109 protein-coding genes and 2 pseudogenes (1 of these 111 only partly in view) are annotated in these 110700 nt (G+C 66.0%); 59 read left to right on the top strand and 52 right to left on the bottom strand.

Annotated elements, in window-relative coordinates:
* Positions 1–91 precede the first annotated feature (91 nt).
* Positions 92–1999: a patatin-like phospholipase family protein gene (locus tag E4487_RS16660; protein WP_175253888.1), complete on the bottom strand. Its 1908-nt coding sequence runs from the start codon at positions 1997–1999 to the stop codon at positions 92–94.
* A 571-nt stretch (positions 2000–2570) separates the two neighbouring features.
* On the opposite strand from E4487_RS16660, the gene E4487_RS16665 reads away from it, so the two are divergent.
* Together E4487_RS16665 and E4487_RS16670 are read left to right on the top strand one after the other, a co-directional pair.
* A complete protein-coding gene (locus E4487_RS16665; RefSeq protein ID WP_175253889.1) occupies positions 2571–3863 on the top strand; it encodes an MFS transporter in 1293 nt (430 codons plus the stop codon).
* Positions 3860–4583: pseudogene (locus tag E4487_RS16670) on the top strand (restriction endonuclease). Before E4487_RS16665 ends, E4487_RS16670 begins: the two are co-directional and overlap by 4 nt.
* 718 nt (positions 4584–5301) lie before the next feature.
* Here the strand turns inward: E4487_RS16670 and E4487_RS16675 are convergent.
* Complete coding sequence (locus tag E4487_RS16675) at positions 5302–5736, bottom strand: GNAT family N-acetyltransferase (protein ID WP_134676806.1); 435 nt, start codon at positions 5734–5736, stop codon at positions 5302–5304.
* A gap of 37 nt (positions 5737–5773) precedes the next feature.
* Positions 5774–6313: a cysteine hydrolase family protein gene (locus tag E4487_RS16680; RefSeq protein WP_175253890.1), complete on the bottom strand. Its 540-nt coding sequence runs from the start codon at positions 6311–6313 to the stop codon at positions 5774–5776.
* Between the two features lie 268 nt (positions 6314–6581).
* Here E4487_RS16680 and E4487_RS16685 point away from each other — a divergent pair, with 268 nt between their 5' ends.
* The 4 genes from E4487_RS16685 (at position 6582) to E4487_RS16700 (ending at position 11929) form a co-directional block, all read left to right on the top strand.
* On the top strand, positions 6582–7106 hold the full coding sequence (locus tag E4487_RS16685) for an RNA polymerase sigma factor (protein ID WP_175253891.1): 525 nt from the start codon (positions 6582–6584) through the stop codon (positions 7104–7106).
* Positions 7103–7924 (top strand): FecR family protein, encoded by an 822-nt coding sequence (locus E4487_RS16690; protein ID WP_175253892.1) that lies wholly within the window; start codon positions 7103–7105, stop codon positions 7922–7924. The genes E4487_RS16685 and E4487_RS16690 overlap by 4 nt, the downstream gene beginning before the upstream one ends.
* A gap of 79 nt (positions 7925–8003) precedes the next feature.
* Positions 8004–10430 carry a TonB-dependent receptor gene (locus E4487_RS16695; protein ID WP_175253893.1) on the top strand — a complete coding sequence of 809 codons (2427 nt, stop codon included), beginning with the start codon at positions 8004–8006 and terminating at the stop codon, positions 10428–10430.
* Between the two features lie 182 nt (positions 10431–10612).
* Positions 10613–11929 carry a mechanosensitive ion channel family protein gene (locus E4487_RS16700; protein WP_037048222.1) on the top strand — a complete coding sequence of 439 codons (1317 nt, stop codon included), beginning with the start codon at positions 10613–10615 and terminating at the stop codon, positions 11927–11929.
* Positions 11930–12251: 322 nt separating this feature from the next.
* Here E4487_RS16700 and E4487_RS16705 read toward each other — a convergent pair whose 3' ends face one another.
* The 4 genes from E4487_RS16705 to E4487_RS16720 form a co-directional block, all read right to left on the bottom strand.
* The gene (locus E4487_RS16705) at positions 12252–15431 is read right to left on the bottom strand and encodes an efflux RND transporter permease subunit (protein ID WP_175253894.1); all 3180 of its coding nucleotides are present in this window, start codon (positions 15429–15431) and stop codon (positions 12252–12254) included.
* A complete protein-coding gene (locus E4487_RS16710; protein WP_175253895.1) occupies positions 15428–16882 on the bottom strand; it encodes an efflux RND transporter periplasmic adaptor subunit in 1455 nt (484 codons plus the stop codon). The genes E4487_RS16705 and E4487_RS16710 overlap by 4 nt, the downstream gene beginning before the upstream one ends.
* Positions 16879–18126 (bottom strand): TolC family protein, encoded by a 1248-nt coding sequence (locus E4487_RS16715; protein ID WP_175253896.1) that lies wholly within the window; start codon positions 18124–18126, stop codon positions 16879–16881. Before E4487_RS16715 ends, E4487_RS16710 begins: the two co-directional genes overlap by 4 nt.
* 85 nt (positions 18127–18211) lie before the next feature.
* Positions 18212–18577: a hypothetical protein gene (locus E4487_RS16720; protein WP_051800533.1), complete on the bottom strand. Its 366-nt coding sequence runs from the start codon at positions 18575–18577 to the stop codon at positions 18212–18214.
* A 300-nt stretch (positions 18578–18877) separates the two neighbouring features.
* Here E4487_RS16720 and E4487_RS16725 point away from each other — a divergent pair, with 300 nt between their 5' ends.
* The 3 genes from E4487_RS16725 to E4487_RS16735 are packed head-to-tail and all read left to right on the top strand — an operon-like array spanning position 18878 to position 20386.
* Positions 18878–19456 carry a TetR/AcrR family transcriptional regulator gene (locus E4487_RS16725; RefSeq protein ID WP_218952981.1) on the top strand — a complete coding sequence of 193 codons (579 nt, stop codon included), beginning with the start codon at positions 18878–18880 and terminating at the stop codon, positions 19454–19456.
* A gap of 20 nt (positions 19457–19476) precedes the next feature.
* Positions 19477–19776 carry a YciI family protein gene (locus E4487_RS16730; protein ID WP_175253898.1) on the top strand — a complete coding sequence of 100 codons (300 nt, stop codon included), beginning with the start codon at positions 19477–19479 and terminating at the stop codon, positions 19774–19776.
* A gap of 4 nt (positions 19777–19780) precedes the next feature.
* Positions 19781–20386: a DNA-3-methyladenine glycosylase I gene (locus tag E4487_RS16735; RefSeq protein WP_175253899.1), complete on the top strand. Its 606-nt coding sequence runs from the start codon at positions 19781–19783 to the stop codon at positions 20384–20386.
* 129 nt (positions 20387–20515) lie between these two features.
* Here E4487_RS16735 and E4487_RS16740 read toward each other — a convergent pair whose 3' ends face one another.
* The gene (locus tag E4487_RS16740; RefSeq protein WP_037057526.1) at positions 20516–21406 is read right to left on the bottom strand and encodes a LysR family transcriptional regulator; all 891 of its coding nucleotides are present in this window, start codon (positions 21404–21406) and stop codon (positions 20516–20518) included.
* A gap of 108 nt (positions 21407–21514) precedes the next feature.
* On the opposite strand from E4487_RS16740, the gene E4487_RS16745 reads away from it, so the two are divergent.
* Positions 21515–22033: a polyketide cyclase gene (locus E4487_RS16745; RefSeq protein ID WP_037057524.1), complete on the top strand. Its 519-nt coding sequence runs from the start codon at positions 21515–21517 to the stop codon at positions 22031–22033.
* A 169-nt stretch (positions 22034–22202) separates the two neighbouring features.
* Here E4487_RS16745 and E4487_RS16750 read toward each other — a convergent pair whose 3' ends face one another.
* Entirely contained in the window at positions 22203–22676 is a 474-nt protein-coding gene (locus E4487_RS16750) for a hypothetical protein (protein WP_175253900.1), read from the bottom strand.
* Between the two features lie 130 nt (positions 22677–22806).
* Between E4487_RS16750 and E4487_RS16755 the strand changes: the two genes are divergently transcribed.
* From E4487_RS16755 to E4487_RS16765, 3 genes are all read left to right on the top strand, one after another.
* The gene (locus E4487_RS16755) at positions 22807–23709 is read left to right on the top strand and encodes an AraC family transcriptional regulator (RefSeq protein WP_175253901.1); all 903 of its coding nucleotides are present in this window, start codon (positions 22807–22809) and stop codon (positions 23707–23709) included.
* Positions 23710–23931: 222 nt separating this feature from the next.
* Positions 23932–24765, top strand: a complete 834-nt coding sequence (locus E4487_RS16760) for an oxidoreductase (protein WP_175253902.1) — start codon at positions 23932–23934, stop codon at positions 24763–24765.
* 26 nt (positions 24766–24791) lie between these two features.
* A complete protein-coding gene (locus E4487_RS16765; RefSeq protein ID WP_175253903.1) occupies positions 24792–25733 on the top strand; it encodes an AraC family transcriptional regulator in 942 nt (313 codons plus the stop codon).
* A 47-nt stretch (positions 25734–25780) separates the two neighbouring features.
* Here the strand turns inward: E4487_RS16765 and E4487_RS16770 are convergent, their stop codons facing one another.
* On the bottom strand, positions 25781–26380 hold the full coding sequence (locus E4487_RS16770; RefSeq protein ID WP_047589449.1) for a helix-turn-helix domain-containing protein: 600 nt from the start codon (positions 26378–26380) through the stop codon (positions 25781–25783).
* Positions 26381–26624: 244 nt separating this feature from the next.
* Here E4487_RS16770 and glnT point away from each other — a divergent pair, with 244 nt between their 5' ends.
* The 4 genes from glnT to E4487_RS16790 all read left to right on the top strand — a co-directional run bounded on the left by glnT (position 26625) and on the right by E4487_RS16790 (position 31188).
* A complete protein-coding gene (gene glnT, locus E4487_RS16775) occupies positions 26625–27959 on the top strand; it encodes a type III glutamate--ammonia ligase (protein ID WP_037048201.1) in 1335 nt (444 codons plus the stop codon).
* A gap of 125 nt (positions 27960–28084) precedes the next feature.
* On the top strand, positions 28085–28987 hold the full coding sequence (locus E4487_RS16780) for a glutamine amidotransferase family protein (protein WP_037048198.1): 903 nt from the start codon (positions 28085–28087) through the stop codon (positions 28985–28987).
* A gap of 161 nt (positions 28988–29148) precedes the next feature.
* Positions 29149–29832, top strand: a complete 684-nt coding sequence (locus tag E4487_RS16785; RefSeq protein ID WP_037048195.1) for a protein glxC — start codon at positions 29149–29151, stop codon at positions 29830–29832.
* Positions 29833–29862: 30 nt separating this feature from the next.
* Positions 29863–31188, top strand: a complete 1326-nt coding sequence (locus E4487_RS16790) for an FMN-binding glutamate synthase family protein (RefSeq protein WP_037048194.1) — start codon at positions 29863–29865, stop codon at positions 31186–31188.
* A gap of 70 nt (positions 31189–31258) precedes the next feature.
* Here E4487_RS16790 and E4487_RS16795 read toward each other — a convergent pair whose 3' ends face one another.
* Entirely contained in the window at positions 31259–31720 is a 462-nt protein-coding gene (locus E4487_RS16795) for an isoprenylcysteine carboxylmethyltransferase family protein (RefSeq protein ID WP_175253904.1), read from the bottom strand.
* 363 nt (positions 31721–32083) lie between these two features.
* Here E4487_RS16795 and E4487_RS16800 point away from each other — a divergent pair, with 363 nt between their 5' ends.
* The 5 genes from E4487_RS16800 to E4487_RS16820 all read left to right on the top strand — a co-directional run bounded on the left by E4487_RS16800 (position 32084) and on the right by E4487_RS16820 (position 36242).
* Complete coding sequence (locus E4487_RS16800) at positions 32084–32641, top strand: dimethylamine monooxygenase subunit DmmA family protein (protein WP_037048192.1); 558 nt, start codon at positions 32084–32086, stop codon at positions 32639–32641.
* Positions 32638–33582 carry a PDR/VanB family oxidoreductase gene (locus E4487_RS16805; RefSeq protein ID WP_175253905.1) on the top strand — a complete coding sequence of 315 codons (945 nt, stop codon included), beginning with the start codon at positions 32638–32640 and terminating at the stop codon, positions 33580–33582. The genes E4487_RS16800 and E4487_RS16805 overlap by 4 nt, the downstream gene beginning before the upstream one ends.
* 10 nt (positions 33583–33592) lie before the next feature.
* The gene (locus tag E4487_RS16810; RefSeq protein ID WP_175253906.1) at positions 33593–34621 is read left to right on the top strand and encodes a DUF3445 domain-containing protein; all 1029 of its coding nucleotides are present in this window, start codon (positions 33593–33595) and stop codon (positions 34619–34621) included.
* Positions 34622–34672: 51 nt separating this feature from the next.
* Positions 34673–35803, top strand: coding sequence for an aminomethyltransferase family protein (locus E4487_RS16815; protein WP_037048188.1), 1131 nt, complete (start codon positions 34673–34675; stop codon positions 35801–35803).
* Positions 35804–35900: 97 nt separating this feature from the next.
* Positions 35901–36242 carry a multidrug efflux SMR transporter gene (locus tag E4487_RS16820; RefSeq protein WP_047589437.1) on the top strand — a complete coding sequence of 114 codons (342 nt, stop codon included), beginning with the start codon at positions 35901–35903 and terminating at the stop codon, positions 36240–36242.
* A gap of 48 nt (positions 36243–36290) precedes the next feature.
* On the opposite strand, the gene E4487_RS16825 is transcribed toward E4487_RS16820, so the two are convergent.
* From E4487_RS16825 to E4487_RS16855, 7 genes and pseudogenes are all read right to left on the bottom strand, one after another.
* Positions 36291–37946: a methyl-accepting chemotaxis protein gene (locus E4487_RS16825; protein ID WP_175253907.1), complete on the bottom strand. Its 1656-nt coding sequence runs from the start codon at positions 37944–37946 to the stop codon at positions 36291–36293.
* A 258-nt stretch (positions 37947–38204) separates the two neighbouring features.
* Positions 38205–39689: an aldehyde dehydrogenase family protein gene (locus tag E4487_RS16830; protein ID WP_175253908.1), complete on the bottom strand. Its 1485-nt coding sequence runs from the start codon at positions 39687–39689 to the stop codon at positions 38205–38207.
* A gap of 112 nt (positions 39690–39801) precedes the next feature.
* Positions 39802–39981 (bottom strand): hypothetical protein, encoded by a 180-nt coding sequence (locus tag E4487_RS16835; protein WP_175253909.1) that lies wholly within the window; start codon positions 39979–39981, stop codon positions 39802–39804.
* A gap of 54 nt (positions 39982–40035) precedes the next feature.
* Complete coding sequence (locus tag E4487_RS16840) at positions 40036–41406, bottom strand: ammonium transporter (RefSeq protein ID WP_037048171.1); 1371 nt, start codon at positions 41404–41406, stop codon at positions 40036–40038.
* Between the two features lie 250 nt (positions 41407–41656).
* Positions 41657–42634, bottom strand: a pseudogene (locus tag E4487_RS24705) (PAS domain-containing methyl-accepting chemotaxis protein); the annotation flags it as partial.
* A 107-nt stretch (positions 42635–42741) separates the two neighbouring features.
* Entirely contained in the window at positions 42742–45087 is a 2346-nt protein-coding gene (locus E4487_RS16850) for a DUF1989 domain-containing protein (protein ID WP_175253911.1), read from the bottom strand.
* Positions 45088–45141: 54 nt separating this feature from the next.
* The gene (locus E4487_RS16855) at positions 45142–46512 is read right to left on the bottom strand and encodes an NAD(P)-binding domain-containing protein (RefSeq protein ID WP_175253912.1); all 1371 of its coding nucleotides are present in this window, start codon (positions 46510–46512) and stop codon (positions 45142–45144) included.
* A gap of 298 nt (positions 46513–46810) precedes the next feature.
* On the opposite strand from E4487_RS16855, the gene E4487_RS16860 reads away from it, so the two are divergent.
* The 5 genes from E4487_RS16860 to E4487_RS16880 all read left to right on the top strand — a co-directional run bounded on the left by E4487_RS16860 (position 46811) and on the right by E4487_RS16880 (position 50492).
* Complete coding sequence (locus E4487_RS16860; RefSeq protein ID WP_175253913.1) at positions 46811–47920, top strand: sensor histidine kinase; 1110 nt, start codon at positions 46811–46813, stop codon at positions 47918–47920.
* The gene (locus E4487_RS16865; RefSeq protein WP_037048164.1) at positions 47917–48576 is read left to right on the top strand and encodes a response regulator; all 660 of its coding nucleotides are present in this window, start codon (positions 47917–47919) and stop codon (positions 48574–48576) included. Before E4487_RS16860 ends, E4487_RS16865 begins: the two co-directional genes overlap by 4 nt.
* The gene (locus E4487_RS16870) at positions 48576–49388 is read left to right on the top strand and encodes a PAS domain-containing protein (protein WP_175253914.1); all 813 of its coding nucleotides are present in this window, start codon (positions 48576–48578) and stop codon (positions 49386–49388) included. The genes E4487_RS16865 and E4487_RS16870 overlap by 1 nt, the downstream gene beginning before the upstream one ends.
* Before the next feature lie 64 nt (positions 49389–49452).
* Positions 49453–50163, top strand: coding sequence for an AzlC family ABC transporter permease (locus E4487_RS16875; protein ID WP_037048161.1), 711 nt, complete (start codon positions 49453–49455; stop codon positions 50161–50163).
* Entirely contained in the window at positions 50163–50492 is a 330-nt protein-coding gene (locus E4487_RS16880; protein ID WP_047591165.1) for an AzlD domain-containing protein, read from the top strand. Before E4487_RS16875 ends, E4487_RS16880 begins: the two co-directional genes overlap by 1 nt.
* A 34-nt stretch (positions 50493–50526) precedes the next feature.
* Here E4487_RS16880 and E4487_RS16885 read toward each other — a convergent pair whose 3' ends face one another.
* The 7 genes from E4487_RS16885 to E4487_RS16915 all read right to left on the bottom strand — a co-directional run bounded on the left by E4487_RS16885 (position 50527) and on the right by E4487_RS16915 (position 54529).
* Positions 50527–51114 carry a putative glycolipid-binding domain-containing protein gene (locus E4487_RS16885; protein WP_175253915.1) on the bottom strand — a complete coding sequence of 196 codons (588 nt, stop codon included), beginning with the start codon at positions 51112–51114 and terminating at the stop codon, positions 50527–50529.
* Between the two features lie 162 nt (positions 51115–51276).
* The gene (locus E4487_RS16890; RefSeq protein ID WP_047591163.1) at positions 51277–51618 is read right to left on the bottom strand and encodes a HopJ type III effector protein; all 342 of its coding nucleotides are present in this window, start codon (positions 51616–51618) and stop codon (positions 51277–51279) included.
* Entirely contained in the window at positions 51618–51908 is a 291-nt protein-coding gene (locus E4487_RS16895) for a DUF1244 domain-containing protein (protein ID WP_047591161.1), read from the bottom strand. The genes E4487_RS16890 and E4487_RS16895 overlap by 1 nt, the downstream gene beginning before the upstream one ends.
* A 65-nt stretch (positions 51909–51973) precedes the next feature.
* On the bottom strand, positions 51974–52345 hold the full coding sequence (folX, locus tag E4487_RS16900; protein ID WP_037048148.1) for a dihydroneopterin triphosphate 2'-epimerase: 372 nt from the start codon (positions 52343–52345) through the stop codon (positions 51974–51976).
* Entirely contained in the window at positions 52345–52905 is a 561-nt protein-coding gene (gene folE / locus E4487_RS16905; RefSeq protein ID WP_037048146.1) for a GTP cyclohydrolase I FolE, read from the bottom strand. The genes folX and folE overlap by 1 nt, the downstream gene beginning before the upstream one ends.
* Before the next feature lie 25 nt (positions 52906–52930).
* Complete coding sequence (gene folM, locus E4487_RS16910) at positions 52931–53641, bottom strand: dihydromonapterin reductase (protein ID WP_037048144.1); 711 nt, start codon at positions 53639–53641, stop codon at positions 52931–52933.
* A gap of 321 nt (positions 53642–53962) precedes the next feature.
* The gene (locus E4487_RS16915; protein ID WP_037048141.1) at positions 53963–54529 is read right to left on the bottom strand and encodes an antibiotic biosynthesis monooxygenase; all 567 of its coding nucleotides are present in this window, start codon (positions 54527–54529) and stop codon (positions 53963–53965) included.
* 301 nt (positions 54530–54830) lie between these two features.
* Between E4487_RS16915 and E4487_RS16920 the strand changes: the two genes are divergently transcribed.
* A complete protein-coding gene (locus E4487_RS16920) occupies positions 54831–55784 on the top strand; it encodes a MerR family transcriptional regulator (RefSeq protein ID WP_167519246.1) in 954 nt (317 codons plus the stop codon).
* 23 nt (positions 55785–55807) lie between these two features.
* Here E4487_RS16920 and E4487_RS16925 read toward each other — a convergent pair whose 3' ends face one another.
* Both E4487_RS16925 and E4487_RS16930 read right to left on the bottom strand, forming a co-directional pair.
* Entirely contained in the window at positions 55808–56416 is a 609-nt protein-coding gene (locus tag E4487_RS16925) for a PilZ domain-containing protein (RefSeq protein WP_150605546.1), read from the bottom strand.
* Positions 56417–56482: 66 nt separating this feature from the next.
* Positions 56483–56929 carry a PAS sensor domain-containing protein gene (locus E4487_RS16930; protein WP_037048127.1) on the bottom strand — a complete coding sequence of 149 codons (447 nt, stop codon included), beginning with the start codon at positions 56927–56929 and terminating at the stop codon, positions 56483–56485.
* A 102-nt stretch (positions 56930–57031) separates the two neighbouring features.
* On the opposite strand from E4487_RS16930, the gene E4487_RS16935 reads away from it, so the two are divergent.
* The 9 genes from E4487_RS16935 to E4487_RS16975 all read left to right on the top strand — a co-directional run bounded on the left by E4487_RS16935 (position 57032) and on the right by E4487_RS16975 (position 63149).
* Positions 57032–57481 (top strand): flavodoxin, encoded by a 450-nt coding sequence (locus E4487_RS16935; protein WP_150605545.1) that lies wholly within the window; start codon positions 57032–57034, stop codon positions 57479–57481.
* A 1-nt stretch (position 57482) separates the two neighbouring features.
* Positions 57483–57950: a cupin domain-containing protein gene (locus tag E4487_RS16940; RefSeq protein ID WP_150609979.1), complete on the top strand. Its 468-nt coding sequence runs from the start codon at positions 57483–57485 to the stop codon at positions 57948–57950.
* A gap of 160 nt (positions 57951–58110) precedes the next feature.
* Entirely contained in the window at positions 58111–58887 is a 777-nt protein-coding gene (locus E4487_RS16945; protein ID WP_371923158.1) for a class II aldolase/adducin family protein, read from the top strand.
* Entirely contained in the window at positions 58884–59795 is a 912-nt protein-coding gene (locus E4487_RS16950) for an alpha/beta fold hydrolase (RefSeq protein ID WP_175253916.1), read from the top strand. Before E4487_RS16945 ends, E4487_RS16950 begins: the two co-directional genes overlap by 4 nt.
* Positions 59774–60304: a DUF1569 domain-containing protein gene (locus E4487_RS16955; protein WP_134676775.1), complete on the top strand. Its 531-nt coding sequence runs from the start codon at positions 59774–59776 to the stop codon at positions 60302–60304. The genes E4487_RS16950 and E4487_RS16955 overlap by 22 nt, the downstream gene beginning before the upstream one ends.
* A 101-nt stretch (positions 60305–60405) precedes the next feature.
* Positions 60406–61317: an SDR family oxidoreductase gene (locus E4487_RS16960; RefSeq protein ID WP_037048115.1), complete on the top strand. Its 912-nt coding sequence runs from the start codon at positions 60406–60408 to the stop codon at positions 61315–61317.
* Between the two features lie 159 nt (positions 61318–61476).
* The gene (locus E4487_RS16965; RefSeq protein WP_047591144.1) at positions 61477–62085 is read left to right on the top strand and encodes a DUF2846 domain-containing protein; all 609 of its coding nucleotides are present in this window, start codon (positions 61477–61479) and stop codon (positions 62083–62085) included.
* An 86-nt stretch (positions 62086–62171) separates the two neighbouring features.
* A complete protein-coding gene (locus E4487_RS16970) occupies positions 62172–62756 on the top strand; it encodes a DJ-1/PfpI family protein (RefSeq protein ID WP_172979219.1) in 585 nt (194 codons plus the stop codon).
* 90 nt (positions 62757–62846) lie between these two features.
* Entirely contained in the window at positions 62847–63149 is a 303-nt protein-coding gene (locus E4487_RS16975; RefSeq protein WP_037048108.1) for a ribbon-helix-helix domain-containing protein, read from the top strand.
* A 244-nt stretch (positions 63150–63393) separates the two neighbouring features.
* On the opposite strand, the gene E4487_RS16980 is transcribed toward E4487_RS16975, so the two are convergent.
* From E4487_RS16980 to E4487_RS17010, 7 genes are read right to left on the bottom strand one after another with little or no spacing between them, the layout of a single operon-like run.
* Positions 63394–64872, bottom strand: a complete 1479-nt coding sequence (locus tag E4487_RS16980) for an ATP-binding protein (protein ID WP_175253917.1) — start codon at positions 64870–64872, stop codon at positions 63394–63396.
* Positions 64869–65525 carry a response regulator transcription factor gene (locus E4487_RS16985; protein ID WP_047591139.1) on the bottom strand — a complete coding sequence of 219 codons (657 nt, stop codon included), beginning with the start codon at positions 65523–65525 and terminating at the stop codon, positions 64869–64871. Before E4487_RS16985 ends, E4487_RS16980 begins: the two co-directional genes overlap by 4 nt.
* A gap of 19 nt (positions 65526–65544) precedes the next feature.
* Positions 65545–66195, bottom strand: a complete 651-nt coding sequence (locus E4487_RS16990) for a tetratricopeptide repeat protein (protein ID WP_150609969.1) — start codon at positions 66193–66195, stop codon at positions 65545–65547.
* Between the two features lie 12 nt (positions 66196–66207).
* A complete protein-coding gene (locus tag E4487_RS16995; protein ID WP_134676771.1) occupies positions 66208–66999 on the bottom strand; it encodes an SDR family oxidoreductase in 792 nt (263 codons plus the stop codon).
* A gap of 4 nt (positions 67000–67003) precedes the next feature.
* Positions 67004–67663, bottom strand: a complete 660-nt coding sequence (locus E4487_RS17000) for a TenA family transcriptional regulator (protein ID WP_037048100.1) — start codon at positions 67661–67663, stop codon at positions 67004–67006.
* Positions 67660–69108, bottom strand: a complete 1449-nt coding sequence (locus tag E4487_RS17005; RefSeq protein WP_175253918.1) for an AMP-binding protein — start codon at positions 69106–69108, stop codon at positions 67660–67662. Before E4487_RS17005 ends, E4487_RS17000 begins: the two co-directional genes overlap by 4 nt.
* Positions 69092–69781 (bottom strand): thermostable hemolysin, encoded by a 690-nt coding sequence (locus tag E4487_RS17010; RefSeq protein WP_175253919.1) that lies wholly within the window; start codon positions 69779–69781, stop codon positions 69092–69094. Before E4487_RS17010 ends, E4487_RS17005 begins: the two co-directional genes overlap by 17 nt.
* A gap of 258 nt (positions 69782–70039) precedes the next feature.
* On the opposite strand from E4487_RS17010, the gene E4487_RS17015 reads away from it, so the two are divergent.
* Together E4487_RS17015 and E4487_RS17020 are read left to right on the top strand one after the other, a co-directional pair.
* Positions 70040–70888, top strand: coding sequence for a tetratricopeptide repeat protein (locus E4487_RS17015; RefSeq protein ID WP_175253920.1), 849 nt, complete (start codon positions 70040–70042; stop codon positions 70886–70888).
* 29 nt (positions 70889–70917) lie between these two features.
* On the top strand, positions 70918–71397 hold the full coding sequence (locus E4487_RS17020) for a YegJ family protein (RefSeq protein ID WP_051800529.1): 480 nt from the start codon (positions 70918–70920) through the stop codon (positions 71395–71397).
* Positions 71398–71415: 18 nt separating this feature from the next.
* Here the strand turns inward: E4487_RS17020 and E4487_RS17025 are convergent, their stop codons facing one another.
* The gene (locus E4487_RS17025; protein ID WP_175253921.1) at positions 71416–71814 is read right to left on the bottom strand and encodes a ketosteroid isomerase-related protein; all 399 of its coding nucleotides are present in this window, start codon (positions 71812–71814) and stop codon (positions 71416–71418) included.
* A gap of 112 nt (positions 71815–71926) precedes the next feature.
* Here E4487_RS17025 and E4487_RS17030 point away from each other — a divergent pair, with 112 nt between their 5' ends.
* From E4487_RS17030 to zapE, 3 genes are read left to right on the top strand one after another with little or no spacing between them, the layout of a single operon-like run.
* On the top strand, positions 71927–72517 hold the full coding sequence (locus E4487_RS17030) for a GNAT family N-acetyltransferase (protein WP_175253922.1): 591 nt from the start codon (positions 71927–71929) through the stop codon (positions 72515–72517).
* Positions 72514–73398: a carbon-nitrogen hydrolase family protein gene (locus tag E4487_RS17035; RefSeq protein ID WP_150609955.1), complete on the top strand. Its 885-nt coding sequence runs from the start codon at positions 72514–72516 to the stop codon at positions 73396–73398. Before E4487_RS17030 ends, E4487_RS17035 begins: the two co-directional genes overlap by 4 nt.
* Entirely contained in the window at positions 73395–74513 is a 1119-nt protein-coding gene (zapE, locus tag E4487_RS17040; protein WP_218952982.1) for a cell division protein ZapE, read from the top strand. The genes E4487_RS17035 and zapE overlap by 4 nt, the downstream gene beginning before the upstream one ends.
* Here zapE and E4487_RS17045 read toward each other — a convergent pair whose 3' ends face one another.
* On the bottom strand, positions 74514–75062 hold the full coding sequence (locus tag E4487_RS17045) for a cysteine hydrolase family protein (protein WP_175253923.1): 549 nt from the start codon (positions 75060–75062) through the stop codon (positions 74514–74516). It abuts the gene before it with no gap.
* 94 nt (positions 75063–75156) lie between these two features.
* Here E4487_RS17045 and E4487_RS17050 point away from each other — a divergent pair, with 94 nt between their 5' ends.
* A complete protein-coding gene (locus E4487_RS17050) occupies positions 75157–76131 on the top strand; it encodes a GlxA family transcriptional regulator (RefSeq protein ID WP_152488873.1) in 975 nt (324 codons plus the stop codon).
* Here the strand turns inward: E4487_RS17050 and E4487_RS24920 are convergent.
* Positions 76128–76349, bottom strand: a complete 222-nt coding sequence (locus tag E4487_RS24920) for a hypothetical protein (protein ID WP_373921540.1) — start codon at positions 76347–76349, stop codon at positions 76128–76130. The two genes, E4487_RS17050 and E4487_RS24920, sit on opposite strands and share 4 nt — an antisense overlap.
* Here E4487_RS24920 and dsdA point away from each other — a divergent pair.
* Positions 76323–77672 carry a D-serine ammonia-lyase gene (gene dsdA / locus E4487_RS17060; protein ID WP_175253924.1) on the top strand — a complete coding sequence of 450 codons (1350 nt, stop codon included), beginning with the start codon at positions 76323–76325 and terminating at the stop codon, positions 77670–77672. The genes E4487_RS24920 and dsdA overlap by 27 nt on opposite strands.
* 67 nt (positions 77673–77739) lie before the next feature.
* Here dsdA and E4487_RS17065 read toward each other — a convergent pair whose 3' ends face one another.
* Positions 77740–79263, bottom strand: a complete 1524-nt coding sequence (locus E4487_RS17065; protein WP_037048077.1) for a fumarate hydratase — start codon at positions 79261–79263, stop codon at positions 77740–77742.
* A gap of 300 nt (positions 79264–79563) precedes the next feature.
* On the opposite strand from E4487_RS17065, the gene E4487_RS17070 reads away from it, so the two are divergent.
* The 4 genes from E4487_RS17070 to E4487_RS17085 all read left to right on the top strand — a co-directional run bounded on the left by E4487_RS17070 (position 79564) and on the right by E4487_RS17085 (position 83034).
* Positions 79564–80691 carry a diguanylate cyclase gene (locus E4487_RS17070; RefSeq protein ID WP_037048075.1) on the top strand — a complete coding sequence of 376 codons (1128 nt, stop codon included), beginning with the start codon at positions 79564–79566 and terminating at the stop codon, positions 80689–80691.
* Positions 80684–81622 (top strand): iron-sulfur-binding ferredoxin reductase, encoded by a 939-nt coding sequence (locus E4487_RS17075; RefSeq protein ID WP_175253925.1) that lies wholly within the window; start codon positions 80684–80686, stop codon positions 81620–81622. The genes E4487_RS17070 and E4487_RS17075 overlap by 8 nt, the downstream gene beginning before the upstream one ends.
* Positions 81623–81678: 56 nt before the next feature.
* Positions 81679–82452, top strand: a complete 774-nt coding sequence (locus E4487_RS17080; RefSeq protein ID WP_037048071.1) for an enoyl-CoA hydratase — start codon at positions 81679–81681, stop codon at positions 82450–82452.
* Between the two features lie 114 nt (positions 82453–82566).
* Complete coding sequence (locus E4487_RS17085) at positions 82567–83034, top strand: GNAT family N-acetyltransferase (RefSeq protein ID WP_175253926.1); 468 nt, start codon at positions 82567–82569, stop codon at positions 83032–83034.
* 42 nt (positions 83035–83076) lie between these two features.
* Here E4487_RS17085 and pyk read toward each other — a convergent pair whose 3' ends face one another.
* The 3 genes from pyk to E4487_RS17100 form a co-directional block, all read right to left on the bottom strand.
* Positions 83077–84528: a pyruvate kinase gene (pyk, locus tag E4487_RS17090; RefSeq protein WP_175253927.1), complete on the bottom strand. Its 1452-nt coding sequence runs from the start codon at positions 84526–84528 to the stop codon at positions 83077–83079.
* 71 nt (positions 84529–84599) lie between these two features.
* Positions 84600–85508: a universal stress protein gene (locus E4487_RS17095; RefSeq protein WP_175253928.1), complete on the bottom strand. Its 909-nt coding sequence runs from the start codon at positions 85506–85508 to the stop codon at positions 84600–84602.
* Between the two features lie 67 nt (positions 85509–85575).
* Entirely contained in the window at positions 85576–86382 is an 807-nt protein-coding gene (locus tag E4487_RS17100) for a tetratricopeptide repeat protein (protein ID WP_037048063.1), read from the bottom strand.
* Positions 86383–86533: 151 nt separating this feature from the next.
* Between E4487_RS17100 and E4487_RS17105 the strand changes: the two genes are divergently transcribed.
* From E4487_RS17105 to E4487_RS17115, 3 genes are all read left to right on the top strand, one after another.
* Positions 86534–86908, top strand: a complete 375-nt coding sequence (locus tag E4487_RS17105; RefSeq protein ID WP_037048058.1) for a tol-pal system YbgF family protein — start codon at positions 86534–86536, stop codon at positions 86906–86908.
* Between the two features lie 73 nt (positions 86909–86981).
* Positions 86982–87404 (top strand): DUF4124 domain-containing protein, encoded by a 423-nt coding sequence (locus E4487_RS17110; protein ID WP_175253929.1) that lies wholly within the window; start codon positions 86982–86984, stop codon positions 87402–87404.
* A gap of 59 nt (positions 87405–87463) precedes the next feature.
* On the top strand, positions 87464–87820 hold the full coding sequence (locus tag E4487_RS17115) for a PilZ domain-containing protein (RefSeq protein ID WP_037048051.1): 357 nt from the start codon (positions 87464–87466) through the stop codon (positions 87818–87820).
* A gap of 12 nt (positions 87821–87832) precedes the next feature.
* Here the strand turns inward: E4487_RS17115 and E4487_RS17120 are convergent, their stop codons facing one another.
* Positions 87833–88636 (bottom strand): SirB1 family protein, encoded by an 804-nt coding sequence (locus E4487_RS17120; RefSeq protein ID WP_175253930.1) that lies wholly within the window; start codon positions 88634–88636, stop codon positions 87833–87835.
* Between the two features lie 100 nt (positions 88637–88736).
* Here E4487_RS17120 and E4487_RS17125 point away from each other — a divergent pair, with 100 nt between their 5' ends.
* A complete protein-coding gene (locus E4487_RS17125) occupies positions 88737–89759 on the top strand; it encodes a Glu/Leu/Phe/Val dehydrogenase (protein ID WP_175253931.1) in 1023 nt (340 codons plus the stop codon).
* On the opposite strand, the gene E4487_RS17130 is transcribed toward E4487_RS17125, so the two are convergent.
* Both E4487_RS17130 and E4487_RS17135 read right to left on the bottom strand, forming a co-directional pair.
* Complete coding sequence (locus tag E4487_RS17130; RefSeq protein ID WP_175253932.1) at positions 89756–90637, bottom strand: DMT family transporter; 882 nt, start codon at positions 90635–90637, stop codon at positions 89756–89758. The two genes, E4487_RS17125 and E4487_RS17130, sit on opposite strands and share 4 nt — an antisense overlap.
* 279 nt (positions 90638–90916) lie before the next feature.
* Complete coding sequence (locus E4487_RS17135; RefSeq protein WP_134676756.1) at positions 90917–91321, bottom strand: DUF488 domain-containing protein; 405 nt, start codon at positions 91319–91321, stop codon at positions 90917–90919.
* 79 nt (positions 91322–91400) lie between these two features.
* On the opposite strand from E4487_RS17135, the gene E4487_RS17140 reads away from it, so the two are divergent.
* Positions 91401–91643: a hypothetical protein gene (locus tag E4487_RS17140; RefSeq protein ID WP_175253933.1), complete on the top strand. Its 243-nt coding sequence runs from the start codon at positions 91401–91403 to the stop codon at positions 91641–91643.
* 45 nt (positions 91644–91688) lie between these two features.
* Here E4487_RS17140 and E4487_RS17145 read toward each other — a convergent pair whose 3' ends face one another.
* On the bottom strand, positions 91689–91952 hold the full coding sequence (locus tag E4487_RS17145; RefSeq protein ID WP_037048038.1) for a YebG family protein: 264 nt from the start codon (positions 91950–91952) through the stop codon (positions 91689–91691).
* A 108-nt stretch (positions 91953–92060) separates the two neighbouring features.
* Entirely contained in the window at positions 92061–93035 is a 975-nt protein-coding gene (locus tag E4487_RS17150) for an MBL fold metallo-hydrolase (RefSeq protein WP_175253934.1), read from the bottom strand.
* A 223-nt stretch (positions 93036–93258) separates the two neighbouring features.
* Here E4487_RS17150 and E4487_RS17155 point away from each other — a divergent pair, with 223 nt between their 5' ends.
* Positions 93259–93753, top strand: coding sequence for a phosphate-starvation-inducible protein PsiE (locus tag E4487_RS17155; protein WP_037048030.1), 495 nt, complete (start codon positions 93259–93261; stop codon positions 93751–93753).
* 10 nt (positions 93754–93763) lie between these two features.
* On the opposite strand, the gene E4487_RS17160 is transcribed toward E4487_RS17155, so the two are convergent.
* From E4487_RS17160 to E4487_RS17170, 3 genes are all read right to left on the bottom strand, one after another.
* Positions 93764–96391, bottom strand: a complete 2628-nt coding sequence (locus tag E4487_RS17160; protein WP_175253935.1) for a DEAD/DEAH box helicase — start codon at positions 96389–96391, stop codon at positions 93764–93766.
* Between the two features lie 116 nt (positions 96392–96507).
* Complete coding sequence (locus tag E4487_RS17165) at positions 96508–97503, bottom strand: GlxA family transcriptional regulator (RefSeq protein ID WP_175254015.1); 996 nt, start codon at positions 97501–97503, stop codon at positions 96508–96510.
* A gap of 112 nt (positions 97504–97615) precedes the next feature.
* Entirely contained in the window at positions 97616–98494 is an 879-nt protein-coding gene (locus E4487_RS17170) for a helix-turn-helix domain-containing protein (RefSeq protein WP_175253936.1), read from the bottom strand.
* Between the two features lie 233 nt (positions 98495–98727).
* Between E4487_RS17170 and bglX the strand changes: the two genes are divergently transcribed.
* The 4 genes from bglX (at position 98728) to E4487_RS17190 (ending at position 106142) form a co-directional block, all read left to right on the top strand.
* The gene (gene bglX / locus E4487_RS17175) at positions 98728–101022 is read left to right on the top strand and encodes a beta-glucosidase BglX (RefSeq protein WP_373921541.1); all 2295 of its coding nucleotides are present in this window, start codon (positions 98728–98730) and stop codon (positions 101020–101022) included.
* A 260-nt stretch (positions 101023–101282) separates the two neighbouring features.
* The gene (locus tag E4487_RS17180) at positions 101283–102818 is read left to right on the top strand and encodes a glucan biosynthesis protein G (RefSeq protein ID WP_175253938.1); all 1536 of its coding nucleotides are present in this window, start codon (positions 101283–101285) and stop codon (positions 102816–102818) included.
* Positions 102811–105357: a glucans biosynthesis glucosyltransferase MdoH gene (gene mdoH, locus E4487_RS17185; RefSeq protein WP_175253939.1), complete on the top strand. Its 2547-nt coding sequence runs from the start codon at positions 102811–102813 to the stop codon at positions 105355–105357. Before E4487_RS17180 ends, mdoH begins: the two co-directional genes overlap by 8 nt.
* Before the next feature lie 254 nt (positions 105358–105611).
* Positions 105612–106142, top strand: a complete 531-nt coding sequence (locus tag E4487_RS17190) for a cytochrome b (protein ID WP_175253940.1) — start codon at positions 105612–105614, stop codon at positions 106140–106142.
* Between the two features lie 237 nt (positions 106143–106379).
* Here the strand turns inward: E4487_RS17190 and E4487_RS17195 are convergent, their stop codons facing one another.
* From E4487_RS17195 to E4487_RS17205, 3 genes are all read right to left on the bottom strand, one after another.
* Entirely contained in the window at positions 106380–107567 is a 1188-nt protein-coding gene (locus tag E4487_RS17195) for an MFS transporter (protein ID WP_175253941.1), read from the bottom strand.
* 107 nt (positions 107568–107674) lie between these two features.
* Positions 107675–108574, bottom strand: coding sequence for a LysR family transcriptional regulator (locus tag E4487_RS17200; RefSeq protein WP_047585990.1), 900 nt, complete (start codon positions 108572–108574; stop codon positions 107675–107677).
* A 51-nt stretch (positions 108575–108625) separates the two neighbouring features.
* On the bottom strand, positions 108626–110512 hold the full coding sequence (locus E4487_RS17205) for a DEAD/DEAH box helicase (RefSeq protein ID WP_175253942.1): 1887 nt from the start codon (positions 110510–110512) through the stop codon (positions 108626–108628).
* Positions 110513–110661: 149 nt separating this feature from the next.
* On the opposite strand from E4487_RS17205, the gene E4487_RS17210 reads away from it, so the two are divergent.
* On the top strand, positions 110662–110700 hold the 5' end (the start) of the coding sequence (locus E4487_RS17210) for a DMT family transporter (RefSeq protein WP_150609916.1). Its footprint extends 855 nt past the window's final position; 39 of the gene's 894 nt are visible here — the first part of the coding sequence; its start codon is at positions 110662–110664; its stop codon lies off the right edge, out of view.

Consider the following 110700-nt stretch of genomic DNA (forward strand, 5'->3'; position numbering starts at 1 on the left):
TCGAAGAAGCGCAGTTTACGTGCTGTAAATGAGCATTCTGAGAGCGATTTCAACGCAGCATCACCGAGCGCAGGCACTATTCGTACAGAGCCTAGAGACGTGGCCGCAGCTTCAATTCCGGCGTGGGCTTGGGCGCACCGATGGCCGGGTGGCTGTCGGGATGCTGCTCGATCATCTGGGCGATGCGGCGCAACTGCTCGAGCATGGCCTGGGCCAGGCCGGCCTGGGTACGGTAGAGGCCGGTGTCCGGGTCCTGCTCCAGGTCGTTGAGGCCCTTGAAGGGGTAGCTGGAGTGCCTGGCATCCGTGCCGAAGAAACGCTGGTAATCCTGGGGCGTGTCATGCAGCTCGCGGCAGGCTCGCTCCAGGCTCTGCAGCTGTTCGGCGACGCTGGCCAGTTGCAGGCGCAGGCGGATGATCTGGTGGTTCTCCCAATTCATCGGCGAGGCCTGCGCACCGGGCTGCCAATGCGCCGGGTTCCCGAAGCGCAGCACGAACTGCTGGCCGGCTTCGCGGCCGTAGCGGGTCAGCCGTTCGATGCGCTCCCTGGGCATGTTCAGGTTGAGCCCACCTTCGTCCGGGGTCAGCTGGATCAGGCCGATGCGGTCGCGGAAGCCGGGCAGCAGCGACAGGGTCTCGTGGTTCCAGTCCTTGGCGACATTGCTGAGCTGGCCGAGAAAACCGCGCAGGGCGGGCAGGCCGTGCTGCGGAAAGCGCCGCCAGTAGGCCAGCCGTGCGTCGCCGTTGTTGCGCGGAAAACGCACCCGTTGCGCGTCGGCGCCGTCGGTCGGTCCCAGGTCGAGGCCGAAGGTCGGGCGGCGCGGCAGTGCGGCGTCGAAGAAGTGGATGGGAAAGTTGGAGCTGATGCCGCCATCGGTGAACCAGCAGCGCTCCAGCCGCTTGCCGGGCTTGCGGTAGTCCACGGCATGCAGCGGCACGGCGCTGAGCAGCAGGGGGAAGCTCAGGCTCATGCGCACGGCGACGATCACCGGCAGGTCGTCCGGCACCGGCAGGCGCAGATAGCCGTCGTGCCGCTCGCTGTCGCTCGGGCGCTGGTGCGCGCTCATCCAATCGACCACGCGCCGGGGGAACAGGCGGGCGAACTCTTCCTCGCGGAAATGGAACTGATTGTTCTCGCGCACCTGGTCGTCATCACGGAACGGCAGGCGGAAGGGGCGCGCCATGCTCAGGCAGGTGGTCATGACCTGCAGGTCGATACCCTGCTTGCGCAGGTCGCCGAAGGTCAGCGGCCGCTCGCATTCGATGGCCTCGGCCTGGCCCGCGCAGAATGCCTGCTGACCACTGAGGCGATCGAGGTACTGGGTCAGCCAGGTGGTCAGGGCTTCCCCGGGGACGCTGTCGTCCGTTGCCGGCATACCGGTGCACAGGCCGAAACCATTCGCCGGGATTTCCCGCAGTGCAGGCACGAGCAGGCGCAAGACGACCGCCAGGGTACTGCCAAGCACCGCGAAAAGCGCGACCCAGAGCCACACCAGTAGGCTGTCGCTGGCGATGGCGCTCCACCACAGCGGCCCGCCGGCGAGCAGGGCACCGAGCAGCGCGGCAAGCTTGTGTCGGGCCAGCATGACCTTCAGGGGCGCGACCACCCGCACCCAGGGGCTCTTGCCTTTGCTGTCGAGGATCGCGATGAAGGTGTCGAACAGCGTGCGCAAAGGCGCGACGGGTCTGAACAGCGCCAGCAGTTTGGTGCCGCGGCCACCGGCCGCAGGGGTGCAGAGGTGTTCGGGAAGTCGCTCGATTTCGGCGAAGCCGGCGGGGTCCTGCTGCAGCTGCCCCTGCTGGTAGCGCTGGCGGCCCAGCTCGGCAGCGGCCGCCGCTGCCGCGGCAATGGCACCGGCACTGGTACCGCCGATGCTGCGCAGACGAAATGCCTTGGCAATCTCGGTAATGGCCAGCGGATAGACGATGCCGCTGGTGATACCGCCCTTCATGATCAGGTCGCATTCCTGGGCGAAGACCGCCTGGCGCGAATCGTTCATCTACTGCTCCTAGTCGTCGTGCCGAACGCAGGCGCGGGCATGATAGCGCGGCTTTGCTGTCCATATGCCAGCAGCTTGAAACAGTACTGATCGGTCACGGCGTGTCCGGGGATTCGAGGCGGCGCTGCGGCGCTGCGGCGCTGGAAGAGCAGCGGCCATGTCATTCGGGCGCTCGAACCTGCCGGTAATCCTGGGTACTCGGGTCTGGATACACACATGGCTTGCCAGGTCATTGAGATCGACCGCCGATGCTCATAACGTCTATGCCCATTCCGCACGCTGAACCCGAAGCCTGACCACCAGGACAGCGGCGCTCGGCAGAACAATAATCACGACGCCCGCGGCGCGGATGACGGGTGTCGGCAGGAGTCGCAGTTGAAAGCAGCCATCTCTCGTACCCTGACGCGAACGCTTACCAGCCCGACCCTGCGTGACTGGCGATGGCGCCTGGCCGCTTTGCCAAGGCGATTGCAGGGGCAGGAGCCGGTGGTGCATTACTTCCATCAGGCGGATGACCCGTACAGCCACCTGACCGCCTCGTTGCTGCCGCAGCTCCAGCTTCGAGAGGGCGGTGGTACGCAAGGTCACCCTGCGCATCATTCCTTTCGTTTTCCTGCTCTATATCGTTTCCTACCTGGACCGCGCCAACATCGGCTACGCCGCGCTGCAGATGAATGCCGACCTGGCCCTCTCGGCCGAAGCCTTCGGCTTCATTTCCGGGATCTTCTTCCTCGGCTACTTCCTCTTCGAGGTGCCGAGCAACGTGCTGCTCAACCGTTACGGCGCGCGGGTATGGATCGCCCGTATTCTCGTCACCTGGGGTGCGATTGCGGCCGGTACCGCGTTCGCTGAAACCGCCAACCAGCTGTATGTGCTGCGCTTCCTGCTGGGCGTGGCCGAGGCCGGTTTCTTCCCGGGCATCATCGTCTACCTGACCTACTGGTTCCGCTCCAAGGAATTGGCTACCACGGTGGCGCTGTTCACTGCGGCCATCCCGGTGTCGTACATCATCGGTGCGCCGTTGAGTACCTGGATCATGGACAACATTAATTGGATGGGCTGGAGCGGCTGGCGCTGGATGCTGTTCCTCGAAGGCATCCCGGCGGTGCTGCTGGGCGTGGCCTGCTACTTCTACCTGACCGACAAGCCGGAGCAGGCCAAGTGGCTGACCGATGAGGAGCGCAGTTGGCTGATCAACGAGCTGGAGAACGACCGCAAGTCGCGCAAGAACGTCAAACACCTCGGCACGCTGAAGACCATGGCCAACCCGAAGGTGCTCTATCTCTCCTTCATTTACTTCGTCTACCAGTGCGGCAGCCTCGGCGTCGGCTACTGGATGCCGCAGATCATCAAGAGCTTCTCCGAGTCGCTGACCCACACCCAGATTGGCCTGATCGCCATGGTGCCGTACATCGTCGCCACCATCGTGATGATTGCCTGGTCACGCAGTTCAGACCGCCACAACGAGCGCAAGCTGCACTCGGCTATTCCGCTGGCGGTGGCCACTGCCGCCATGGTCGGTGCCGGCCTGGTCAGCAGCCCGGTACTGGCGATTGCCATGATCAGCCTGACCCTGGCCGGCCTGTATAGCTTCAAATCGCCGTTCTGGGCGCTGCCGACGCTGTTCCTCAGCCGTTCCACCGCCGCCGTGTCGATTGCTGTGATCAACTCCATCGGTAACCTCGGCGGCTTCGTCGGGCCGTCCATGCTCGGCGTCGTCAAGGGCAACACCAACAGCGCCACCACCGGCCTGCTGTTCCTCAGCGTGCTGCTGGCCATTGCCTTCCTGATGACTCTGCTGATGCGAGTGAACAATGCGGATGAAGGCGCAGAGGCTGCTCTGGCCGCCGAGGAGAGCCACTGATGACGGTCGATGCCGCCGTTCTCGCCGAACTGGCGCCCACCGGTGTGCTGCGTGCGGCGATCAACTACGGCGGCAACCCGTTGCTCGCCCAGCGGGGCGAAGGCGGCCAGCCCGGTGGCGTATCCACCGCGCTGGCCCGAGGCGTTGGGGGTGGCGATCTAGTTCGTCACCTTCGATGCCGCCGGCAAGGTATTTGCCGCGCTGCCCGAGGATCGCTGGGACCTGGCGTTTCTGGCCATCGAGCCGGTGCGTGAGGCGCAGATCGAGTTCAGCCACCCCTACGTGATCATTGAGGGCACTTATCTGGTTCGCGCGGACAGCCCGTTCCAGTCGGTGACCGATCTGGACCAGGCGGACCTGCGCCTAGCGGTCGGCAAGGGCGCGGCGTATGACCTGTTCCTCAGTCGCACGCTGAGCGCCTCCGAACTGGTGCGTGCGCCGACCTCTGCGGCAGCGGTGGATTGGTTTGTTGAGCAGGGGTTGGATGCCGCTGCAGGCGTTCGCCCGGCTCAATTCGGGCTACCGGGTGCTGGGTGACAGCTCACCGAGATCTGCCAGGCGATGGCGGTACCCAAGGGGCGTCTGGCGGGGGCGCGGTTCATCCGCCAGTACCTGAGTTCAGCCATAGACAGCGGAGTGGTGGCGGGGGCACTGATTGCCAGTGGCCAGAAGGATGTCCGGATTGGACCTAGTGTTAGTGAGCACACGCCTTCCCCTTAATCGTAAATTTTTGGATGACCGCTTTTGGCCGATAGCAGACGCTGGTGACAGGTTGCTATCGGCCAGGAGCAGTCATTAGGTGCCTGCAAAATCTGGGGCGATTCAACTACCACGCAGGGCGAATCTCATCCGTAAGAGGAAGAGTCTGGTTCAGGGGCCAACGCATGCTGCCGAAAACGTTTCTAGGTCCGCAGTTCTCCTCCCGGCACTGCTCGCCAACATCCTCGGTGCGAAGAGCATCGCTCTCTGCGAACAGATGAAACACACATTTTGATCCCGCTTCGCGAAATACAAAAACGCCACTTTCAGTGGGTACAGCCAAGCCATGCAGTCGGCATACATGACCTCCACCGCCTGTTGTCCAGAACGTGAAAAGTAGTTGTCCATCAGACTGCATCTGGGTCTCAAGAAAGTCTCCTGGAGAACCGCGACGACCATCGGGAATAGCGTTAAGTGTCTGAGAAACCGCGTCACCAGCCAGCGTCAGAACCGATGCCAAAAACCACGAGAAGCGCATAACAATTCCTCCCTGATGACAATTGAATCGTACCCCTCGTGGACGAGCGGAGTGAGTCCATTTCTAAGCGACCACTTCTGGCCGATCTCTGCCGATTTTCCAGCAGTAGAAGTGGAGAAGGCAGAAGCTTTTCTCAGCCCGGTAGGAGCCACGCCGTGCATGTCCATTGTTTGGGATTGGTTTGCGCCTCGTCGCCAAGCCTCACGCATCTTCCGGCGCCACGCCCTGTGGTCGCTTGTAGGCCATCCCGACAGAGCGCGGGGCGGTATGGACGAAGCCGAACTGCGCGTACAGGTCTTGCGCCTGGCCATCGGCGATCAGGCTGACATAGCCGCTTTCGGGTACCTCGGCTTCGATGTATTGCAGTATTTCCCCCATGATGCGCTTGCCCAGGCCCTTGCCCTGGTGTTCCTTGAGGACGGCGATGTCCACCACCTGAAAGAAGCAGCCTCCGTCGCCGATGATGCGGCCCATGCCCACCGGCTGCTCGTCATGCAGGATCTGTACGGCGAAGAGTGTATTGGGCAGTCCCTTCAGTGCGGCCTCGATGGTTTTCGGGCTGAGCCCCGAGGCAAGGCGCAGCGCCCGGTAGGTCTCGACGGAGGGCGTTTCCAGCACGCAGGAGTAGGTCGTCATGTGTTTCGCTCGATAGGTGCAAACTGACGGCCAGGCGCTATGCCTGGATGCGGACATCGGCAGCTGGGATAACGGTGGTGCGCTTGCCGAAGCTGGTCATGTTGGCCAGCGTGACGTTGTGGTGGGCGGTGATCTGCGCAGCCGTCAGGACGCCATTGTCCACCGTCGAGTGGGCGTCCTCGACCAGGGTCACCTCGTAGCCCAGCGCCAGGGCGCGGCGGGTCGTGGTATCGACGCAGAAGTCGCTCTGCAGACCACAGATCACCAGGTGGGAGATATCCCGTGCCTGCAGCAGCTGGGTGAGGTCGGTGCGATGGAAGGAGTCCGGCGTGGTCTTGCGAACCCGCAGATCGCTCGGTGAGGTCGTCAGTCCCTCGGCCAGCTGCCAGGGGGCGGTGTCGAAACGCAGGAGGCCGTCATTTTCTTCGTGCTGGATCAGCACAACCGCTGCGTGAGCGGCCCGTGCCTGCGCCGAGAGTGTGTTGATTCTTTCGATCACCCGGTCGCTGTCGAACGCAGCGTATTCTCCGGTACACAGTGCATGTTGAACATCGATGATCAGCAGTGCAGTCGACATGGCTTCCCTCCACGAAGTTGATGCATGGAACAGGGCAAGCCCGGCAAGGGGGCAAGGGGCCTGGTTCGATGCATGGAGGGCAGATGGTAGCGCCTGCTCGGCCACTCGACCATCGCTTTGCAACTCAGGGCAGGGTGGTCGTGCCGTGCGCAATCCGATCAGTCGGGTCTCGACTCGTTCGTGGCACTTTGCCTGGTTGGGCAGCTTCAAATGTTAGTCGTTATCATTTATATTCGCGCACTTTCCGACATCCAGCGCGCACGAACCCTTGCCTCACGCTCCGGCCAAACCGTCCCTGATCTCGACCCTAGCCCGGCATTATGACGAGCTGGTCGACTCTGTCCGCCGCCGTTTCGGCGACCGTCAGGCCGCGCATGAGGTGGTGCACGATGTCTGCGTGCAACTGCTGGAGTCGCCCGAGAAAGAGGCGGTACGCGTACCCTTGGCGCTGCTGCGCAAGATCACCCATGATCGCGCCATCAGCCACTACCGCAGCGAGCGCCGCCGGCAGGCCTGGGTCGACGACCAGGCGGACCTGGCCGAGGTGCTCTGCAGTACCCCGGGCGTGGAGCGTCAGCATGCCGCCGCTGACGAGCTGGAGCGCTTGAGCGCGGCCATTGCCGAACTGCCGCCGCGCTGCCAGCAGGTATTCGTCATGCACAAGATTCACGAGCTACCGCAGCAGGAGGTCGCCGAGCGACTGGGGATTTCGCTGAAGGCGGTGGAGAAGCACATCAAGGTCGGCGTGGCCAAGTGTCTGGCCCGCCTGGGCTACCAGAAGGCGCGCGCATGAACTCGCGGACCGACGAGCAGGATGCTACCGACGATGCGCTGGCACGCCACCGCGAGGCGCTGAAGAAGCGTTTCCCGCTGCCGCCACCAGCCAGCAAGCCGCGCCAGCGTGTCGCCACGCTGGGCGTGCTGATCGGTGCGCTGGCGCTGGGGCTGCTCTGGCTCGACCCGGCCTATCGCAGCGAGCGCTACAGCAGCGCATCGGGCCAGGTCCGCAGCATCGCACTGGCCGACGGCAGTCGCCTCATGCTCGATGGCGCCAGCCAGGTCAACGTCAGTTGGCACCTGCGTAGCCGCCGTGTCGAGTTGCTGGCAGGGCAGGCGTTGTTCGATGTCGCCCCGGCCACCTACCGGCCGTTCCGCACGCTGGCCGGTTCGGCTGAAATCACGGTGGTCGGTACCCGCTACAGCGTCAGCCGTGTCGCGGAGCAGGTACGCGTGGCCGTCGAGGAGGGGCGGGTCGGTGTGCGTGGCCTGCACGATGAGCTGCTGCTCACGCCCGGCCAGCAGGTGCTGGTGCGCAACGGCCAGCTGGGCAGCCCGGAGCGGGTGGATGCCAAGGCGCTGAACGGCTGGGTCGACGGCCGCGTGGTGTTCGATCGCACGCCGCTGGTGGAGGTGCTGGATACGCTCAGGCGCCAGCGCGACACACGGGTGCAGCTCGACGATCCGGACCTGGCGCAGCTGCCGGTGTCCGGCACCTTCGCCAGCGCCAACCTGGACGCTCTGCTGGTCTTGTTGCCGAAGATATTGCCAGTGCAGCTGCAGCGCGCTGCGGATGGCTCGCTGAGCCTGAGCCGGCGTGCAGCGGAAAAATAATTTCATCGCGAGGTAGGGGTTGCTCGCCGCTGTGGCGGCTATCTCCAGGAACGTCCTCTATTTTCCCGGAGCCCTACCAGTGAAAACCCCGACCCGGCGCCTTACCCTGTTGGCCAGCAGCCTGCTGCTGGGCCTGTCGTCGATGGCCCAGGCCGCCAGCGAAATCGATTTCGACCTGCCCGCCGCGCCCCTCGAACAGTCCCTCAACAGCCTGGCAGCTCAGTCCGACAGCCAGATCCTGTTCTCCAGCGACGTGACCCTCGGTAAGCGTTCGCCGGCCTTGCGCGGCCGCCTGAGCACCGGCGAGGCCCTGCGGCGCCTGCTCGATGACAGTGGCCTGGATGTGCAGCAGCAGGATGATCACACCTTCATCGTGGTGCCGCGCGCCGTGGCCGCCGAGCAGGCGAACGCCTCTGGCGCTGCCGTCGAGCTGGCTTCCATGGAGGTGACCGCATCCCGCACCGCCAGCGTGCTGGTGCCGCAGGTGCGTCAGGTCAACGTCATCGAGCGGGAGCAGCTGGAGACGCAGCGCATGGCCTCGGCCAGCCTGGCGACGATACTGGCCAAGAGCATCCCCGGCATGTCCGATTCCAGTCGCACCGTTACCGACTACGGGCAGACGCTGCGTGGCCGTACCATGCTGGTGCTGGTCGATGGCGTGCCGCTGAACACCAACCGCGACTCCTCGCGGAACCTGGCCAACATCGACCCGGCGCTGATCGAGCGCGTCGAGGTCATCCATGGCAGCAGCGCGATCTATGGCGCCGGCGCCACGGGGGGCATCATCAACATCACCACCCGTCCGGCAGGCGGTGACATGCGCGCCGAAACCACGCTGACCGGCACGTCGTCGCTGACCCAGCTCGACCACGACAGCCTCGGCGGCCAACTGCAGCATCACCTGTCCGGCTCCCAGGGCCCGTTCGACTACGCCCTCGACATCGGCGCCCGGCATATCGGCAGCTCGTTCGATGCCGACGGTCGGCGCATTGCCCCGGAGCCCAGCCAGGGTGACCTGTTCGACTCCAACGCCTTCAACCTCGGCGGCAAGCTCGGCCTGCGCATCGACGAGAACCAGCGCATCCAGCTCGCCCTCAGCCACTACGATGCCCAGCAGGACAGCGACTACACCTCCGACCCGTCCGTGGCCCGCTTGCCCGCCGGCACGGTGCCGGCGCAGGCGCTCAAGGGCCTCAGCCTGGACGAGCAGAACCAGATCAGGAACAGCATGGCCAACCTGCAGTACAGCCATGACGACCTGCTGGGCAGCCGCATGGCGGCGCAGCTCTACTACCGCGACTATTTCACCCGCTTCACCCCGTTCGATGCCCGTGGCGTGGCGACCCGGGGTCGTTTCGTCGACCAGGTGATGCAGAACAGCGAGGTCATCGGCAGCCGCCTGACCCTGCGCACTGCGCTGGGCGACAGCACTGAGCTGGTCTGGGGCGGCGATCTCAACCACGAGCACAGCGACATGCCGCTCGACATCTTCGACCCGGCCATCTACGACGCCAGCGGCGGCACCGATTTCGACAAGATCGGCAAGATGACCTACATGCCGGAGCTGACCACCTTCAGCACCGGCGCCTTTGCCCAGTTGCAGCACCGCTTCAACGAGCAGTGGTCGATCGACGGCGGCCTGCGCTACGAATACGCCACCGCCAGGTTCGACGACTTCACGCCGCTCTCCGAGATCCACAACGCCAGCCCAGCGCGCGTGGAAGGGGGCACGGTGCGTTACGACGACCTGCTCTACAACGTCGGCGTGGTGTTCTCGCCGGTTCTGGGTCAGGAAATCTACGCGGCCTTCAGCCAGGGCTTCCAGCTGCCGGACATCGGTGTGCAGGTGCGTAACGCCCGGCGCGGTTTCGACATCGACTCCTCCGATCTGGAGCCGGTGAAGACCGACAACTACGAACTGGGCTGGCGCGGAGACCTCGGCGAGCAGACGCTGGCCTCGCTGGCGCTGTTCTACACCACCTCGGACCTGGGTGACGTGCAGAGCTTCAACAATGGCCTGATCCTCAAGCGTACCCAGGAGCGCATCTACGGTATCGAGGGCAGTGCCGACTGGCTGAGCCTGGACGACGTCTGGGGCGTGGGCGCCACCTTCACCTGGATGAAGGGCCGCGAGAAGCCGGACAACGGCGACTGGCAGGACATGACGGGCTTCCGCATCCCGCCGCTGAAAGTCACGGCCTACCTGCAGTACCAGCCTGACCAGGCCTGGAGCAACCGCCTGCAGGCCACCTATGTCGGCAGCGAGGACTATCGCCTGGACGGTGTTGCCAGCTTCGGTCGCCGCGAAGTGGACAGCTACTTCACCGTGGACCTGATCAGCGACTACCGCCTGAGCGAGAAGGACAAGGTCAGCCTGGGCATCGAGAACCTGTTCAACCGCGATTACTACCCGCTGTACAGCCAGCTGATGCGCAGCAGCAGCAATACCAGCCACCTGCCGGCATCCGGCACCACGCTGACCCTGGCCTACAGTCACCAGTGGTAGGCCCCGGGCGCACAGGGACGTGCGCCAGGCGTTCCGGTTCTCAGCGAGGTGCAGCGGGCTGAGTCGGGTAGCTGCAGCCTTGGGGTCATGTCGGTTACCTATACTGGAGCTTGCCCGCTGTCAGCCGGGGTTCGTTCCGGCAGCGAGGCAGCCAACCGGGAGCGATACAAGGATTGCCGGAAATGATTCCTGAAAGTCTCAACACGCAGTTCGAACAATCCGCCAATACCCTGCAAACACTACTGCTCCAACCGGAGACCTATACGCAGATCGGCATCGTCCTGGCGATCTACGTCGGCGCGTGGCTGATTGCCAAACGCATTCAGAAACATACCGCGTCGCTGGGGGCGAGCAGCCAACGGCTGCACGTCTTCATCAAGAAGCTGAGCGATCTGATCTTCCCGGTGACGGCCATCCTGATGCTGCGGGTATCGCTCGAGATCAGCGAAAACCTGCTCAGTCAGGGCTGGCTGGTGCAGGCCGCGCTGATCATTTCGGTGATCCTCATATTCCGCTCGGTCATCCGCAATTTCGTCACCCACAAGCTGCTTGCGACGATGCTCAGGTGGCTGGGCATTCCGCTGTTGTTCCTGCACATGGTCGGCCTGCTGGGCGGCCTGATCCAGATTCTCGAATCCATTTCGGTCAATCTCGGCAACATCGAGATATCGCTCTACGGCATCGCCCGCGTGGCCATCTTCGGCTCCATCCTGTTCTGGCTCGGACGCGTCAGCAGCCGGACGGGGCGCGACTTCATCGCCCACCAGGAAAACCTCGACGAGCGCACCCGGGAAGTGGCGGCCAAGCTGTTCGAAGTGTCGATCTTCTTCCTGATCTTTCTCCTGCTGCTGCAGATCATGGGGATCAACCTCACCACGCTCGCGGTGTTCGGCGGGGCGCTGGGGGTCGGCCTGGGCTTCGGCCTGCAGGCGATTGCCTCCAACTTCATCTCCGGCATCATCATCCTGCTCGACCGCTCGGTATCGATCGGCGACTACGTCGAACTCGAGGATGGCCGCACGGGCATCGTGCGCGAACTGAACATGCGCTCGACCACGCTGGAAACCTACGACGGCAAGGACATCGTGGTACCGAACGAGAAGTTCATCGCCGAGATTTTCACCAACTGGACGCACAAGGACAAAAGCCAGCGCTACCGCGTCGACTTCTCGGTCGCCTACGACTCCGACATCCGCAAGCTGATCGCCATCATCAAGGATGTGGTCGCCAGCCATCCGCAGGTGTTCAGCGGCGACGAGGTACCCATCGAGGAACGCCCGGACTGCGAGATAGACAGCTTCGGCGACTCGGGCATCAACATGTTCGTCGAGTTCTGGATGGAGGGCGTCGACGACGGCCGCAATCGCGTAGGCGGGGACCTGCTGCTGATGATTCTGGAGGCACTGCAAGAGCACGGCTTCGAGATTCCCTTCCCGCAGCGAGAAGTGCGCATCCTGGACAGGAAGGCGTCCGCGCGAAAGGCGACGGACAGTCCGTGAGCTTCGGCAGCGATCGACACGCCGAGCAGGGCGAGCGAGCGGGCATCGCTCATCGACGAGACGGGATCGGCGCGTCGGGCTGGGCACGATGAGCGACACTGGCGCGCTGACGCTTTGCCGTACCTGCTGACCAGCCTTGGGGCAGTCATCAGAGGCACCCAGACCTGTCTGGCCTGGGTGCCTGGTGACGGCGCCACGTTGGAGGCGCTATGTGTTGGCGCTTATCCCGTGAAACGATGCGGTCCTGCATCTACCCGACTGATCTGCCCAGCGCACTGTCTGCCCTCGCTGACTGTGGCGGCGAGCAGGGGACTCGGGCGTGTCATGGGGCATCTCCCGTTTCGACTGCTGTTGGGGCGGCGTGGCGGTCGTCGACCTTGGGTGCATGGCGTCTGCGCATCAGGGCATAGGCGGCGGGCAGGACGAACAGTGACAGCAGTGGCGCGGTGACCATGCCGCCGACCATGGGCGCCGCGATGCGACTCATGATCTCGCTGCCGGTGCCGCTGCCCCAGAGGATCGGCAACAGGCCGGCAATGATCACGGCCACGGTCATCGCTTTCGGGCGTACACGCTGCACGGCGCCGAAGCGGATGGCATCGAGCAGCGCCGATTCGCCGAAGTGCCCGGCCGTCTGCTTTTCCTGCCAGGCGTTCTTCAGATAGAGCAGCATGATCACGCCGAACTCCGCGGCTACCCCGGCCAGCGCGATGAACCCCACGCCAGTGGCGACCGACAGGTTGTAGCCCAGCAGCCAGAGGAACCAGACCCCGCCAGTCAGCGCGAAGGGCAGGGTGGCCATGATCAGCGTGGCTTCATCGATTCGCGTGAAGGTGAGGTAGAGCAGCACGAAGATGATCAGCAGGGTCGCCGGCACCACCAGCTTCAGGCGCTGGTTGGCGCGCTCCATGAACTCGAACTGGCCGGAGTAGTTCAGGCTCATGCCCGCCGGCAGTTGCAGGCGCTCATCGATGGCCTGGCGCAGGTCGGCGACCACCGAGGCGATGTCGCGACCACGCACGTCGATGTACACCCAGCCGGAGGGGCGTGCGTTCTCGCTTTTCAGCATGGGCGGGCCGTCGGCGACGCGCACCCGAGCGACCGTCCCCAGGGTGATCTGGCTCCCTTGCGGGGTGTAGATCGGCAACTCGCGCAGGGCCTCCAGCGAATCACGCCACTCACGGCCGTACCGCAGGTTGATGGGGTAGCGGGCCAGGCCTTCCACCGTTTCGCCGACCTTGGCCCCGCCGATGGCGCCGGCGACGATGGCCTGCACCTCGGCGATGTTCAGGCCATAGCGGGCGGCCACCGTGCGGTCGATGGCCACGTCGATGTAGCGCCCGCCTGTCAGGCGCTCGGCCAATGCCGAGGACACGCCAGGCACCTCGCGGGCGATGCGTTCGACTTCGGCGGTCGCCTTGTCGATCTGCGCCAGGTCGCTGCCGGCGACCTTCACCCCAATCGGGCTCTTGATCCCGGTGGCGAGCATGTCGATGCGGTTGCGGATTGGCGGAATCCACAGGTTGGCCAGGCCTGGCACCTGCACGGTGCGATCCAGCTCTTCCACCAGCTTGTCCATGGTCATGCCTGCGCGCCACTGCTCCCTGGGCTTGAACTGAATGGTGGTTTCGAACATCACCAGCGGCGCCGGGTCGGTGGCGCTGTCGGCGCGGCCGGCCTTGCCGAACACGCGCTCGACCTCGGGCACGGTCTTGATCAGGCGATCCGTCTGCTGCAACAGCTGGCCGGCTTTCTGCGATGACAGACCGGGCAGCGCCGTGGGCATGTAGAGCAGGTCGCCTTCATCCAGTGGCGGGAGAAATTCGCCACCCAGCTGGCTCAGCGGGTAGAGCCCGGTCAGGAACAGGGCGAAGGACAGCGCCAGTGTCGTTTTCGGCCAGTTGAGCACGGCATCGAGGGCTGGCCGGTACAGGCGGATCAGTCCGCGGTTGATGGGGTTGCGGGCCTCGTCGGGGATCCTGCCGCGAATCCAGTAGCCCATCAGCACCGGCACCAGGGTCACCGACAGCCCGGCCGCCGCGGCCATGGCGTAGGTCTTGGTGAAGGCCAGCGGACCGAACAGCCGGCCCTCCTGCGCCTGCAGGGTGAACACCGGGATGAACGACAGGGTGATGATCAGCAGGCTGAAGAACAGGGCCGGGCCCACTTCGACCGCCGCTTCGGTGATCACCTTCCAGTGCGTGGCGCCCTTCAGCTCCTCGCCCGGATGCTTCTCACGCCAGTGTTCGATGTGCTTGTGCGCGTTCTCGATCATGACCACCGCTGCGTCCACCATCGCACCAATGGCGATGGCGATGCCGCCGAGGGACATGATGTTGGCGTTGACGCCCTGCTTCTGCATGACGATGAAAGCGATCAGCACACCGACCGGCAGTGAGATGATGGCCACCAGCGACGAACGCAGGTGCCAGAGGAACAGCACGCAGACCAGGGCCACGACGATGAATTCCTCCATCAGCTTGTGGCTCAGGTTCTCCACGGCACGGTCGATCAGGCCACTGCGGTCGTAGGTGGTGACCACTTCCACGCCCTCGGGCAGGCTCTTTTGCAGTTCATCCAGGCGCTGCTGTACGGCCGCGATGGTGTCGCGGGCGTTCTTGCCGCTGCGCAGGATCACCACGCCGCCGACCACTTCGCCTTCGCCATCCAGTTCGGCGATGCCGCGACGCATTTCCGGGCCGAGCTGGATATGGGCGATGTCGCCCAGCGTCACCGGGGTGCCCTTGGCGTCGAGCTTCAACGGGATCGCGCGAAAATCCTGCAGTGACTGCAGGTAGCCGGAGGCCCGCACCATGTACTCCGCTTCGGCCAGCTCCAGCACGCTGCCCCCGGTTTCCCGGTTGGCGGCCTCGATGGCCTGGGCCACCTGCTGTTGGGTGATACCACGGCTGGCCATGCGCACGGGGTCGAGCAGAACCTGGTACTGCTTGACCATGCCGCCAATGCTGGCGACCTCGGCCACATTGGGCAGTGTCTTGAGCTCGTAACGCAGGAACCAGTCTTGCAGCGAGCGCAGTTGCGCGAGATCGTGCCCGCCGGTGCGATCGACCAGGGCGTACTGGTAGATCCAGCCCACCCCCGTGGCATCCGGCCCCAGGCTTGGCGCGACCCCTTCGGGCAAGCGGCTCTGCACCTGACTGAGGTACTCGAGCACGCGTGAGCGGGCCCAGTAGAGGTCGGTGCCATCCTCGAACAGGACATAGACGTAGCTGTCGCCGAAGAACGAGTACCCGCGCACCGTTGCTGCGCCCGGTACCGACAGCATGGTCGTGGCCAGCGGGTAGGTGACCTGATTCTCGACGATCTGCGGCGCCTGGCCTGGGTAAGGGGTGCGGATGATGACCTGCACGTCGGACAGGTCCGGCAGGGCATCGATCGGACTGTTGTTGACGGACCAGACACCCCAGGCCACGGCGAACAGGGTGGCGAGGACGACCAGCAAGCGATTGGCGACCGACCAGCGGATGATGGCGGCAATCATTGCTCATGCCCTCCATGCCCGGCCTGTTCATCGAGCTTTTCCACTCGCTCGATGAACAGGCCGTCGTCGCGCTGGGATACACCGACGCGAACGCGCTCACCGGCTTTCACTTGCGTCAGCAGGGCAGGGTCGCCGACCGGAAAGGGCATGGTCATGCCCGGCATGCCGAGGGACTTGAACGGGCCATGCGCCAGTTCGATCATGCCGTCGTCTATGCCGACAATGGTGCCTTCGGCCTCGTGCAGGGCCGGGGGCGTTGCGGCGGTCGGCCGAGGCGTATCGGCGGCAATGATGCCGCGCAGACTGGCTTCGGAGTCCAGCAGGAACTGGCCGGAAGCGACCACCGTCTGGCCTTCCTCGAGGCCGTCGGTGACCACGGTATCCTGCTCGGCCTCCTGACCGATGCGCACGGCTACCGGGCGAAAACGGCCATCGCTTTCCGCCACCATGACCAGTGTGCGCTTGCCGGTACGGATCACCGCTTCGCTGGGCACCACCAGCACCGATTGCTCATCGCTGCTGAGCGTCACTTCGGCCGTCATGCCTGGGCGTAGACGCTGCTCGGGGTTGGGCAGCTCCACGCGAACCTGAACCGTGCGACTCTGCACGTCGGCCTGCGGTAGCACCGCCTGGATAAGGCCCTCCACCGGTTTGCCGGGGAACGTGGGCAGCCGCGCCTGCACTCGCTGGCCCTGACGCAGGGCGCCAGCCTGGGCCTCGGGTACGGCGACTTCGAGCCAGACAGGGTCCAGGCCGTTGACCTGGGCCAGCGACATGCCGGCCGCCAGGGTCATGCCCTCACGCACCGACAGCGCCTGCAGCACCCCGCTGATCGGGCTGGTGACCGTCCAGACCGTTTGCACCTGACCGGACCGCTCGACACGGGCGATCAGCTCGGCCGGCATGCCGGCCAGGCGCAAGCGCTGGCGGGCTGCGGCCAGCAGCTCCGGTTCCTGCAGGTCGCGCAGGGCCAGAAATTCAGCCTGCGCCGCACTCCATTGCGGTATCAGCAGGTCAGCCAGCGGCGCGCCCCTGGCAATCACGTCCTGCGGCGCTCTGGCGTAGACGCGCTCGACGAAACCACCGCTACGCGCCTGCACCACGGCGACATCGCGTGCATCGAAGGCCAGCACGCCGACCGCATCCACGGACTGACTGATGGTCGTGCGGCGCACCGTGGCCACGCGCATGCCAAGGTTCTGAGTGATGCCGGGGGCGATGCGCACGCTGGCGGCGTCCCCCCCTTCCTCGGCGTAGCGCGGCACCAGATCCATGTCCATGAAAGGGGACTTGCCCGGTTTGTCGAACTTCTGCTGCGGGTACATCGGGTCGTACCAGTAGAGCACGTCACGCGCCAGGGCCTCGGTATCGGCGGCTTGCGCCATGGCGACGGAGGAGGCGAGCAGCGGGAGGGTGATCAGCCTCGTCAGGCATCTGATCCAGGTGTTCATGGGGTCTCTCCAAAGGCGAAATGCAGGCGGGCGTTGGCCAGGGCACGATCACGGGCCACGTCGATACGGCGCAGACGGGTTTGCAGCAGGGCCTCGCGCGCTGCCACCACGTTGCCGAGGTCGCCACGACCACCGCGGTAGTCCGCAAGCGTCAGCCGCACCTTGTCTGCCGCCAGCGGCAGGAGTGTCTGTTCGAGGCGGGCGAGCGTGCTTTGCAGGCGCTGCAGTTCGGCCAGGTCCGCGCTCAGTGCCTCGGTGTGCCTGCGCAGGGCGTCCTCGCGTTCGGCGCTCACCTGCGCCAGTCGCGCCTCTTCAGCGGCGATGCGCGGGTTCTGCCGGGTACCGGCGAACAGCGGCAGGTCGATGCTGAGGTTGAGGCTGAGCATGTCGCCGAAGGCTTCACGACGGCCGTACTCCACCCCCCAGCCCCAGTCCGGCCGCTTGTCGGCGATCGCCTCGTTCAAGCGTGCCTCGGCCTGGCGGGTCAGCGGCTCGTACGCTTGCAGCTGCGGATGGTGCTGCAAATGGCTGCGGTACCAGACCGCATCGGTTGGCCAGTCCGGCCAGGCACCGCTCAGGGGTTGCTCGGCGGCCGCGCCTATCCAGCGGCGCAGGGCCGCGCGGGCGACGGCTTGGGTGCGCCGCAGCTCGTCTTCCTTCTCCGCGAGCAGGGCAGCTTCCTGGCGTGGCACCACGGCGTCCGCCGAGTTACCGCCGCCGCCGGCGATGCGGGCGCGAACGGCGCGTTCGAGCAGGCGGTTCTCGTCATAGAGTTGTTTGAACAGCGAGAGCTTCTCGTCCACCGAGCGGGTAGCGATCCAGGCCTCGGCGACCTGGCGGCGTACCTCCAGGCGCGCGATCTGCTGGCGCTGCTCGGCGACATCGACGCCCGCTCTGGCTGCCTCGATCCGCGCCCGGCGCTTGGCGCGATTGGGTACCTCCTGGGTGAATCCGATGGCCTGCATGGTCATCGGCTCCCGGTCGAAACGCCAGGCGGCGTCACTCTCGATCGGTACGTTGCGCAGTCCCAGGCTGAGCCTGGGGTCGGGCAGCGCGCCTGCCGGGATGGCGGACTGGCGCGCGGCCTCCAGGTTGGCCGCCTCTGCGGCCAGTGACGGGGCCTGGTCTTCGGCGAGGCGCAGGGCCTCATCCAGGCTCAAGGCTGCCGCCAGGCCGGGCAACGCCAGGCTGCCGGCGAACACGGCCACCGTCAGATGACGGCGCCGTAAACGAAATACGGGCATGTGGTGATTCCATGTCTTTGATCCGTGCGCGAGGCGCACGCAGGAGCCGGCCGCTCAGCGGCAGCCGGCGTTCAGGCGACAGGAATCAGCTACGGGGTGGGTGCCAGAGAGGCTCGGTAGCGCCAGGCAGAGGGGTGAAGCTCGAGGGGAAGGGACCCGGTTGGTCGATCAGCAGCAATGCGCTCTTGCCACTGCCTACCTGCAGCAGGCTACCGGCTTTGCAGTCCATGCCGGTCTTGCACGGTTGCTTGTGGCCGGTTTGCGCCATCGTTTCGCAACAGGGGTCGAGGGCGCTCATCTGCTGATCCATGCCAGGCATGGCGGGCGACGGCATGTACTGCGAGGCATGTACGGCACACGCCTGCGCGGGCATCAGCAGGCTCGCCATCCCGTTGATGGGAAGCGTCAGACTGACCAGCAGCAGGAAGTAGAACCGTAGGAGGGCCTTCATGCCGGCGAGTCTACCGATGCCCGGTCGGCTGTCAATAACGGCCGGTGCATCTGGACCAGCAGACGCCCCCTCGCGCATGGCTCCGGATCGGCGGGTTCGCTAGCAATGCAGGCACTGGAGTTTTTCCTGGCCATTGCTGCTGTTGCGGGAGGCTGCCTGCGATCACAGGCCGACCTGGTGAGCCGACAGGTAGTCCTCCTGACTTGACCGATTAGGATGATCGTCCTAGGCTCTGGTCTATCAATTAGGTCAAGCGTCCTAACTCAACGGGCAAGCGATAGGTACACCTGGATGACTGGCATGACTACCCGCGAGCGCATTGTCTCCGAGGCGGACAGGCTGTTCTATGAGCGGGGCTATGAGCACACCTCTTTCGCCGACATCGCCGATGCGGTCGGCATCTCCCGTGGCAACTTTTACTACCACTTCAAGAGCAAGGACGAGATTCTGGATGCGGTCATCGGGGACCGCATGACGAGCACATCGGAGATGCTGCAGGCATGGGAGGCCCTGAGCAGTACTCCCGCCGAGCGCATCAAGAGCTTCATCCTCATTGTCATCACCAATCGAGCGCAGATCATCCGGCATGGCTGCCCGGTCGGCACACTTTGCAGCGAGCTGGCCAAGATTGGCCATCCCGCGCAACCGCAATCCAACCAGCTGTTTACCTTGTTTCGCACCTGGTTGGGCCAGCAATTCACTCTACTCGGGCACGAGGCAGAGGCTGATTCGCTCGCCATGCACGTACTGGCTTTCAGTCAGGGCGTTGCACTGCTGGCACATGCATTCCAAGACAAACGCTTTGTCGAGCGCGAGGCCGAGCACATGTGCGCATGGCTTGATGGCATCGCCGATGAGGCAATCGCAAAGACCGAATGATTGTTCAGGGAGGACCGCTGATGTTCATCGTATTTCTAAGATTTTCAGCCGGGCGCGATCAGGCAGCTCAGTTGATGCAGGCGCACAAAGATTGGCTGCAACGCGGTTTCGACGACGGCATTTTTCACTTGGCCGGCAGCCTCCAGCCACAGGCTGGAGGGATGATTCTGGCGAGTGGAACCACGCTGGCCCAGCTTGAGGAACGGGTCAGCAACGACCCTTTCGTTGTGCAAGATGTCGTGCGAGCTGAAATCGTAGCGGTAACACCATCGAAGGCAGATCCCCGCCTGGAGTTCCTGCTGGCGGATATGGGGAGTTGAGGCGGTGAACAGGACGATCATTGGCGTCGACGGCCTGCATCGCTGCCGCTGGTGCGCAGCAGCACCGGAGTTTCTCTCGTATCACGACACGGAATGGGGCTTTCCCATCGCCGATGACAGGCGCCTGTTCGAGAAGATCAGCCTCGAGGCATTCCAGTCGGGCCTCAGCTGGCGAACGATCCTGGCTAAGCGAGATAACTTCCGTGCAGCATTTCATGGCTTCGATTTCGAGCGGATTGCCCAATTCGGCGAGAGCGACATTGAGCGGTTACTTCAAGACCCTGGCATCGTCCGCCATCGTGGCAAGATTGAGGCCGTCATCAACAATGCGCAGCGAGCCTGTGACATCGTTGAATCGGAAGGGGCGTTAGCTGCCTTCTTCTGGCGCTACGAACCCAAGACAGCAGGCCCAATCGAACCTCAGAGCGCCTCGTCTTCTGCCGAGTCGGTGGCGCTGTCGAAGGAGCTGAAAAGACAAGGCTGGAAATTCGTGGGGCCCACGACCGTCTACGCGTTCATGCAGGCCATGGGACTGTTCAACGACCATGCAACCGATTGCGCGATCCGGGTAGAGGCGGAACGTGCGCGGCAATGTTTCGAGAGGCCTTAGGTGTGGATTCATCTCCGCTACCTGCGCAGTGGTCGCGTCTGCTTCTGACCGGTTGCGGACGCTGGCAACAGACTGCTTTCGGCCAAAAGCTGCCTGTCGGGAATGAGCCAGAATCGATCCCGATAGCGTTCAGTTACAGACTTCGGCTAGCAACGCTCGAATCCAGCGATGAGCAGGGTGTTGCTGGGTACGCTCATGCCATACCAGCAGCTTACGAAAACCGGGAATCGTTAGCGGTGGTTCCAGGATCTGTAGGCCGTCTCCGGGCTGTATCAACCGACGAGGGAGAACGGCAATCAGGTCGCTGTTGCGCAGAACTTCCAGCAACAGTAAGAAGCTGGGCAGAGACAGAAGAACGCGCCTCTGACGGCCTAGGGCGGCAAGCGCTTCGTCAGTCACCCCACTAAAAGCGTCCCCTGCCATTGACATGATGACATGCTCCAAAGCACAGAAGCGGTCTAAATCTAAACCGCCGGCTGCGGCATGACCCTTACGCATTGCACAGACATACTGCTCGTCATAAAGATGTCTGGCGTGTAGTCCTTCATGGGTACTTTCCGGCGTGAGGATAGCCAAGTCGAGCTCGCCGGACTCCAGCTGCTGTTGCACCCGCTGATTGTCTACCGGCCGGGCGGCAACTCGAATACCAGGAGCCTGTCGGCGCAACTCCGCGAGCAGAGGAAGCAGGATGGTGCGCTGGGCATAATCGGTAGCCGCAATCGATAGGGTGAAGCTTGCACTTACCGGCTCGAACTCCTCCGGCTGCAGCATTCCCTCGATCTCACCCAGAATCCGCTTTATCGGCAATGCCAGAGCCTGGGCGCGAGGGGTCGGTACTAGGCCGCGTTGGGCTCGGACGAACAACGGGTCGTCGAAGCTATCGCGTAAGCGATTGAGCATGCCGCTGACCGCCGGCTGAGTGAGTGCTAAGCGCTCGGCTGCCCGTGTGACGCTGCCTTCATCAAGCAGTGCATTCAGGGTTTTGAGCAGATTGAGATCGAGGCTCCTGATATCACGCATGCTTATGGATAACCTATCCAATGACGATTGGTCTTATGGATTGTCGTCGCTCACCATGCCCTGGTCAAAATCGTGGCAAGCGCCACATCCAACCCAAAGGACTACGTCATGAATTACATCCATTGGCCCGAGGGGTATGAGCCAGGCTTCACCGATAACTTCGCCTCAAACGAGGTCATCGTCTTCGGGCTGAGTGCCGCACAGGTCTGGCCTCTGCTGGCCATCGCCACGCAATGGCCTAGTTACTATGCCAATTCGGCAAATGTCCGTTACTACAATAACGCCGCCCCGCAGTTGGCCGAGGGCGTACGTTTTTACTTCGAGACCTTTGGTTTTCCCGTCGAGGCACGCTGCAATGAATACGTTGCGCCGGCCAATGGTCAGCCAGGGCGAATTGCATGGCATGGCTGGGCGGGTGAAGAAGGGGCCGAGAACCGTCTCGACGTCCATCATGCCTGGCTAGTCGAAGACCTATCTGGTGGCCGAGTACGGGTACTGACTCAGGAAACCCAGAAGGGTGAACCAGCGTTGGAACTTGCACGCGCTAAGCCAAATCCGATGATCAACGGCCATCAGGACTGGCTGGAAGGCCTTATCGGAGCAGCACGTAACGCGTTAAATGCCTAATGAATCGAGCGCGCTTGTTTGGCGCGCTATGTGAATGGCCCCTTGATTTGTAGACACTTATGACTGCTTTTGGCCGCGAGCAGCCAGTCGCCTGAATCAGCTTTCGAGCGCAGATGGCCTCCCGGTCAGATCAGGGCGCCCGCTGTCTGCAAACCCCAGCCCCCGACTGCTAGGCGCGGCGGCGCAGGTACAGCACCTGCGCCGTTACGCCGATGACCAGCGCCAGCAGCAGGCCGAGCTGCGTGCCGATCAGCAGCGGTGAATGCAGGTCGGTCACCAGAGGGTGGCCGTCCGGCACGCGGCGCAGCACTTCGGATAGCGTCGGCAGCATCAGCAGGAAGGCTGTCACGCTGAGCAGGATGGTTTCCAGGTACACGGCGACTCGTCCCGGCAGGCCGATGTGGCCGACCCCGTAGCCTGCCACCAGCAGGACGAGGGTGAGCGCCGCGATGATGTTGCTCACCGGCTGCCTGGCGATCAGAAAGACCGAGCCGGCGCCCAGCAGCATGAACACCAGGTACGCCATGCCGGGCACGGAGCGGGGCAGGATGCGGCCGTGACGGGCGAACATGTACGCAGCCAGTGGAATGGCCGGCAGGCTGCTCAGTGTATGTACCCAGCCAAGGGTGGAGATTCCGAACATTGGGTGCTTCCTCCGGTTGGATGATCGGCAAAGCCTTTGGCTGCCTGGTCGATGCCTGATTGCTTCAGGTCATGCGCCGTGCTGGGCTATGCTGGTGCGCCTACAGTAGTCAACGCAGCGCCATCCCGACATGACCGATTCACCGGAACACTTGACCATTCTTCCGGAAATGCAGCTGGAAGGCTTCACCAACGGAGACCTGCTGTCCCAGGTGCTCGCGCAGATACGCCTGACCGGCGACCGCGTGTATTCCGCCACGCTCGAGCAGGGCGAACGCCTGGCGCTGGAGTGCGGCAGCGCCCACGTATGCCTGCTGCAGACGGGGCAGGTGCAGATCCGCCGTGACGAGGAGGCGGCCATGCAGCTGGCGCCTGGCGATGTGTTCCTGCTGCCCCACGCGCTGGACGGCCTGACGCTCACGGCCGCTGAGGGCCCCGCCACGCTCGCCATCTGCCGCTTCTGGTTCGATGCCGGCAGTTTCCGCGCCATGTTGTTCGCCCTGCCATGGCTGATTCATATCCGGCAGGCCGAGGCCGCTGCGTGGTCCGAGGGGCTGTTGCATTTCATGCTGCTGGAAGCCCGTGACGTGCAGCCCGGCGGGGCGCTGATGGTCTCGCGGCTGATCGACCTCACGGTCATCCGCGTGCTGCGCACCTGGGTCCAGCAGGGCGCCGCGTCGGGGTGGCTGGGCGGTCTGTCCGACGCCCGTATCGCACGCGCGCTCAAGGCCATTCATGAACAGCCCAGGCAGCAGTGGCGGATCGAGGCGCTGGCGAAGCTGGCCGGCATGTCACGCTCCAGTTTCTGTGAGCGTTTCAGCACACTGGTGGGGCGCGCGCCCTTGCGTTACCAGAACGAATGGCGACTGACGCTGGCCAGGACCCTCCTGGCCAGCCAGGACAGCCGCATCGGCGACGTGGGTTTTGCGGTCGGCTACGAGTCAGAGGCGGCCTTCAGTCGTGCCTACAAGGCTTTCTTTGGCCGCTCGCCACGGCAGGATCATGGCGCCCGGGCAGGCCTGGCAGGCGATTGAGCCGCCGCGTACATGACCAGTGTGCGTGTGGCTGCAGGCGAGCGAGAGGGTATCGAGGCATCTCGTTCCGGCTGGCGGCTGGTGCTGCACTTCTCTTCGCCCGAGGCCTTCCGTGTACCTGTCGCGCTGATAGGATCAGGCAATAATGAAATCCTGCCCGGCATCGTGCCGAGTCGCTCACGCTCCTAGCATGGTTGCACCTCATTTCTTCAGGAGTGCCCCATGAGCGCAGTAAAGACTCTCTTCATCACCGGTGTCAGCAGCGGGTTTGGCCAGGCCCTGGCCAAGGAGGCCCTGGTTCAGGGGCACCGCGTCGTCGGTAGCGTGCGCAGCGAGGCGGCGCGGGTCGCGTTCGAGGCGCTTTCGCCCGGAAGAGCCCACGGGGTGCTGCTGGACGTCACCGATTTCGCTGCCATCGATACGGTGGTCGCTGCCGTCGAAACGCAACACGGCCCCATGGACGTGCTGGTGAACAATGCCGGCTACGGGCATGAGGGCATCATGGAGGAATCCTCGCTGGAGGACATGCGGCGCCAGTTCGACGTCAACCTGTTCGGCGCGGTCGCGGTCAGCAAGGCGTTCCTGCCGTATTTTCGCCAGCGAAGGGCAGGGCGTATCCTCAACATCACCTCGATGGGCGGTCATATCACCATGCCGGGCATCGCCTATTACTGCGGCAGCAAGTTTGCCCTGGAGGGCATCTCGGACACGCTGAGCAAGGAGCTTGCGCCCTTCGGCATCCATGTCACGGCCGTGGCGCCGGGATCGTTTCGCACGGACTGGGCAGGCCGCTCGATGCAGCGCACGCCACGCAGCATCAGTGACTATGATGCGAGCTTCGATCCGGTGCGCAAGGCCCGTGTGGAGAAGAGCGGCCATCAGCTGGGTGACCCGCAGAAGGCGGCGCGGGCCATGCTGACGATCATCGACAGCCCCGCGCCGCCCGCTCATCTGCTGCTGGGGAGCGACGCTCTGGCCCTGGTGCGTGACAAGCTGCAGAGCCAGATAGAGAGTATCGAGCAATGGGAGGCGCTCAGCCGCTCCACCGATGGTTGAGCCTCGACAGGGAGGGGCCGCAACGCATGACCAGACCCAGCGACCCGAGCACGGCGCGCATGGTGCAGCTGATGAGTCTGCTCGCACCACAGGAAGGGTACAACCTGAGCCCGCTGGATGACGTGCGCTTTCTGCGCAGCAACCGGCCGCTGACACGCACGCCGGTGCTCTATGAGCCGGGCATCGTCATCCTCTGCCAGGGCCGCAAGCGCGGCTACCTGGGTGAGGATGTCTACATCTACGATGCCCAGCATTACCTGGTGGTCTCGGTGCCGGTGCCCTTCACCATGGAGACGGATGCCAGCGAAGCGGAGCCCATGCTGGCGCTGTACCTGCGCCTGGACTTCGGTCTGGCGGGCGAGCTGATCCAGCAGGTGGATGAGTTGCGGGGCGCGAGCGTGGCGCAGCCGATGGGCATGTACGCCTCGCCGATGGATGAGCCGTTGCGCCAGTCGACCCTGCGTTTTCTGCAGATCATGGTCGATCCCGAGGACGCCAGGGTGCTCGGCCCGGCGATGCTGCGCGAGCTCTACTACCGCATTCTCTCTGGCGAACAGGGCGGCACCCTGCGCGCGGCCATCGCCCAGCAGGGGCAGTTCGGCAAGGTGACGCGGGCCATTCACAAGATCCACAACTGCTATCACGAGCGTCTGGATGTCGAGGCATTGGCCCGGGAGGCGCAGATGAGCGTGCCCAACTTTCATCTGCACTTTCGCAAGGTCACCGACACCTCGCCCATGCAGTACCTCAAGTCGACGCGCCTGCATCAGGCGCGCCTGCTGATGCTGCGCAACGACCTGACGGCGGCGAAGACGGCATATCTGGTCGGCTATGAGAGCGCTTCGCAGTTCAGCCGCGACTTCAAGCGCTTCTTCGGGCGCACGCCGCTCGTCGAGGTGAAGCGCATGAAGCAGGCCTACGCATTGCCGGAGCCCGCGACCCCTTCGCCTTTCGTGTCATCGCACTGACGTCCCCGAGCATTGGCGACGGGAGCCCGCGTGCCGGGCCTGCGCGTTCAGTCCGAGCCGTAGTTCATGATCGACAGCAGGCGGATCGGCACCTTCACCAGCTTCTCCGGGCCGTGCGGCACTTCGCCGTCGAAGGTCAGGCTGTCACCGGCCTGCATGGGGTAGAGCTGGTTGCCATGGCGGTAGACCAGTTCGCCTTCCAGCAGGTGGAGGAACTCGGTGCCGGGGTGGGCGAAGGTCGGGAACTCCTCGCTGGCGTCGTCCATGCTCACCATGTAGGCCTCGAAGCTCTTCTTCGGCCCACGGGTATGGTTGAGCAGGCGGTAGGTATGGCCCTTGTCGGTCCCTCTGCGTACCACTTCGAGGCCTTCGCCGGCCTTGACCAGCAGGGCGCTGCCACCTTGCTGGTCGTACTGGCTGAACAGCTTGGACATGGGCATGCCCAGTACGTCGCAGAGGCGGCTGAGGGTGTCGAGGCTGGTGGAGACCTGGGCATTCTCGATCTTGCTCAGCATGCCCTGGCTGATTCCGGCGATGCGCGCCACGTCGGCGATCTTCAGTTCCTGCGCCTGGCGCTGGCGGCGGATCTGCATGCCCAGGTATTGCTCGAGCTTGAGGCGGGGCGGGTTTTCCGGAGTGGTCGTCATACAGGCTTATTTCTTCTGTGAATAAAAAGTTCGCACCAGGAATGAGCGGGCTGCCTTGCTTCGGTGCGTTTTTCGTTCGTGACTTTCCTCCTATGAAAGCATTTTTCCTCGGCAGATAGAAGAAAGACACGGGTTGCCGGGGCGCCTCGCATGGGCATGACCAGTTGGCAAGCTGCTTGCATTTCTTTTGGGGAAATTAAAATTCCCCAGCGGAATAATGGCGACGCTACCGGAGGCCTTACCCATGTTGCCCAGCGAAACCCAGAAAATCATCGACCAGCATGGCATCAAGTACGTGCTGGCCCAGTTCGTCGATATTCACGGTGCGGCCAAGACCAAGTCGGTGCCGGTCTCGGGCCTCAAGGCGGTGGCCGAGGAGGGCGCCGGTTTCGCCGGCTTCGCCATCTGGGGCATGGGCATGGAGCCGCATGGCCCGGATTTCATGGCCCGCGGCGACCTCTCCACGCTGATGCCGGTGCCCTGGCAGCCGGGTTACGGCCGCGTGGTGTGCATCGGTCATGTCAATGGCCAGCCCTGGCCCTACGACACCCGCTACGTGCTGCAGCAGCAGGTGGCACGCCTGAGCGAACGTGGCTGGACGCTGAATACCGGCCTGGAGCCGGAGTTCAGCCTGTTCCGCCGCGATGCCGACGGCAAGCTCTGCTCCGTCGACGCCAGCGACAAGCTGGAGAAGCCCTGCTACGACTACAAGGGGCTGTCGCGTTCGCGCGCCTTCCTCGAGAAGCTCACCGAGTCGCTGCAGCCGGTCGGCTTCGACATCTATCAGATCGACCACGAGGATGCCTGCGGCCAGTTCGAGATCAACTACACCTACAGCGATGCCATGGAGTCGGCGGACCGCTTCACCTTCTTCCGCATGGCCGCCGGTGAGATCGCCAACGACCTGGGCATGATCTGCTCGTTCATGCCCAAGCCGGACCCGCGCCGTGCCGGCAACGGCATGCACTTCCACCTGTCGATCGCCAGTGCCGGCAACAGCAACCTGTTCCACGACGCCAGCGACCCCAGCGGCATGGGCCTGTCGAAGATCGCCTATCACTTCCTGGCCGGCCTGCTCGCGCATGGCCCGGCGCTGTGCGCCTTCGCGGCGCCGACGGTGAATTCCTACAAGCGCCTGGTGGTGGGGCGTTCGCTCTCGGGGGCGACCTGGGCGCCGGCGTTCATCGCCTATGGCGACAACAACCGCTCGGCCATGCTGCGTATCCCCCATGGGCGCATCGAGTTCCGCCTGCCGGATGCGGGCTGCAATCCGTACCTGGTCACCGCCGCGATCATCGCCGCCGGCCTCGATGGCATCGACCGTCAACTGGAGCCGGGCACGGCCTGCAACGAGAACCTCTACAACCTGAGCCTGGAAGCGATTGCCGCACGGGGTATCAAGACCCTGCCGCAATCGCTCAAGGAGGCCTGCGATGCGCTGGAGGCCGATCCGCTGTTCCGCGAGGTGCTGGGGCCGCAGGTCGTCGACGAGTTCCTCAAGCTCAAGCGCATGGAATGGGTCGAGTACAGCCGCCACGTCTCCGACTGGGAGATCGAGCGCTACACCGAATTTTTCTGAAGCTGCAAGCCACGGGCTTCGAGCCGCAAGCAAGAGCGGTTCGAGGTGTTGCATGACATCTGTATCAACTCGGTCAGTTAGCAGCTCGCAGCTTGCAACTCCCGAACGAAGTGAGGACTGCCTTTATGTGTGGAATCGTAGGTCTGTACCTGAAGAACCCGGCGCTGGAAAGCCAGCTCGGCGCACTCTTCGAACCCATGCTGCTGGCCATGACCGACCGTGGGCCGGACAGCGCCGGCTTCGCCATCTACGGCGACGAGGTGAAGGCGGGCTGGATCAAGCTGACCCTGCAGAGCACCGAGGCGGGGCATGACTTCAAGGGGCTGATGGGCGAACTGGAAGGGCGCCTGGGCTGCTCGCTGGAGTGGTTCCAGAACGCCAGCGCCGCCGTGCTCAAGACCGATGCCGATGAAGCGGCGGTGCGCGCGGTGCTGGCCGAACTGGCGCCTGCCGTGCGGGTGATGAGCGTCGGCCAGAGCATCGAGATTCTCAAGGGCATGGGCTTGCCGAAGGACATCACCGAGCGCTTCTCGCTGGCGAAGATGAAGGGCAGCCACATCATCGGCCATACCCGCATGGCCACCGAGAGTGCGGTGACCATGGAGGGCAGCCATCCGTTCTCCACCGGGCAGGACCTGTGCCTGGTGCACAACGGCTCGCTGTCCAACCACTTCCGCCTGCGCCAGGAACTGCGCCGCCACGGCATCGAGTTCGAGACCGAGAACGACACCGAAGTGGCCGCCGGCTACCTGACCTGGCGCCTGCGCCAGGGCGACTCGCTGAAGGAGGCGCTCGACCATTCGCTGGTCGACCTCGACGGCTTCTTCACCTTCGCCATCGGCACGCGCGACGGCTTCGCGGTGATCCGCGATCCGATCGCCTGCAAGCCGGCGATCCTCGCCGAGACCGACGACTACGTGGCCATGGCTTCGGAATACCAGGCGCTGTCCAGCCTCCCGGGTATCGACAAGGCCAGGGTCTGGGAACCGGAGCCGGCCACCATGTACATCTGGGAACGCAGCGCCTGAGTCGTTCCACGCCCGCTGCGCCCGCCGCCTGCTGCGGCAGAACCTCGCGATCCGCTTGCCGTGCCCCTGGTACCGGCTCGTACCTCGCTGCGGTTCTCCCGCGCACCCGGCGCGCTGGCGGCGGCCTGAACTCGACTCGCTACTTTTTGGGAGACAGCATCATGAAGACCATCGACCTTTCCAGCGCCTCGGTGCGCGACCTGAACCAGGCGCTGCACGAGCAGGCCAAGACCCTCACCGAGCGTGAATGGGTCGTCAGCAATCCCGGCGGCAAGCACAACCTGGCCGTGGGCCTGAACGAGTCGCTGAGCGTGGATATCGACGGCCACGCCGGCTACTACTGCGCCGGCATGAACCAGAAGGCCAGCGTCACCATCCATGGCAACGTCGGCGTCGGCGTGGCCGAGAACATGATGAGCGGCATGGTCCGCATCAAGGGCAGCGCCTCGCAGTCGGCGGGGGCCACCGCCCATGGCGGCCTGCTGGTGATCGAGGGCGATGCCGGCGCACGTTGCGGCATCTCGATGAAGGGCGTCGACATCGTGGTCGGCGGCAACATCGGCCACATGAGCTGCTTCATGGGCCAGGCCGGGCGGCTGGTGGTATGCGGCGATGCCGGCGACGCACTGGGCGATTCGCTCTACGAGACACGCATCTACGTCAAGGGCACGGTGAAGTCGCTGGGGTCGGACTGCATCGAGAAGGACATGCGCGCCGAGCACCTCGAGGAGCTCGCCGAGCTGCTCAACCGCGCCGGCTTCGATGAGGACCCGGCCAGCTTCAAGCGCTACGGCTCTGCCCGCCAGCTGTACAACTTCAAGGTCGACAACGCTTCGGCGTACTGATCGCGCACCCTGCCCGACGAGGAACTGCATATGAGCGAGAAAATCACCCCGGTGCTGCGCGAATCCGCCACCTTCGACCGCCTGTCCATCCAGGAAATCCAGCGTGCCGCGGAAACCGGCATCTACGACATTCGCGGCGGTGGCACCAAGCGCAAGCTGCCGCATTTCGACGACCTGCTGCTGCTCGGCGCGTCGATGTCGCGCTATCCGCTGGAAGGCTATCGCGAGAAGTGTGGCACCGACGTGGTACTCGGCAATCGCTTCGCCAAGAAGCCGATCCACCTGAAGATCCCGGTGACCATTGCCGGCATGAGCTTCGGTGCGCTGTCCGCGCAGGCCAAGGAGGCGCTGGGCCGTGGTGCCAGCATAGCCGGCACCAGCACCACCACCGGCGACGGCGGCATGACCCCGGAGGAGCGCGGCCAGTCGCAGCACCTGGTCTATCAGTACCTGCCGTCGCGCTACGGCATGAACCCCGATGACCTGCGCAAGGCCGACGCCATCGAGATCGTCCTCGGCCAGGGCGCCAAGCCGGGCGGCGGCGGCATGCTGCTGGGCATGAAGGTCACCGAGCGCGTCGCCGGCATGCGCACCCTGCCGATCGGTGTCGACCAGCGCAGTGCCTGCCGGCATCCGGACTGGACCGGCCCGGACGACCTGGCGATCAAGATCGCCGAGATCCGCGAGATCACCGACTGGGAGAAGCCCATCTATGTGAAGATCGGTGCCAGCCGCCCGTACTACGACGTCAAGCTGGCGGTGAAGGCCGGCGCCGACGTGATCGTCCTCGATGGCATGCAGGGCGGCACCGCCGCGACCCAGGAGGTGTTCATCGAGCATGTCGGCATCCCGATCCTGTCGGCCATTCCGCAAGCCGTGCAGGCGCTGCAGGAGATGGACATGCACCGCAAGGTGCAACTGATCGTCTCCGGCGGCATCCGTACCGGTGCCGACGTCGCCAAGGCCATGGCCATGGGCGCCGATGCGGTCGCCATCGGCACCGCTGCGCTGATCGCCCTGGGGGACAACCATCCGCGCCTTGACGAGGAACTCAAGGCCATCGATTCGGCGGCGGGCTTCTACGACGACTGGCAGAACGGCAAGGACCCGGCCGGCATCACCACCCAGGACCCGGAGCTGGCCAAGCGCCTCGACCCGGTCGCCGCCGGCCGGCGCCTGGCCAACTACCTGCGCGTGCTGGTGCTGGAGGCGCAGACCATGGCCCGTGCCTGCGGCAAGTCGCACCTGCACAACCTCGACCCCGAGGACCTGGTGGCCCTGACCGTGGAGGCCGCGGCCATGGCCCGCGTGCCGTTGGCCGGCACCAACTGGGTGCCAGGGCAACTGCAGTACTGAACCCCGGAGTGTCCATCCGAAGGGCCGCAACGCCAGGCGTTGCGGCCCTTTTTTGCGTGGCACCGGCGCACTAGAGCCAGCGCCGCACCTGCTGTCGGTAGGCGGCGTAGTCGTCGCCGAACAGGCTGGCCAGCGCCCGTTCTTCAGGGCCGATCTGGAAGCGGTTCATGTACAGCACGAAGCCCGCTACGCCCGCCAGGAGCAGTGGGGAAGCCAGCAGTACGGCCCAGGCCAGCAGCGCGATGGCGAACCCCAGGTACATCGGGTTGCGGCTGTACTGGTAGATGCCGCCGACGACCAGCGCCGAGGCCTGCCCCGGCCGCAGCGGGTTGACGGTGGTGCGGGCGTTGCCGAAGGAGCGTATGCCAAGCAGGCAGGTGGCCGCGCCGAGCAGCAGCACTGGCAGGGCGCCCGCCACCCGCCAGGAGGTAGCCAGGTCGATGCCGGGCAGGAGCGGGGCGGCCAGCCACATGAGCAGGGCGAACAGCAGGGCGATCAGTGGCGGCGGGATGCGTGCGTCCAGTAGGTGCATGGCGAGTCCTTGGCGGGGATGAGCTGGCGACTCTATGGCCTGTAGTCGCTACAGGGTCAAGTGCCAGTCGGGCAGGGCGGCCGAAGCCATCGAGGTGCACGGCGGCAGCCGGTCCGGGCGTTCTTCACCGATGAAGGCGATGTTTCAGAAAGTCTGCGGATGCGCCGTGCCGGCGCGCGCTGCTCCCCGTTTGTGCAGCGTTGTCAGGCGCTGCGGGGGCTTGTTCTGCCCGGGCCCCGATGCGCCGCAGGTTGCGTGGACATGGCATGGTCCATGCTTTCCTGTTGAGAACAAAAAGTTCCCATCGGGAATTTAACCGAGGCACTTCGACCCCCGTCTTGCTGTCACCCAGGAGGACTTTCGATGACCAGTTCCAGCGCTGAACCGCTGTTCAGCACCCCGCGCTACGCCGCGACCGCCACGCCGACGCCGGCCAGTCTGCGTCTGCTGGTGGCTCAGGATGCCAGCCGCGCCGGCGGCCTGCTCGATCAACCGGGGCCGATGCGGCTGCTCACCCTGCATGGCGAACTCGCCGCTGCCGAGCAGCAGGAGTGCCTGCCAAGCACCGAGGCCCTGTTCCTGCGCCTGCAGATGCTGCTGGAGCAGGCTCCGGCAGGAACGCGCCTGCAGGTGCTCGGTGACGAGGCCTTTCTCTGGCATGTCTGTCGCCTGGCTCGGCATGCCGGCCTGCTGGCCGATGAGATCGAACTGTTCAAGCTGGGTGAGCGGCGGCGCCTGTACTGCGTGCACTGCAGCGAGATGCAGGATATCGGCAGCGAAACCGAGTGCAGCTGCAGGCACTGCGGGGTGAAGCTGTTCGTGCGCGAGCATTTCTCCCAGCGCCTGGGGGCCTACATGGGGGTGTGCCTCGATCCGGATCGGCCCTACGAGCAGGCGCAAGCCGGGGAGCGGCAGGCATGAGCGCGATGCTGGAGGTACAGGTCACCGCGGTGCGCCAGCTGACGCCGGTGGTGCGCGAATTCACCTTCGCCGCGCTCGACGGCAGCCTGCCGGGCTTTTCCTGCGGCAGCCATGTGCAGGTCGTGTTGCCGATCGAGGGGCGCACGCTGCGCAACGCCTATTCGCTGCTGAGCGACCCGCGTGACCGGGGCACCTACCGCATCGCGGTGCGCCTGCAGGATGACTCGCGCGGCGGCTCTCGCTACCTGCATGAGCGGGTCCGGGTCGGTGACCGGCTGCAGATAGGCGTGCCGAGCAACCTGTTCGCGCTGCATTCGCAGGCACGTCACCACATTCTGGTGGCCGGTGGCATCGGCATCACCCCGTTCATGGCCTACCTCAGCGAGCTCCAGGCCCAGGGCGCCTCTTTCGAGCTGCACTACGCCTATCGCAGCGGTCTGACCGATGCCTATGCCAGTGAGCTGCGCGAGCGCCTGGGCCAGCGCTTCCGCGGTTACGACGCGGCCGCCGGCCAGCGTCTGCACTGCGCCGAGCTGTTCAGCGGCAAGCCGCTCGGCAGCCATCTCTATGTCTGCGGCCCGCAGCGCCTGCTCGATGAGCTCAAGGCGCTGGCCGAATGTCACGGCTGGTCCGCCGGACGCCTGCACTGGGAAGCCTTCGCCGCGCCCGAGCCGGGCGAGCCGTTCACCGTCGAGCTGGCGCGCAGCGGCCAGCGTCTGCAGGTAGCGGGTGACCACAGCCTGCTCGAGGCGCTGGAGGCCGCCGGTGTCGAAGTGCCCAATCTCTGCCGTGGCGGTGTTTGCGGGCAGTGCACCACGCGCTACCTGAGCGGGGCGGTGGAGCACCGCGATCACTACCTGGATGAGCAGCAGCGCGGCGCAGCGCTGATGCCCTGTGTTTCCCGTGGTGGCTGCTCCGGCACGCTGCTGCTCGACCTCTGAGGAATCCGCCATGCCCGTCGTGCTCAAGCCCCTGGAAACCTACCGGGACGATTTCACCTTCAGCAACAGCCCCGAGGCCATTGCCCGCTTTCCCTTCCCGTTCCCCGAGGACAGCTACATGTATTCGGTGAACATCGAGCCGGCCACGCCGCGTGAGCCGGGCTCGGTGTTCGAACACTGGTTCGACATCGACGAGCACTACGTCTCGGAGATGGCCGAGCGCGCCTGCGTCCTGGAGAAGGACCCGGAGCGCTGCCTGGTGATGCCGCACATGGCGCAGGCCGCCTGGGACAGCCTGGAGATGCTGATGGAGCATCTGGCGGCCGATTACCCGGAGCACTTCGCCCTGCAGCGCGATGGCGACCAGTGGCTGTGGATCAACCGCCCGCTGGGCATCGAGCAGCGCTTCACCTTCGGCGATGCCAGCACGCTGCCGTTCGAGCCACTGGAATACATCACCCGCCAGGCGCAGGGCGATTTCGCCGTGCTCGACCAGCGTGATGGCGACCTGTTCATGGACGCCGGCATGGTCACCTGCCCGGCGGACTGGTCGATCAAGTTCGACGCCGGCATGAGCTTCAAGCAGTGGCACGCGCCGGTGCCCGGTGTGGCGCATCAGCTCGGGGTGTTCGAGCGGGCGCTGAAGTACCTGCTGAACATCCAGGTCGGCCAGCCGGTGCGCCGGCTGAACTGGACCATGACCATCAACCCGCGCATGGACACCTCCTCGGAGACTTTCCACGAGTGGGGGCACGAGCGCGGCCTAGTGACGGCGGAGAACGTCGCGCGCCTGGTGCACCTGCGCGTGGAGCTGCAGTTCATGCCGCGCCTGCCGCGCAGCAATGCGCTGCTGTTCGGCATCCGCACCTACCTGATCAGCCTGGAACAACTGGCCAACAACCCGGCCTGGGCCTGCCGCCTGCACCGCGTGCTGCGCGACCTGCCGGACGAGATCGCCGACTACAAGGGCCTGACCCGCTATCGGCAGACGGTGGTCGACTGGCTGCGCCAGTTCGACCCGCAGGCCCAGGCCGCCTGATTCCATCCCCTGCGTGCGCAGGCCCAACGACGAACAACAGGAGAAACAGATATGGCCAATTCCTGGCGCATTTCCGCCCTTGCCGAGCGTCACCGCGCACTGGGCTCGCAACTCGAAGACTGGAGCGGCATGGGCACGGCCTGGACCTACGCCAGTGACCTGGCCGACGAGCACGAGGCGATCCGCACCCGCGCCGGGCTGATGGACGTGTCCGGGCTGAAGAAGGTGCACTACGTCGGCCCGCATGCCGAAAGCCTGCTGGAGTACGCCACCAGCCGCGATATCTCCAAGGTCTATCCGGGCAAGAGCGTCTACGCCACGATGCTCAACGAGGCCGGCAAGTTCGTCGACGACTGCGTGATCTACCGCACCGGCCCCAACGCCTTCATGGTGGTGCACGGCTCCGGCAACGGCCACGAGATGCTGCTGCGCTCGGCCCAGGGCCGGCAGGTGGCGGTGCTGTTCGACGACGACCTGCACGACCTCTCGCTGCAGGGGCCGCTGGCCGTGGACTTCCTCGCCGAGCAGGTGCCGGGCATTCGCGAGCTGCCTTACTTCCATCACCTGCAGACCCGGCTGTTCGACCGCCCTGTGATGATCTCGCGCACCGGCTACACCGGCGAGCGCGGTTACGAGATCTTCTGCAAGGCCGCCGACGCGCCGCTGATCTGGGACAGCATCCTGGACAAGGGCAGGGACCTGGGCATCATCCCCTGTGCCTTCACCGCGCTGGACTGGCTGCGGGTGGAGAGCTACCTGCTGTTCTTTCCCTACGACAACTCGGAGATGTATCCCTTCGCCGACCAGCCGGCCGGCGACACCCTGTGGGAGCTGGGGCTGGACTTCACCGTGTCGCCGACCAAGGGGGATTTCCGTGGCGCCAGCGAGCATCGGCGCCTGCAGGGCAAGGAGCGCTTCCGGATCTTCGGTGTGCTGCTCGACGGCGACAAGGCGGCCGAGGCCGGCGACACGCTGTGGGCCGGGGGCAAGCAGGTCGGGGTGATCACCTGCGCCATGTATTCGCGGCTGTCCGGCAAGTCCATGGCCATCGCCCGCATGGAGGTGCCGTACGCCGAGCAGGGCGCGGCGCTGGAGGTCAAGGGCAGCCTGGCGGTGAAGGCCATCGCCCACAGCCTGCCGTTCGACGACCCGGAAAAGAAGAAACGCACGGCCAAGGGGTGAGGCCGCTCCCGCGACGGGGAGCCGTCGCGGGTACTGCTGGGGCAAGGGAGCAGGGTCGCAGGGAGGTGGCCCGACCTGCTCGCACAAGGAGCGCATCATGGCCTGGTTGAATGGCTGGGGATTTCTGCTGCTGGCGGGGCTGTGCGAGGTGTTCTACGCCTCGATCATCCCGCGCACCGATGGTTTCACACGGTTATGGCCGAGCCTGTATTGCGGCTTCTTCCTGCTGCTCAGCATCTACCTGCTGAGCCTGTCCGTGCGCGTGCTGCCTCTCGGTCTGGCGTATGCGGTGTGGGTCGGTATCGGCACCCTGGGCACGGTGGCCTATGGTGCGATGTTCCTCGGTGAAAGCCTCAACCTGTTGCGCAGCCTGTGCCTGCTGATGATCATCGCCGGCATCGTCGGGCTGAAGCTGTTCACCCCCGCACCACTGGCCTGAGTACATGGCTGAGCGGATGCTTGGCCCAGCATGCCGCACTCTTGGGCGTCAGAGCTGAAAGCGTGCGATGTTCTCGCGCAGCGCCTCGCTGGTGCGGGCCAGACTTTCGCTTTCCTGCTGCGCATGCTGGAAGGCAGAGGCAGATTGCTCCGTGCTGTCACGTACCGAGACGATGCTACGGCTTATTTCCTCGGCGACGGCTGTCTGCTGTTCTGCCGCCGTGGCAATCTGCTGATTCATGCCATTGATGCGCTCGATCATGGCGACGATTCGGGCGACCGCCTGACCTGCCTCGGATACGCCGGAAACCGACTGTGTACTCGAGCCCCGGCAGCGTTCCATGTAGTGGGCAGTCTCATCGGCGATCTTCTGCAGGCTTACGATGAGACCCTCGATTTCGGTGGTGGCTTCCTGTGTGCGCCGTGCCAGGCTGCGCACCTCGTCCGCGACGACGGCGAAACCACGGCCGGCCTCGCCTGCACGTGCGGCTTCGATCGCGGCGTTGAGTGCCAGCAGGTTGGTCTGGTCTGCCACTGATTTGATCACGTCGAGCACGCCGCCGATGTTGCTGCTCTCGGTTTTCAGGCGTCCCATGGCCTCGCTGGAGTTGTTGATGACCTGCGCCAGCTCGCCAATCAGGTTCACGGCTTGCCCAGCCTTCTGTTGACTTTGCACGGCCGCTTCATCTGCTTCGCTGGCGGCCTGTGCCGCAGATTCGGCGCTACGCGCCACGTCCTGAACAGTGGTGGCCATTTCGTGTATGGCCGTGACGATCTGTTCCACTTCGCGCTGAGCCTGTGCCACGCCTTCTGCATTGCGCAGGCTCGATTCACTCAGTTCCTGGCTGGAATGGGCGACGGTGCGTGATGAGTTGTCGATGCCTTGCGTGACCTGGCGCAGGTTCTGCTGCATGCGCTGCAATGCGCTGAGTACGCTGTTCTCGGCGCTGTCGACTGCTGCTTCCAGCATACGCAGATCGCCTTCGGCAACCCGTTGGGCGATACGGTTGAGGTCACTTGGTTCAGCACCCAGGGAGCGCAGAAGATGGCGGCTTATCAGGTGGCCGAGAATGGCCGCGACGAGGAAGCTGGCTATGGTAATGGCGATGAGCGTGTTGCGTTGGCTCAGGTAGTGAGCCTCATTGGCCGCCACACGCTGCTTGGCCATCTCGTTGGTATGCTCAAGGTATCCCGCGATCAGTTGGGTCAACTCTTCGAGAAGCGGGGTGCATTGCTCTTTGACCAGATGTTTGGCTTCGGTGTCTTCGCCATTGAACAGGTGTTCTGCGATGGTGAAGGCAACTTTGCTGTAGCGCCCTTCAACTTCTTCGATGCGCATGAGCAGGTCATGCCCGGCGGCAGAGGCGTCTGCGTGTGTGGTGATTGCCTGGCGCAATGCGGCGAAACTGTCGTCTACGGCCTTTTCATGCTCGGCGATGAAGGCCCTTCGTTGTTCGCGCTCCGAAGACTCGAAATTGAGGGCCAGGTTTCTCAGCGCAATAGCCCTCTCCTTGACCGAATCGCTGACCTTGCTGGCGAGTCTTGCGCGCGTCTCCACGCCGTTGACGTAAGCGGAGAAATCCTGTTCTGCCGAGGCAAGGTTATACAGCGAAACACCGGCAATCAGCAGCATCAGCACCAGGAGGCAGGCATAGCTGGCATAAAGCAGGGTGCGAATGGAATAACCAGCGGCAAGGAATGACATAAGGCACCTGCTGTTAGGGGTTAGACCTACGAGCAGACCGATCAGACGAACCGTGCGACAGCAGGGGCCAAGGTCTGCCTCAATGCATCCTGCGTTCGATCACTTGTCCTGCGGGATATTCTCTGGAGGCCTGAGAGTTGAGCAACCCTTGCCTCAATCGGCCACCGCTTTGAGCGAGTGTAGATCAGATGTCGAGCAGTTGCCGTGGCTCCCGGGGGACAGCAAGGCAACTGTCAGCGCTGATCGAGAGACAGGCCTTCATTGAGAGGTGAGGTACCAGGCCCAGGGCTCACGGCTTTCGTAGCGGGTGATCTGCTTGGTTTCCAGGTAGTTGTCCAGGCCCCATTCGCCCAGTTCACGGCCGATGCCGCTACGCTTCACGCCGCCCCAGGGCAGTTCGCTGAAGGTCGGTTGCGAACAGTTGATCCAGACGATGCCGGCCTGCAGCCTGCGGGCGAGCCGTTCGCAGCGTTCGAGGTCGGCGGACATGACGGCGGCGGCCAGGCCGAACTCACTGTCGTTGGCCAGGCGCAGGGCGTCGGCCTCGCTGTCGAAGGGGTTGACGCAGACCACCGGGCCGAAGATTTCCTCGCGCCACAGGGCACAGTCCAGCGGTACGTCGGCGAACACCGTCGGCTGCATGAACCAGCCCTGCTCGAGGCCTGCCGGCGGCTTGCCGCCGCAGACCAGGCGCGCGCCATCGGCGATGCCCTGGGCGATCGCGGCGCTGACCTTGGCGTGCTGGCCGGCGCTGACCAGCGGGCCCAGCAGCACGCCGTCCTCCAGACCGTTACCGATGCGGATCTTCTGCGCTTCCTCGCTCAGGCGCTGCAGCAGATCGGGGTACAGCGCGCGTTCCACCAGCACGCGTGACGTGGCGGAGCAGACCTGGCCCTGGTTCCAGAAGATGCCGAACATGATCCATTCCACCGCCGCTTCGATGTCGCTGTCGGCGAAGACGATGAAGGGCGACTTGCCGCCCAGCTCCAGGCTGATGTTCTTCACCTCGCGGGCGGCGGCCTGCATGATCCGGCTACCGGTGGGCAGGCTGCCGGTGAAGGCGATCTTGTCGACGCCCGGGTGTTCCACCAGCGCCGCGCCGGCTTCGCTGCCGAGGCCGGGCAACACGTTGAGCACGCCGGGCGGCAGGCCGGCATCGTTGGCGATGCCCGCCAGTTCCAGGGCGCTCAGTGGCGTCAGTTCAGAAGGCTTGAGGACCATGGTGCAGCCGGCTGCCAGGGCCGGGGCGACTTTCCAGGCCGCCATCAGCAGGGGGTAGTTCCAGGGGATGACGGCTGCGGCCACGCCCACGGGTTCGCGCACCACGCTGGCGCGAAAACGGGCATCGCCCAGGGGGACGGTGCGCTCGTCGTCGTCCAGGCCGGCGGCGAGGTCGGCGTAGAAGTCGAAGCAGCCGGCGGCGTCGGCGATGTCCCATTGCGCCTCGGGTAGTGGCTTGCCGTTGTCACGCACCTCGAGCTGCGCCAGTTCGTCCTGGCGGGCACGGATGCCGTCGGCGATGCGCCTGAGCACGGCAGCACGCTGGCGACCGCCGAGGCGCGGCCAGTCGCCTGCGTCGAAGGCGTGCCGGGCTGCACGCACGGCCAGGTCGACATCGGCGCGGCCGGCGGCGGCAACCCTGGCCAGCAGGCTGGCGTCGCTGGGATCGAATACGTCGAAATGCTCGCCGCTCTGCGCGGCGAGCCACTGGCCATCGATGAACAGGTAGGGGCGCTCGAGCATGTGGGCTCCTTGCCGAAAAAAGAGGGAAGGTCGATGTCGCGGGGGAGGGTAGCGCATACCGCCGGGGGCGGCAGGCGCAGGTGGCCGGCGGCGGGCGCCGCCGGCCGGGGGCTTACTTGAGCTTGGGCAGCTTTTCGTCCGGCAGGGCGTAGCTGTGCTTCTCGTGGATCATGGTGGCGATCAGCGCGTAGAGGCTGACGCCGGCCACCAGCAGGCAGATGAAGACCAGGATCGCGGGCTTGTCGGCGAAGGTGAATACGGCGCTGGCGCCTTCGTAGGTCGTGATGCTCATGCTGTGTTCCTCGCAATGGGCCTGGCCGCGTGTGCGGCCAGGCTAGGGAAAGAGTCAGGCGGATTTCGGCTCGGCGGTGGCCAGCGGAGCCGGCTCGCTGCCGCCGACGCTGGTGCTCGGGCCATACATCGAGGTCCATTCCGGGTAGGCCTGGGCCGGTACTTCGGTCAGGTCCAGACCACGCTCCTCGGCATGTGCCGGTACGCGCAGCAGGTCGGCCTTCTTCAGCGCGTAGGACAGCAGGTAGCCAGGGATGAAGCCCAGGGCGGCCATGACCACGGCGCCGCCGAGTTGGCCGAGGAAGCTGATCGGCGGCATGCCGTTCACGTTCGGGTAGCCGGCGAGGAAGATGCCGCTGATGACGATGCCGGCGAAACCGCCGAAACCGTGCACGGCGAAGGCGCCCACGGCGTCGTCGAGGCGGAACTTGAGCAGCAGGTTGTTGACCAGCGGCGCGGTGGCCGACACGGCCATGCCGATCAGGTAGGCCAGGCCGGGGTGGTAGAGATCCAGACCCGGTGCCACGGAGATGATGCCGACCAGGCCGCCGGACATCATCCAGAACGGCTCGCGGGTGGTCAGGTAGGCGCCGATCAGGCCGCCGGCGAAGCCCATCAGGGTGTTGAAGGCGAAGGCCGAGAGGTTGGTCGGCTGGCCGTAGATGTTGATCCACTGCGCGCCCGAGTTGTAGATGATGCAGCCGCCGAGGAAGCCGAAGAAGCCGACGATGATCAGCATCAGGCCGACCACGCTCATCGGCATGCTGTGACCGACGATGGCATTGGCGCTGCCGTCGGCGTTGAAGCGGCCGATGCGGGCACCGAGGTTCATGACCACCGCCAGGGTGAAGAAGCCGGCGATCATGTGCACGCAGCCGGCCGCGCCGACGTCATGGAAGCCCCATTTGACGGTCAGCCAGCCTTCCGGGTGCCAGCCCCACGCCGCCGCCAGCAGCCAGAGGAAGCCGCCGAGGAAGATGGTCATGATGATGAAGGCGCTCATGCGCGTCCGTTCGATCAGCGCACCGGAGAGAATCGAACCGGTGGTGGCGGCGAACATGGCGAAGGCGGCCCAGAAGATACCGGTGGCGTTGTCGCTGATGTTCGGCCCCATGGACTGGCTCCAGGGCATGCCGGCGAGGATGGCGTCCATGCGCGGCACGATGCCGTCCGGGAAGCCGTTGTAGACCGCCCAGCCGAGCAGGAACACGCTGGGGACGATGAAGCCGAAGGCGAGGATGTTCTTGACGCCGGCGGCCAGCGCATTCTTCAGGCGCGACGCACCGATCTCGTACGACAGGAAGCCCACGTGAATGCAGATCATCAGGGCGATGCACCACCAGTAGAATATTTCCATATTCAGGGTGTTGGTCATCTCTATGAGGGCCTGTAGCTCCTCCAGAGTGGGTGTCTTCTGCTCTTCCATCTATCAATCCTCGATGCTGTTCTTGGAGTAGGTGTCGGTCATGGCAGTGCGTTGAAGGGCGCTCGGACGCTTTTATTTATCTGTAGTTATAAAAAATTCCCAAAAAGAATAGGCAATCCTTGTGCCAGAAGTGCCGTCTGGCGCCAGCGCCGGGGACGCTGCCCACGGCTGGAAAAGCTGGTCAAAAAATGCCCCGTTAGTGTTCAGTTAGGGGACATCACGCCTGAAAATGGGTCGTTCTTCAGCGGTTCTGCTGCAACATGCCCTGGATCTGCTGCACCGATTCCTGGGTGCGCCGGGCCAGGTTGCGGACCTCGTCGGCGACCACCGCGAAGCCGCGTCCCTGTTCGCCCGCGCGCGCGGCTTCGATGGCGGCGTTGAGGGCCAGCAGGTTGGTCTGTTCGGCGATGCTCTTGATCACCCCGGCGACCTGGGCGATCTGCCCGTAGGTGGCCTGGATGCTGGCCTGTTCACGCTCGTGCATGTGCGCGGCGGCTTTCTCGTCGCTGATCTCGCGCACCGCGCCGGTGACGTAGAGCAGCTTGCCCTGGGCATCGCGCAGGCAGCGGCCGCGCTCGCGGAACCAGACTTCGCCCCGCGTCTTGTGCTGCATGCGGTACTCCACGGCGTAGAAACCGTCGCCGCTCTTGTCCACCATCGAGGCGTTGAAGGCCTGCATCACGGCTTTCAGGTCGTCCTGATTGACCACCTTGAAGTAGCTGTCCCAACCGTCGGGAAACTCGGCGCGGTTGTAGCCGATCAGCTCGCGGAACTGCTCGGACCAGCGGATGAGGTTCTGCGGGTGGTCCGGGTCGCCATCGACCACGTTCATCGCCCAGCAGCCCTCGGTCAGGGTGCGCTTGGTCAGCTCCCAGACCTGACGTTCTTCCTCCCAGTGCGCGCGCTCTTCCAGGAAACCCTGGTTGTGCGCCTGGCTGGCGTGCAGTTCGTCCTGCAGCCGTGCACTCTGCTGTTCGGCCTGGAGCAGGCGGCGCTGTAACGCCGCATAGTCCTCGGCGCTGCAGGGCGCGGCAGGCTGCTGCTCGCTGTGCTGGCGAATGCGCTGCAGCTCGTCCCAGTCGCGTTGCAGGCGCTCCAGGCTGCCGAGCAACTGCGGCTGCTGCTGCAGGTGCGGGCGGGCGCCTGCCGGTTGGCGGTGGCTGAGCAGGTGCTCGAGCCACTGGTTGAGTTCACTGGCCAGGTTTCGGGTCGTATTGCTGAACCACATCGGCCGATCCTCCTTGGACGTTGACGAGGGTGCTGGGGAGTTGCCAAGCAATTCCCTGTCCAAGTCGCGAGGTCGTCGTTCGCGATGTCGCCGCGAACGGCCGACTCTCAGCTGCGCACACGGCTCTTGTCCGGGTCGAAGGCCACCGTGCCATGGGCGACGCTGGCGCCGATGCGCTTCTGCTGACCGTCGAGCTTGCCGATTTCCACGCGGGTGCCCGGCTCGCAGTAGTCGACCGCCAGGCGGCACAGGGCGATGTTCTTGCCCAGGCTGGGCGAGCGCGTGGCGCTGGTCACCACCCCGACCTGGGCACGGCCGACGTGCACGCAGTCGCCATGCGCAGCCGGCTCGTTGCCGTCCAGCTCGAGGCCGACCAGACGCTGTTGCGGGTGCTCCTTGCGCCGCAGCAGAGCCGCGCGGCCGATGAAGTCGTCCTGCTTGCTCTTGAGGGGCACGCAGAAACCGATGCCGGCCTCGAACGGGTCGGTCTGGTCGCTGAATTCGTAGCCGGCGAAGATCAGCCCGGCCTCGATGCGCAGCATGTCCAGCGCATGCAGCCCCAGTGGCGCCAGGCCCAGCGGCTCGCCGAGCTGCCAGAGGCGCTGCCAGACCTGCATGGCGTGGTCCGGGTGGCACCAGACTTCATAGCCCAGCTCGCCGGTGTAGCCGGTGCGCGACACCATCACGGGCGGGCCGTCATAGCCGTCCAGACGGCCGATCAGGAAGCGGAACCAGCCCAGCTCCTCCAGCGTCGGCTGGGTCGCGGGCGTCCAGATCATCTGGCTGAGCAGGGCGCGGCTCAGCGGGCCCTGCACGGCGATGTTGTGGATCTGCTCGGAAGCGGACTTGATCCAGACCTTCATGCCCAGTTTCGCCGCCTGCTGGCGCAGCCACTCGCCGCCGAAGTCCTCGCCGCCGATCCAGCGGAACGCATCCGCGCCGAGGCGCAGCAGCGTGCCGTCGTCGAGCATGCCGCCGTGCTCGTAGCACATGGCGCTGTACACCACCTGGCCGACCGCCAGCTTGCGCACGTCGCGGGTCAGGCAGTGGTTGAGCAGCGCTTCGGCGTCGGGGCCGAGCACCTCGAACTTGCGCAGCGCGGAGAGATCCATCACCGCCACGCGTTCGCGGCAGGCCTGGTATTCCTCCAGGGTGCCGTAGCCGTCGAAGTGGGTCGGCGTCCACCAGCCGCGGTAGTCGATGAACTGGCGGGTGAGGGCGCTGGTGCCAGGGTGAAAGCCACTTTCCCGGGTCAGCACCGGGTCGGCATCGGGTGTCATGCGGTTGGCCATGGCGATACTGAAGCGCTCCTTGTCGGAATACAGGCGAATGTGGATGTCGGTCGGCTGCCAGCCGTTGGCCGGGTCGATGTCGTCCGGGCACGCGCTGCTGGCGCAGACCAGCTCGCGCATGGCCTTGAGCAGCACGTAGTCGCCGGGGCGCGACCAGGGCTCGTCGAGGGTCAGCTGCTGGTGCGCGTCGACCCCGGTGTTGAAGAAGAAGTTGATCGCCGGCCAGCCGCGCCGACCCTGCACGCCATGGGCGGCGAGGGCAAGGCTGATGTTGTCGCTGCAGTTGGCGTGGCCGAAGTAGCCCTGCGTTTCGTAGTAGCGCGCGGTGCAGGCCAGGGCGAAGGTGTCGTGCCGGCCAACGGTGTCGCGCACCACTTCCAGCATCGGCTGCAGGTTGCGGTCGAAGAACTTGCTGAACAGGCCGGGTCCCGGGTAGGCGTTGCCGTTGAGGGTGCGGGTGACGGTGGGGTCGAGGTCGACCTCCCGCCCAGCGTCCAGGCCGCGGCGGTCGAAGGCGACGAAGTCCGAGCATTGCCGCCCGGCGACGTCGAGCACCTGGATGTACTGGCCGGGGGCGACGACGTAGTCGCGCGCCGTGCCGGGGGCGAGGGTGAACTCGTCGATCACCTCGCCGAGCGGAGCGGGCAGGGCCGGCAGCAACAGGCTCGCCGGATTGGCGCGCTGGATGATCAGGCGCAGTTCGCTGGCACGTTGCTGCGCGTCCACGGCCACCGGAGCGCCAGGCGCCGCGACCACCACCAGCACTGCCGCGCTGCTGGTGAAGGCGCGGCTGAAGCCGGCAGGCGTGCCCGCTGGCCACAGGCGCGCGGCGGGCGGCAGGTGGCGGCAGTCGACCCGGCGTTTGCCCAGGCCGCTGGCGACGTGCAGCGACTCACGGCTGCCGTCGCTGAGCAGGCGGCCGATGAAGTCGGCGCCAGCGCTGCCCTGCAGGCCGAGAGCAGCGAGCGCTTCGCGGCCGTTGTCGTCGAAGGCCAGCAACTCGCCGCACTGATCGCCTTCGCGGTCGATCACCTCCAGGCGGTCGCCGGGTTCCAGGGCGATCACCGTCAGGCCGCCGGGGGCGACGCGATGGCGTTCCAGCCCCGGCGCGCGGGCGAACAGCGCCGGCTCGTGCGGCCGGCTGATCACAGGTTGCAACATGAGAGGCTCCGCAAGGATGGAGGATGAGGCGGCGGTTTTTCGCAGGAGCCGGCGTCAGCTGACGGCCTTGATGGCCGCCTGGGGCGTGTCCGCCAGGTAGGCCGCGAGCGAGTCGTCCAGCGCTTCCAGCCAGGAGGTGTGGTGCGGTGTGGCCAGGGTGCCGGTCATCAGTGAGCGGTGGCATTTGTTGCGGTAGCCCATGATGTCTTCGTACTTGTCGTGCTTCCACTCGAGGAAGGTCTGGTTCACCGCGGCGATGTCGAAGCTCGGGTAGTCGGTGGCATCGATCAGCGTCTGGATGTACTTGCCCTGGAATTCGAACATCTCCTGGGCGTTCTTCAGGGTCAGTTCTTCCTCGCGCCAGGCCAGGTCCTCGGCGTGCATGGCGGCCTGCTCGGGCAGGGCGATGCGCCCGAGGATCACGTCGCGGGCGTACCAGGCCTGGGCATCGAACATGTTGAAGCTGTACCACTGGTCCTGCATGCCGAGGTAGATCAGTTTCGGGTTGTCCTCCCACAGCACGCCCTTGTACAGGTTCAGGGGCCACAGGCGGTTGTCGGTCTTCAGCCGCAGCGCCTCCGCGAGGAAGGGGAAGTGGTGCTTGTAGCCGGTGCACAGGACGATGGCGTCGATGTGCTTGCTGGTGCCGTCGGCGAAGAACGCGCTGCTGCCCTCGACGTGCGTCAGCAGGGGTTTCTCCTCCCAGTTCTCCGGCCACCGGTAGCCCATCGGCGCGGTGCGGTAGCAACTGGTGATCGAGCGTGCGCCGTACTTGTAGCACTGCGAGCCGATGTCCTCGGCCGAATAGCTGGAGCCGACGATGAGCACGTCCTTGCCCTTGAATTCCAGGGCATCGCGGAAGTCATGGGCGTGCAGCACGCGCCCTGCGAAGCTCTCGAAGCCTTCGAAGTAAGGCACGTTGGGCGTGGAGAAGTGGCCGCTGGCGACCACCACGTAGTCGAAGCGCTCGGTGCGGGTGAGGTCCTGGTCATAGCTGTGCACGGTGACGTCGAACTGGCCGCTGGCCTCGTCGAAACTCACCCCGCGCACGGCGGTGTTGAACTGGATGTAGCGGCGCACGCCGACCTTCTCGACGCGCCCCTTGATGTAGTCCCACAGCACTTCGCGCGGCGGGTAGGAGCCCATGGGGCGGCCGAAGTGCTCGTCGAAGGTGTAGTCGGCGAACTCCAGGCATTCCTTCGGTCCGTTCGACCACAGGTAGCGGTACATGCTGCCGTGCACGGGCTCGCCATGCTCGTCGAGGCCGGTGCGCCAGGTGTAGTTCCACATGCCACCCCAGTCGCTCTGCTTTTCAAAGCAGACCAGCTCCGGGATGTCCGCGCCTTTGGCCGCGGCGGACTGGAAGGCACGCAACTGGGCCAGGCCGCAGGGGCCGGCGCCGATGATGGCGATGCGAGTGGTCATGGTGGGTCTCCCGTGTCGAGGGTTTTAATGATTTTCAGGAAATAAAAGTTCCTTGTGGGAAATACGATACGGCCCTGACACCGGCCTGCAATTCGCTCGGAAGGAATACCTCCTTGGGGGTAGGCGGACGTCCGACGCTGCCCCGCAGCGGGGCGCACTGGCGTCGTGCTGGTGCGCTGCGGCGGCGTCGGTGATTTCCCTAAAGGAAATAATCTTTCTTGTCAGTGCTTTGCAGGGCGGCGTGGGGGCATGGAATTTGCTGGTCCCATCCACCATCACGGGCCATGGCGGAGAGCGCATGCTCCAGTTGCTACTGCGTACCTTCCTGGTCGAGCGTCGACCGCGAGACGTGCCGGAACCGCCGGCCTATCGCCAGGCACTCGCCGCATTGCCCCTGCGTCTGTTGCAGCAGGCCGGTGCCGATGCGCCGTTGCTGGAGCTGCTGCCGCACCTGCAGCGGGCATTGCAGGCGGCGGCCGTGCAGCTGTCGTTGCCGCAGCTCGGCGCACCCGGCTGGCGCCACCTGGGGACAGCGGAAGACTGGGTGGCGGGCGACTGTCCCGCGCACTGCATCGAACCGCCCTTGCCGGGCCGGGTGCGCCTCTGCCCGGGCTGTCTGGCCCAGGGCCGCTACCGTGCCCTGGCCGGCCTTTACCAGGAGGACCGGCAGGGGGCGCTGTTGCGGGTGGATTTCCCGCAGCGCCCGCAGCTGTGGCAGCGCGAGCGCCTGCGTGAGATGAGCCGCCCCCTGGGCGAGACGTTGCAGGCTTTCGCCGAGGAGCGGCTTCTGCGTCGACGCGAGCTGAGCGCCGAGCGCGGCGTGCTGGCGCGGGAGCTGCACGATTCGGTGGCGCAGCAGCTCAGTTACCTGCAGATCCGCGCCAGCCGCCTGCAGACCGTGCTGGACGAGCGCCAGCACGATGCCGCGCAGGTCATGCTCGATGACTTGCGCGATGGCCTGCGGGTCATGCACCGGCAGGTGCGCGAACTGATCAGCAGCGCGCGGCTGACCATGGATGGCCGCTCGCTGCGCCAGGCGCTGGAAAGTTCGGTGGAGGAGTTCTCGCGCAGCAGCGGCTGCGTCTTCAGCCTGGACAACCGCCTGCCGGCCCATGCGCTGCCGAGCGAGGCGCAATTGCAGGTGCTGCAGATCGTGCGCGAGGCGCTGGCCAACGTCGTGCGCCATTCGCATGCGCGGCAGGTGTGGATCCGCCTGTGGCCACAGGGCAGCGGCGCGGTGGTCGAGGTGCATGACGACGGTGTCGGCTTGCCGGTGCAGCCGCCCGAGGGCGGGCATTTCGGTGTGACGATCATGCGTGAGCGGGCGGCGGCCATCGGCGCGCAGCTGTCGATCGAGTCGGCGCCGGGGCGCGGCACCTGCGTGCGCCTGCACTGGGGGCGGACATGAGCGCGCCCTTCAGCCTGCTGTTGATCGACGATCATCCGCTGCTGCGTCGCGGGCTGGCCGAGCTGTTCGAGTCGTCCGGGGAATTCCGCGTGGTCGGCAGCGTCTCCGGCGGCGCCGCAGGCATCGAGCTGGCGCGGCGCGTGGAGCCGCAGATGATCCTGCTCGACCTGCACATGCCCGGTCTGGATGGCCTGGACACCCTGCACATGCTCAAGCTCGACCTGCCGGCCAGCCGGGTCATGGTGCTGACCGCCTCGGCCGCCCGCGACGATCTGCTGGCTGCGTTGCGGGCAGGTGCCGATGGCTATCTGCTCAAGGACCGCGAGCCGGAGGAACTGCTGGATGCGGTGCGGGCCTGTGCCAGTGGGCAGGCGCGGCTCGATCCGGCGCTGTCGGCGCTGCTGGCCGGCGGCATGCGCGATGACGTGTCGCACGAGCCCGCGCGTGTCGAGCTGACCGAACGTGAGCGGCAGACGCTGGCGCTGATCAGCGAAGGCTTCAGCAACAAGCTGATTGCCCGGCAACTGGGTATCAGCGAGGGCACGGTGAAGGTCTACGTGAAGCATCTGCTGAGCAAGCTCAACCTGCGTTCGCGCCTGGAACTGGCGGCCTGGGCGCATCGAAGCCAACTGATCGATGGCGCGGGAGGGCAGTGATGAAGCGGCTGATCCATTATCTGGGCCGCCTGGGTGGCCGCGTGGCCAGGGCCGAGGCCGGCGCGCTGGGTTTCGATGAACTGCCGGTGGCGCTGATCCAGCTGGACGCGGCCGGGACGATGCTGCGTGGCAATCGTGGCTGGGAGCTGCTCAGCGGGCGGCGCGTGGGCGACTGCCTGGGCCTCGACCACCGCCAGTTCCTGCACATCGAGGATCGCAACCTGTGGCAGCAGGCGATGCAGGGCCTGGAGACAGGCGCGGCACCCTGGGTCGGCAGCCTGCGCTACCTCGGCCCGGCTGGCGAGCTGCACTGGGTCGAGGTGCGCCTGGCCCGGCGGCCGGGGGGCTATGTCGCCAGCCTGGCCGACATCAGCGCCCAGGTCCCCGTGCACCAGCAGTTGCAGGCGCGCCATCGCAGCCTCAACAACCTGCTCGATGGCCTGCCGCTGATGGTCTACCGCTGCCGCAACAATCGCCACTGGAGCATGGAGTACGTCAGCGCCGGCTGCCTGGAGCTGACCGGCCATGCGCCGCAGGCGCTGGTCGACAGCCAGAGTCTGACGTTCAACAGCCTGATTCATCCGCAGGATCGCGAGCGGGTCTGGCGTCGTGTCCAGGAGGGCGTGCGTGCCGCACGACCGTTCGCCTTCGACTATCGCCTGCTGTGCGCTGACGGCAGCGAGAAGGCGGTCAGCGAACGTGGCCGTGGCATCTACTCGGACCTCGGCGATCTGCTCGGGCTCGAGGGGGTGGTGATGCAGCGCGACCTCGACCCGGCCTGCGTGCAGGAGATCGTCGCCGGTTTCTACTGACAGCAAGAACGTTCAAGACCCGACCCGGAGCGCCTGGCTAAGCTCGTCTGCCCAAGGAGGTTCCATGTCCCGTCAACACGAGTTCACCCAGGGTGCCCGCGATATGCTGCCCATGCTGCTCGGCGCCATTCCCTTCGGCATCATCTTCGGCAGCCTGGCCGGTTCCGCCGGGCTCGATCCCTGGCAGACGCAGGGAATGTCCCTGCTGGTCTTCGCCGGCTCGGCGCAGTTCATCGCCATCAGCCTGCTGGCGGGCGGTGCCGGCATCGCCGTGGTGCTGCTGACCACGTTCGTGGTCAACCTGCGCCATGCCCTGTACAGCGCCAGCATGCAGCCCCACGTGCGCCACCTGCCCAAGCGCTGGCGCATGCCGCTGGCCTTCTGGCTCACCGACGAAGCCTACGCGGTGGTGGTGCAGCGTTATGCGCGGGGTGATCAGGGCGCCCATCGCCACTGGTATTTCCTCGGTGCGGCGCTGGCCATGTACTGCAACTGGCAGCTGTGTACGCTGGTCGGCGTGCTGTTCGGCCAGGCCGTGCCGAACATCGGTGCCTGGGGCCTGGACTTCGCCATGCTGGCGACCTTCATCGGCATCGTCGTGCCGATGCTGCGCAACCAGCCGCAGGTCGCCGCCGCCCTGGTCGCGGCAGGCGTCGCGCTGGCCTGCCATGCGCTGCCCTACAAGCTCGGGCTGATGGCCGCCGCAGCCAGCGGCATCGTCGTCGGGGTATGGCTGGAGCGGCGTCGGCCGCTGCTGCAGGAGGAGCTGGTCTGATGGATATCTGGTTGCTGATCCTCGGCATGCTGGCGATTACCTTCGTCACCCGCTACAGCCTGTTCGCTTTCCCCGACCTGCGATTCCCGCCCCTGGTCCGGCAAGGGCTGCATTACGTGCCGACCGCCGTGCTGAGCGCCATCGTGGTGCCGGGCATGCTGTTGCCAGACGGGCAGCACTGGGCGCTGAGCTGGAACAACGCCTACCTGCTGGCCGGCCTGGCGGCCATCGCCATTGCCGCCTGTACCCGGCATCTGCTGGCGACCATCGGCGGCGGCTTGCTGGTGTTCTTCCTGTTGCGCTGGGCGTTCGGGCAACTGCCCATCTGACGACGGGCGGCGCCAGCGTCGCGCCTCGCGCCCTCTACACCAGCGCGCTGACCTTCAGTTCGCGCTGGCTCAGGCGCAGGTAGTGTTCGCTGGCCTTGAGCAGCAGGGCCTGGTCGTCGACGCTCAGCTCCTGATGTTCACGGCCTTCGGCCTGGCTGCGGTACAGGCTCTCGCCAGGGCGACGCTGCAGGCACTGGTAGCGTTGCTGGCGCGCCTCCACCTTGAGGCTCAGCAGGTCGACGTAGGCGACGCGCATCTCGTCGCTCTGCCCGGTTTCCAGGGCACTGCGTTGCAGCGGCGGCGTGTGGGTGAAGGGCGAGGCCGACAACATGACGTGCTGGCACTCCTGCAGGTCCGGGCGATGCTCGCCGTCGAGCAGCCAGCGGCCACGCAGATCGCGCTGCAGGCAGATGCGGCGCTGGCCGTGGTTGTCGACCTTGAGCCAGAGGCGACGGAAGCGCCAGCGTGTGTCACAGTCGATCAGGTAGTTGGCAACGATGCTGTTGCCCTTGATCACTTGCATGAGGTGGCTGGTCGCGTGGATGCCGTGGGCATCCTGACTCAGGCGCAGGGTTTCCACGCCGGGGGTGTGCCAGGGTTTCCATACCAGGGTCTGCTGCATCGGTCGACTCCATGCCGAGCGCGAAACAGGAGGGAAGGGCGACTGCGCGCAGAACACGTTCCCTCGTGTTCCATGAGTTGTTATGGCGCGCAGCATAAAGCGATGGCAATGTGATGTCTGTCAGCATTTGCTGACAATTGCGCAATTTTTTGCGCTGCAGTTTCAGGCTTTTCGGGTGAGCGGTTGCTGCTCGAAGGTGACGCCTTCCAGGCCGTGGGCCTGCAGTGCGCGAATGTTGCCGTGGTCACTGCCCTGCGGCGTGGCCAGCACACTGCGGTAGTGCTCGCCGAAGGCGCGCAGCGCTTCTTCCTGGCTGAAGCCTTCCAGCAGTGCCAGGCCCAGGGTCTTGCACGAACCTTCGTTCTGTCCGGCGGCGTTCTCCACGGCGCCATTACGGAAGGCGCTGGGCTGGTAGTCGTAGTGCTCGGCGACGAAGGCCAGGGTTTCGCTGAAGGCGAAATCGTCCTGCAGCAGGCGGCTGCGCAGGGCGCTGAGAGCGGTCATCAGTGTTTTCCTTGTTCGAATGCGGCCTTCTGTTCGGCCGATGCTTCTGTCTGGTACTTGGCTTTCCAGTCGGCGTAGGGCATGCCGTACACCATCTCGCGAGCCTGATCGACGCTGACCTCGAGGCCCTGGTCGTCGGCCGCGGCCTTGTACCACTTCGACAGGCAGTTGCGGCAGAAACCGGCCAGGTTCATCAGGTCGATGTTCTGCACGTCAGAGCGCGTGCGCAGGTGCTGCAGCAGGGCGCGAAAGGTTGCGGCTTCCAGTTCCAGACGTTGTTGTTCGGTCATGGCGGGCTCTCCGGGATTAGATGGCGGCGATGATAAGAGCCTCGCCGGGAGGCAGCAAGCCGCCGTCAGCGATGGCCGGCGAGGGTGATGGAGACCGATTCGGCGAAGCGCAGGGCATGGGGTTTGTCCACTTCCACCTCGGCGTAGCGCACGGCCTGGTGGGCCATGACCAGGTCGAGAATCTCCTGCGTCAGGCGTTCCAGCAGGGCGAAGCGGTTGCCTTCGACATGGGCGATGATCGCCTTGGTGATGGTGCGGTAGTTGAGGGCGTGGTCGATGTCGTTGACTTCCACGGCATCGACTGCCGGATAGAGGATGGTCAGGTTGATCAACACGTCCTGCTTGTTGTTGATCTCCTCTTCCTTGATGCCGATGTAGGTGCGCAGGCGCAGGTCCTTGACGCGGATGCGCGCCATTCCGGGTTCCAGTCGCGGCATTAGCTGTTCCGTCCGATCAATTGCAGGAATTCGTGACGAGTGTTGCAGGACTCGCGGAAAGCACCAAGCATTACCGAGCTGCTCATCACCGAGTTCTGCTTCTCCACGCCGCGCATCATCATGCACATGTGCTTGGCTTCGATCACCACGGCGACGCCGGCGGCGTTGGTCACGCGGGCAATGGCATCGGCGATCTGCTTGGTCAGGTTTTCCTGGATCTGCAGACGCCGCGCGTACATGTCGACGATGCGCGCCACCTTGGACAGGCCCAGCACCTTGCCGGTGGGGATGTAGGCCACGTGCGCCTTGCCGATGAAGGGCAGCAGGTGGTGCTCGCACAGCGAGTACAGCTCGATGTCCTTGACGATCACCATCTCGTCGTTGTCGGACTCGAACAGCGCGCCGTTGACGATCTCTTCCAGCGACTGCTGATAGCCATGGCAGAGGTACTGCATGGCCTTGGCCGCGCGTTTGGGCGTGTCGAGCAGGCCTTCGCGCTCGGGGTTTTCACCGAGGCCCTTGAGAATTTCGCGGTAGTGCTGGGAAAGGGGTTCGCTCATGGCAGTGTCCTGATGAGTGGGCGCCTCACTTGAGGTGGCGACCACCATTGAGGGTAAGGGTGGTTCCGGTCAGGTAGGGGTTGTCGAGCAGGTAGCGCAGGCTCTGATAGAAGGCCTGTGGGCCGGGCTCGATACCCAGCGCCGATTTCTCCAGGGCCTTGGCGCGATAGGCCTCGTCGTCACCCGCGTTGAACATCAGCAGTGCCGGGGCGATGCCATTGACCTTGATACGGGGGGCCAGGCGTGCGGCGAACGACAGGGTCAGACTCTCCAGGCCGGCCTTGCTGGCGCAATAGGCCGAACGATTGGCGCTGCCCTTGCGCACCACGTCGTCGCTGACGTGGACGATATCTGCCTGTTCGGACTGCAGCAGCAATTCGCTGCAGTGCAGGTTGATCAGGTAGGGCGCGAGCATGTGCACGGTGAACAGCTGGCGGAAGACTTCGGCTTCCGCGCCTGGCGTTTCCGCCAGCCACTGCGAGGCGTTGTGCACGATGGCACGCAGGCCTCGGCACTGGCTCCTGAGCTGTTCGATGAAACGCATGATGCCGGCTTCGTCGCTGAAGTCCGCCTGCAGGGCAATGGCGCCACGCTCACGCAACCGCGCGATGCTGTCGCGTTCCTGGCGATAGCTGATGATCACCGGTTGACCCTCGTCGAGCAGGCGCTCGGCGCAGTACAGGCCGACCCGCTGGCCGGCACCGGTGATCAGAATGGGTAAAGAGGCAGCGCTCATGTGCGACTCACGCAGAAAGGGCGAAGGCCTGGCTGTACCGCCCTTGGGTACCTGACCAGTGGCAGGCGGCACGCACCAAGCCATGGACAACGCTATACCAGAGCTGTCGCTTGTACAACCATGTGAAGCGTGCGGGTTTAGCGTCTGGGTCAGCTGGCTTGCCCATTTTGCTGACTTTAAAGGATTTTTTGCTCAGTTATGCTTGGCAGCTTGTTGTACTTTATTTGTACATTGATTGGTATGTGTATAGGTTTTCGGCGGCCAGCGGGCAGAACGCGACCGGCCAGCACAGGGCTGGCCGGTCGTCGAAACGGTCAAGGGTCAGGGTTTGCCGATGCTGGCGGCACGCCTGCTCAGACGCGTCTGATAGTTACCTTGCAGCCAGGGTTCGAGCAGCCGGGTCGAGAGCGGTATGAACAGGTAGGTCATCAGTGGCGTCAGGGCCAGCGTCGACAGCAGTATGCGGGTCACCAGCGACAGGTCCGCCAGCCAGGGGCCGAACAGCAGGTTGAAGGCCAGCGAGACGGGAAAGAAGGCCAGCCAGATGGCCACGCTCTGTTTCCAGCGCGGAGGTTGGCGAAGGCTGCTGCCGAACCAGGCATCGAGGCCGACGGCACGTTTCTCCTGGGGCTGGGCGAACAGGCCGGCGCCCCGTGCGAGCCAGGCCTGGCGCGAGGCCGAGTGTTCCCAGGAGGCCATGGTCTGCTCGTCGCTGAAGCGGAACACGATCTGGAATTCGTCGTCACCTGGCGGTGGCGCCAGTACGCCGGAGCCGAGATAGCCGGGGAAGTCGGTGGCGAGGTGTTCGCCTTCACGCAGCCAGGCGATGAAGTCGTGATAACGACCGTTGGCGACGCGGCGCGCCACCATGAGGGTAACAGGGGACATTGTGTATCTCCTCGAATGTTGCCTTGGCCGGGTGGGGCATCAGGCGCTGTCGGGCACGGGGTGCTGTGCTCGACGAAAAATGCAGCAAGGATTATTCCGGTTTTGTGCAAATTAGCCAGCCCCCTCATATGGCGCGGGCTCACAGCCGCCAGGCGCGCAGGCAGGCGCTGTCGAGCTGCACCCAGGCAGGGCGCATGGCGCCGTTGGAGCTGCATTGTTGTGCAGCGCACGGCGTTGTATAGGGTGTGTGCACATGCTGGGTTACAATGCCGGCCTGTCACTTGCCGCGATGCCCGAAGCCATGTCCGAACTCGCTGGTGTCACTTCACTTGCGTCCAATGCCTTGAAGCAGGAAGAGCTGTTCCCGATCCGCGAGGTGTCGCGTCTGACCGGGGTCAACCCTGTCACCCTGCGTGCCTGGGAGCGGCGCTACGGGCTGATCCAGCCGACGCGTACCGACAGTGGCCATCGTCTCTACTCCCAGGCCGACATCGACGCGGTGCGCAGCATCCTGGCCTGGATCGAGCGCGGTGTTGCGGTCAGCAAGGTCGGTTCCATCCTGGCCAAGAGCGCCAACAGTCGCACGGCTCCGGCGCCGGCCTACAACGAGGTCAGCGGTGATGACTGGAGCCAGTGGCAGGAGCAGCTGCGCAGTGCCCTGCAGCATTTCGACGAGGCCAGCGTGGCGCGCCTGTATGGGCAGATCTTCTCCTGCTACCCCTTGCCGGTGGTGTTCCAGGACATCCTCATGCCGGTCTGGCAGGAGCTGCTGCTGCGCCAGGACGATCCGGGCCAGCGCAGTGAATGGCTGATGCTCGATGCCTTCCTGCGCGGACGTTGCTGGCAGCGCCTGCAGCTGGGGCGCGACGAGTCGCGGCAGCGCGTGCTGCTGGTGGCATTGCCGAATCACTGTCGGGAGCTCGAACTGCTGGTCGCCGCGCTGCTGCTCGGCAGTCATGACATCGACGTGACGGTGATGGGGCCGGGCACGCCGCTGACCGACCTGGCGCTGGTTTGTGAGCGCATGCAGCCGCACGCGCTGGTCATCTTCAGCCAGCAACCGCCTGGCGACGAGCTGCCACGACAACTGACGCGTCTCGCACTGGGGCTGCAGTGCCCATTGTTGCTCGCCGGGGAAGGGGCCGATCTGGCCGAGGAGAGCCTGGCCGGCTCGCCAATCGCCTGCCTGGGGAGCGAGGCGCGGCTGATGCAGCGGCGCCTCCGGCAGTTCCTGGCCGGGCATCTCGATACCTGAACGGGGAGCCTGCCGGCGCTGCGTCAGACGATGGCTTCAGGCTGTTGCCGATGCTCGCTGTGCTTCTCGAAGAGATACTGACGCAACGTCTGCTCGTCTTCGGCGTGCAGGGTTTCCACGCTGTAGGCGTAATGCCGACGGTCGACGCGCCGGACCAGGCAGGCGCGCAGCTGCACGCGGCGCTCCATCGGCAGCATCAGTTGCAGCAACTGGTCCTTGGCCGGAGTACCGGCCTTGGCGTACTGCACCAGCATGCCGTTGTTCGACAGCTCCAGCGCCGTCAGTCCACTGGGCTGCTCGTTGCCGTCGAGCAGGGGCAGCGGGCCGGGCAGTTGCAGGCGCCAGGGGCGTTCGTGCAAACCCTGCTCGAAGATCAGCGGGGCGCCAAGCTCCAGGCGTGACTGCGTCTCGCTGTCCTGGACCAGGTACAGCGGAAAGCTCAGGTGCTCGTGGTCGCTGTGGGTGTTCAGGCTCAACTGCCGGGCGTCGCTCACGTGGCTCAGCAGTGCGCTCAGCTGCTCGCCGATGGCCAGCTGCGCGACAGCCGCCGAGCGGGGCGCGCGCAGGGGCTGGGAGATGAGTTCCTGGATGAAGTCCAGCTCGGCCTGGGTCAGCAGCGGGTCGCGTTGCATGGAATGAGACTACAAGGGGGGTAAACCCTTCGGACTGCGTTACCGGCGGATAGTTTTGTCCGTTCGTCAGCTTTTCAGGCGTGCCAGCTCGGCCTTCAGCTCGGCCACTTCGCTTTCCAGCTCCTTGACGCGCTGCTGGGCCTGCACCTGCTCGGTGACGTCCTTCTGGATGCCGATGTAGTAGGTCAGCTGGTCGCCTTCGTTGAGCACCGGGGTGATCGACAGCTCGTTCCAGAAGGCGCTGCCGTCCTTGCGGTAGTTGCGGATGATCTGGCGGCAGGGCCGTTGCGCCTTGACCGCATCGCGAATCGCCTGCAGGCCGGCCTGTGCGCGGTCGCTGCCCTGCAGGAAACGACAGTCCTGGTAGAGGATGTCGTCGCTGGCGTAGCCGGTCAGACGCTCGAACGCCGCGTTGGCATAGATGAGGATGTTGTCTTCACCTTCCTGCTCGGCCACCACGATTCCGTCGTTGGAGGCGTCGACTACCAGTTGCAGTAGCTTGGCATTGATCATCGGTTCGATTCCGCAAAGGATATGCAGAGCATTCTAAAACATCGGGTCATGCTGTCTACTTGCGGCATAATGCGCGGCGTTTTTCCTGTTTCTGGAGTTGTCATGAAAGTCGCCATCGTCTCGGGATCGGTCTACGGCACGGCCGAGGAAGTCGCCCGCCACGCCGAGCGTCAGCTCAAGGCCGCCGGGCTGGATGCCTGGCACAAAGCGAACATGAGCCTCGATGAACTGCTGGCGTTCGCCCCCGATGCCTTGCTCACCGTCACCTCCACCACCGGCATGGGCGAGCTGCCGGACAACCTGCTGCCGCTGTACAGCGAGCTGCGTGACCGTCTGCCGGCCATGGCGGGGCGACCCGCCGCAGTGCTGGCGCTGGGCGACTCCAGCTATGACACCTTCTGTGGCGGCGGCGAGCTGATGCGCGAGCTGTATGCCGAGCTGGGCCTGCGCGAGGCGGTCGAGATGCTGCGCCTGGACTCCAGCGAGACGGTCACCCCGGAAAGCGACGCCGAGCCCTGGCTGCAGGCGCTGGCTACTGCGCTGAAGGACTGACATGCACCCGCGTGCGCGGCAGTTGATCGAGCGCCTCGGCCTCGACGCGCATCCGGAGGGCGGTTTCTACCGGCGGCTGTTCGTTGCCTCGCAGCGCGATGCGCAGGGGCGGGCGGCCTCCAGCGCCATTCTGTTCCTGCTGCCGGGTGGAGTGGTGAGTCGCTGGCACCAGGTCGATGCCGATGAGCTGTGGCATTTCCACGAGGGCGATCCGTTGCAACTGCTGATCGCCGATGCGCCTGGCAGCCCGCGTTGCGAGCTGCTCGGTCCCGTCGAGGGCGAGCAGTTGCCGCAGCGCGCCGTGCCTGCCCATGCCTGGCAGGCCGCCCGCTCGACAGGGGCCTACACCCTGGTCGGCTGCAGCGTGGCACCGGAGTTTCAGTTCGCCGGCTTCCGCTTGCTGGCCGATGATCAGCACGCACAGGCGCAGTGGCCGCAGCTGGTGGCCGAGTATCCCGAGCTGCTCTGACACGCCGATCACCGCGGCGAATACCCGCTTATCGCCCCTCGGCGCGCCAGCCTCGTGACCCGCAAAGCCATCAAGATGGCTGCCAGGGAGACTACCGCCCGACAGGCGCAGGACTAGACTGCGGACACCACCGACCAACAAGAATATCGAGGTGACCGCCGTGAATGCTCCGCTGAAACTCCCTGCCGTGAAGAATCAGGTCTCCGAGGCCGAATGGCGCACCCGCGTCGACCTCGCGGCGTGCTATCGCCTGATCGCGCTGTACGGTTGGGATGACCTGATCTTCACCCATATCTCGGCCAAGGTGCCGGGCACCGAGGATTTCCTCATCAACCCCTACGGGCTGATGTTCCACGAAATCACCGCGTCGAGCCTGGTCAAGGTCGACCTGGCCGGCAGCAAGCTGATGGACAGCCCGTTCGACATCAATCCGGCCGGCTACACCATCCACAGCGCGGTGCACGAGGTGCGCCACGATGTCGGCTGCGTGCTGCATATCCATACGCCGGCGGGCATCGCCGTGTCGGCGCAGAAACAGGGCCTGTTGCCGCTGTCCCAGCAGTCGCTGTTCGTCCTCGCCAGCCTGGCTTACCACGGGTACGAGGGCGTGGCACTGAACCATGACGAGAAGGCGCGCCTGCAGGCCGATCTGGGCGACAAGAACTTCATGATCCTGCCCAACCATGGCCTGCTCACCGCCTTCGGCAGCATCGCCGATGCCTTCCTCGGTATGTTCACCCTGCAACGCGCCTGCGAGATCCAGGTCATGGCGCAGGGCGCGGGCACCGAGCTGATCCACATCCCGCAGCAGATTCTCGATGGCGCCAGGGCGATGATCGCCGGGGTGATGAAGACGCAGCAGGGCATGGGCGGTGCACTGCCCTGGCCGGCACTGCTGCGCAAGCTGGATCAGCAGATGCCGGGCTACGACCAGTGAGCGAACTGCCAGGCATCGACCTGCAGCACTGGCAGGCGCAGGGCCGGACCATGACCTTCGCCGGCCAGCCGATACGCTACTGGCTGGCAGGCGCGGCGGATGCCGAGCCCCTGCTGCTGATCCATGGCTTCCCCACCGCGAGCTGGGACTGGCATCGCCTGTGGGCACCGCTGGCCGGGCGCTACCGGCTGATCGCCTGCGACATGCTCGGTTTCGGCTATTCGGCCAAGCCGCGTGGCCATGCCTACAGCCTGCTGGAGCAGGCCGACCTGCAGCAGGCGCTGCTGGCGCAGGTCGGCGAGCAACGCCCCGTGCACGTGCTGGCGCACGACTATGGCGACAGCGTGGCGCAGGAGCTGATCGCCCGCCATCAAGAGGGGCGCCTGCAACTGGCCAGTTGCGTGTTCCTCAATGGCGGCCTGTTCCCCGAGACCCACCATCCGGTGCGCGTGCAGAAACTGCTGCTGGGCCCCCTGGGGCCGCTGATCGGGCGGCTGTTCTCACGGCGCAAGCTGGCGCAGAGCTTTGCCCGCATCCTCGGTCCGCATACCCAGGCCAGTGAGGCCGAGCTGGATGCGCTGTGGCAACTGATCGAGCACGACAACGGCACGGCGGTGATGCACCGTCTGATCCGCTACATGCCCGAGCGGCGTCAGCAACGCGAGCGCTGGGTCGCGGCGATGCAGGCGACGCAGGTGCCGATGCGCGTCATCGATGGCGCCGTCGACCCCATCTCCGGTGCGCACATGGTGGCGCGCTACCGTGAGCTGATCACGGCGGCCGATACCGTGCTGCTGGAGGGCATCGGCCATTACCCGCAGCTCGAGGCGCCTGACCAGGTGCTCGCGCATTATCTGCAGTTCCGTGATCTGCCGGAGGCCGTGGCATGCAGCGCCGAACACTGCTGAAAGGTACCGCCGTCGCTGGCGTGGCCGCGCTTGGCGCCGGGTTCTGGGCCTTGCCCGGTGGCCCGCGCCCGGCTGCGCTGAGCCTCGCTGCCGCGCAGCAGGTGCTGGCCGATCTGCAGGGCAGGGCGCTGCAGAGCCTGCGCGGCTGGAGCCCGAGCGAGGTGTTCAACCACTGCGCGCAGAGCATCGACTACTCCATCGACGGCTACCCCCGGCTCAAGCCGGCCTGGTTTCGCCACAGCCTCGGGCCTGCGGCGTTCGCCGTGTTCAGCGCACGCGGCGGCATGCGGCACCCGCTCGACGAGCCGATTCCCGGCGCGGCTGCGCTGCTCGAGCCGGACAGCCAGGAAGCCGCGCTGCAGCGGCTGCGCAGCGCCTTCGTGCGTTTCGCCTCATACCAGGGCGAGTTGCAGCCGCATTTCGCCTACGGTGCGCTGAGCCACGGCGAATATGCCGCCGCGCACGTGATGCACCTGTACGACCACCTGAGTCTGCTGCGCCTCGCATAAGGTCGCATTATCGGCCGTCATTCAGGCGCCGCGCGCGCCTTGTGAAGCGTGCGGGGCTGCCTGACACTCGGGGCATTCACATTCTGCCGAGGGAGCTTTCGATGAGCGATGCCATCCGTTTCGAAGATCAAGTGGTCATAGTCACCGGTGCCGGTGGTGGCCTGGGCCGTGCCCATGCCCTGTTGTTCGCCCGTCACGGGGCCCGGGTGGTGGTCAATGATCTGGGCGGCAGCACCCACGGCGAAGGGGCCAACGCGTCGGCTGCGGACAAGGTGGTGGAAGAGATTCGCGCCTTCGGCGGTACGGCGGTAGCCAACCATGATTCGGTCACCGATGGGGACAAGATCGTGCAGACCGCGCTGGATACCTTCGGCCGCATCGACGTGCTGGTCAACAATGCCGGCATCCTGCGCGACAAGAGCTTCCACAAGATGGAAGACGCCGACTGGGACCTGGTCTACAAGGTCCACGTCGAAGGCGCCTACAAGACCACCCGTGCCGCATGGCCGCACCTGCGCGAGCAGAACTTCGGGCGGGTGATCTTCACCTCGTCCACCTCGGGCATCTACGGCAACTTCGGCCAGAGCAACTACGGCATGGCCAAGCTCGGCCTCTATGGCCTGACCCGCACGCTGGCCATCGAAGGGCGCAAGAACAACATCCTGATCAACGCCATCGCGCCCACCGGCGCCACGCGCATGACCGAAGGGCTGATCCCGCCGCAGGTGTTCGAGCAGCTCAAGCCCGAGCTGGTCAGCCCGCTGGTGGTGTACCTCGGTAGCGCCGCCTGCCAGGACACCGGCGGCCTCTACGAGGTCGGTGGCGGCTGGATCGGCAAGGTGCGCTGGGAGCGCAGCCTGGGTGTCGGTTTCGATCCGCGCGCCGGTTTCAGCCCCGACGACGTCGCCGCGCAGTGGCAGCGCATCTGCGATTTCGACGGCGCCGCGCATCCGGCGGACAACGTCGAGGCGCTCAAGGAAATGATGGCGAACCTGCAACAGTACGCACTCTGAGTCACACCCGCAGGGACCAGGGCCGACTTCGATGTCGGCCTTTTTCGTCGTGCTTGCGGCCGCTGGCGCATCGGCGAGGTACCGGGCCGCACTTTCGTCGGGTGCCGTCTGCAGGCACTGCGGCTAAGCTCGACGCATCATCATCAGAAGGAATGACCGATGCGTCGTCTGCTGTCGTCGCTGCCCATCGTCCTGCTTGCCGCCTGTTCCACGCCTGGGGCCTTCTTCGGCGCCACCGAGGGAGAAGTCTTCGAGCCGCATGTGCTCAGCGACGAGAATCGCGCCCTGGTCTACCTCTATCGCCCGCGCAACGACTGGGCCGACCAGGAACTGGAGGCGCCGGGGCTGTTTCTCGACAACCAGCTGATCGGCAGCCTACCGAGCAACGGCTACCTGGCATTCGAATTCGAGGCGGCCAACTACAAGCTGGAAATGCGCCGGCCACTGGCGGGCAGCTTCTGGACCTTGCTGGCCGACGGCCCGCTGGATTTCACCCTGATCTCCAGCTTCACCCTGGATGCTGCCGTCGGCGGCACCTACTACCTGCGTTACGACGAGGACGGCCCACCGCCGCAGGGCGGGGCGCTGCAGAGTGGCGGCGATGGCCCCTTGCAACTGGTCTCGGCCGAGTTGGCGCAGCACGAGCTCGGGGCGACCCGCCTGGTGCAACCGATGGCCCGCATCGCTGCCAGCCACCAGGAGCCGGAGCGACCGCAGCGTGGTTTCTGGCGCTCGATCGGCGAAGCGCTGGACAAGGTCGGTATCTGATCGCGTCGGGGAGTAGTACCCGGTTGTTACCTGTCGGAAGCTTTAGGGGCGAATAATGGCCTCGTTCAACCTACCTTCAGGAGACGATCATGGCTGCCAAGAAAATTCTCATGCTGGTCGGCGACTACGCCGAGGACTACGAAACCATGGTGCCGTTCCAGGCCCTGCAGATGGTCGGTCACACGGTGCATGCGGTGTGCCCGGGCAAGGTCGCGGGGCAGACGGTGCGAACCGCCATCCACGACTTCGAGGGCGACCAGACCTACAGCGAGAAGCCCGGGCACAACTTTGCCCTGAACCATGACTTCGACAAGGTCCGCGCCGAGGATTACGACGCGCTGCTGGTGCCCGGTGGCCGTGCGCCCGAATACCTGCGACTGAATGCGGACGTCGTCGCCCTGGTCAAGGCGTTCGCCAGCGCGGACAAGCCCATCGCTGCGGTTTGCCACGGCCCGCAACTGCTGGCGGCCGCCGGTGTGCTGGAAGGACGCGAGTGCAGCGCCTACCCGGCCTGTGCGCCGGAGGTGGGGCTGTCTGGCGGCACCTACGTGGATATTCCGGTGGACCAGGCGCACGTGCAGGGCAAGCTGGTCACGGCGCCGGCCTGGCCTGCGCATCCGGCCTGGCTGGCGGCGTTTCTCAAGGTGCTGGGGACGGAAATCCGTCTGTAGCGAAACGTGGCCCGGAGCGGATTCGGGGTGCATCATGGCGCCATTCCCCGAACGCATCCGGGCCGCAACGCCCGAGAGGAGACAGCGCCGATGTGCGAACTCTATGTGAAGGCCGATCCGATTCTCTACGAGTCGCGCTCACGCTCGCTGCGCATTCGTGGCGTGGTCACCACCTTGCGCCTGGAGAACCAGTTCTGGGACATCCTGCGTGAAATCGCCGAAGTCGATGGCATGACCACCAACCAGCTGATCACCAAGCTCTACGAAGAGGTCATGGACCTGCGTGGCGAGGTGGTCAACTTCGCCTCGTTCCTGCGCGTCAGCTGCACCCGCTACCTGGCGCAGAAGGCCGGGCGGCAGGTGCCGTTGCGGGTGGTGGGCGCGGGCAGCTGAATCAGAGATACATCCAGAAGTTCGGATGCGCTTCCGCGGGTGTGTCGGCGGCTTGCCGGGCGGGACGGGACGACTGCAGGAAACGTTTGATCAGGCTCATGTCTGGGGCTCCTGGGTGATGAGGCGAACAGGCGGCCATGATCGGTGTGGCAGTCTCATTGAGAAACTGGATTGTTTCTATGCTGGCAATTATCAATGGCTATGCCTGAGCGATTGCCCGCCACTTCAGCGGGCAACCGGCGCCTCAGGCCAGGCGTCGAGGCAGGCGTACGCTGACCTGCAAGCCACCGAGCGGCGAGTCTTCCAGGCTGATGCTGCCCTGATGCAACTCCACCACCCGGCGTACGATGGACAGCCCCAGCCCCGCACCCTGGCCGTCGCCGAGACGAAAGAAGCGTTCGAACAGGCGCTCGCGCAGTTCCGCCGGTACCCCGGGGCCGCTGTCCTGCACCTGCAGCACCAGCGCCTGCGCGCTGGCCAGCAACTGGACCTGGATGCAGCCACCGGCGGGTGTGTACTGCACTGCGTTGCTCACCAGGTTCTGCAGCAGAATACCCAGGCTTGGCGCGTCGGCGACGAGGTCGTAGTCACCCTGATCGTCGGCTTCCAGGACCAGGTCCTGCTGGCGGTTCAGGGCCAGCGGGGTGAGCTCGGCCAGTTCGCTGCGCAGGAAGGCCAGCAGGTCCGTCTTGCCCATGCTCAGGCGCACGCTGTTGGGGTCGAGGCGCGCCAGGGTCAGCAACTGGGCCACCACGCGGGTGGCGCGGTCGACACCGCCGCCCAGCTGGCGCAGGGCTTCGTCGCGGTCAGCGGCATCCGGCGCTTCCAGGGCGTTCTGCGCGTGGATACGCAGCACCGCCAGCGGCGTGCGCAGTTCGTGCGCGGCATCGGCGATGAAACGTTTTTCCTGCTCCAGCAACTGGTTGACCTGCAGCAGCAGACGGTTGAGCGCGGCGGCCATCGGTTCCAGCTCGTTGGGCAGCGGCGGGAAGACCAGCGGCGACAGGTTGTCCGGTGCCCGGCCACGAATGGCGTCGGCCATGCGCTGCAGGGGGCTGAGGCCCCAGCCGACCGCCAGCCACAGCAACAGCCCGACCAGCGGCAGGCCGATCAGCAACGGCTGCAGGCTGCGCTGGGCGATCTTGCCGATCAGCTCGCCGCGCACATCCTCGCGTTCGCCAGCCAGTACCCAGTGGTAGTCGCGGCTGTCATGCAGGACGAATACCCGCCAGCGATGCTCGCCGATGTTCAGCGTGTGGTAGCCGATCAGGTAGCGGGCCAGCTGCGCCAGGCGCTCGCGCATCGGCTGTTCGCCATCGGGCAGGGCCAGGCCGAGCTGCTCGATCATGTCGTTGAGCAACCCCGGCGGGGCGCTGGCGGACTGGAACAGCAGCTCGCCATCGTCGTCGAGCATCTGGAAGGCCAGCTTGCCTTCGTATTCGTGGCCGAGCAGGTTCTCCGGGTTGCGCGCGCTGTGCAGCAGCAGCGCCTCGTCGAGCACCGTCTGCATCTCGCGGCGCCCGCTCTCGTCGAGGTCATGACGTATCAGCCCCATCAGCAGGCGCGCGGTCTGCGACAGCTGGGCGTCGAACAGCTCGCGCACCTCGTGCACGGAGTCGTTGTAGATCTTGTGGCTGATCAGGCCGAAGCTGGCGGCGAGCATCAGCAGCAACAGAACCAGCAGGCGGGTGCGGATGGAGCCGAAGGTCTTCAGCACCCTCATTTGTCCACCAGATAACCGACGCCACGCACGGTGCGGATCAGCTCCGGGAAGAACTTCTTGCGCAGGTGGTGCACGTGCACTTCCAGGGCGTTGCTTTCCACTTCCTCATCCCAGCCATACAGCGCCTGCTGCAGCTTGTCGCGGGTCAGCACGCGGCCGGGCTGGATCAGCAATTCGTGCAGCAGGAGGAATTCCTTGCGCGGCAGGTTCACGGTCTGGCCCTGGTACTCGACCAGCTGGCTGGCCGGGTCGAGGCGCACGCCGCGGTATTCCAGTGCCGGTTGCGGGCGCTGGAAACTGCGCCGCAACAAGGCCCGCAGGCGCGCCTTGAGTTCGGCCACGTCGAAGGGCTTGACCAGGTAATCATCGGCGCCGGCATCGAGCCCGGCGATGCGGTCGCCGGTGGCATCGCGGGCGGTGAGGATCAGCACCGGCACCGGGTTGGCGGCGGCCCGCAGGTGCTTGAGCACCTGCAGGCCGTCCATGCGCGGCAGACCGAGGTCGAGGATGACCAGTTCGAAGCTTTCGTGGCTCAGGGCGTGCAGGGCGCTGGCGCCGTCCTGCAGCCAGTCCACGGTGTAGCCCTCGGGTTTCAGCGCGGTACGAATGCCTTCGCCCAGGGCCGGGTCGTCTTCGACGAGAAGAATGCGCATGGCAGCTCCTGCAGATGAATTACTTGAGTTTACCCTCGACCTGCTGCAAAAGCGCCTGGGCTTCCGCGCGGCGTCCCTTGTCAGCCAGTTCGCGGCCTGGACGGTCCTTGGCGGCCAGGGCTTTCTGCAGTGCGTCACGGGCTTCTGCGTAGCGCTTCTTGCGCTGCAGGTAGTCAGCGTAGAAGTAGTTCGGGTCGATGCCGTCGGGGTTGATCGCCAGGGCCTGCTTGAGCAGCTTCTCGGCTTCGTCGTCGTCACCGAAACCGATTGGCCAGCCGGGCACCTGGTAGTACAGGCTGCCGAGGCTGGTGTAGGCCGAGCCGGCCAGTGCCTGCGGGTCGATCGCCAGGGCTTGCTCCAGGCTGGACTTGGCCTGCTTGACCAGGCTCAGCGCGCCGAGGCCACCCTTGGCGCCAGCCTGGGTGCTGAGGATGATGCCGCGCCAGATCAGCAGCTCCGGCGCCTTGGGTTCGCCGGCCAGGGCCGCGTCGGCCTGCGTGACCAGCTTGCCGAAGGCTTCTTCGCGCTGCTTCTCCGGCAACTGGTAGTTGATCTCGGCCCAGCGCGTCTGCAACTGATGCAGCTGGGTCTGGCCGCCCTCGCTCAGGGCGAAGGCGGGCAGGGCGGCACAGCCGAGCGCGGCGATGATCAGGGTGCGAAATGCGTTCACGGGGCAATCTCCTCAGTGCTTGTGACGGGCGAAGCGTTGAATGATCGGCAACTGCTTGCGCAGGGCCTGGTCGACCACCCGCGGCAGCAGGCCGTTGAGGCGCACGAACAGGCGCTCGGGCCAACCCAGGTAGCGTTCTTCCTGCTCGTGGCGAATGGCCTGGAGCAGCTCGCCGGCGACCTGCTCGGGGTCGTCCATGGCCACCCCCAGCTCGTCGTTCATCGCCACCACGCTGGGCGCGTTCATCGGCGTGCGGGTGGCCCGTGGCGCGAAGTAGAGGACGCCGACGTTGGTGTCGGCCAGTTCGCGGCGCAGCGCTTCGGAGAAACCGCGCAGGGCGAACTTGCTCGCGCAGTAGGCGGCGAAGCCCGGGTAGCCGATGGTGCCGAAGGTGGAGCCGACGTTGATCAGCAGGGCCCGGCGCTGTGCCCGCAGCAGTGGCAGCAGGCGCTGGGTCAGTTGCAGTGTGGCGGTGACGTTGAGACCGATCAGCTCGGCGATCTGCTGCTCGTCCTGCTGGTCGAGCAGGCCGAAGCGGTTGACCCCGGCCGCGTTGATCAGACAGTTGAGCCCGCCGAAGTTCTGCGCCGCGGCGACCAGCGCATCCCGCCCGGCCCGTGTACCGATGTCGGCCTGGACCAGCTGGATCTGTTGCGGAAAGCGCTTGAGCAGCGGCTCCAGCGGCTCCAGGCGGCGGCCGGCCAGCAGCAGGTGGGCCCCCTCGCTGGCCAGGCGCTCGGCCAGGGCCTGGCCGATGCCACCACTGGCGCCGGTGAGCAGGGCGCGGCAGTCCGTTGGTTGCATGGCGTCACTCCTCGGTGGACAGCGGCAGGCTGCGGAACATGTCGCCGTACAGGCGGTAGACCACCTTGGCGGTGTGCACCACGGCGGCCTTGTCGTCGTCGTTGTCCAGGCGGTTCATCAGCTTCTTGAAGAACTCGATGTGCTCCAGGTCCAGGCTGCCGTGGGAGTTGAGGTAGCTGAACGCCTTGTTCGGCAGTTGCAGCTTGTCCTGGATGATGCCGGCCGCCTGGGTGGCCAGGGCGATGCTGGTGCCTTCGAGGACGTTGACCATGCCGAAGAAACTCACCGGGTTGTGTCGGGCGATGCGGTCGTAGACATAGGCCACCATCAGTTCGGTGGGCAGGCGCGGGGTGCCGTTGCGCACCGCTTCCTGATCGGCGCCGCAGGCGGCGATGTCGTTGAGTACCCACTCCTGGTGGCCGTACTCCTCCTCGATGTACTCGGCGATGGCCTCGCGCAGCCACTCCAGGCGCTCCGGCAGGCGCGCGCCGCAGGCCATCAGCAGCGGCACGGTGTGCTTGACGTGGTGGTAGGCCTCGGTGAGGAAGGCGATGTAGCTGTGCAGGGCGACCTGGCCGGTCATCGCCTGCTGGATGATCGGTGCCCCGAGCAGGTAGTCGCGTTCGGCCTGGGTCTGGGCCAGCAGGGATTCGTAGAAGCTCATGCGTGTACTCCTTCGGTCATCAGTTGGCTGATGGCGGCTTGGTAATGGTTGAACAGGGCAGGGCGGCGCAGGCGGCCGTTGGCCGTGGCCAGGTCGTTGCTCGCGCTGAAAGGCGTATCGGCGCGCAGCCAGTGGTGCACGCGGGCGTAGTCCGGCAGGTCCTGGTTGACCGCGTCCACGGCCGCCTGCAACTGCGCGTCGGGGGTGTTGGCAAAGCGTGGCACCAGCACGGCGACGTTCGCCGGCAGCGCCTCGCCATGCAGCCAGGCCTGGGCAATGGGCAGTTGCTGGACCAGCTCGGATTCGACCCACTCCGGGTTGACGTTGCGCCCGTAGGCGGTGATGAACTGATGCTTCTTGCGCCCGTGCAGCACCAGGAAACCCTGCTCGAAATGGCCGAGGTCACCACTGCCCAGCCATTCGCCTTGCGGCGCCGACTCGCCGAGGTAACCGAGCATGCGTGCGCCCTTCACCAGCACCTCGCCGTCGTCTGCCAGCCTGACCTGCAGGTGCCCGAGCGGCTTGCCGGTGCTGCCGATGCGGCGCGCTTGCGGGGTATTGAGGCAGACCACCGAGGCGCACTCGGACAGGCCGTAGCCCTCGAAGATCGGCAGCTCCAGCGCGTCGGCACGTTCCAGCAGCTGCGCGGAGACCCGGCCGCCACCGACCGCGACGAAGCGCAGCGAGCCCGGCACCGGCAGCCTGCGCTCGGCCGCGCTGACCAGCGCCAGCAACAGCTGCGGCAGCAGGATCAGGCTGTTCGGCTGGGCCGCCTGCAGCGCCTGGAGAAAACGCGCCAGGTCGAAGCCGCTGGCGCCGCTCAGGCCGATCCGCGCCATGGGCATCAGTTCCACCCGGGCGCCTGCCAACAGCGGCGCATAGACGCCGGCGATATTCTCCAGCAGGGTGGCCAGCGGCAGGATGCACAGGTGCCGCTGCACGTCACGGCTGGCGCTGGCCTCGACCAGGCTGCCGGCCACCGCCAGTTGCGTGGCCAGATCCAGGCACACGCCCTTGGGCTGGCCGGTGGTGCCGGAGGTGTAGGTGATCTTGCAGGTGCCGGGGTGCAGCTCGGCCACGTGCGCCACGCTGCGGCGATAGATGTCACCCTCCAGGCTGGCGAAACCGGGCGCACCGGCGCCGATCAGCAGGTCGATGCCGGCGCTGTCCAGCACGTGGCGCTGCTGCTCGGCGGAAAAGAACGCCGGCAGCGGTACGCAGACCAGGCCGGCATGCAGCGTTGCCAGATCCCACAGCACCCAGTCGATGCCGTTGTCCAGGGCCAGGGCCACGCGCTGTGCACCCAGCTCGCGCAGGTGCCGGCTGCGGCTGGCCACGGCTGCCAGCAGGCCGTCGTAGGTCAGCTCGTGGCCAACCTCGGCCAGCGCCGTGCGCGGGCCGAAGGTGGCCATGCGCGCGAACAGGGATTCAGCTGCAGACCACATCGGGCATGTCCTCCAGGGCATAGAGCGGTTGATGGCCGAGGCGCGGATAGGCGCCCAGCTGCAGCAGACGCTGATGACCGCCATGGATGTCGCCGGCCATGACCAGCGGGCGGTTGTCGTAGTAACGGCCCCAGTCGGCCAGTTCATCGCCCATGCGCGCCGGATCGGCCTCGCCCAGCGCGATGGGGGTCAGCCCCAGGCGCTGAAAGCTGTTGAGCAGTGTCGGCGTGCCGGTGAAGGTGACCCAGCGAAATCCCAGGGCCACCAGCAGGTCGGTCAGGGCGACGATCAGCAGACGCGCGGCGCCCGGGCTGTCGGCAGCCAGGTTGCCCACCTCCACGACCTCGCCGCGGCCAGGCTGGGCGTGGCCCAGGCGGGCGCCGATGGCGTGCTGGATCGGTTCGTCCAGGTAGCGTTCGAGAAACAGCGGGCCGCTGCTGCCGCTGCGCACGCCGACGGCGCCGAGCAGTTGCCCGGCCTGGTTTTCCAGGCCGAACAGGCAGGGCATGAAGTGCCGGATATGTGCGTCGTACTGCACTTCGAAGCGCTGGCGGATGAACTGCTCCAGCGCCGCGCGGCGGGCGCTGTCGGGAGAAGCCAGGTGAAGTTCGTAACTGTCGCCACGACCGATGCGGGCAACGGGACGATCATGATGCGCCCAAGGTAGTTCCATGTGTGGAACCTCGCTGATGAACCTGGGAGCGATTGTGTGGAGCCTGGCTTAACGTTGTATTAAGTGATGGAAAAACGCGGGATTACCCGCAAAGGGCGGCGGTGGACGGAGGGGCGGCAGGGGCATGAAGGTGATCACAGTTTGTGCCACTATCGGGCCTGCAACCCCGCCAAAGGCTTGCCATGCCCGGAGCACGGTGCTTTGCTGGCCGGCATTCGTGCGCAGACGACACACGACTTCAGATCAAGGATGACCCCCATGCCTGCAAGGCTCATTGCCCGGCGCAGCCTGTTCGCCTGCCTCCTGGCGCTGTTCGCTTCCACCTGCCAGGCGGCTGTGGTGGAGTGCTCGCTGAACACCGACCGATCACAGTTTGGCTCGCAGTTGGAGCTGGCCATCGATGGCGACGCCTGTGCCCAGTTCAGCGTCGGCTTCCTGTTCTATACGCAGCAGGAGTACGAGCAGAGTCGGCTCTGGTATGCCAGTGCGGCGGAGCAAGGCGTCACCCGCGCGGCATTCGAACTCGCCTTGCTGTACCGCGACCAACTGCTGGACGATCCTGGCGCTGAGCGGGTGCGCTGGATGAACATGGCAGCCGAGCAGGGGCTGGTGCATGCGCAGATCGAGCTGGCGTTCGACTACATCGAGAATCCTGGCGATAGCGCTGAGCGGGTCAGGGTCATGTCCTGGCTGGAACAGGCCGCGCAGCAGGGCGACGTCAAAGCCATGTACCTGCTGGGATGGCTCTACGGGAACGACGCCTCGGGCGTTCAGGACATGGCCAGCGACGACGAGCTGGGCATGCACTTCAGCCTGGCCGACGACAAGGCGCTGTACTGGACCTGCCAGGCGGCCGAGAGGGATGATGCCGACGCGCAGATGAGCCTCAGCGATGCCTACAGCTACGGGCGTGGCACCCGCGTCAACCAGGTGCAACGGCGCCTGTGGCTGGAGCGCGCGGCCAGCAACGGCAGCGAGGAGGCCCGTCAGTGGCTGGATACCAGCGACATGGCCTGGTACAGCCGCCTGGAGCGCTGGGTGAAATGGCAACTGGTGGATGAGACGGCGCGTTGCCCGGACGAGGCAATGGCGGCGTTCAGCGAATAGAACAGGCAACTGGCAGGGAGGGAATCCGCATGCGTATCCAACTGGTTTCTGCGTTGTGCGCGCTGAGCCTGGCCGCTCTGGGCGTCCAGGCACGTGACACCAACGAGGTGGTCACCGCCGATCGGCAGGATGCGGCCATTGCCGCCGCGGTGCGCGAGGCGCAGCGTACCCTGGATGACTTCCTGCAACTGGCCGCCGCGCCCCCTGCCGGCACCCAGGGGTTCCGGGTGCAGGTCATGGTCGAGGACGAACATGGCATCGAGACGTTCTGGATCACGCACTTTCGTGTGCTCGATCAGGGCTTCGTCGGCGAGGTGGCCAACGAGCCCCGTGTGGTCAAGAGCGTGACCTGGGGGCAGCAGCTGCGCTTCAGCCGCGAGCAGATCACCGACTGGGGCTACCTGCGCAACGGCCGCCAGGTGGGCAGCTTCACGGTCTGTGCACTGTTCAAGCAGATGCCCGCCGAGCAGGCGGCGTACTACCGCGAGGAGCACGGTTTCGACTGCTGAACGCCCGGCACGCGGCGCTCAACCCACCTGCGCGACCCAATCGCCGAGGTTGTAGTAGTTGCTGATGCGCGCGACCTTGCCGGCCCTGATCTCGAAGAAGGCGCCGGCCGGCAGCACGTAGGTCTGGCCACTCGCCGGCGGCAGGCCTTCGTCGTCGGCCAGGTATTCGCCGTGGACCACGAATTCGGCTGCGGCGCGGTCGCCGCCGGCGTTCTGCATGATCACGATGTCGCTCAGGCGCTCGCGGTAGCAGCGGTTCATCTTGTCCATGAAGGCGGCGAAGGTGGTCTTGCCGACCTGGCGCTCACCCTGGTTGATGTCGTGCACCACGTCGTCGGCCAGCAGGTCGAGGAAGGCGGGCATGTCCCCGGCGTTGAACGCGTCGTAGTAGGCCTGCACCAGTTCGGTGGCGGTCATGGCTAAGTTCCTTTCGTAGCGTGGTTAGTGGTTTGTCGGTTCGCATGATAAGTTCGCCCCTTCTCGTCGGCATAGCCGCCGGCGTCATCCTGCTGCTGGCGAACGACTGCCGATGGACATCGAATTGCTCCAGGGGCCGCAGATAGCCCCCCACATCGAAGACCTGGCGCGCCTGCGCATCACGGTCTTCCGCGATTTCCCCTACCTCTACGACGGCAGCCTCGACTACGAGGCCGAGTATCTCGAGACTTACGTGCGCAGCGCGGGCAGCCTGTGCGTGCTGGTGCGCGACGCGGGACGGGTGGTGGGGGCGTCCACGGGGCTGCCGCTGGCCGACGAGAGCGAAGCCTTTCAGCGCCCCTTCATCGCCGGCGGCTGGGACCCGGCACGGTTGTTCTACTGCGCCGAGTCGGTGCTGTTGCCGGCCTGGCGCGGGCGCGGCCTGGGCGTGCGTTTCTTCGCCGAGCGCGAGGCCCATGCGCGGCGCCTGGGGCATATCGACTGGTGTACCTTCTGCGCGGTGCAGCGAGCGGTCGACCACCCGCGGCGCCCCGAGGGTTATCAGCCGCTGGACGAATTCTGGAAGCGCCGTGGCTATCGCCACCACCCGGAACTGCATACCGAATACCACTGGTGCGACCTGGACGAGACCGAGGAATCGGCCAAGCCCATGTCGTTCTGGCTCAAGGAGCTTGTTGCATGATCAAGGTTGCCGCCTGTCAGTACCACATCGACCTGTTGCCGAGCTGGGAGGCCTATGCCGACCACCTCACTGCGCTCTGCGAGGAGGCGGCCGGGCAGGGCGCCGACCTGCTGCTGCTGCCCGAGTACGCCGGACTGGTGCTGACCGGCCTGTTGCCCGAGGCCGAGCGCGGCGACCTGCACGGCTCCATCGCCGGCATCCAGCCGTTGCTGCCGCGCTGGCTGGCGCTGTGCGAGCAGCTGGCGCGACGCCTGAACGTCCATCTGATGCCGGGCTCGGTGGCGGTGCTGGACGATGATGGCGTCTATCGCAACCGGGCCTGGTTGTTCGGCCCGCAGGGCAACCTGGGCTCTCAGGACAAGCTGATCATGACCCGCTTCGAGGTCGAGCACTGGCACATCGCTGCCGGCAATGGCCTCAAGGTGTTCGACACGGCGCTGGGCAAGCTGGGCATCCTGATCTGCTACGACAACGAGTTCCCGCTGCTGGCGCATACCCTGGCCGAGGCCGGCGTGGACCTGATCCTGGCGCCGAGCTGCACCGATACGGTCGCCGGCTTCCACCGCGTGCGCATCGGCGCCCAGGCCCGCGCCCTGGAGAACCAGATCGCCGTGCTGCATTCACCCACCGTCGGCCTGGCGCCCTGGTCGCCGTCGCTGGACGAAGGCTACGGCCGCGCCTCGCTGTACGTGCCTTCGGACTACGGCATGCCGGCCAGCGGCATCGTGGCCGAGAGCGATGAGCTGTGCCCTGAGCGCAGCCACTGGCTGATCTGCGAGCTGGACCTGGACGAGGTGCGCCGCGTGCGCGAGCAGGGGCAGGTATTCACGCGTCGCGACTGGCCGCGGCAGCTGGACGACGGTCGGCTGGTGCTGCGTTGACCATCATCGAGCAGGCCCCGGCGGACTCGCCCCAGGCCGCGTACGAGCGGGCGCTGGCCAGCGGCTTCGTCGCCGATGCCGCGCAACAGCGTGCGGTCCTCGCGCTGCAGCATTGCCACGTCGCCCTGCAGCGTGGCGAGCAGCCAGCGGGCGTCTACCTCTGGGGCCCGGTCGGACGCGGCAAGACCTGGCTGATGGACAGCTTCTACAACAGCTTGCGGGTGCCGGCGCGGCGCCAGCATTTCCATCATTTCATGCAGTGGGTACACCGCCGCCAGTTCCAGCTCACCGGCAATGCCGACCCGTTGCGCCTGCTGGCCGAGGAACTGGGGCGCGAGGTGCGCGTGCTGTGCTTCGACGAGCTGTTCGTCAGCGACATCGGCGACGCCATGCTGCTCGGCCGCCTGCTCAGCCTGGTGGTGGAGCAGGGCGTGGTGCTGGTGACCACCTCCAACCAGCCCCCCGAGCGCCTGTACGAGGGGGGTTACAACCGCGAGCGCTTCCTGCCTGCCATCGCCGCGCTCGAGCAGCACATGCAGGTGGTGGCGGTGGATGGCGACGAGGACCATCGCCTGCACCCCGGTGTGATCGCGCAGCGCTATTGGGTGCGGCAGCCGCAGGCGCTGGCCGAGGCCTTCGCCCGCTTGAGCGCGGGACAGGAGGTGGTGCAAGGGCCGCTGCAGCTGACGCACCGCTGCATCGCGACACTGGGCCACAGCCCGGCGCTGCTGTGGTGCCGTTTCAGCGAGCTGTGCGAGCAGCCGCTGGCCGCCGCCGACTTCATCGAACTGTGCCAGGGACACACGGCGATCTTTCTCAGCGAGGTGCCGCGCCTGGGCGGGCCGCCACGTGAGGGGCGCATTGCCCGGGGTACCGAGGACGGCGCCGAGCGCGTCGACGCCGGCGACCGGCAACTGCCGGCACTGGCGCGCAACGACGATGCGGTACGGCGTTTCATCGCCCTGGTCGACGAGTGCTACGACCGCCGCGTAGCGCTGTACATCGATGCCGAGGTGGCGCTGGATGAGCTGTACACCCAGGGCTACCTCGACTTCGCGTTCCAGCGCACCCGCAGCCGGCTGCATGAAATGCAGCTGCAGCGCTTCGGCAGCTGATCAGTCCGCCAGGTACTGCTCGGTCGACAGCACCTGGGCATAGGCGAAGGCCAGCGCGGCCATGTAGGCGGCATGCACCTCGGCGGCGCCGATCGATTGCCCCTCGAACGTCTGCTCGCGTGTCGCGCAGGCATCGTGCACCACGCAGGTGGCGTAGCCGAAGTCGCTGCTGGCGCGCGCCGCGGCATCGATGCACATATGGCTCATGGCGCCCACCAGGGTGACCTGTTCGATCGCGGCCTGATCGAGCAGGGCCTTGAGCTCGGTGTCGAGGAAGGCATTCACGCGGTGCTTGAGCACCACGGCTTCGCCGGCCAGTGGCTGCACGCTGGCGTGGATGCGCGCGCCGTCGGAGGCCGGGGTGAAGAAGGGCGCGTCGGCGCTCTGGAACTCGTGGCGGACGTGGATCACCAGGTCGCCGGCCTGGCGCGCCGCCTCGAGGATGCGCGCCGCGTTGCCCGCAGCCGCGTCCATGCCGTGCAGCGTCCACTTGCCGCCGTTGAAGTAGTCGTTCTGGATGTCGATCAGAATCAGGGCACGCTTGCTCATGTTGCTCTCCATGGGATGATGTGCAGCGAACATTAGCCGTCACGGCGCTGGCCCGGGATGGGCGTGGCCGACAATTTGCGGGGAGAAACTGACAATGAGCGGGCGCTGCCTGGAAATCGGGTTGTTGCTGTATCCCGGCGTGCAACTGGCGGCGGTGTACGGGCTGGGCGACCTGTTCGCGGTGGCCAACCGCATGGCGGCCAGCCCGGAGCGCGAGGGGTTGGGCCGCTTGCGGGTCAGTCACTGGCAGGCGGATGACGATGGCCAGGTCCGGCGGGTGTTCGACAGCCAGCCGCAGGCCGACGGCGCGCCGCAGGTGGTGGTGCTGCCACCCTGCCTGGATGCCGCCGCCGGCTATGTGCTGCACAGCGCCTACCGCGACTGGCTGGCGCGCCTGCACGGCTCGGGCGTGACCCTGGCGTCGGTCTGCGCCGGCGCCTTTCCCCTGGCAGCCGCCGGCCTGCTCGACGGCCGCACGGTGACCACCCACTGGGCGCTGGCGGGAGAGTTGGCGCAGCGATACCCCAAGGTGCGGGTGCTGCCCGAGCGCATGGTGGTCGACGATGGCGACCTGGTCACCGCCGGCGGGTTGATGGCCTGGACCGACCTGGGACTGGCGCTGGTGACGCGCCTGCTGGGGCCGACCATCGCCGCGGAAACCGCGCGCTATCTGGTGGTGGACCTGAACCGTGAATCGCAGCGCCAGTTCAGCAGCTTCGTGCCCAGTTTCGATCATGGCGACGCGGCGGTATTGAGCGTCCAGCACTGGCTGCAGGGCCAGGCCATGGCCGATGCCAGCCTGAGCGGTATGGCCGAGCGCGCGGGGCTGGGCGAGCGCACGTTCCTGCGGCGCTTCCGTGCCGCCACGGGCCTGAAACCCACCGAGTATTGCCAGCAGGTGCGCGTGACCAGGGCGCGCGAGTTGCTGGAGTTCACCCGTCAGAGCATCGACCAGGTGGCCTGGCAGGTGGGTTATCGCGATGCGGGGGCGTTTCGCAAGGTGTTCACCCGCCTAGTGGGCGTGGCGCCGGGCGACTACCGGCGCCGCTTCGGCAGCGCGGCGCGCTAGAGCGAATCCTCGGCCGCCTTGCCGGCGAGGTTGGCGCGCGTCGGCATGGCGAGAATCTCCGGCAGCTCCTCGCGGGCGAAGACCTCGTGCAGGCGGCGCAGCCGTTCCGCCGGTCGTTCAGCGGCCTTTGCCAGATCGGCTCGGCCGTCGTCTAATGCCGGCTGTTCTCTGCCCTCGATGAGGAGTGCCCGATGATCCTTGGCAAGTCGCTCGCCCAATGGTGCGCGGAATACCCGCTGCTCGACGAGTTGATCGCGCTGCACGAAACCAGCTGGTTCAATCCGGGCGTGGCGCCTGTCGCGCAGGCACTGGCCGACGTTGGCCTGAGCGCTGCCGATGTGGCCGACGCCAGCGCACGGCTGAAGCGCTTCGCCCCTTATCTGGCGCGGGTGTTTCCGCAGACGGCAGGCAGTGGCGGCATCATCGAGTCGGACATCCTCGCCCTGCCGCGCATGCAGGCGTGGCTGAGCGGGCAGGGCGGCGGCGACCTTGGCGCACTGTGGCTCAAGCGTGACAGTCATTTGCCGATCTCCGGCTCGATCAAGGCCCGTGGCGGCATCTACGAGGTGCTCAAGCACGCCGAGGAACTGGCTCTGGGCGCCGGGCTGCTTGGTCTCGATGACGATTACGCCTGTCTCGACAGTGACGAGCTGCGCGCCTTTTTCGGCGGTTACCAGGTGGCGGTCGGCTCCACCGGCAATCTCGGTCTGTCGATCGGCATCATCAGCGCGCGGCTGGGCTTCCAGGCCACGGTGCACATGTCCGCCGATGCCCGGCAATGGAAGAAGGACAAGCTGCGTGCCCATGGCGTGAGCGTGGTCGAGTACGCCAGCGACTACAGCGTCGCCGTGGAGCAGGGGCGGCGCCAGGCGGAGGGCGACCCGCGTTGTCACTTCGTCGACGACGAGAACTCCAGGCACCTGTTCCTCGGCTACGCCGTGGCCGGTGAGCGCCTCAAGCAGCAGCTGGCGGCCGCCAGCGTCGTGGTCGATGCCGAGCATCCCTTGTTCGTCTATCTGCCGTGCGGCGTCGGCGGAGGGCCGGGCGGCGTGGCCTTCGGCCTGAAGCTGGCGTTTGGCGATGCGGTGCACTGCCTGTTCGCCGAGCCAACGCATTCTCCGTGCATGCTGCTGGGCGTCTACAGCGGCCGGCATGACGAACTGGCGGTGCAGGATTTCGCTATCGACAACCGCACGGCGGCCGATGGCCTGGCGGTCGGCAGGCCGTCCGGTTTCGTCGGACGTGCGATGCAGCGCCTGATCGACGGCTATTACACGGTCAGCGACGATCAGCTGTTCCGCTACCTGGCGCTGCTGGAGGAGACCGAAGGGCAGCGCCTGGAACCTTCCGCCCTGGCTGGCATGCCGGGGCCGCTGCGCGTGCTGGATGAACGGCAGGGCTATCGCCAGCGCATGGGCCTCACGCCGCAGCGCATGGCCCGGGCGACTCACCTGGTCTGGGCCACCGGCGGCAGCATGGTGCCGGAGGCGGAGATGGACAGTTACCTGGCGCGCGGCCGGCAACTGCTACGGGACGCCTGAAAACACAGAAGCCCGGCACGGGGCCGGGCTTCTCCTTGCAGCTTGCAGCGTATCGCTTGCGGCTGCCTTACTTCACTTCCACCGCGAGGCTTTCAGCGATCTTCTTGTTCCAGATCGCCGGGCCGGTGATGTGCACCGACTCGCCGTTGGTATCGACGGCGACGGTGACCGGCATGTCCTTGACCTCGAACTCGTAGATGGCTTCCATCCCCAGCTCGGGGAAGGCCAGCACCTTGGACTTCTTGATCGCCTGGGCCACGAGGTAAGCGGCACCACCGACAGCCATCAGGTACACGGCCTTGTTGTCCTTGATCGCGTCGATGGCGATCGGACCACGCTCGGACTTGCCGATCATGCCCAGCAGGCCGGTCTGTTCGAGGATCTGACGGGTGAACTTGTCCATGCGCGTGGCGGTCGTCGGACCTGCCGGGCCCACCACTTCGTCACCGACCGGATCGACCGGGCCGACGTAGTAGATGAAGCGGCCCTTCAGGTCCACCGGCAGCGTTTCGCCCTTGTTCAGCATGTCGACCATACGCTTGTGCGCGGCGTCGCGGCCGGTGAGCATCTTGCCGTTGAGCAGGATGGTCTCGCCCGGCTTCCAGCTCTGCACGTCTTCCGGGGTGATCTCGTCGAGGTTGACGCGGCGTGCGCTCGGGCCGGCTTCCCAGACGATTTCCGGGTAGGCGTCCAGATCCGGCGCTTCCAGTTCGGCAGGGCCGGAACCGTCGAGCACGAAGTGGGCGTGACGGGTGGCGGCGCAGTTGGGGATCATGCACACCGGCAGGCTGGCGGCGTGGGTCGGGTAGTCCATGATCTTGACGTCGAGCACGGTGGTCAGGCCGCCCAGGCCCTGGGCGCCGATGCCCAGCTGGTTGACCTTCTCGAACAGCTCCAGACGCAGCTCTTCGATGCGGTTCTGCGGGCCGCGGGCCTGCAGTTCATGGATGTCGATGTGCTCCATCAGCACTTCCTTGGCCATGACCGCGGCTTTCTCGGCGGTGCCGCCGATGCCGATGCCGAGCATGCCCGGTGGGCACCAGCCGGCGCCCATGGTCGGCACGGTCTTCAGGACCCAGTCGACGATGGAGTCGGACGGGTTGAGCATGGCCATCTTCGACTTGTTCTCGGAGCCGCCGCCCTTGGCCGCGACGTCCACTTCCACCTTGTCACCGGGGACCAGCGAGTAGTGGATGACCGCCGGGGTGTTGTCCTTGGTGTTCTTCCTGCTACCTGCCGGGTCGGCCAGGATCGAAGCGCGCAGGACGTTTTCCGGCAGGTTGTAGGCGCGACGCACGCCTTCGTTGATCATGTCGTCGACGCTCATGGTGGCGCCGTCCCAGCGCACGTCCATGCCGACCTTGACGAACACGGTGACGATACCGGTGTCCTGGCAGATCGGGCGGTGGCCCGTGGCGCACATGCGCGAGTTGATCAGGATCTGCGCCATGGAGTCCTTGGCGGCCGGCGACTCTTCCTTCAGGTAGGCCTCGTGCATGGCCTGGATGAAGTCAACGGGGTGGTAATAGGAGATGAACTGCAGCGCGTCGGCGACGCTCTGGATCAGGTCGTCCTGCTTGATCACGGTCATTGGGGCGCTCCTCTATCAGGGAACATCTATGAGCACGCGCCGGGTCATGACCCGGCGCGACGGCGAAAAGGGCATCTCAAAAAACACCTCGCCGGCGTGTTCTGCACGGCGGCAGTCCTGCGCGCGCAGCGCGGTGTTTTTTCGAGGTGCCCCGAAAAGGCGCGGCAGTATACCGCGACGGCCGCGACCGGCACAGCCGCCGAAGGTCGATGGCAAAGGCGGCGGGTGCTTGTCAGCGGCCTAGGATTTTTGTGATCACAGGGGTAGAGTAAGGCGATATGCCATTATGGGACGGAGCCCATGAGCCCAAGCACTCCTCGGGGAACGCAGCGCAGCCTGCAGAGCCTGTTGCTCAAACGCTTCGCCATGGCCTTCAGCACGTACGTGATGATGGCGCTCGTCTGTTGGTTTGCCGTGTTCAACGGCCTCTTCATCGGTTCCGTATCGACCGCGGCCTGGCTGACGCTGGGCGTCATGGGCAGCCAGCTGGTGTTTCTCTGGCTGTTTCTGTCCGGGCGCAACCTGCGTTTCGACGACCCCAGCCTGACCGAGGCCCAGGTGCTGGTGGCGCTGGCCTGGCAGCCACCGGTACTGGCCTTCTTCGACACTGCGCGTGGCGTCCTCATGGTCTTCTACGTGCTGATCCTGCTGTTCGGTGTGTTCCAGTTGCCGCCCCGGGTGTTCGTGCGCTGCGCGCTGTTCGCCTTCTTCGGCTTCACCGCGATGGTGCTGATCGAGGCCTACCGCATGCTGCTGGTGGACCCGAGCATGGCCTGGCTGCAGGTCTGGGTGCTGTTCATCCTGCTGGTCTGGCTGTGCCTGTTCTCCAGCTACGTGCAGGCGATGCGCAAGCGGGTGCGTCAGCGTCGTTTCGCCCTGCAGGCGCACCAGGACACCCTGCGCGGGATGATGCGGCAGCTGGAGGACCTGGTGGCCACCGACGAACTCACCGGGCTGTTCAACCGCCGGCATTTCCTGCGCCTGGCCGCACGCGAGCTGGAGAACATGGGGCCCGGACGGCAGCATGGCCTGGCGCTGATCGATCTGGACCATTTCAAGCGAATCAACGATGCTCACGGTCACGCTGCCGGTGACCGGGTTCTGCAGACCTTCGCCGCAGTCGCCCGCGCCTGTCTGCGTGATGGTGATGTCATTGCCCGCTACGGCGGTGAGGAGTTCGTCCTGTTGTTGCCCAATACCGATGCCGATCAGTTCACGGCCTGCTGCGAGCGTCTGCGCGAGGCCTTCGCCAGCGCCGAGCCGGTTGGCGTGGTGGTCGACAACCTCAGCCTTTCCGCCGGCATGACTCTGCTGCTCGCCGGGGATGAACTCGATGAAGCCTTGCAGCGCGCCGACCAGGCGCTCTACCAGGCCAAGCGCGGTGGCCGCAACCGTTGCGATGCCAGCTGGGAGCGTGCGGGTGCCTGAGCTGCGCGTGGGGGATCGGCAGTTGCAGGTCGCTGGCCAGAGCAATCTTCTCGATGCGCTGCTCGGTGGTGGTGTGGCGGTGCCCTACAGCTGCCGCGCGGGCAGTTGCCATGCCTGCATGGTGCGTTGCCTGAGCGGGGAACCGCTGGATCGTCGGCCGGAGGCGCTGGCCGCGGACAAGCGTGCGCAGGGCTGGCGCCTGGCCTGCCAGTGCCAGGTGGTGGGCGATCTCGAGGTGGAGCCCTTCGATCCGCAACGCGATGGCCTGGCGGCCAGGGTCGTTGCGCTCGACTGGCCGAGTCCGCAGGTACTGCGCCTGCGCCTCGAACCGGCCAGGCCGCTGCGCTATCGCCCCGGCCAGCACCTGGTGCTCTGGACCGAGCAAGGGGTGGCGCGTCCCTATTCGCTGGCCAGCGTGCCCGGCGAGGACGACTGGCTGGAGTTCCACATCGACTGCCGCCTGCCTGGCGCCTTCTGCGACGCAGCCCGTCGGCTGCAGCTCGGCGATGGTCTGAGGCTGGGGGAGCTGCGTGGCGGGGCGCTGCACTACGATGCCGACTGGCAGGCACGGCCACTCTGGCTGCTGGCCGCCGGCACCGGGCTGGCGCCGTTGTACGGTGTGTTGCGAGAGGCGCTGCGCGAGCAGCACCAGGGGGCTATCCGCCTGCTGCACGTGGCGCACGAGGCGGCCGAACACTACCTGGCTGACGAGTTGCAGGCACTGGCGCAACAGCATGCGAATCTGCAGGTCAGCCTGGTGACGGCGGCGCAGTTGCCGGCTGCTTTGGCCGAACTGCGCCTTGTTTCGCGGCAGACCCTCGCCTTACTCTGCGGCCATCCTGAGACGGTCGAAAGTTTCTCGCGGCGCCTCTACATGGCCGGTCTGCCGCGCAGCCAGATGCTTGCCGACGTCTTCCTACCCCGCGCCTGACGTGTACGCCGCCGCCTCCGGCCTGCAGCACGCCAGCCAAGGCCCCGGAGCATTGCATGAACGAACATCTGCATATCGAACGTGATGGCGGTCTGTTGACCCTGCGCATGCAGCGCCCGGACAAGAAGAATGCCCTGACCCGCGCCATGTACGCCGGCATGGCCGAGGTGCTGGACGCAGCCGAGCGCGACGCCAGCGTGCGCGTGGTGCTGCTGACCGGTGGCGAGACCTGCTTCACCAGTGGCAACGACGTCGCCGATTTCATCCAGGCGCCGCCCACCGGTCTGAACAGCGAAGTCTTCCAGTTCATGCGTGCCCTGTTCGATTTCAGCAAGCCGGTGGTCGCCGCCGTGGCCGGGCCTGCGGTCGGCATCGGCACCACCCTGTTGCTGCATTGCGACCTGGTCTATGTCAGTGGCGATGCGCAGTTGAAGATGCCCTTCGTCAACCTTGGCCTGTGCCCCGAGTATGGCTCCAGCCTGATCCTGCCGCGCCTGCTGGGCCATGCGCGGGCGGCCGAGCTGCTGCTGCTTGGCCAGGGCTTCAGCGGCGAGCAGGCGGCCGCCTGGGGCATTGCCAATCAGGCGCTCGACGGTGGCGCGGCGACCCTGCGTGCGGCGCATGAGGCGGCGCTGCGTTTTCTCGATCTGGCCCCTTCGGCAGTCGCCGACAGCAAGCGCCTGATGCGTGCACCGGGGCGCGAGGAGCTGCGCAAGGTGATCGAGGAGGAGGGCGCTCTGTTCGGCCAGCGCCTGCGTTCGCCCGAGGCCATCGAGGCACTGTCGGCGTTCATGCAACGCAGAAAGCCGGATTTCTCCCGGTTCGCCTGAGCCCCCTGGCCGGAGCGCCGGCCCCCGCTTGCCCCTGGCGTCGACGCGCCGGCTTCCCGAGAATGGTCGACCGTACGGCATGCGCCGTGATCGACCCGCCTTGAGGACGCGTACATGACAGACCTGGTGATCCGCGAAGCAGCCCCGGAGCAGGTGCCGCTCGAACTGCTGTTGCTGGCCGACCCGAACGAGAGCAAGGTGCGCGCCTACCTGTCCGACTGCCGTTGCTTCATCGCCGTGCAGAACGAGCAGGTACTGGGTGCCTGCGCGGTTACCCGGCCTGTGCATGGGGTGGCGGAGCTGATGAGCATCGCTGTCTGCGCAAGCCAGCAGCGCAGTGGTGTCGGCAGTCGATTGCTGCGGGCAGTGATCGATGCCGTGCGCGATTGCGGCGCCCGTGCGCTGGAGGTCGGAACCGGCAGCTTCGGCTACCAGCTGGCGTTCTATCAGCGCCAGGGTTTTCGCGTCACGGCCATCGACCGTGATTTCTTCGTGCGCCATTACCCGCAGCCGATCCACGAGGAAGGCATCCAGCTGCGGGACATGCTGCGGCTGACGTTGGAGTTTGCCGAGCAGGCATGAAAAAGGCCGCTCGATGAGCGGCCTTTCCGGTTCAGCTGTGGGTCACACCATTTGATCGCCGACGTGGAGGATCTTCATGGTGTTGGTGCCGCCGGTGCCATGGTAGCTGTCGCCCTTGGTCAGGATGACCCAGTCGCCCGGTTCCACCACGCCACGCTTGAGCAGCTCGTCCACCGCGGCCTGGCTGACCTTGTTGGCCGGCAGCGAGGCGGGGTCGAACGGCACGGTGTAGACGCCGCGGAACAGCGCCACGCGAGCCTGGGTGTCGCGGTGCGGGGTGAAGGCGAAGATCGGGATGTGCGAGCGGATGCGCGACATGATCAGCGGGCTGTAGCCGCTCTCGGTCAGGCTGATGATGGCCTTGACGCCGGGGAAGTGGTTGGCGGTGTACATGGTCGCCAGGGCCACGCTCTCGTCGCAGCGCTCGAAGGTACGGCCCAGACGGTGGCTGGATTTCTGGCTGGTGGGGTGCTTCTCGGCACCCAGGCAGACGCGGGCCATGGCCTGCACGGCTTCCACCGGGTACTCGCCGGCGGCGCTCTCGGCCGACAGCATCACCGCATCGGTGTAGTCCAGCGCGGCGTTGGCCACGTCGGACACTTCGGCGCGGGTCGGCATCGGGCTGTGGATCATCGACTCCATCATCTGCGTGGCGGTGATCACCGCTTTGTTCAGACGACGGGCGTGGGCGATGATCTTCTTCTGGATGCCGACCAGTTCGGCGTCGCCGATTTCCACGGCGAGGTCGCCACGGGCCACCATCACCGCGTCACTGGCGCGGATCAGGCCGTCGAGGGCTTCGTCGTCGGCCACTGCTTCGGCGCGCTCGATCTTGGCCACCAGCCAGGCGCTGCCGCCGGCTTCGCTCAGCAGGCGACGGGCGTATTCCATGTCGGCAGCGTCACGCGGGAAGGACACGGCCAGGTAGTCCAGCTCCATTTCGGCGGCTACCTTGATGTCGGCCTTGTCCTTGTCGGTCAGGGCAGGGGCGGTAAGGCCGCCGCCACGGCGGTTGATGCCCTTGTTGTCGGACAGCGGGCCGCCGATCAGCACGCGGCAGTGCAGTTCGTCGGCACCCTTGAGTTCGACGCGCATGACCACGCGACCGTCATCGAGCAGCAGGTCGTCACCGACGTCGCAGTCCTGGATCAGCGCCGGGTAGTCGATACCGACCACGTCCTGGTTGCCGGCGGTGCGCGAGTGGCTGGAGGACAGGCGGAACAGGTCGCCATCCTTCAGTTCGATGCGCTTGTTCTCGAACTTGGCTATGCGGATCTTCGGCCCTTGCAGGTCGCCGAGCAGGGCGACGTGACGACCGTGCTTGGCCGCCAGTTCACGGACCATGGCAGCGCGCGCCTTGTGGTCATCCGGCGTGCCGTGGGAGAAGTTCAGGCGGGCCACGTCGAGGCCGGCGATGATCAGTTGCTCCAGCACTTCCGGCGAGCTGCTGGCCGGGCCCAGGGTGGCGACGATTTTGGTGCGGCGAAAGGTCATGCACGAACTCCCTAGTGAACGATGTCGGGGAGGCTACTACGGCGCCAGGCTGTAGTCATTGTTCCTGTGCACTACCCTTTGCCCGCCGGCTTGATCACCAGCAAGTCGCATTCGACCCGCTCCAGCACCCGTTCCGCCGTGTGACCGATCAGCAGGCTGTCCAGATGCCCACGGGCGATGGCGCCCATCAGCAGCAGACCGATATTGTGCTCGCGCACGAACTGCGGGATGACCTCTTCGGCGAAACCGTCCAGCAGGTGAGCGTGCCCGGGGTCGATGGCGTGCCGGGCGATCAGCGCGTCGAACGCCTGGCGATGCTCGTGATGGCACTGGGTCACGTAGTCTTCATATTCCTGCGCTACTTCGGCGTCGAACATCAGCGAACGCGGCAGCGGGGCCTGGGCATGCAGATAGTGGGCGTCCAGGCCCAGCCGGGCCTGCAGTGCCTGGCTGGTGGCGATCAACTGATGGTCGAGGGCGGCGGGCTTGTCGGCGCTGTGCAGCGGGTCGAGCGCGACGCACAGGTTGCTGCCTCGCGGTGCGGCGTCGTGCACCAGCCACAACGGCACCGGGCAGCGGCGGATCAGCTGCCAGCTGGCGTCGCCGAACAGCAGGCGGCGCAGGGCGTTGCCAGGGTGGGCCGAGGTGAAGAGGATGTCCGGTTGCAGCACGGCGACGCGGGCAAGGATCTCCTCATGGCGGTGTTTGCTCCAGCGCACGTCCACCTCGATCTTGAGGCCTTCCCGACTCAGGTGGGCGACGCTGGCCAGCAGGTTGGCATGGCGCTGCTGCACGAGGGTGTCGCGGATGCGCTGGAACAGGTGGCCGTCGAGCAGGCCGCCGTCGAGTTTCGGGTGGTAGTCGACCTGCAGCAGGTGCAACTCGGCCCCGGTCTGCCGGGCCAGCTCGGCGGCGCGCAGCAGGGCGGGCTGTTCTGCGTGTTCGGTGTCGATGACGACCAGCAGTCTTTGCAGTTTCATGGCAGCGTCCTCGGCCTGGGTGTCCTGACATTACAGACCCTGGCGCGGCGAACGGCATTGATGTGGGTCAGCGCGCGCCCGGATTCAGGGCCAGGTCGAGGTGGCGGGCGGCCTTGGCGTTCAGCTCGCCTTCGGGGAACTGCACCAGCAGGCGACGCAGGTAGGCGATGGCCTTGTCCCGGTTGGCGGCCGGGTTGTCCGGCGCCATGTGCATCAGGGCCAGCTGATACAGCGCCTTTTCCTTGATGTCGGCGGGGACGTGCGGGTCCGCCAGGCCCAGCATGTAGAGTTGCTCGGCCTCGTCGACCCGGCCCTTGAGCACGGCGCGGCGCGACAGCAGGGTCATGTCCGGATCGAGGCTGGGCTTGTACAGGTCGAGGTTCTGGCTGGGCTGCCAGTGCGCCAGCAACTCGCGCGATGTCTGCTGGATAGGTGCGTCCTCGCGCTGGCGGATCGTCTCGATGCGCTGCTCGGCGCGATTGGCCGCCTGGCTGGCGGGAAATTCGTTGAGCACCCGGTAGAAGTAATTGAGGGCCTTGGCGTCGTCGCGCTGCTCGTTGAAGCGGTTCATGTAGATCAGACCGATCTGGTACAGGGCGATGGCGCGTACCTCGTCACTCAGTTGGCGGTCACGGTAGCCCTCCAGATACAGTGCTTCGGCCTTGTCGCTATGGGCGTCGCGAATGGCCAGGGCGCTGTAGGTCAGCAGGTCGCCTTCGTCCTCGATGGCCGCTGTCATGCGCTTGGTCTTCAGGGCCTTGTACTCGACCACCTCGTTGGTGGTGACCTGGGCGATGAACAGCGGGGTGGTCGGTGCGCAGGCACTCAGCAGGCAGGCGCCGACGGCGAGAGAAATCAGGCGAACGAACAGCATGCAGGCTCCTTGGCCGGAACGGGCCGATGTCGCGCAGTCTAGTCAGGGCGCTGGGCAGCGCCAAGGCGATAGCGGCAAAACCCATCGGAGGTTTGTCGCTGTTCAGTTTTTCCGGCGCCTGTCGATACACTGCACATCGGAGGAATTACCCATGCGAACCCTGATCATCCTGGCCGTGGCGCTGCTGGCCGCCGGCTGCACCCGTGTATCGCTCGACCACCACCTGAACAACGCCTACCGCGCGTACCATGAGGGTGACTGCTCGCGCGTCGAACTCGAACTGTCACAGGCCGAGCGCAAGAGTCGTTCGCGCACCTACCTGCAGCCGGAAATCTCCCTGCTGCGCGGGCAGTGCCTGGAGCGCGAGAGCCTGTTCGTCGACGCGGCACAGACCTACCAGTTCATCATCGGCCGCTACCCGGCCAGCGAGTATGCCTACCGTGCCCGTGCACGCCTGCAGACGCTCGAGCAGCTAGGCCACTACAATCCGGCCGCGCCCGCCAAGGCCAGCCCGGCGGCGCTGTGAGCCATCGGTCGCGGGTCATTTCGTCGAGCTGCCGCGCGGTATAAGCTGGCGCATGTACCTCTGGAGAATGGCCATGCGCCGCTTGTTGTTGATCGCTGCTCTGCTACCGGCCCTGGCCACGGCGGAGATCTATCGCTGGACCGATGAGCAGGGCCAGGTGCACTTCGGCCAGCGCCCCGTCGCGGGCGCCGAGAGGGTCGAGGTGAAGCCGCAGGTCGTCGAGCGCGACGCGCAGACGCGCGAGCGTGAGGCGCGTAGCCAGCGCTTCTACGACGCCCGGCGCGACGAGCAGCAGCAGGCTGCCGCCGCAGCGGCCAACCAGCGCCAGGAACGGGCCAGCGAATGCCGTGATTTGCGCCGCCGCCTGGCACAGATCCCGGAAGGTTTCTCCTACTACCGCACCGATGCCAATGGCGAGCGCATTTACTACAGTGATGAAGAGACGGATACCGCTCGTCGCCAGCTGCGCGATCGCATCGCCGAACGTTGCGGCTAGGGCTGGCCTAGTGGCCGGGGGCGGGCCATACTCAAGACCCTTTGTAGCGATTCGCCACCATGCGCAGCCAGCGTCGAATCGAACGCCATCAGTTGCCCTACTACCTGAAGGTGTTCAATCGCATCACCGACAAACCGATGGGTTCCATCGGCAATGTCTCCCTGGACGGCCTGATGCTGATCAGCCAGCTGCCGCTGCTGGTGGGTGCGCGCTTCGACATGCGCCTGAAGATTCCCGGTCAGCAAGGTGTGCGCTTCATCGACGTCTCCGCCACCTGCCAGTGGTGCCGCGAGGATGTCACGCCGGGCTGCTATGACTCCGGCTTCGCGCTGGTCGCGCCCCCCGCCGAGTATGTCGAGATGATCGAAGCGCTACGCTACTACTTCAGCTTTCATGGCCTGCCGGCATCGGCCTGAACATCACTCGTTTCAGTGCACCGCAGGTGCTCTCTGCAGATTGCGCAGGCGCTGGCTCAGCTGCAGGCGCAGGCCTTCCTCCTCACAGAACAGCAGGGCACGCTCCAGGTCGTAGCGTTCGCCCTGCGGGCAATCGAGCTGCTGGTAAACGTCCGCACGGGCCAGGTGGTCGGCGAGGTTCGGCGGGCCGAGCTGGAGCACGCGCTCGGCATCCTTCAGCGCGGCCATGGGGTCATCATGCTGCAGGTGCAGCTGCCGCAGGTTGCGTGACAGGCGCTGCAGCATGGCCGCTGCATCGGCGGTCTGCAGGTGCACGGCGCTGAGTTCGACCCCCGCGCCCTGCTGACGATACAGCTGCTCGCGACAGTCGCGGGTGTACAGGCGGCGGCCGCCACAAGGGTCGAGCAGGTGGTCGGCGCCCGGCACGCGCAGCATGAAATGGCCGGGAAAATTCACCCCCTGCAGCGGAATGTCCAGGCGTCGTGCCAGCTCCAGGGCGATCAGCGCCAACGACAGTGGCTGGCCACGGCGGCGGCGCAGCACCTCGTGGAGCAGGGCATGGCGTGGGCGTGTCACGCTTTCGTCGTCTTCCTGGTAGTCGAGTTCGGCGAGTCGGCGCAGCAGCGGCTGGGCCAGCTCGCGCGCGGGCAGGGCCGGCAGTCCGGCGCTGACCTGCAGCTGCAGTGCGTGCAGGTCGGCGAGCAGGTTCGCCGGTTGCAATTGTTCGTCATGTTCGGCGGCGATCCACAGCGCTGCCTCGAACAGGGCAGGCGGGTCGCGTTGCAGGCACTGCAGACAGGCTTGGCGTGGGCTCATCGCATTCTCCGGTGGCTTCTGCTCTTGTAGCCCCTGGTCGAACGCTCGTCCAGTTGCCCTCACCTATACTGTGGCCTGAAGTCAGACCGGGAGCTCGCCCATGTTCAGCATGATGGAAGCCGCCCGCCTCGAGGCCCTGCATCTGGCTGACGATCCCGTCAGTGGCCTCAAGGCCGTTATCGCCATTCACAGTACCCGACTCGGGCCGGCGCTCGGTGGCTGCCGCTACCTGGCCTATCCCGACGAGCAGAGCGCCATCCGCGACGCCATCCGCCTGGCTCAGGGCATGAGCTACAAGGCGGCGCTGGCCGGCATCGACCACGGTGGCGGCAAGGCGGTGCTCATCCGTCCGGCACACCTGGACAGCCGGGCCGCGCTGTTCGAAGCCTTCGGGCGTTTCATCGAAACGCTGAACGGACGCTACATCACCGCCGTCGACAGTGGCACTTCCAGCGCCGACATGGATTGCATCGCCCTGCATACCCGGCATGCGACCAGCACTTCCAGTGCGGGCGACCCGTCGCCGCATACGGCACTGGGCGTGTTCGCCGGTATCCGCGCCACCGCCCAGGCACGACTGGGCGGGGATGATCTGGAAGGGTTGCGCATCGCCGTGCAGGGGCTGGGTAATGTCGGCTTCGCCCTGGCCGAGGCGTTGCATGCGGCGGGGGCCGAGCTGCTGGTCAGCGACCTGGACGCCGGGCGTGTGCAGCTGGCCGTCGAGCAGCTCGGTGCCCAGCCGATCGCCAGCGAAGCCTTGCTGACCACGCCCTGCGACATCCTCGCGCCCTGTGGCCTTGGCGGTGTGCTGAACCGGCAGAGCGTCGCTCACCTGCGCTGCGCCGCGGTCGCCGGGGCAGCCAACAATCAGCTGGCCAGCCCGGAGATCGCCGACGAGCTGGAGGCTCGCGGTATCCTCTATGCGCCGGATTACGTGCTCAATGCCGGCGGCCTGATCTACGTGGCGTTACGTCACCGCGGCGAGGAGTTGCCGGCCATCACCGCCCACCTGGCGCGGATCAGCCAGCGTCTGACCGACATCTACGCCCACGCTCAGGCGGAGAAGCGCTCGCCCGCCAGGGTCGCCGACCGGTTGGCCGAGCACCTGCTGTACGAACGCTAGCATTCGCTCGCCTGGCCGCGCTGCGGGGCCAGGCGGAAGACCAGCGTCAGGCCCAGCAGGATCGCGGCCATGCCGACCAGGGCATGTGCCGAGAGTCGGTTGCCCAGCAGCAGATAGTCGAGCACGCCGGTGGTGACCGGCACCAGATAGAACAGGCTGGTGACGTTGACCAGGTTGCCGGCCTGGATCAGGCGGTACAGCAGCAGCTGCGCGCCCACCGAGATCACCAGCCCCATCCACAGCAGTGGCAGCAACAGCCCGACATCGTACTCCACGCGCCAGTCCTGGCTCGGCAACAGCAGCAGGCTGGCCAGCAGGCACAGGCCGTACTGCAGCGGCAGTGCGTGCATGGGGCTCTGCCGCAGGTTCTTCTGGGCGATGCTGCCCAGGGTGATGCAGAGCAGGGCGCCGAGGGCGAACAGCATGCCGCTGACCGGCAGTGCGCTGTACAGCAGGCTGTCGCTGACGACGATCGTCAGGCCGCCGAGGGCCGTCAGCAGACCCAGCACGCGCAGCGGGGAGGCGCGCCGCTCCAGCAGCATCAGGGTCAGGATGGGTTGTACGCCCAGCACCGTGGCCAGTACGCCAGGCGTGATGCCCTCGGCCAGGGCCAGCATGTAGCAGATGCTGTAGCCGCCGATCATCAGCAGCCCGGCCCTGGCGGTCGAGCAGCGCAGGCCGCGTTGCGGCAACCAGATGCCGGAATGGCAGGCGAGCAACGCCAGGGCCACGCAGGCCAGGGCGAAGCGCAGGACGAGAAAGGCGAACGGGGACGCATGGTCCAGGCCGAGGCGGGCGAATATGGCGCCGGCAGACCAGAGCAGCACGAACAAGACTGTCGCGCCGTAGCGGGACAGAAGGGGCGAAGGGAAACGCATGATGGAACACCTGTCGATAAATCCGCGTGAGCTCCGTGCGCACGGGCGCAGCTCGGCAAGTCCGATAGGACGGAGCGGGAAGGTGCGGGGTGAGCCCGCTTAGACGGCTGCCGGCGGAGGGGGAGTGCCGGCGTGACAGGCAGGTGGCGGCGCACAGCCATCGGCAGCGGCGCGGTAGGCGGCGCTGGCGAGATCGTTCGGGCGATGCGCGAGCAGGGTCATGGAAATGGGGCGACTCGGTTGTTGAGGTCCAGAGGCTAGCCTGAGCGGTCGGCGTGGTCAACCCGCATCGAACTCGCCCTGGTAGCACACTGCCGAACTCGGCGTGTCGCGTCGCAGCAGCTCCTCCTCGAGGAACTCCGCCAGCACGCGTGCGTTGTTGTGCACCTCATCGCGTGCGGCGTAGAGCAGCGTCAGGGTGCCGCCTGCCGCCCAGTGCAGCAGGCGCTGCCAGTGCTCGGGGTGGCAGGCCAGTTCGTGGCGGTAAGCTGCGCGAAAGTCGGCGAAGGCAGGGGCGCGATGGTCAAAGCCCTTGCGCAGGGCGGTCGATGGCGCGACATCGGGCAGCCAGGCGTCGCACGCCAGGGCATCCTTCGCCAGCCCTCTCGGCCACAGGCGGTCGATCAGCACGCGCTGCCCGTCGCAGGTTTCGGCTTCCAGGTACACCCGTTTGCAGCGGATCATCAACCGGCTCCTTGCCTGCGGCAACGCTGCACTTGGCGTCGTGCGCGTGCTCGTTTAGCGTGGGGGAGGAGGAATCACCATGGACTATTTCATCATCGTCGTCACTACTGCGGCCGGCCTGTACTTTCACTGGTGGCTGTTTCGCCGCATCCGTCAGTGGAGTGACCGCGACCTGGCACTTTCCTTCGCCGAGGGAGACGAGCCCAAGCGCCAGTACATGCTGGAGCAACTGGCCCGTGCCCGGCACGAGGGCATCAGCCGCCGTGAACTGCCCGCCTGGCTTGAGCAGGCTGCGACGCAGTATCGGCCAGGCAACGCATGACCCCGAGGCCTCGACCGTCGAGCACGGCGAGGCCTGCAGGGCTGGTCATTCGCTGGCGGCTTCGGCCTCGAGTTCGTCGAGCGCATCCGGCTGGTTCTTGAAGGCCTTGGCGAACACGTCGCGGTTCTTGGCCATGAAAATGCCGATTTCCTCGCCTTGCTCCTCGTTCAGCGACGGCACTGCCTTGTGCAGCACCTCGGTCAGGCGCTCGGCCAGTTCGAGCATCTTGTCGTAACGATCGGCTTCGGCCTTATCCATGAACAAGCGCTCCGGGTCGCGACTGCTGCGGTACACCACTTCGACGGCCATTCATCACCTCATCTGCCTTCATGCGTGTCTATCGGTAACTGTTTATTTGTACAGTGCTCGAAGCATAAAGAACTCGCTGCCGTTTTGCCAGCAGCGAGTGTCAGGAATTCAGCGGTCGCTGCGGATCGGGCTGAATTCGGCGGGTACCCAGGCATAGCCCTGGGCGTCCTTGCGTACGTGGCCGAGGCCGGGGAAGGGCAGGTGCGCGCCGGCAACCCAGAGCTTGTCCCTGGCTGCTTCGGCGAGGAGGCGCTGGCGGGACTCCAGGGCCTTGGCGCTGTCGACGTCGAACTCGATGACCACCTCCGGCCTGGTGAACTGCACGGCATGGTTGTGCACGATGTCGCCCCATACCAGCAGGCTCTGCCCGCCCGACTGGAACAGGTAGGACGTGTGTCCGGGGGTATGGCCGGGGCTGGCCACCAGGCTGACGCCGGGCAGCAGCTCGCCCTGCGCTTCGTAGGGCTTGAGCTTGTTCATCCTGGCGTAGGGCGCAACGGCCTGCTGCGCCAGCTTGAACATGCCCTGCATGCCTTCGGGGGCCTTGGCCATGGTCGCCTCGTCGAGCCAGAAGTCGGCTTCCGCCTGGGGCACTTCCACGGTCGCGTTGGGGAAGGCCGGGCTGCCGTCGGCGTTGACCAGGCCGCAGGCATGGTCCGGATGCAGGTGGGTGAGCAGCACGGTATCGACCTGTTCCGGCTGGTAGCCGGACGCCTTGAGGTTGTTCTGCACCACGCCCAGCGTCGGGCCGAAGCACTGGGCGGCGCCGGTGTCGACCAGCACCAGGTTGTCACCGGTATTGATCAGGTAGGCGTTGACCGCGGTCTGCACGCCGTTCTCGGATGCGACGAACATGCGCGCGAGCAACGACTGCAGGTCCTTGTCGTCGATGCCCTTGAGCAGGCTGGCCGGCAGGTCGGTGTAGCCGTCGTACAGGGCCGTGACCTCGAAGTCCCCGAGCGCCATGCGGTAGTAGCCCGGCACCTGGCTCTTCTGTGGTGCCGGTGCGGCTGCCTGCAACGGCAGGCTGACCAGGGCGAGCATGGCGGATGACAAGGCGGTGCTCAGCGAGAAAAGACGCATGGGGAGATCCTTCGTTGAGTGGGGATGCCGCAGTGTGCGATGCCGGAGGCCGTCTTGGCGAGCCTGTCCTGTGCTTTCAGCGTCGAGCCGCCCGCTCTGGCCGGGCCTTGCGTCACATTGCCGCATCATCCTCGCGTAGGTCTTTTTCCTGCATGATGGTGGCCTGTGAATGCCCGCGGTGGGTGTTCGGGACGTCGTGCCGGGTTTGCTGGGGAGTTGAAGGATGAATTGGGCTGAGCGCTTGCGCGAACACATGCATGGTCTGGCGGAGTCGCTGGGCAACCTGCTGATGGAGGCGTTCCATTATCTGGCGCTGTTCGCCATCGGGGCGATCACTGCCTGGGCCGGGGTGATGGCCTTCATCGGCATGCTGGAGAAGGGCCACATCACGGTCGATGACATCCTGCTGCTGTTCATCTACCTGGAGCTGGCGGCCATGGTTGGGATCTACTTCAAGACCAACCACATGCCGATCCGCTTCATGATCTACGTGGCGATCACCGCGCTGACGCGCCTGATGATCTCCGACATTTCCCACACCCACAAACCAAGCTGGGGCGTGGTGATGGTGTCCGGGGCGATCCTCCTGCTGGCACTGGCGATTCTGGTGGTGCGCTATGCCTCGTCGCGTTTCCCTGCGGCTGCCGGCCCGGTGCCGCGTGGCAAGGTGCGCAACCGCGAGGATGCCGAAGCGGAGCGCGACGATGCGGCCGACTGAGGCGCATCCGCTATTGCAGCGGGGCGAACAGGGCGGCCAGGTCCGCCTCGTCCAGCTGCCACTGTCCCTGGCCACCGCTGCCTAGCACGCCCTCGGCCAGGCTGGCCTTGGCTTGCTGCAGGTGCTGGATCTTCTCCTCGACGCTGCCACGGGCGATCAGCTTGTAAACGAACACCGGCTTGTCCTGGCCGATGCGGTAGGCGCGGTCGCTGGCCTGGGCTTCGGCGGCAGGGTTCCACCAGGGATCGAAATGGATCACGGTGTCCGCTGCGGTGAGGTTCAGGCCGCTGCCGCCGGCCTTGAGGCTGATCAGGAACACCGGGAATTCGCCGGCCTGGAAGCGTTGCACCGGTGTGCGTCGGTCCTGGGTGCTGCCGGTCAGCTTGGCGTAGGCGATCTTGCGTGCCTGCAGCTCCTGCTCGATCAGCGCCAGCATCGAGGTGAACTGCGAGAACAGCAGCACGCGGCGGCCTTCTTCGACCAGCTCCACGAGCATTTCCAGCAGGGCGCTGAGCTTGCCCGAGTCGGCGGTGCCCAGGTCGCTCGCGTCGTCGCCGAGCAGGCGCAGGTCACAGCAGCTCTGGCGCAGGCGCAACAGGGCTTCGAGGATGACGATATGGCTGCGTGCCAGGCCCTGGCGGGCAATCTCGTCGCGTACCTTCTGGTCCATGGCCAGGCGCAGGGTTTCGTAGCGGTCGCGCTGCAGCTGGGTCATCTCGACCCACTGAATGATCTCGGTCTTCGGCGGCAGCTCGCTGGCCACCTGCTCCTTGGTGCGGCGCAGGAGGAAGGGGCGGATGCGCCCGCCCAGGTGCGCCAGGCGCTGGGCATCGCCACGTTTCTCGATGGGCGTGCGGTAGTCGCGGGTGAAGGCCTTGGCGTCGCCCAGCCAGCCGGGCATGAGGAAGTGGAACAGCGACCACAGCTCGCCCAGGTGATTCTCCAGCGGCGTGCCGGTCAGGCACAGGCGCAGGTCGGCCTGTACCTGCGCAGCGGCAGTGGCGGCCTTGCTGCGCGGGTTCTTGATGTTCTGCGCCTCGTCGAGAATCAGCAGGCGATAAGACTGCTGGTTCAGCGCCTTGAGGTCGCGCGGCAGCAGGGCGTAGGTGGTGAGGATCAGGTCGTGCGCGGCGATCTCCTCGAACAGCGCCTTGCGCTTGTTGCCGTGCAGGGCGAGCACGCGCAACTGCGGGGTGAAGCGGGCAGCCTCGTCCTGCCAGTTGGGGATCAGGCTGGTGGGCATGACGATCAGCGCGGGCTTGTCGAGACGTCCGGCCTGCTTTTCGCAGAGCACATGGGCCAGTGTCTGCAGGGTCTTGCCCAGGCCCATGTCATCGGCCAGCACACCGCCCACGCGCAGTTCGGCGAGGGTCTGCATCCAGTTCAGCCCCTCTAGCTGATAGGCGCGCAGTTCGGCCTGCAGGCCTGCAGGCGCGGCCACTTCTCTGACCTGCAGTCGTTGCAGGCGCTGGGCGAAGCCGCGCAGCTCGTCACCGCCTTGCCAGTTCAGCGCCGGACCCTGCGCCAGCTCCGCCAGGCGTGCGGCATCGGCACGGCCCAGGCGCAACGGCAGGTGGTCCTCGCCCGGATCGCGGAAGTACAGCTCACCCAGCGTCGCCAGCAGCGGCTTGAGGCGGGCGAAGGGCAGGGCGATGCGCTTGCCGCCCTGGGGCAGGTTGACCAGCAGGCGATCCTCGTCGGCACGCTGGGCCAGCGCTTCGGGCGTCAGCAGCCAGGGCGTGCGGCGAATCGCCTGCAGGAGGATCGGCAGCAGGCTCAGGCGCTGACCTTCCACCTCGATGCCGAGCTCCAGGTCGAACCAGTTCTGCTGCGGGTCTTCCTCGACTTCGGCGTACCAGTCCTCGACTTCCGCCAGGTTGTACTGGAAGTCCGGGCGCATGTGGATCTGCCAGCCTTCGGCGCGCAGTTGCGGCAACTGGTTCTGCACGAAGCCGAGCCAGTCGCGCTCGCCCTCCAGCTCGAACGGCTCGCCGGCATCGGCTGGCAGGGCGTCGCTCTGCCGCAGGGCGACCTGCAGGCCATGCTGTTCCAGACGCTTGCGCAGCTGCGCCTCGGCGTTCGCATCGCGGATGACGCGCAGGTTCAGGTCGGCCTGGAGGCGCTTGACCAGGTCCTTGGCCGGTTTGCCGAAGGCCAGATGCCCGGCGTAGTTGAAGGCCAGAGCGGCGCGGTGCTGGGTCTGCTCCAGCATGCGCCCCTTGCGTGCATCGAAGTGCACGCGCACGTGGCTGCCCAGGGTCAGCACAGGGACGGGGCTGATGCCCTCCAGGCGTTGTTCGGCGACTTCCTTGCTCGGCACGATCAGCTCGGACAGGTCTGCGCCGCTCTTCTGCACGGCTTCCAGGGTGAGCAGGGCGGCGACCACGTGCTTGCAGTTGAAGCCGACCGGGCAGCTGCAGTGCCCGGTCACGCTCCACTTGCGCCCGTAGGGGTGCAGGGTGATGCGCTGCTGGTAGGTCTGGCCGGAGCCCCGGCAGTTCGCCAGGAGGCTGTGATCCCTGAGGCTGAGCAGCTTGCTGCGCTTTTCCTCGGCGTAGGCGATGCCCCGGCGCAGGTCGCCGGCGCCGAACTCGGAACGCCAGTCTTCCTGGCGCAGATGATGGATGTCGAGGGGCATCAGAACAGCCCCACAGTGGCGAAGGTTTGACGCATGAGCCAGCCGCGTGAATGCAAAGGGACCGATTTTCGCACAGGCGCGGGTGCTTGCGCAGGCACCCATGGTCGGTTCGCGCGTTACTTCCTGGTCTTGACGCAGCCGTGGCGCTGCTCCTTCGACGGCGGATAGCCGAAGAACGAGGCGTAGCACTTGCTGAAATGGCTGGGGGAGACGAAGCCGCAGGCGAGACCGACATCCACGATCGGCAGCTCGGAGTGCTGCAGCAGGCGGCGGCTCTCGGTGATGCGCAGTTCCATGTAGTAGCGCAGGGGCGTGGTGCCGAGCTGCTCCTGGAACAGCCGTTCGATCTGGCGCGGCGAGCGGCCGGCGTACTGGGCGAGCTGGGCCACCGTCAGCGGCTCCTCGATGTTGCTCGCCATCAGGTTGATCACTTCACGCAGGGGTTCGCTCATCTTCTCGTGCAGCGCCGGCCGCGCGCGGCGGTAGCGGGACTCCTCGAACGCGAGGATATCCACCACGGCGTCGGCCAGGTGACGGCCGTACAGCTGGTTGATCCACTCCAGCACCATGTTGAAGGCGCCGGTCGGGCTGGCGGCGGTGAGCCGGTCACGGTCGACGATGTAGCTTTCGCTGGTGACCTGGCTGTCCTTGGCGATTTCCGCCAGGGCGGCGCGGTGTTCCGGGTGAATGGTGCAGCGGTAGCCGTCGAGCTGGCCGGCGCGGGCCAGGAACCAGGCGCCGTTCCACAGCCCGGACAGGGCGATGCCCTTGTGTTGCGCCTGTTTCAGCAATTGTCCCAGTTCCGGCATGTCGCGCAGCGCGGTGCGCAGGCCGCCGCATACCACCAGCAGGTCCAGCTCCGCCAGGCCTTCGCTGCCGGCACGTGCATCGGGGCAGATGACCAGCCCCAGATCGCTGGTCACCGAACCGCCGTCGAGGCTGAAGGTCCGCGTGGCGAAGGCCTGGCTCTGGATCAGGTTGGCGGTGATCAGGGTATCGAGCGCCTGGGTGAAGGCGGGCAGGGAGAAGTGCTCGAGCAGGATGAAGCCGACGCAGGAAGTCTGGATCGTTTCGCGCTTGTCGCCCACGAAACGCACGTTCTGGCCCTGCATCGCCTCGCTGAACTGTCGTCTGGTTACCAATCGCGACCTCGTCGTGCACCCGCGCAGGCACCACCGGCGTGCCTGTCTGTCCGGTGCCGCACTATAACCTGCGTTGGCCGGATCAGGTTGGCTCGAACGCCTGGCGATAGCGGCTGGGGGTATCCCCCAGCGCCTGGCGGAAACGATTGCTGAAATGGCTGGCGCTGGCAAAGCCGCAGGTCATGGCCACCTGCGCCAGGCTCTGGCGGGTGTGGCGCAGCAGATGGCAGGCCAGCGCCATGCGCCTGGCCAGCACGTAGCGGTGCGGCGGCAGGCCGAAGCTGCTCTGGAACATGCGGGCGAAATGGTATTCGGAGAGGCTGCAGAGGCTGGCCAGGATATCCAGCGACAGCGGCTCGGCCAGGTGCTGCTCGATGTAGTCACGCACGCGCCGGCGCACTGCCGGTGCCAGGCCGCCCTTCAGGCGCAGGCCCTGGCGCAGGCCGACCTGGTTGAGCAGGGCATGGTCGAGCAGCTCATGCGCCAGGCTGCTGGCCAGCAGGCGCTCGCCGGGCTCCTGCCAGTCGAGTCGGCAGAGCTGGCGAAAGCGCCCGGCCTGCTCGGCGTCCTCGAGGAAGGTCGCCTCTTGCAGCTGCAGGCTGCGCGGCTCACGGTCGAGCAGGGCGACAGCGCCGAGGGCGAACTGCTCCTGCTCGATATAGAGGTGGGCGAGCTGGATTTCGCCGTTGATGATCCAGGCCGACTGGTGCTCGGCGGGCAGGATGCACAGGCGGTCCGGCGCGCCGCGGTTGCCTGGTTGCTCGCGGCGGAAGGTGCCGGTGCCACCGGCCAGGTAGCAGGACAGCGTGTGATGGCTGGGGGCGAGGTAGTCGCGTGCATCGTGGGCGTTGCTCCAGTGCGCCACCGCCAGGCCGTCACCCAGCTCGGCAATGGCGTGCAGCCGCGCATGCGGCGAGCGGCTCATGCTCTGGAATACCTGCAGGTTGTCGAATGTCGCCATCAGCTTCTCCCGGATGCCGCCATGCTACACCCGCCATCCGGTAACGCCAGTCGCCGCGAGAAAAATGCGCAAGTTCGTGCAAGTGCTGGCGGTGCATCCCGGATTGCGACTGCCTGGCTGCTCGCGTGAAGTACGGGCTGAGGTTTTTTGCGCGCGGCTACGGCGGCGCAGGGCGAGTCGGAGTATCGTGGCGAGCACTCGAACAATGATTCGCATCCCGGATGCCCTTCTCGATGACTGACCTGCGCTCGTTCGCCCTCGCTTCCCTGTTGATCACCCCCGGCCTGCTGGCTGCCGCCCCCTCCATCGATGACAAACCCGCCTTCATCGCCGACCTGGTCAGCCGCATGACCCTGGAAGAGAAGGTCGGTCAGCTGCGCCTGATCAGCATCGGTGGTGACATGCCGCGCGAGCGCATCCGCGAGGAGATGGCGGCCGGGCGCATCGGTGCCACCTTCAACTCGGTGGTGCGCCCGGAGAACCGGCCCATGCAGGAAGCGGCGTTGCGCAGCCGCCTGGGCATTCCGGTGTTCTTCGCCTACGACATCATCCACGGCCACCGCACCACCTTTCCCATCGGCCTGGGTCTGGCGTCGAGCTGGGACATCCCGGCCATCGAGAACAGCGCTCGGGTCGCGGCGTTCGAAGCCAGTGCCGACGGCCTCGACATGACCTTCGCGCCGACCGTCGATATCTCCCGTGATCCGCGCTGGGGGCGCACCTCGGAGGGCTTCGGCGAGGACCCCTATCTGGTCTCGCGCATTGCCGCTGCCATGGTGCGTGGCTATCAGGGCAGCGACCCCAGCGATCCGCAGCGCATCATGGCCAGCGTCAAGCACTTCGCCCTGTATGGCGCGGTGGAGGGCGGGCGCGACTACAACGTGGTCGACATGAGCCCGATGCGCATGTACCAGGATTACCTGCCGCCGTACCGGGCGGCCATCGATGCCGGTGCCGGCGGGGTGATGGTCGCGCTCAACGCCATCAACGGTGTTCCCGCTTCGGCCAACAGCTGGTTGCTGCGCGACCTGCTGCGCCGCGACTGGGGGTTCAAGGGCGTGGCGTTGAGCGACCACGGGGCGATCACCGAGCTGCTGCGCCATGGCGTGGCCAGCGATGGCCGCGAGGCGGCGCGTCTGGCGATCAGCGCTGGCGTGGGCATGAGCATGGCCGACACCCTCTACGACCAGGAACTGCCGGGCCTGGTGCGCAGCGGCGCGGTGCCGCAGCGCGTGCTGGACGAGGCGGTCAGCCATGTCCTGGCCACCAAGTACGACCTTGGCCTGTTCCATGACCCGTTCCGCCGTATCGGTCGCGCCGAGGATGACCCGGCCGACGTCAATGCCGAGAGCCGCCTGCACCGTGCCGATGCGCGGGCGATGGCGCGCGATGCCCTGGTGCTGCTGGAAAACCATGGCGACACCCTGCCGCTGAAGAAGACGCAGACCGTGGCCCTGATCGGCCCGCTGGCCGACTCGCCGGTGGACATGCTCGGCAGCTGGTCGGCGGTGGGCGTCGCCGAGCAGGCGGTGACCCTGCGCAAGGGCATGCAGGCGGCGCTGCAGGGCCGGGGCAAGCTGCTGTTCGCCCAGGGCGCCAACGTCACCGACGATGCCCATGTGATCGACTACCTCAACCAGCTCAACTGGGATCGCCCGGAGATCGTGCAGGACAAGCGCACGCCGCAGGCGATGCTGGAGGAGGCGGTCAGGGTCGCCCGCCAGGCGGACGTGATCGTCGCCGCGGTCGGCGAGGCGCGTGGCATGTCCCACGAGTCGTCGAGCCGTACTCGCCTGGACCTGCCCGACAGCCAGCAGGCCTTGCTGCGCGCCCTCAAGGCCACCGGCAAGCCGCTGGTGCTGGTGCTGATGAACGGCCGCCCCCTGGCACTGACCTGGGAGAAGGACAATGCCGACGCCATGCTGGAAACCTGGTACAGCGGCATCGAGGGCGGCCATGCCATCGCCGATGTGCTGTTCGGCGAGCACAACCCGGCGGGCAAGCTGCCGATCACCTTCCCGCGTTCGGTCGGGCAGATCCCCAGCTACTACAACCATCTGCGCCTGGGTCGTCCGTACACCCCCGGCACGCCTGGCAACTACACCTCGCAGTACTTCGAGGAGCCCAATGGCCCGCTCTATCCATTCGGCTACGGCCTGAGCTACAGCGACTTCCAGCTCTCGGCGCCGACACTCTCGGCACCGCGCATGACGCCGGATGAGCGGATTCGCGTCAGCGTGACCCTGAAGAACGCCGGACCGCGTGCCGGCGCGACCGTCGTGCAGCTGTACCTGCATGACGAGGCCGCCTCGGTGATCCGCCCGGTGAAGGAACTCAAGGATTTTCGCAGGGTCAAGCTTGAGGCAGGCGAGACTCGCGAGCTGAGTTTCGAGATCGACGAAAGCATGCTGCGTTTCTTCGATGCCAGCCTGCGTCATGTCAGCGAGCCGGGTGCCTTCCGTGTCCAGCTGGGGCTGGATTCGCAAAGCGTGCAGGAGGCGCGTTTCGAACTGTTGCCACGCCAGTGAGGGGGTGGCCCTAGGAGGCAGAAAATATACTCGCGCGACCACCTGTGCCGGACTTCACGATCTGGTAATAATGCGCAGAAAGAATCCGCGCATGCGCAGGCACCACCGTCCGGTCGGTCGTCCGCATCGCGCTCGCGCTGTCGCTGTCCCATTCGCCTGTTTTCAACTCTCCGCAGCGGTCGCCCCCGGGCTGGCCGCTGCCTGTCAGTACGTGTTGCCCTGGAGGCTGTGTGTCGATGAGTCGTTGTTCTGGAGCCCGTATGGGCAAGGCCGGCAAGCTGGCCCTCTGTGTGCTCCCTCTGTTGTTCGCAGCCCAGAGCTGGGCATTCGAGCTGGACGATGTGGCGGTCAAGGCCAAGGCCCTGGCGGCCGAGAAGTACAGCGCGCCGCAGAGCAATCTGCCGGCATCCCTGCGCGACCTGCCGTTCGCCGGCTATCAGAAGGTGCGCTTCCGTGAAGACAAGGCCTACTGGCGCGACGGCAAGACGCCGTTCCAGCTGTACTTCTTCCACCAGGGCATGCATTTCGACCTGCCGGTGAAAATCAACGAAGTGACCGCCGAGGGCACGCGCGAAATCAAGTATGACCCGGCGATGTTTGACTTCGGCGACCTCGACCTGAAAGCGGAGGACCTCAAGGATCTCGGCTTCGCCGGTTTCAAGGTGATCCACGAGCTGAACGAGGCGGGCCGTCAGGATGAAGTGATGAGCGTGCTGGGCGCCAGCTACTTCCGCATCGTCGGCAAGGGCCAGGTGTTCGGCCTGTCCGCACGCGGGCTGGCCATCGACACGGCGCTGCCGTCGGGCGAGGAGTTCCCGCGGTTCACCGAGTTCTGGATCGAGAAGCCGCAGTCCGATCGCGGCACCTTGCTGTTCTATGCGCTGCTCGACTCGCCGCGTGCCACCGGTGCCTACCGCATGGAGATCGACCCGGGCCGCGACAGCGTGCTCGACGTGCAGGCCAAGGTCTACCTGCGCGAGCCGGTGGAGAAGCTCGGCATCGCGCCGCTGACCAGCATGTACCTGTTCGGCGCCAACCAGCCTTCGCCCCGTCACAACTACCGCCCCGAATTGCATGATTCCGACGGCCTGGCCATCCACGCCGGCAATGACGAGTGGCTCTGGCGCCCGCTGAACAACCCGCAGCGCCTCAACGTCAGCAGCTACCGCATCGACAACCCGCGTGGTTTCGGCCTGATGCAGCGCAACCGTGATTTCGGCCAGTACCAGGACCTCGACGACCGCTACGAGCTGCGCCCGAGTGGCTGGGTGGAAACCGTCGGCGACTGGGGCACCGGCCATGTCGAACTGGTGGAGATTCCCACGCCGGACGAGACCAACGACAACATCGTCGCCCTCTGGCGCCCCGACAACCAGCCCGCCGTAGGCGAGGCACTGGATGTCCACTACCGCCTGCACTTCAGCCGGGACGACGCCAAGCTGCATGACCCGCAGCTGGCCATGGTCACCCAGACCCGTCTGTCCGAGGGTGACGTGAAGCAGGCCAACCTGATTCGTCAGCCCGATGGCAGCACCGCCCTGGTGGTGGACTTCGCCGGCCCGGTGCTGGCCGAGCTCGCGGAGGACGCGGCCATCGAGCCGCAGGTGAGTGTCGACGGCAATGCCGAGATCGTGGAGAAGAACCTGCGTTACAACCCGGTGAGCAAAGGCTGGCGCCTGACCCTGCGCATCCTAGTCAAGGACCCGGCACAACCGGTGGAAATGCGTGCTGCCCTGGTCCAGGACGGCAAACCCCTGTCGGAAACCTGGAGCTACCAGCTGCCTGCCCATGAATAACTCCCTCGACGATACGCTGATCCAGGACTACCTGGAGGAACTGCCGCTCGACCCGCAGCGGCAGGAGGACCTGGCTCACCGCCTGGAGGAGGGGGGTGACCTGGCCACCCTGCACCATGCGCTGCAGATGCCGGAGGCGGCCAGCAGCGAGCCCCAGGAGGAAACGCGCGAGCTGCTCGAGTCGGTCCCGGCGCGCCTGGAGATGGGCTGGCCGGACGCACTCGAACGCGGTTGCCGCCTCGTCGAGGATCACCAGGGCCGGCCGACCATCGAGTCGACCCCGCCGATCAGGCGCACGCGCATCGTGCCGGAGCCCTGGCAGACCAATATCCTCGACCGTGGCTGGCGACGCCTGAAGGGCGAGAAGCCGACGCCACGTCCGCGTACCCGCGAGACCGAGGATTTCGCCGAGGCGCGCTGGCGGCAGGTCGCGTCGATGCGCCGTGCTGCCCTGTTGCTGCTGATGGTGGCGCAGACGGTGGTCGCCACCTGGTACATGAAATCGGTGCTGCCGTACCAGGGCTGGTCGCTGGTCGACCTGGGCCTGGTCTTCGAGCAGCCGCTGCGCGAGTCGGCGCGACAGATCCTGCCGTACGTGGTGCAGACCAGCATCCTGGCGCTGTTCGCACTGCTGTTCTGCTGGGTTTCGATGGGCTTCTGGACGGCCCTGATGGGCTTCTTCCAGCTGCTGCGCGGGCGTGATCGCTACAGCATCTCGGCCACTGCCTGCGGCAACGAGCCGATCTCGCCGAAGGCGCGCACCGCGCTGGTCATGCCGATCGCCAACGAGCACGTGCCACGGGTGTTCGCCGGCCTGCGTGCGACCTTCGAGTCGCTGAAGGCCACCGGGCAGCTGGAGCATTTCGATTTCTTCGTGCTCAGCGACAGCAACGACCCGGACATCTGCGTCGCCGAACAGCAGGCCTGGATGGAGCTGTGCCGCGAAGTGGAAGGCTTCGGGCGCATCTTCTATCGCCGCCGGCGGCGCCGGGTGAAGCGCAAGAGCGGCAATATCGACGACTTCTGCCGGCGCTGGGGCAGCAACTACCGCTACATGGTGGTGCTCGACGCCGACAGCGTGATGAGCGGCGACTGCCTGACCAGCCTGGTCCGCCTGATGGAGGCCAACCCCGGCGCCGGGATCATCCAGACCGCGCCCAAGGCGTCCGGCATGGACACCCTCTACGCGCGCCTGCAACAGTTCGCCACCAGCGTGTACGGGCCGCTGTTCACCGCCGGGCTCAACTTCTGGCAGCTGGGTGAGTCGCACTACTGGGGCCACAACGCGATCATCCGCGTCAAACCCTTCATCGAGCACTGCGCCCTGGCGCCCTTGCCGGGCACCGGTGCATTCGCCGGGGCGATTCTCTCCCACGACTTCGTCGAGGCGGCGCTGATGCGCCGTGCCGGCTGGGGCGTGTGGATCGCCTACGATCTGCCGGGCAGCTACGAGGAGCTGCCGCCGAACCTGCTCGACGAGCTCAAGCGCGACCGGCGCTGGTGCCACGGCAACCTGATGAACTTCCGCCTGTTCCTGGTACGCGGGATGCACGCGGTGCATCGCGTGGTGTTTCTCACTGGGGTCATGTCCTATCTGTCGGCACCGCTGTGGCTGCTGTTCCTGGCGTTGTCCACCTGCCTGCTGGCGATCCACACGCTGATGGTGCCGGAGTACTTCCTGCAGCCCAACCAGCTGTATCCGCTGTGGCCAAGGTGGCAGCCGGAGGAGGCGGTGGCGCTGTTCTCGGCGACCATGACGCTGTTGTTCCTGCCCAAGCTGCTCAGCGTGCTGCTGATCTGGATCCAGGGCGCCGAAGCCTACGGCGGGCGCCTGCGCGTGCTGCTGTCGATGCTGCTGGAGGCTGGCTGTTCGGTGCTGCTGGCACCGGTGCGCATGCTGTTTCACAGCCTGTTCGTCAGCGCAGCCTTCCTCGGCTGGTCGGTGCAGTGGAACTCGCCGCAGCGCGTGGACGATTCCACGCCCTGGAGCGAGGCCTTGCGCCGTCATGGTTCGCAGGTGCTGCTGGGGATCGCCTGGACAGGGCTGGTCGGCTGGCTCAACCCGGACTTCCTCTGGTGGCTGGCGCCGATCGTGGTGTCGCTGATCCTCTCGCCGCTGGTGTCGGTGCTGACCAGCCGCACCGCGCCCGGTCTGGCTACGCGGCGCAGCAAGCTGTTCCTCATCCCGGAGGAGCACGAAGTGCCGCGCGAACTGAGCAACACCGCCGAGTACGAGCGCCTGAACAGCGCGCGTGCGCTGCGCCAGGGCTTCCTGCGGGCGGTGGTCGACCCGCTCTACAACGCCCTGGTCTGCGCCATGGCGCGTGCGCGCCATGCCAAGGTGGTGCCTGCCGCCGAAGCCTTGCGTGACGAGCGGATCGAGGAAATCCTCGCGGCCGGCCCGCAAGGGCATGTCGAGGCCACGCGCTGGCGCCTGCTCAACGACCCCGACGGCATGGCGCGCCTGCATGCGCGAATCTGGCAGGAGCCGCAGCAGCACAGCTGGCGTGAGGCCCGCGAGCGCTTGCGCGACGCCTGAGCAATCGACCCTGTGTCGCAGGGTCGCCTGCGACACACTTGCTTACAGCCAGGTTTTCCCATTGCTACCTGCCTCAGTGCACCATGGCGTCTTGCGATGACACGGGCCCTGAGACAGAGCCTTGGCCACCTATCTGGTGAAAACAAGATGGCATGTTCCCGCTCCTCCATCGCAATTGCCGGGCTGTTTCGCTGCGTGCACAGGAGGAGCCGTGCGTGGCGACGCCATTCACCTGACCTGATAGGAACCTGAATATGTCGAGCCTCAATGATTCTGCACAGCGTTACGGCGTTGTGTCTCGTGTTTTGCACTGGGCCATGGCGGCGCTGCTGCTGTGGCAATTTCTCACTGTATTGGCGCCGGAAGACAGTGCTCTGGAGACGCTGATCGGCGGTACGCACAAGTCCGTCGGCCTGCTGCTGATGGTGCTGGTGGTCATCCGCCTGGCCTGGGCACTGTACAACCGTGGGCGTCGTCCTGCCGCGTTGAGCCGAGCCGCCAGCCTGGGTCATCGGGTCCTCTATGCGCTGATGCTGGTGATTCCGTTGTTGGCGCTGATGCGCCAGTACGGTTCCGGGCGGGCCTTCGAAGCATTCGGCATGACCATCATGTCCGGCTTCGAGGGTGGCAAGATCGAGTGGATGATCGCCCCGGCCAGCCTGTTGCACGGCAACCTCGGCCAGCTGTTGCTGGTGCTGATCATCGGGCATGTGGTCATGGCATTCGTCCATCGTCGCCAGGGCGATGTGGATGTGCTCGGGCGCATGCTGGGGCGTTCGTCCTGAGCGCTATGGCGAATGTCTTACACGCCGAAGCGGTAACCGCTGCTGTTGTCGCTTCGGTCAGATCCTTAATCTACACACATCCCCTGCAGCGACGGATCGCTGAGGATCACGGATGATGACCAGGCCACGATGGCTACCGACAGGATGTCGGATGGTTGGGAAGAAACCCGCTTCGGCGGGTTTTTTGTTGCCTGCGCAAAAGCCGGGCCGCTCGCCGGCGCGGGCGGCATCTGGCGCTCAGGGGTCGCGACTGACGAACAGCAGCAGCCCGAGCAACGGCAACCCTGCGCCCAGCAGCGCCGCACCCTGCCAGCCGAACTGCTCGTAGATCGGGCTGGCCAGCGCCGAGCCGATGGCCCCGCCGATGAAGATACTGGTCATGTACAGGGCGTTGAGGCGTGCGCGGCTCTGCGGCTCGAGGGCGTAGATGCTGCGCTGGCCGAGCACCATGCTCATCTGCACGGCGAAGTCGAGGACGATGGCGGTCGCCACCAGGCCGACCCAGCCCAGGCCGTCGCTCAGCAGATCGGGGACGAAGGCCAGCGGCGCCAGCAGCAGTGCGACCAGGCTGGCGCGGTAGGTATGCCCGGCATCGGCCAGGTGCCCGGCGATCGGCGCTGCCACCGCGCCGATGGCGCCGGCCAGGGCGAACAGGGCGATGTCCTGCTGGCTCAGCCCCAGGTGACGGGCCAGCTCCAGCGGTGCCGCGGTCCAGAACAGGCTGAAGCTGGCGAACATCAGGCCCTGGTACAGCGCCCGGCGACGCAGGATCGGGTAGCGGCGCAACAGTTGCACGAGCGAGGCCAGCAACTGGCCGTAGCTGGCGCGGTGAGCGGGCGCATGGCGCGGAATGGTGGTGGCGATCACCAGGCTGATCAGCAGCATCAGGCTGGCGGCCATCAGGTATACCGCGCGCCAGCCGAACTCGCCGGCCACCAGGCTGGCCAACGGCCTGGCCAGCAGGATGCCCAGCAGCAGGCCGCTCATGATGTTGCCGACCACGCGGCCGCGGCTGGCCTCCGGCGCCAGGTTGGCCGCCAGCGGGATCAGCATCTGCACCGACACCGAGCTCAGGCCGATCAGCAGCGCCAGGCCGAGGAACAGGCCGGGCTGGGTGGCGAACGCGGCCGCCAGCAGGCAGAGCAGGGCGGCGGCGGTGGTGATCAGCATCAGCCGGCGGCTTTCCAGCAGGTCGGCCAGCGGCACCAGGAACAGCAGGCCGAGGGCATAGCCGATCTGCGTCAGCGAGACGATCAGGCTGGCCCGCTCGGCGTCGAGGCCGACATCCGGGGCGATCAGCTCGATGATCGGTTGTGCGTAGTAGAGGTTGGCGACGATGGCGCCGCAGCACAGGGCGAACAACAGCACCAGTGTCTGCGGCAGGGATGGGGACTCGCGTGTGAGCGAGGAGGTCTGGCTGGTCATGCGCTGTTCTCGGTGGCAATTGGCGGCAGGCGCAAGAGTAGGGGGCCGGCTGGCTACGGAGAATCCACCGTTCGAGCAACAGTGCGTTGCGTGGCGTGCAACGCCGCTCAGCCCTGCAGCAGGCCTTGCAGGAATGCGCTGAAGGCGGCGATCCGCCTGGAGCCCCGATGGTTCGGCAGGTACAGCAGGTGGATGGTGCCTTCGTGAGGCCCGGGTGCCACTTCGTAGTCCGGTAGCAGGCGCTGCAGCTGCCCCTGGGCCACGTCGTCGCGCACCAGCCAGTCCGACAGCAGCGCCACGCCCTGACCCGTCAGGGCCGCCTGGCGCAGGATATCGGCGTTGTTGCTGCGCAGGCGTCCCGTGACCGGCACCTGCAAGGTCGCGCCGTCCTGCTCGAAGCGCCAGTAGTGCGCCGGGCTGCCGTAGTCGTATTGCAGGCAGGCATGGGCCTGGAGCGCACTCGGATGCGTGATCGGCGGGGTGCGCGCCAGGTACTCCGGGCTCGCCACCAGCCAGCGGCGGAAGCGGCCAACCTGCTGGCTGATCACGTCATCGCTGACGATGGATGATCCCAGGCGCAGGGCCAGGTCGATGCGTTCGCTGAGCAGATCGACCACCTCGTCGGTCACGCGCAGGGTCAGCTCCAGTCGCGGGTGGCGCTCGAGCAGTTCGCCCAGGTGTGGCGCGATCAGGCGGCGGGCGAATTCCACCGGCACGCTCACCGCCAGGCGACCGCGTACCTCGTCGTCCTTGTCGGCCACCGCGGCGTCGGCCTCGTCGAGGGCGTCGAGTATGGCCAGGGCGCGTTCGAAGTAGTCCCGCCCGGCTTCACTGACGCTGACCTGGCGTGTGTTGCGGTTGAGCAGCACGCAGCCCAGCTCCTGCTCCAGCGCGTTGACCGCGCGGGTCACCGACGAGGTGGCCAGCCCCAGCTGCCGTGCAGCAGCGGAAAAGCCGCCACAGCGAACGGTGGTGACGAAGGTGCGCAGCGCCAGCAGCTTGTCCATCGAGTGCCCCGGTTGAGAATGTCCGCTGTCAGCTTGCGCGATTGCCAGGCACTAAGCCAGGCATTGTGTGGCGCCCTGTGCCTTGCGCGTGTACCACAGCACCCGGCTGACGCCACGGGTGATGGCCACGTAGGCCAGGCGCCGCGCCTCGTCCTGCATGGCCTGGTCGTAACTGCCGGTGAAGAAGCCGCACTGGGCGTAGAGGGCATTGCGCAGCGGGTGTTTCTCCACGGGCAGGCAGTCGTCGAGGATGATCGCCACCTCGGCCTGCAGGCCCTTGGCTCGGTGGATGGTCAGCGCTCTTACCGGCAAGGCCTTGTCGAGCTGCGCCCGGACCTGCTGCAGCGGCTCGTTGCGACGGCTGAGCAGCAGCACGGCGGTGCGGTCGGCGCCGGGGCGGCTGGCGACATGCGCGCACTGCGCGCGGATTTCGTCGAGCAGGCGCGGCAGGCCGTTGCCCAGGTCGAAGCGCTGGATCAGCTTCACGCCGTGGTCGCCCGGCTGCATGGCCTTGGCCGCGACGCAGGTCTTGGCCTGCTTGCTGCGGACCTCGGCGAGCACTTTCTCGGCGTCGCGCAGCACCGGCTCGATGCTGCGGTAGTTGGTGCCCATCAGCAGGGTGGTGCTCTTGCCACGGCCACGGCTGGGGAAGTGCCGGTCGAAGTCGATGAACAGCTCCGGTGAGCTGCCGCGCCAGCCGTAGATCGACTGCCAGTCATCGCCGATGGCCATCAGGCTGATGCGCTCGCCTGCGCCGTTCAGGCGGCGATGCACGGCCTGCAGCCACAGCACGATCTGCGGCGAGATGTCCTGGAATTCGTCGATCAGCAGGTGGCCCAGGGCGAGCAGGGCCGGCCCCGGCTTGCCGGCATCGGCACGTTGCAGGCGCTCGCTGAGTTGCGCGAAGGCGCCGTTGAAGCTGATCAGTCCCTGGCGGTGCAACAGGGCGGTGAAATGCTCCTGGAAACGCTGCATGGCCTCGATGAAGTCCCGTTCGCGCGCCGCGCATTGCAGTGTCTTCACGTCCAGGTGGTCGAGGCGGATACCCAGGCTGGCGGCGAAGTCGATCTGCCCGTACAGCAGCTCGAACAGGGGCAGGGTGGCGAATTCGCCGGGCAGCTTGCAGGCGTCCAGCGGCGCCTTGGCGGTTCTGCCCTGCGTCTCCTGTGGCGCGGGTAGCTTGAGCAGGCGATGACAGAGAAGGCGAAAGCGCGCGTCCTCGGCATAGGCGCTCTGGTAGGCCTGCTTGAGCAGGCGCTGCTGGGCCGGGCGCAAGCGTGCACCGGTCAGCGGGTTGTCCGGCTCCGTGGCGGGCTCGTCGAGCTGCTCGAACCAGCGGGGGCTGCCCAGTTGCTCCTTGGCCAGTGCCGCCATGGCTGCATGAAAGGTACGCACGCACTGGCGGGCATCCTGTCCGTACCGCCAGAAGTCGAGCAGGCGCTGCAGGCGCTCGCGCAGTTCGCTGCACGAGGCGTTGGTGAAGGAGATCACCGTCAGCCGCTGCGGGTCGATCTGCAGGTGGCAGAGCATGAACACCACGCGCAGCACCAGGGTGCTCGACTTGCCCGAGCCGGCGCCGGCGAAGATGCGCGTCAGCGGGGCGCGGCACAGAATCATCGCCCACTGTTCGTCCGACGGTGCGCCGATCAGCCCGGCGCCGACGGCCTGGGCCACCCGCTCGCGCATGGCCTGCACCTGCGCCTCTTCGATCTTCAGGCGGGTGGCGGGGTAGATGCCGGCCGGGCCAGGCTTGCTCCTGGCCGCCTTGCCGCTGCTGCTCTTCTTGCCTCCGCTGGCTTTCTTGCGCGCCTGCTTGCGCGCCGGCTTGCGCGGTTGTGCGGCCTCACGCTCGGCGCGCAGGTAGGCGGTGGTGCGGGGGAAGTAGCGGGCGAGGGCGCTGGACAGCAACTGTTTGTAGCGGGCGACGGCAGAGAGCATGCAGTGAGAACGACTTGTCTGGCAAAAGCCGCATGATAAAGCCTTGGGCGCGATGGCAGGCAGTGATGGCGCAGCGATAAATGCGCAACTTTGTGCAAGCACGAGACCAGCGCTGCTTCCAGACTGTACGCAGTCTTGGGAGAAACTCGATGAACCTGTCGCTCTACCTGCTTACCGTACTGATCTGG

This window comes from Pseudomonas sp. BMW13 (assembly GCF_013357275.1).
Taxonomy (GTDB): Bacteria; Pseudomonadota; Gammaproteobacteria; order Pseudomonadales; family Pseudomonadaceae; genus Aquipseudomonas; species Aquipseudomonas khazarica.

What these genes read in the sequence shown, in the direction of transcription:
- E4487_RS17015 (WP_175253920.1), top strand. Translation starts at nt 70,040, where the DNA reads ATGCCTGCAAGGCTCATTGCCCGGCGCAGCCTGTTCGCCTGCCTCCTG.
- folX (WP_037048148.1), bottom strand. Translation starts at nt 52,345, where the DNA reads ATGCCGCGACTGGAACCCGGAATGGCGCGCATCCGCGTCAAGGACCTG.
- dsdA (WP_175253924.1), top strand. Translation starts at nt 76,323, where the DNA reads ATGATCCTTGGCAAGTCGCTCGCCCAATGGTGCGCGGAATACCCGCTG.
- E4487_RS16805 (WP_175253905.1), top strand. Translation starts at nt 32,638, where the DNA reads ATGAGCGCGATGCTGGAGGTACAGGTCACCGCGGTGCGCCAGCTGACG.
- E4487_RS16960 (WP_037048115.1), top strand. Translation starts at nt 60,406, where the DNA reads ATGAGCGATGCCATCCGTTTCGAAGATCAAGTGGTCATAGTCACCGGT.
- E4487_RS16725 (WP_218952981.1), top strand. Translation starts at nt 18,878, where the DNA reads ATGACTACCCGCGAGCGCATTGTCTCCGAGGCGGACAGGCTGTTCTAT.
- E4487_RS16815 (WP_037048188.1), top strand. Translation starts at nt 34,673, where the DNA reads ATGGCCAATTCCTGGCGCATTTCCGCCCTTGCCGAGCGTCACCGCGCA.
- E4487_RS16700 (WP_037048222.1), top strand. Translation starts at nt 10,613, where the DNA reads ATGATTCCTGAAAGTCTCAACACGCAGTTCGAACAATCCGCCAATACC.
- E4487_RS16915 (WP_037048141.1), bottom strand. Translation starts at nt 54,529, where the DNA reads ATGTCCCCTGTTACCCTCATGGTGGCGCGCCGCGTCGCCAACGGTCGT.
- E4487_RS17105 (WP_037048058.1), top strand. Translation starts at nt 86,534, where the DNA reads ATGCGAACCCTGATCATCCTGGCCGTGGCGCTGCTGGCCGCCGGCTGC.
- E4487_RS17200 (WP_047585990.1), bottom strand. Translation starts at nt 108,574, where the DNA reads ATGGACAAGCTGCTGGCGCTGCGCACCTTCGTCACCACCGTTCGCTGT.
- E4487_RS17155 (WP_037048030.1), top strand. Translation starts at nt 93,259, where the DNA reads ATGAATTGGGCTGAGCGCTTGCGCGAACACATGCATGGTCTGGCGGAG.
- folM (WP_037048144.1), bottom strand. Translation starts at nt 53,641, where the DNA reads ATGAGCGCTGCCTCTTTACCCATTCTGATCACCGGTGCCGGCCAGCGG.
- E4487_RS16710 (WP_175253895.1), bottom strand. Translation starts at nt 16,882, where the DNA reads ATGAACACCTGGATCAGATGCCTGACGAGGCTGATCACCCTCCCGCTG.
- E4487_RS17100 (WP_037048063.1), bottom strand. Translation starts at nt 86,382, where the DNA reads ATGCTGTTCGTTCGCCTGATTTCTCTCGCCGTCGGCGCCTGCCTGCTG.
- E4487_RS16940 (WP_150609979.1), top strand. Translation starts at nt 57,483, where the DNA reads ATGCACCCGCGTGCGCGGCAGTTGATCGAGCGCCTCGGCCTCGACGCG.
- E4487_RS16975 (WP_037048108.1), top strand. Translation starts at nt 62,847, where the DNA reads ATGTGCGAACTCTATGTGAAGGCCGATCCGATTCTCTACGAGTCGCGC.
- E4487_RS16760 (WP_175253902.1), top strand. Translation starts at nt 23,932, where the DNA reads ATGAGCGCAGTAAAGACTCTCTTCATCACCGGTGTCAGCAGCGGGTTT.
- E4487_RS16680 (WP_175253890.1), bottom strand. Translation starts at nt 6,313, where the DNA reads ATGTCGACTGCACTGCTGATCATCGATGTTCAACATGCACTGTGTACC.
- E4487_RS17120 (WP_175253930.1), bottom strand. Translation starts at nt 88,636, where the DNA reads ATGAGCCCACGCCAAGCCTGTCTGCAGTGCCTGCAACGCGACCCGCCT.
- glnT (WP_037048201.1), top strand. Translation starts at nt 26,625, where the DNA reads ATGTTGCCCAGCGAAACCCAGAAAATCATCGACCAGCATGGCATCAAG.
- E4487_RS17160 (WP_175253935.1), bottom strand. Translation starts at nt 96,391, where the DNA reads ATGCCCCTCGACATCCATCATCTGCGCCAGGAAGACTGGCGTTCCGAG.
- E4487_RS17195 (WP_175253941.1), bottom strand. Translation starts at nt 107,567, where the DNA reads ATGACCAGCCAGACCTCCTCGCTCACACGCGAGTCCCCATCCCTGCCG.
- E4487_RS16800 (WP_037048192.1), top strand. Translation starts at nt 32,084, where the DNA reads ATGACCAGTTCCAGCGCTGAACCGCTGTTCAGCACCCCGCGCTACGCC.
- E4487_RS16855 (WP_175253912.1), bottom strand. Translation starts at nt 46,512, where the DNA reads ATGACCACTCGCATCGCCATCATCGGCGCCGGCCCCTGCGGCCTGGCC.
- pyk (WP_175253927.1), bottom strand. Translation starts at nt 84,528, where the DNA reads ATGACCTTTCGCCGCACCAAAATCGTCGCCACCCTGGGCCCGGCCAGC.
- E4487_RS16890 (WP_047591163.1), bottom strand. Translation starts at nt 51,618, where the DNA reads ATGACCGCTCTCAGCGCCCTGCGCAGCCGCCTGCTGCAGGACGATTTC.
- E4487_RS17030 (WP_175253922.1), top strand. Translation starts at nt 71,927, where the DNA reads ATGGACATCGAATTGCTCCAGGGGCCGCAGATAGCCCCCCACATCGAA.
- E4487_RS17110 (WP_175253929.1), top strand. Translation starts at nt 86,982, where the DNA reads ATGCGCCGCTTGTTGTTGATCGCTGCTCTGCTACCGGCCCTGGCCACG.
- E4487_RS16865 (WP_037048164.1), top strand. Translation starts at nt 47,917, where the DNA reads ATGAGCGCGCCCTTCAGCCTGCTGTTGATCGACGATCATCCGCTGCTG.
- E4487_RS17005 (WP_175253918.1), bottom strand. Translation starts at nt 69,108, where the DNA reads ATGTGGTCTGCAGCTGAATCCCTGTTCGCGCGCATGGCCACCTTCGGC.
- E4487_RS16870 (WP_175253914.1), top strand. Translation starts at nt 48,576, where the DNA reads ATGAAGCGGCTGATCCATTATCTGGGCCGCCTGGGTGGCCGCGTGGCC.
- E4487_RS16830 (WP_175253908.1), bottom strand. Translation starts at nt 39,689, where the DNA reads ATGCTCGAGCGCCCCTACCTGTTCATCGATGGCCAGTGGCTCGCCGCG.
- E4487_RS16925 (WP_150605546.1), bottom strand. Translation starts at nt 56,416, where the DNA reads ATGCAACGCGACCCGCTGCTGACCCAGGCCGAGCTGGACTTCATCCAG.
- E4487_RS16965 (WP_047591144.1), top strand. Translation starts at nt 61,477, where the DNA reads ATGCGTCGTCTGCTGTCGTCGCTGCCCATCGTCCTGCTTGCCGCCTGT.
- E4487_RS16705 (WP_175253894.1), bottom strand. Translation starts at nt 15,431, where the DNA reads ATGATTGCCGCCATCATCCGCTGGTCGGTCGCCAATCGCTTGCTGGTC.
- E4487_RS16885 (WP_175253915.1), bottom strand. Translation starts at nt 51,114, where the DNA reads ATGCAGCAGACCCTGGTATGGAAACCCTGGCACACCCCCGGCGTGGAA.
- E4487_RS16860 (WP_175253913.1), top strand. Translation starts at nt 46,811, where the DNA reads ATGCTCCAGTTGCTACTGCGTACCTTCCTGGTCGAGCGTCGACCGCGA.
- E4487_RS16955 (WP_134676775.1), top strand. Translation starts at nt 59,774, where the DNA reads ATGCAGCGCCGAACACTGCTGAAAGGTACCGCCGTCGCTGGCGTGGCC.
- E4487_RS16985 (WP_047591139.1), bottom strand. Translation starts at nt 65,525, where the DNA reads ATGCGCATTCTTCTCGTCGAAGACGACCCGGCCCTGGGCGAAGGCATT.
- E4487_RS17140 (WP_175253933.1), top strand. Translation starts at nt 91,401, where the DNA reads ATGGACTATTTCATCATCGTCGTCACTACTGCGGCCGGCCTGTACTTT.
- E4487_RS16880 (WP_047591165.1), top strand. Translation starts at nt 50,163, where the DNA reads ATGGATATCTGGTTGCTGATCCTCGGCATGCTGGCGATTACCTTCGTC.
- E4487_RS16920 (WP_167519246.1), top strand. Translation starts at nt 54,831, where the DNA reads ATGTCCGAACTCGCTGGTGTCACTTCACTTGCGTCCAATGCCTTGAAG.
- E4487_RS17165 (WP_175254015.1), bottom strand. Translation starts at nt 97,503, where the DNA reads ATGCAGGGCCAGAACGTGCGTTTCGTGGGCGACAAGCGCGAAACGATC.
- E4487_RS16840 (WP_037048171.1), bottom strand. Translation starts at nt 41,406, where the DNA reads ATGGAAGAGCAGAAGACACCCACTCTGGAGGAGCTACAGGCCCTCATA.
- mdoH (WP_175253939.1), top strand. Translation starts at nt 102,811, where the DNA reads ATGAATAACTCCCTCGACGATACGCTGATCCAGGACTACCTGGAGGAA.
- E4487_RS16795 (WP_175253904.1), bottom strand. Translation starts at nt 31,720, where the DNA reads ATGCACCTACTGGACGCACGCATCCCGCCGCCACTGATCGCCCTGCTG.
- E4487_RS16755 (WP_175253901.1), top strand. Translation starts at nt 22,807, where the DNA reads ATGACCGATTCACCGGAACACTTGACCATTCTTCCGGAAATGCAGCTG.
- E4487_RS16895 (WP_047591161.1), bottom strand. Translation starts at nt 51,908, where the DNA reads ATGACCGAACAACAACGTCTGGAACTGGAAGCCGCAACCTTTCGCGCC.
- E4487_RS17135 (WP_134676756.1), bottom strand. Translation starts at nt 91,321, where the DNA reads ATGATCCGCTGCAAACGGGTGTACCTGGAAGCCGAAACCTGCGACGGG.
- E4487_RS16930 (WP_037048127.1), bottom strand. Translation starts at nt 56,929, where the DNA reads ATGATCAATGCCAAGCTACTGCAACTGGTAGTCGACGCCTCCAACGAC.
- E4487_RS17020 (WP_051800529.1), top strand. Translation starts at nt 70,918, where the DNA reads ATGCGTATCCAACTGGTTTCTGCGTTGTGCGCGCTGAGCCTGGCCGCT.
- E4487_RS16770 (WP_047589449.1), bottom strand. Translation starts at nt 26,380, where the DNA reads ATGACGACCACTCCGGAAAACCCGCCCCGCCTCAAGCTCGAGCAATAC.
- E4487_RS16835 (WP_175253909.1), bottom strand. Translation starts at nt 39,981, where the DNA reads ATGAGCATCACGACCTACGAAGGCGCCAGCGCCGTATTCACCTTCGCC.
- E4487_RS16740 (WP_037057526.1), bottom strand. Translation starts at nt 21,406, where the DNA reads ATGCGTGATATCAGGAGCCTCGATCTCAATCTGCTCAAAACCCTGAAT.
- E4487_RS17085 (WP_175253926.1), top strand. Translation starts at nt 82,567, where the DNA reads ATGACAGACCTGGTGATCCGCGAAGCAGCCCCGGAGCAGGTGCCGCTC.
- E4487_RS17205 (WP_175253942.1), bottom strand. Translation starts at nt 110,512, where the DNA reads ATGCTCTCTGCCGTCGCCCGCTACAAACAGTTGCTGTCCAGCGCCCTC.
- E4487_RS16720 (WP_051800533.1), bottom strand. Translation starts at nt 18,577, where the DNA reads ATGAAGGCCCTCCTACGGTTCTACTTCCTGCTGCTGGTCAGTCTGACG.
- E4487_RS16820 (WP_047589437.1), top strand. Translation starts at nt 35,901, where the DNA reads ATGGCCTGGTTGAATGGCTGGGGATTTCTGCTGCTGGCGGGGCTGTGC.
- E4487_RS17025 (WP_175253921.1), bottom strand. Translation starts at nt 71,814, where the DNA reads ATGACCGCCACCGAACTGGTGCAGGCCTACTACGACGCGTTCAACGCC.
- E4487_RS17050 (WP_152488873.1), top strand. Translation starts at nt 75,157, where the DNA reads ATGAGCGGGCGCTGCCTGGAAATCGGGTTGTTGCTGTATCCCGGCGTG.
- E4487_RS16675 (WP_134676806.1), bottom strand. Translation starts at nt 5,736, where the DNA reads ATGACGACCTACTCCTGCGTGCTGGAAACGCCCTCCGTCGAGACCTAC.
- E4487_RS16750 (WP_175253900.1), bottom strand. Translation starts at nt 22,676, where the DNA reads ATGTTCGGAATCTCCACCCTTGGCTGGGTACATACACTGAGCAGCCTG.
- E4487_RS16765 (WP_175253903.1), top strand. Translation starts at nt 24,792, where the DNA reads ATGACCAGACCCAGCGACCCGAGCACGGCGCGCATGGTGCAGCTGATG.
- E4487_RS16785 (WP_037048195.1), top strand. Translation starts at nt 29,149, where the DNA reads ATGAAGACCATCGACCTTTCCAGCGCCTCGGTGCGCGACCTGAACCAG.
- E4487_RS17125 (WP_175253931.1), top strand. Translation starts at nt 88,737, where the DNA reads ATGTTCAGCATGATGGAAGCCGCCCGCCTCGAGGCCCTGCATCTGGCT.
- E4487_RS16730 (WP_175253898.1), top strand. Translation starts at nt 19,477, where the DNA reads ATGTTCATCGTATTTCTAAGATTTTCAGCCGGGCGCGATCAGGCAGCT.
- E4487_RS16745 (WP_037057524.1), top strand. Translation starts at nt 21,515, where the DNA reads ATGAATTACATCCATTGGCCCGAGGGGTATGAGCCAGGCTTCACCGAT.
- E4487_RS16850 (WP_175253911.1), bottom strand. Translation starts at nt 45,087, where the DNA reads ATGTTGCAACCTGTGATCAGCCGGCCGCACGAGCCGGCGCTGTTCGCC.
- E4487_RS17115 (WP_037048051.1), top strand. Translation starts at nt 87,464, where the DNA reads ATGCGCAGCCAGCGTCGAATCGAACGCCATCAGTTGCCCTACTACCTG.
- E4487_RS17065 (WP_037048077.1), bottom strand. Translation starts at nt 79,263, where the DNA reads ATGACCGTGATCAAGCAGGACGACCTGATCCAGAGCGTCGCCGACGCG.
- E4487_RS16810 (WP_175253906.1), top strand. Translation starts at nt 33,593, where the DNA reads ATGCCCGTCGTGCTCAAGCCCCTGGAAACCTACCGGGACGATTTCACC.
- E4487_RS17170 (WP_175253936.1), bottom strand. Translation starts at nt 98,494, where the DNA reads ATGGCGACATTCGACAACCTGCAGGTATTCCAGAGCATGAGCCGCTCG.
- E4487_RS16995 (WP_134676771.1), bottom strand. Translation starts at nt 66,999, where the DNA reads ATGCAACCAACGGACTGCCGCGCCCTGCTCACCGGCGCCAGTGGTGGC.
- E4487_RS17035 (WP_150609955.1), top strand. Translation starts at nt 72,514, where the DNA reads ATGATCAAGGTTGCCGCCTGTCAGTACCACATCGACCTGTTGCCGAGC.
- E4487_RS16980 (WP_175253917.1), bottom strand. Translation starts at nt 64,872, where the DNA reads ATGAGGGTGCTGAAGACCTTCGGCTCCATCCGCACCCGCCTGCTGGTT.
- E4487_RS16935 (WP_150605545.1), top strand. Translation starts at nt 57,032, where the DNA reads ATGAAAGTCGCCATCGTCTCGGGATCGGTCTACGGCACGGCCGAGGAA.
- E4487_RS17070 (WP_037048075.1), top strand. Translation starts at nt 79,564, where the DNA reads ATGAGCCCAAGCACTCCTCGGGGAACGCAGCGCAGCCTGCAGAGCCTG.
- E4487_RS16715 (WP_175253896.1), bottom strand. Translation starts at nt 18,126, where the DNA reads ATGCCCGTATTTCGTTTACGGCGCCGTCATCTGACGGTGGCCGTGTTC.
- E4487_RS16825 (WP_175253907.1), bottom strand. Translation starts at nt 37,946, where the DNA reads ATGTCATTCCTTGCCGCTGGTTATTCCATTCGCACCCTGCTTTATGCC.
- E4487_RS17010 (WP_175253919.1), bottom strand. Translation starts at nt 69,781, where the DNA reads ATGGAACTACCTTGGGCGCATCATGATCGTCCCGTTGCCCGCATCGGT.
- E4487_RS17190 (WP_175253940.1), top strand. Translation starts at nt 105,612, where the DNA reads ATGTCGAGCCTCAATGATTCTGCACAGCGTTACGGCGTTGTGTCTCGT.
- E4487_RS16690 (WP_175253892.1), top strand. Translation starts at nt 7,103, where the DNA reads ATGAACTCGCGGACCGACGAGCAGGATGCTACCGACGATGCGCTGGCA.
- E4487_RS17080 (WP_037048071.1), top strand. Translation starts at nt 81,679, where the DNA reads ATGAACGAACATCTGCATATCGAACGTGATGGCGGTCTGTTGACCCTG.
- E4487_RS16780 (WP_037048198.1), top strand. Translation starts at nt 28,085, where the DNA reads ATGTGTGGAATCGTAGGTCTGTACCTGAAGAACCCGGCGCTGGAAAGC.
- E4487_RS17045 (WP_175253923.1), bottom strand. Translation starts at nt 75,062, where the DNA reads ATGAGCAAGCGTGCCCTGATTCTGATCGACATCCAGAACGACTACTTC.
- E4487_RS17145 (WP_037048038.1), bottom strand. Translation starts at nt 91,952, where the DNA reads ATGGCCGTCGAAGTGGTGTACCGCAGCAGTCGCGACCCGGAGCGCTTG.
- E4487_RS17000 (WP_037048100.1), bottom strand. Translation starts at nt 67,663, where the DNA reads ATGAGCTTCTACGAATCCCTGCTGGCCCAGACCCAGGCCGAACGCGAC.
- E4487_RS16660 (WP_175253888.1), bottom strand. Translation starts at nt 1,999, where the DNA reads ATGAACGATTCGCGCCAGGCGGTCTTCGCCCAGGAATGCGACCTGATC.
- E4487_RS17150 (WP_175253934.1), bottom strand. Translation starts at nt 93,035, where the DNA reads ATGCGTCTTTTCTCGCTGAGCACCGCCTTGTCATCCGCCATGCTCGCC.
- E4487_RS16875 (WP_037048161.1), top strand. Translation starts at nt 49,453, where the DNA reads ATGTCCCGTCAACACGAGTTCACCCAGGGTGCCCGCGATATGCTGCCC.
- E4487_RS17095 (WP_175253928.1), bottom strand. Translation starts at nt 85,508, where the DNA reads ATGAAACTGCAAAGACTGCTGGTCGTCATCGACACCGAACACGCAGAA.
- folE (WP_037048146.1), bottom strand. Translation starts at nt 52,905, where the DNA reads ATGAGCGAACCCCTTTCCCAGCACTACCGCGAAATTCTCAAGGGCCTC.
- E4487_RS16790 (WP_037048194.1), top strand. Translation starts at nt 29,863, where the DNA reads ATGAGCGAGAAAATCACCCCGGTGCTGCGCGAATCCGCCACCTTCGAC.
- E4487_RS17130 (WP_175253932.1), bottom strand. Translation starts at nt 90,637, where the DNA reads ATGCGTTTCCCTTCGCCCCTTCTGTCCCGCTACGGCGCGACAGTCTTG.
- E4487_RS17180 (WP_175253938.1), top strand. Translation starts at nt 101,283, where the DNA reads ATGGGCAAGGCCGGCAAGCTGGCCCTCTGTGTGCTCCCTCTGTTGTTC.
- bglX (WP_373921541.1), top strand. Translation starts at nt 98,728, where the DNA reads ATGACTGACCTGCGCTCGTTCGCCCTCGCTTCCCTGTTGATCACCCCC.